Origin of the sequence: Acetivibrio cellulolyticus CD2, from assembly GCF_000179595.2 — a bacterium.
Classification (GTDB): Bacteria; Bacillota; Clostridia; order Acetivibrionales; family Acetivibrionaceae; genus Acetivibrio; species Acetivibrio cellulolyticus.
This window is the reverse complement of record NZ_JH556653.1, coordinates 1365024-1480366: the sequence shown is the minus strand read 5'-3', so window position 1 is coordinate 1480366 and position 115343 is coordinate 1365024. Positions and strand designations below refer to the sequence as shown.

Annotated in this window: 98 protein-coding genes, 5 tRNA genes and 1 pseudogene (1 of these 104 only partly in view); 61 read left to right on the top strand and 43 right to left on the bottom strand. The window is 34.9% G+C overall.

The annotated features are described in order from the left end of the window. The 8 genes from rsmG to rpmH form a co-directional block, all read right to left on the bottom strand. On the bottom strand, positions 1 to 619 hold the 5' portion of the coding sequence (gene rsmG, locus ACECE_RS0208605) for a 16S rRNA (guanine(527)-N(7))-methyltransferase RsmG (RefSeq protein ID WP_010246665.1). Its footprint begins 176 nt before the window's first position; 619 of the gene's 795 nt are visible here — the first part of the coding sequence; its start codon is at positions 617 to 619; its stop codon lies beyond the left edge, outside the window. A gap of 14 nt (positions 620 to 633) precedes the next feature. Further along, positions 634 to 2523: a tRNA uridine-5-carboxymethylaminomethyl(34) synthesis enzyme MnmG gene (gene mnmG / locus ACECE_RS0208600; protein ID WP_010246663.1), complete on the bottom strand. Its 1890-nt coding sequence runs from the start codon at positions 2521 to 2523 to the stop codon at positions 634 to 636. 11 nt (positions 2524 to 2534) lie between these two features. Continuing rightward, the gene (gene mnmE / locus ACECE_RS0208595) at positions 2535 to 3917 is read right to left on the bottom strand and encodes a tRNA uridine-5-carboxymethylaminomethyl(34) synthesis GTPase MnmE (protein WP_010246661.1); all 1383 of its coding nucleotides are present in this window, start codon (positions 3915 to 3917) and stop codon (positions 2535 to 2537) included. Between the two features lie 125 nt (positions 3918 to 4042). Next, positions 4043 to 4660, bottom strand: a complete 618-nt coding sequence (gene jag, locus ACECE_RS0208590) for an RNA-binding cell elongation regulator Jag/EloR (RefSeq protein WP_010246658.1) — start codon at positions 4658 to 4660, stop codon at positions 4043 to 4045. Continuing rightward, the gene (locus tag ACECE_RS0208585) at positions 4661 to 5518 is read right to left on the bottom strand and encodes a YidC/Oxa1 family membrane protein insertase (protein WP_010246656.1); all 858 of its coding nucleotides are present in this window, start codon (positions 5516 to 5518) and stop codon (positions 4661 to 4663) included. It abuts the gene before it with no gap. A gap of 18 nt (positions 5519 to 5536) precedes the next feature. Further along, positions 5537 to 5752 carry a membrane protein insertion efficiency factor YidD gene (gene yidD, locus ACECE_RS0208580; protein WP_010246654.1) on the bottom strand — a complete coding sequence of 72 codons (216 nt, stop codon included), beginning with the start codon at positions 5750 to 5752 and terminating at the stop codon, positions 5537 to 5539. A gap of 1 nt (position 5753) precedes the next feature. Continuing rightward, complete coding sequence (rnpA, locus tag ACECE_RS0208575) at positions 5754 to 6098, bottom strand: ribonuclease P protein component (protein ID WP_010246652.1); 345 nt, start codon at positions 6096 to 6098, stop codon at positions 5754 to 5756. A gap of 86 nt (positions 6099 to 6184) precedes the next feature. Continuing rightward, positions 6185 to 6319 carry a 50S ribosomal protein L34 gene (gene rpmH / locus ACECE_RS0208570; protein ID WP_010246650.1) on the bottom strand — a complete coding sequence of 45 codons (135 nt, stop codon included), beginning with the start codon at positions 6317 to 6319 and terminating at the stop codon, positions 6185 to 6187. 610 nt (positions 6320 to 6929) lie between these two features. On the opposite strand from rpmH, the gene dnaA reads away from it, so the two are divergent. From dnaA to ACECE_RS0208505, 13 genes are all read left to right on the top strand, one after another. Next, positions 6930 to 8261 (top strand): chromosomal replication initiator protein DnaA, encoded by a 1332-nt coding sequence (dnaA, locus tag ACECE_RS0208565; protein ID WP_010246648.1) that lies wholly within the window; start codon positions 6930 to 6932, stop codon positions 8259 to 8261. Between the two features lie 252 nt (positions 8262 to 8513). After that, positions 8514 to 9617 carry a DNA polymerase III subunit beta gene (gene dnaN / locus ACECE_RS0208560; protein WP_010246646.1) on the top strand — a complete coding sequence of 368 codons (1104 nt, stop codon included), beginning with the start codon at positions 8514 to 8516 and terminating at the stop codon, positions 9615 to 9617. A gap of 18 nt (positions 9618 to 9635) precedes the next feature. Then, positions 9636 to 9842 carry a S4 domain-containing protein YaaA gene (gene yaaA, locus ACECE_RS0208555; RefSeq protein WP_010246644.1) on the top strand — a complete coding sequence of 69 codons (207 nt, stop codon included), beginning with the start codon at positions 9636 to 9638 and terminating at the stop codon, positions 9840 to 9842. Positions 9843 to 9859: 17 nt separating this feature from the next. Further along, positions 9860 to 10978 (top strand): DNA replication/repair protein RecF, encoded by a 1119-nt coding sequence (recF, locus tag ACECE_RS0208550; RefSeq protein WP_010246643.1) that lies wholly within the window; start codon positions 9860 to 9862, stop codon positions 10976 to 10978. 279 nt (positions 10979 to 11257) lie between these two features. Then, a complete protein-coding gene (gene remB / locus ACECE_RS0208545) occupies positions 11258 to 11530 on the top strand; it encodes an extracellular matrix regulator RemB (protein WP_010246641.1) in 273 nt (90 codons plus the stop codon). Between the two features lie 89 nt (positions 11531 to 11619). Further along, entirely contained in the window at positions 11620 to 13545 is a 1926-nt protein-coding gene (gyrB, locus tag ACECE_RS0208540; protein WP_010246638.1) for a DNA topoisomerase (ATP-hydrolyzing) subunit B, read from the top strand. A gap of 541 nt (positions 13546 to 14086) precedes the next feature. Continuing rightward, the gene (locus ACECE_RS0208535) at positions 14087 to 14869 is read left to right on the top strand and encodes a ParA family protein (RefSeq protein ID WP_010246635.1); all 783 of its coding nucleotides are present in this window, start codon (positions 14087 to 14089) and stop codon (positions 14867 to 14869) included. After that, positions 14862 to 15728, top strand: a complete 867-nt coding sequence (locus tag ACECE_RS0208530) for a ParB/RepB/Spo0J family partition protein (protein WP_010246633.1) — start codon at positions 14862 to 14864, stop codon at positions 15726 to 15728. Before ACECE_RS0208535 ends, ACECE_RS0208530 begins: the two co-directional genes overlap by 8 nt. Before the next feature lie 193 nt (positions 15729 to 15921). After that, positions 15922 to 16446, top strand: coding sequence for a DUF4446 family protein (locus ACECE_RS0208525; protein WP_010246631.1), 525 nt, complete (start codon positions 15922 to 15924; stop codon positions 16444 to 16446). Between the two features lie 146 nt (positions 16447 to 16592). Further along, positions 16593 to 17330, top strand: coding sequence for a tetratricopeptide repeat protein (locus ACECE_RS0208520; protein WP_010246629.1), 738 nt, complete (start codon positions 16593 to 16595; stop codon positions 17328 to 17330). Positions 17331 to 17496: 166 nt separating this feature from the next. Continuing rightward, entirely contained in the window at positions 17497 to 18768 is a 1272-nt protein-coding gene (serS, locus tag ACECE_RS0208515; RefSeq protein WP_010246627.1) for a serine--tRNA ligase, read from the top strand. A 254-nt stretch (positions 18769 to 19022) separates the two neighbouring features. Continuing rightward, positions 19023 to 19113: transfer RNA gene (locus tag ACECE_RS0208510), tRNA-Ser, on the top strand. Positions 19114 to 19153: 40 nt separating this feature from the next. Beyond that, positions 19154 to 19245 (top strand) — tRNA-Ser (locus ACECE_RS0208505). A gap of 278 nt (positions 19246 to 19523) precedes the next feature. On the opposite strand, the gene ACECE_RS0208500 is transcribed toward ACECE_RS0208505, so the two are convergent. The 5 genes from ACECE_RS0208500 to ACECE_RS0208480 all read right to left on the bottom strand — a co-directional run bounded on the left by ACECE_RS0208500 (position 19524) and on the right by ACECE_RS0208480 (position 28890). Then, positions 19524 to 20936 (bottom strand): MFS transporter, encoded by a 1413-nt coding sequence (locus tag ACECE_RS0208500; protein WP_010246625.1) that lies wholly within the window; start codon positions 20934 to 20936, stop codon positions 19524 to 19526. 209 nt (positions 20937 to 21145) lie between these two features. Continuing rightward, positions 21146 to 22630 (bottom strand): glutamate synthase subunit beta, encoded by a 1485-nt coding sequence (locus ACECE_RS0208495; RefSeq protein WP_010246623.1) that lies wholly within the window; start codon positions 22628 to 22630, stop codon positions 21146 to 21148. 41 nt (positions 22631 to 22671) lie between these two features. Next, positions 22672 to 27252 (bottom strand): glutamate synthase large subunit, encoded by a 4581-nt coding sequence (gltB, locus tag ACECE_RS0208490; RefSeq protein ID WP_010246621.1) that lies wholly within the window; start codon positions 27250 to 27252, stop codon positions 22672 to 22674. 392 nt (positions 27253 to 27644) lie between these two features. After that, entirely contained in the window at positions 27645 to 28145 is a 501-nt protein-coding gene (locus tag ACECE_RS0208485) for a hypothetical protein (protein WP_010246620.1), read from the bottom strand. Between the two features lie 175 nt (positions 28146 to 28320). After that, positions 28321 to 28890: an S-layer homology domain-containing protein gene (locus tag ACECE_RS0208480; RefSeq protein ID WP_010246618.1), complete on the bottom strand. Its 570-nt coding sequence runs from the start codon at positions 28888 to 28890 to the stop codon at positions 28321 to 28323. Between the two features lie 269 nt (positions 28891 to 29159). On the opposite strand from ACECE_RS0208480, the gene ACECE_RS0208475 reads away from it, so the two are divergent. After that, positions 29160 to 29669: a hypothetical protein gene (locus ACECE_RS0208475; RefSeq protein ID WP_010246616.1), complete on the top strand. Its 510-nt coding sequence runs from the start codon at positions 29160 to 29162 to the stop codon at positions 29667 to 29669. A gap of 177 nt (positions 29670 to 29846) precedes the next feature. Here ACECE_RS0208475 and ACECE_RS0208470 read toward each other — a convergent pair whose 3' ends face one another. Then, the gene (locus ACECE_RS0208470) at positions 29847 to 31592 is read right to left on the bottom strand and encodes a VanW family protein (protein ID WP_010246614.1); all 1746 of its coding nucleotides are present in this window, start codon (positions 31590 to 31592) and stop codon (positions 29847 to 29849) included. A gap of 446 nt (positions 31593 to 32038) precedes the next feature. Here ACECE_RS0208470 and ACECE_RS0208465 point away from each other — a divergent pair, with 446 nt between their 5' ends. The 7 genes from ACECE_RS0208465 (at position 32039) to nifJ (ending at position 40189) form a co-directional block, all read left to right on the top strand. Then, positions 32039 to 32347, top strand: coding sequence for a DUF2508 family protein (locus ACECE_RS0208465; RefSeq protein ID WP_010246612.1), 309 nt, complete (start codon positions 32039 to 32041; stop codon positions 32345 to 32347). Positions 32348 to 32558: 211 nt separating this feature from the next. Continuing rightward, positions 32559 to 32828 (top strand): pro-sigmaK processing inhibitor BofA family protein, encoded by a 270-nt coding sequence (locus ACECE_RS0208460; protein ID WP_010246610.1) that lies wholly within the window; start codon positions 32559 to 32561, stop codon positions 32826 to 32828. Between the two features lie 442 nt (positions 32829 to 33270). Next, positions 33271 to 33849, top strand: coding sequence for a 2-oxoacid:acceptor oxidoreductase family protein (locus ACECE_RS0208455; protein ID WP_010246609.1), 579 nt, complete (start codon positions 33271 to 33273; stop codon positions 33847 to 33849). After that, positions 33846 to 34157, top strand: coding sequence for a 4Fe-4S binding protein (locus ACECE_RS0208450; protein ID WP_010246607.1), 312 nt, complete (start codon positions 33846 to 33848; stop codon positions 34155 to 34157). Before ACECE_RS0208455 ends, ACECE_RS0208450 begins: the two co-directional genes overlap by 4 nt. A 12-nt stretch (positions 34158 to 34169) precedes the next feature. Further along, positions 34170 to 35354, top strand: a complete 1185-nt coding sequence (porA, locus tag ACECE_RS0208445) for a 2-ketoisovalerate ferredoxin oxidoreductase subunit alpha (protein ID WP_010246605.1) — start codon at positions 34170 to 34172, stop codon at positions 35352 to 35354. Between the two features lie 12 nt (positions 35355 to 35366). After that, positions 35367 to 36305, top strand: a complete 939-nt coding sequence (locus tag ACECE_RS0208440; RefSeq protein ID WP_010246602.1) for a thiamine pyrophosphate-dependent enzyme — start codon at positions 35367 to 35369, stop codon at positions 36303 to 36305. Between the two features lie 338 nt (positions 36306 to 36643). Beyond that, complete coding sequence (gene nifJ / locus ACECE_RS0208435) at positions 36644 to 40189, top strand: pyruvate:ferredoxin (flavodoxin) oxidoreductase (protein WP_010246600.1); 3546 nt, start codon at positions 36644 to 36646, stop codon at positions 40187 to 40189. 168 nt (positions 40190 to 40357) lie between these two features. Here nifJ and ACECE_RS30070 read toward each other — a convergent pair whose 3' ends face one another. The 3 genes from ACECE_RS30070 to ACECE_RS0208420 form a co-directional block, all read right to left on the bottom strand. Then, entirely contained in the window at positions 40358 to 40486 is a 129-nt protein-coding gene (locus ACECE_RS30070) for a cyclic lactone autoinducer peptide (RefSeq protein WP_083878456.1), read from the bottom strand. Between the two features lie 76 nt (positions 40487 to 40562). Then, the gene (locus ACECE_RS0208425) at positions 40563 to 41411 is read right to left on the bottom strand and encodes a hypothetical protein (protein WP_010246597.1); all 849 of its coding nucleotides are present in this window, start codon (positions 41409 to 41411) and stop codon (positions 40563 to 40565) included. A 419-nt stretch (positions 41412 to 41830) separates the two neighbouring features. Beyond that, the gene (locus ACECE_RS0208420) at positions 41831 to 42529 is read right to left on the bottom strand and encodes a helix-turn-helix domain-containing protein (RefSeq protein ID WP_010246595.1); all 699 of its coding nucleotides are present in this window, start codon (positions 42527 to 42529) and stop codon (positions 41831 to 41833) included. 430 nt (positions 42530 to 42959) lie between these two features. On the opposite strand from ACECE_RS0208420, the gene ACECE_RS0208415 reads away from it, so the two are divergent. The 4 genes from ACECE_RS0208415 (at position 42960) to ACECE_RS0208400 (ending at position 47985) form a co-directional block, all read left to right on the top strand. After that, positions 42960 to 43199 (top strand): hypothetical protein, encoded by a 240-nt coding sequence (locus ACECE_RS0208415; RefSeq protein WP_010246593.1) that lies wholly within the window; start codon positions 42960 to 42962, stop codon positions 43197 to 43199. A gap of 274 nt (positions 43200 to 43473) precedes the next feature. Beyond that, entirely contained in the window at positions 43474 to 44961 is a 1488-nt protein-coding gene (locus ACECE_RS26990; RefSeq protein WP_010246591.1) for a glycoside hydrolase family 88 protein, read from the top strand. A gap of 204 nt (positions 44962 to 45165) precedes the next feature. Further along, the gene (locus ACECE_RS0208405; protein ID WP_010246589.1) at positions 45166 to 46722 is read left to right on the top strand and encodes an ABC-F family ATP-binding cassette domain-containing protein; all 1557 of its coding nucleotides are present in this window, start codon (positions 45166 to 45168) and stop codon (positions 46720 to 46722) included. Between the two features lie 276 nt (positions 46723 to 46998). After that, entirely contained in the window at positions 46999 to 47985 is a 987-nt protein-coding gene (locus ACECE_RS0208400; protein WP_010246587.1) for a CotS family spore coat protein, read from the top strand. A gap of 73 nt (positions 47986 to 48058) precedes the next feature. On the opposite strand, the gene ACECE_RS0208395 is transcribed toward ACECE_RS0208400, so the two are convergent. After that, entirely contained in the window at positions 48059 to 49729 is a 1671-nt protein-coding gene (locus ACECE_RS0208395; protein WP_010246586.1) for a formate--tetrahydrofolate ligase, read from the bottom strand. Between the two features lie 162 nt (positions 49730 to 49891). On the opposite strand from ACECE_RS0208395, the pseudogene yabG reads away from it, so the two are divergent. From yabG to ACECE_RS0208370, 5 genes and pseudogenes are all read left to right on the top strand, one after another. After that, a pseudogene (yabG, locus tag ACECE_RS26980) lies at positions 49892 to 50763 on the top strand (sporulation peptidase YabG). Positions 50764 to 50882: 119 nt separating this feature from the next. Next, the gene (locus ACECE_RS0208385; protein ID WP_010246584.1) at positions 50883 to 51146 is read left to right on the top strand and encodes a Veg family protein; all 264 of its coding nucleotides are present in this window, start codon (positions 50883 to 50885) and stop codon (positions 51144 to 51146) included. 223 nt (positions 51147 to 51369) lie between these two features. Continuing rightward, positions 51370 to 52941 carry a DUF3794 and LysM peptidoglycan-binding domain-containing protein gene (locus ACECE_RS0208380; RefSeq protein WP_010246582.1) on the top strand — a complete coding sequence of 524 codons (1572 nt, stop codon included), beginning with the start codon at positions 51370 to 51372 and terminating at the stop codon, positions 52939 to 52941. A gap of 388 nt (positions 52942 to 53329) precedes the next feature. Beyond that, positions 53330 to 54199, top strand: coding sequence for a 4-(cytidine 5'-diphospho)-2-C-methyl-D-erythritol kinase (gene ispE / locus ACECE_RS0208375; protein WP_010246580.1), 870 nt, complete (start codon positions 53330 to 53332; stop codon positions 54197 to 54199). A gap of 7 nt (positions 54200 to 54206) precedes the next feature. Further along, positions 54207 to 54884 (top strand): GntR family transcriptional regulator, encoded by a 678-nt coding sequence (locus tag ACECE_RS0208370; RefSeq protein ID WP_010246578.1) that lies wholly within the window; start codon positions 54207 to 54209, stop codon positions 54882 to 54884. 118 nt (positions 54885 to 55002) lie between these two features. Here ACECE_RS0208370 and ACECE_RS0208365 read toward each other — a convergent pair whose 3' ends face one another. Beyond that, positions 55003 to 55209 carry a heavy-metal-associated domain-containing protein gene (locus ACECE_RS0208365; RefSeq protein WP_010246576.1) on the bottom strand — a complete coding sequence of 69 codons (207 nt, stop codon included), beginning with the start codon at positions 55207 to 55209 and terminating at the stop codon, positions 55003 to 55005. A gap of 278 nt (positions 55210 to 55487) precedes the next feature. On the opposite strand from ACECE_RS0208365, the gene cheB reads away from it, so the two are divergent. The 8 genes from cheB (at position 55488) to ACECE_RS0208325 (ending at position 66796) form a co-directional block, all read left to right on the top strand. Further along, positions 55488 to 56609, top strand: a complete 1122-nt coding sequence (gene cheB / locus ACECE_RS0208360) for a chemotaxis-specific protein-glutamate methyltransferase CheB (RefSeq protein ID WP_010246574.1) — start codon at positions 55488 to 55490, stop codon at positions 56607 to 56609. Between the two features lie 129 nt (positions 56610 to 56738). Beyond that, positions 56739 to 58361 (top strand): AAA family ATPase, encoded by a 1623-nt coding sequence (locus ACECE_RS0208355; protein WP_010246573.1) that lies wholly within the window; start codon positions 56739 to 56741, stop codon positions 58359 to 58361. 83 nt (positions 58362 to 58444) lie between these two features. After that, positions 58445 to 59224, top strand: a complete 780-nt coding sequence (locus ACECE_RS0208350; protein WP_010246571.1) for a PspA/IM30 family protein — start codon at positions 58445 to 58447, stop codon at positions 59222 to 59224. 155 nt (positions 59225 to 59379) lie between these two features. Beyond that, the gene (locus ACECE_RS0208345) at positions 59380 to 60198 is read left to right on the top strand and encodes a hypothetical protein (RefSeq protein ID WP_010246569.1); all 819 of its coding nucleotides are present in this window, start codon (positions 59380 to 59382) and stop codon (positions 60196 to 60198) included. Between the two features lie 155 nt (positions 60199 to 60353). Next, positions 60354 to 61946 carry a DUF342 domain-containing protein gene (locus ACECE_RS0208340; RefSeq protein WP_010246566.1) on the top strand — a complete coding sequence of 531 codons (1593 nt, stop codon included), beginning with the start codon at positions 60354 to 60356 and terminating at the stop codon, positions 61944 to 61946. Positions 61947 to 62015: 69 nt separating this feature from the next. Next, entirely contained in the window at positions 62016 to 63149 is a 1134-nt protein-coding gene (locus ACECE_RS0208335; protein ID WP_010246565.1) for a metallophosphoesterase family protein, read from the top strand. 12 nt (positions 63150 to 63161) lie between these two features. Beyond that, entirely contained in the window at positions 63162 to 65792 is a 2631-nt protein-coding gene (locus ACECE_RS0208330) for an ATP-binding protein (RefSeq protein WP_010246563.1), read from the top strand. A gap of 53 nt (positions 65793 to 65845) precedes the next feature. Beyond that, a complete protein-coding gene (locus ACECE_RS0208325) occupies positions 65846 to 66796 on the top strand; it encodes a C40 family peptidase (RefSeq protein WP_010246561.1) in 951 nt (316 codons plus the stop codon). Positions 66797 to 66923: 127 nt separating this feature from the next. Here ACECE_RS0208325 and ACECE_RS0208320 read toward each other — a convergent pair whose 3' ends face one another. From ACECE_RS0208320 to ACECE_RS0208285, 8 genes are all read right to left on the bottom strand, one after another. Next, entirely contained in the window at positions 66924 to 68612 is a 1689-nt protein-coding gene (locus tag ACECE_RS0208320; RefSeq protein WP_010246559.1) for a BatD family protein, read from the bottom strand. Next, entirely contained in the window at positions 68602 to 69522 is a 921-nt protein-coding gene (locus ACECE_RS0208315) for a tetratricopeptide repeat protein (RefSeq protein WP_010246557.1), read from the bottom strand. Before ACECE_RS0208315 ends, ACECE_RS0208320 begins: the two co-directional genes overlap by 11 nt. Next, a complete protein-coding gene (locus ACECE_RS0208310; protein ID WP_010246555.1) occupies positions 69519 to 70508 on the bottom strand; it encodes a VWA domain-containing protein in 990 nt (329 codons plus the stop codon). Before ACECE_RS0208310 ends, ACECE_RS0208315 begins: the two co-directional genes overlap by 4 nt. Positions 70509 to 70551: 43 nt before the next feature. Next, positions 70552 to 71523 (bottom strand): vWA domain-containing protein, encoded by a 972-nt coding sequence (locus ACECE_RS0208305; RefSeq protein WP_010246552.1) that lies wholly within the window; start codon positions 71521 to 71523, stop codon positions 70552 to 70554. Next, positions 71520 to 72314, bottom strand: coding sequence for a hypothetical protein (locus ACECE_RS0208300; RefSeq protein ID WP_010246550.1), 795 nt, complete (start codon positions 72312 to 72314; stop codon positions 71520 to 71522). The genes ACECE_RS0208305 and ACECE_RS0208300 overlap by 4 nt, the downstream gene beginning before the upstream one ends. Continuing rightward, positions 72311 to 73132, bottom strand: a complete 822-nt coding sequence (locus ACECE_RS0208295; RefSeq protein ID WP_010246548.1) for a DUF58 domain-containing protein — start codon at positions 73130 to 73132, stop codon at positions 72311 to 72313. Before ACECE_RS0208295 ends, ACECE_RS0208300 begins: the two co-directional genes overlap by 4 nt. Positions 73133 to 73258: 126 nt before the next feature. Then, complete coding sequence (locus ACECE_RS0208290; protein WP_010246546.1) at positions 73259 to 74212, bottom strand: AAA family ATPase; 954 nt, start codon at positions 74210 to 74212, stop codon at positions 73259 to 73261. A 146-nt stretch (positions 74213 to 74358) separates the two neighbouring features. Then, positions 74359 to 75483: an MGDG synthase family glycosyltransferase gene (locus ACECE_RS0208285; RefSeq protein ID WP_010246544.1), complete on the bottom strand. Its 1125-nt coding sequence runs from the start codon at positions 75481 to 75483 to the stop codon at positions 74359 to 74361. Between the two features lie 229 nt (positions 75484 to 75712). On the opposite strand from ACECE_RS0208285, the gene sleB reads away from it, so the two are divergent. The 3 genes from sleB (at position 75713) to ACECE_RS0208270 (ending at position 79001) form a co-directional block, all read left to right on the top strand. Then, positions 75713 to 76408 carry a spore cortex-lytic enzyme gene (gene sleB / locus ACECE_RS0208280; RefSeq protein ID WP_010246542.1) on the top strand — a complete coding sequence of 232 codons (696 nt, stop codon included), beginning with the start codon at positions 75713 to 75715 and terminating at the stop codon, positions 76406 to 76408. A gap of 14 nt (positions 76409 to 76422) precedes the next feature. Beyond that, positions 76423 to 77814: a germination protein YpeB gene (gene ypeB, locus ACECE_RS0208275; protein ID WP_010246540.1), complete on the top strand. Its 1392-nt coding sequence runs from the start codon at positions 76423 to 76425 to the stop codon at positions 77812 to 77814. Positions 77815 to 77930: 116 nt separating this feature from the next. Next, positions 77931 to 79001, top strand: a complete 1071-nt coding sequence (locus ACECE_RS0208270; RefSeq protein ID WP_010246538.1) for a type II CAAX endopeptidase family protein — start codon at positions 77931 to 77933, stop codon at positions 78999 to 79001. A 9-nt stretch (positions 79002 to 79010) separates the two neighbouring features. Here ACECE_RS0208270 and ACECE_RS0208265 read toward each other — a convergent pair whose 3' ends face one another. Together ACECE_RS0208265 and ACECE_RS0208260 are read right to left on the bottom strand one after the other, a co-directional pair. Continuing rightward, positions 79011 to 80042, bottom strand: a complete 1032-nt coding sequence (locus tag ACECE_RS0208265) for an ATP-binding protein (protein ID WP_010246536.1) — start codon at positions 80040 to 80042, stop codon at positions 79011 to 79013. 23 nt (positions 80043 to 80065) lie between these two features. Further along, entirely contained in the window at positions 80066 to 81046 is a 981-nt protein-coding gene (locus ACECE_RS0208260; protein WP_010246534.1) for a DnaD domain protein, read from the bottom strand. A gap of 289 nt (positions 81047 to 81335) precedes the next feature. On the opposite strand from ACECE_RS0208260, the gene ACECE_RS0208255 reads away from it, so the two are divergent. From ACECE_RS0208255 to ACECE_RS0208245, 3 genes are all read left to right on the top strand, one after another. Further along, positions 81336 to 81412 (top strand) — tRNA-Arg (locus ACECE_RS0208255). 284 nt (positions 81413 to 81696) lie between these two features. After that, a complete protein-coding gene (locus tag ACECE_RS26975; protein ID WP_010246532.1) occupies positions 81697 to 83451 on the top strand; it encodes a hypothetical protein in 1755 nt (584 codons plus the stop codon). 56 nt (positions 83452 to 83507) lie between these two features. Next, complete coding sequence (locus tag ACECE_RS0208245; protein WP_010246530.1) at positions 83508 to 83738, top strand: hypothetical protein; 231 nt, start codon at positions 83508 to 83510, stop codon at positions 83736 to 83738. Between the two features lie 98 nt (positions 83739 to 83836). Here ACECE_RS0208245 and ACECE_RS0208240 read toward each other — a convergent pair whose 3' ends face one another. Further along, positions 83837 to 84787: a WD40/YVTN/BNR-like repeat-containing protein gene (locus tag ACECE_RS0208240; RefSeq protein WP_010246529.1), complete on the bottom strand. Its 951-nt coding sequence runs from the start codon at positions 84785 to 84787 to the stop codon at positions 83837 to 83839. 107 nt (positions 84788 to 84894) lie between these two features. After that, positions 84895 to 85809 (bottom strand): helix-turn-helix domain-containing protein, encoded by a 915-nt coding sequence (locus ACECE_RS0208235; protein ID WP_010246527.1) that lies wholly within the window; start codon positions 85807 to 85809, stop codon positions 84895 to 84897. Positions 85810 to 86081: 272 nt separating this feature from the next. On the opposite strand from ACECE_RS0208235, the gene ACECE_RS0208230 reads away from it, so the two are divergent. From ACECE_RS0208230 to prmC, 3 genes are all read left to right on the top strand, one after another. Next, entirely contained in the window at positions 86082 to 87368 is a 1287-nt protein-coding gene (locus tag ACECE_RS0208230; protein WP_010246525.1) for a DUF5667 domain-containing protein, read from the top strand. Between the two features lie 276 nt (positions 87369 to 87644). After that, positions 87645 to 88628, top strand: coding sequence for a DUF1385 domain-containing protein (locus ACECE_RS0208225; protein ID WP_010246523.1), 984 nt, complete (start codon positions 87645 to 87647; stop codon positions 88626 to 88628). Further along, positions 88606 to 89496: a peptide chain release factor N(5)-glutamine methyltransferase gene (gene prmC / locus ACECE_RS0208220; RefSeq protein ID WP_010246521.1), complete on the top strand. Its 891-nt coding sequence runs from the start codon at positions 88606 to 88608 to the stop codon at positions 89494 to 89496. The genes ACECE_RS0208225 and prmC overlap by 23 nt, the downstream gene beginning before the upstream one ends. Here the strand turns inward: prmC and ytvI are convergent. After that, on the bottom strand, positions 89474 to 90547 hold the full coding sequence (gene ytvI / locus ACECE_RS0208215; protein ID WP_010246519.1) for a sporulation integral membrane protein YtvI: 1074 nt from the start codon (positions 90545 to 90547) through the stop codon (positions 89474 to 89476). The genes prmC and ytvI overlap by 23 nt on opposite strands. A gap of 395 nt (positions 90548 to 90942) precedes the next feature. Here ytvI and rsxC point away from each other — a divergent pair, with 395 nt between their 5' ends. From rsxC to ACECE_RS0208185, 6 genes are read left to right on the top strand one after another with little or no spacing between them, the layout of a single operon-like run. Continuing rightward, the gene (gene rsxC / locus ACECE_RS0208210; protein ID WP_010246517.1) at positions 90943 to 92262 is read left to right on the top strand and encodes an electron transport complex subunit RsxC; all 1320 of its coding nucleotides are present in this window, start codon (positions 90943 to 90945) and stop codon (positions 92260 to 92262) included. A gap of 1 nt (position 92263) precedes the next feature. Continuing rightward, positions 92264 to 93223 (top strand): RnfABCDGE type electron transport complex subunit D, encoded by a 960-nt coding sequence (locus tag ACECE_RS0208205; protein ID WP_010246515.1) that lies wholly within the window; start codon positions 92264 to 92266, stop codon positions 93221 to 93223. After that, positions 93216 to 93809 carry an RnfABCDGE type electron transport complex subunit G gene (locus ACECE_RS0208200; RefSeq protein WP_010246513.1) on the top strand — a complete coding sequence of 198 codons (594 nt, stop codon included), beginning with the start codon at positions 93216 to 93218 and terminating at the stop codon, positions 93807 to 93809. Before ACECE_RS0208205 ends, ACECE_RS0208200 begins: the two co-directional genes overlap by 8 nt. Continuing rightward, positions 93809 to 94468, top strand: a complete 660-nt coding sequence (rsxE, locus tag ACECE_RS0208195) for an electron transport complex subunit RsxE (protein ID WP_010246511.1) — start codon at positions 93809 to 93811, stop codon at positions 94466 to 94468. The genes ACECE_RS0208200 and rsxE overlap by 1 nt, the downstream gene beginning before the upstream one ends. A gap of 6 nt (positions 94469 to 94474) precedes the next feature. Then, positions 94475 to 95056 carry an electron transport complex subunit RsxA gene (rsxA, locus tag ACECE_RS0208190; RefSeq protein WP_010246509.1) on the top strand — a complete coding sequence of 194 codons (582 nt, stop codon included), beginning with the start codon at positions 94475 to 94477 and terminating at the stop codon, positions 95054 to 95056. Positions 95057 to 95080: 24 nt separating this feature from the next. After that, positions 95081 to 95884, top strand: coding sequence for an RnfABCDGE type electron transport complex subunit B (locus ACECE_RS0208185; RefSeq protein ID WP_010246507.1), 804 nt, complete (start codon positions 95081 to 95083; stop codon positions 95882 to 95884). 161 nt (positions 95885 to 96045) lie between these two features. Here ACECE_RS0208185 and ACECE_RS0208180 read toward each other — a convergent pair whose 3' ends face one another. After that, positions 96046 to 96273 (bottom strand): hypothetical protein, encoded by a 228-nt coding sequence (locus ACECE_RS0208180; protein ID WP_010246505.1) that lies wholly within the window; start codon positions 96271 to 96273, stop codon positions 96046 to 96048. Positions 96274 to 96413: 140 nt separating this feature from the next. Between ACECE_RS0208180 and ACECE_RS0208175 the strand changes: the two genes are divergently transcribed. Continuing rightward, positions 96414 to 96938, top strand: coding sequence for a shikimate kinase (locus ACECE_RS0208175; RefSeq protein ID WP_010246503.1), 525 nt, complete (start codon positions 96414 to 96416; stop codon positions 96936 to 96938). Between the two features lie 242 nt (positions 96939 to 97180). Here ACECE_RS0208175 and ACECE_RS0208170 read toward each other — a convergent pair whose 3' ends face one another. From ACECE_RS0208170 to ACECE_RS0208145, 6 genes are all read right to left on the bottom strand, one after another. After that, positions 97181 to 98296: an aminopeptidase gene (locus ACECE_RS0208170; protein WP_010246501.1), complete on the bottom strand. Its 1116-nt coding sequence runs from the start codon at positions 98294 to 98296 to the stop codon at positions 97181 to 97183. Further along, on the bottom strand, positions 98293 to 100101 hold the full coding sequence (gene pepF, locus ACECE_RS0208165; protein WP_010246499.1) for an oligoendopeptidase F: 1809 nt from the start codon (positions 100099 to 100101) through the stop codon (positions 98293 to 98295). The genes ACECE_RS0208170 and pepF overlap by 4 nt, the downstream gene beginning before the upstream one ends. A gap of 29 nt (positions 100102 to 100130) precedes the next feature. Further along, positions 100131 to 100490: a nucleotide pyrophosphohydrolase gene (locus ACECE_RS0208160; RefSeq protein WP_010246497.1), complete on the bottom strand. Its 360-nt coding sequence runs from the start codon at positions 100488 to 100490 to the stop codon at positions 100131 to 100133. Between the two features lie 216 nt (positions 100491 to 100706). Then, positions 100707 to 103832 carry a fibronectin type III domain-containing protein gene (locus ACECE_RS0208155; protein ID WP_010246495.1) on the bottom strand — a complete coding sequence of 1042 codons (3126 nt, stop codon included), beginning with the start codon at positions 103830 to 103832 and terminating at the stop codon, positions 100707 to 100709. A 236-nt stretch (positions 103833 to 104068) separates the two neighbouring features. Beyond that, on the bottom strand, positions 104069 to 105460 hold the full coding sequence (gltA, locus tag ACECE_RS0208150; protein WP_010246493.1) for an NADPH-dependent glutamate synthase: 1392 nt from the start codon (positions 105458 to 105460) through the stop codon (positions 104069 to 104071). Further along, positions 105453 to 106298, bottom strand: coding sequence for a sulfide/dihydroorotate dehydrogenase-like FAD/NAD-binding protein (locus ACECE_RS0208145; protein ID WP_010246491.1), 846 nt, complete (start codon positions 106296 to 106298; stop codon positions 105453 to 105455). Before ACECE_RS0208145 ends, gltA begins: the two co-directional genes overlap by 8 nt. Before the next feature lie 735 nt (positions 106299 to 107033). Between ACECE_RS0208145 and gdhA the strand changes: the two genes are divergently transcribed. The 5 genes from gdhA to ACECE_RS0208120 all read left to right on the top strand — a co-directional run bounded on the left by gdhA (position 107034) and on the right by ACECE_RS0208120 (position 111598). Then, positions 107034 to 108374, top strand: a complete 1341-nt coding sequence (gdhA, locus tag ACECE_RS0208140; RefSeq protein ID WP_010246490.1) for an NADP-specific glutamate dehydrogenase — start codon at positions 107034 to 107036, stop codon at positions 108372 to 108374. Between the two features lie 269 nt (positions 108375 to 108643). Continuing rightward, positions 108644 to 108802 (top strand): hypothetical protein, encoded by a 159-nt coding sequence (locus ACECE_RS32565; RefSeq protein ID WP_205410167.1) that lies wholly within the window; start codon positions 108644 to 108646, stop codon positions 108800 to 108802. Positions 108803 to 109142: 340 nt separating this feature from the next. Next, a tRNA-Arg gene (locus ACECE_RS0208130) sits at positions 109143 to 109219 on the top strand. 164 nt (positions 109220 to 109383) lie between these two features. Then, positions 109384 to 110808 (top strand): aminodeoxychorismate synthase component I, encoded by a 1425-nt coding sequence (gene pabB, locus ACECE_RS0208125; RefSeq protein ID WP_010246488.1) that lies wholly within the window; start codon positions 109384 to 109386, stop codon positions 110806 to 110808. Next, entirely contained in the window at positions 110795 to 111598 is an 804-nt protein-coding gene (locus ACECE_RS0208120; protein WP_010246485.1) for an aminotransferase class IV, read from the top strand. The genes pabB and ACECE_RS0208120 overlap by 14 nt, the downstream gene beginning before the upstream one ends. Here the strand turns inward: ACECE_RS0208120 and ACECE_RS0208115 are convergent. Continuing rightward, complete coding sequence (locus ACECE_RS0208115; protein ID WP_010246483.1) at positions 111576 to 112253, bottom strand: hypothetical protein; 678 nt, start codon at positions 112251 to 112253, stop codon at positions 111576 to 111578. The two genes, ACECE_RS0208120 and ACECE_RS0208115, sit on opposite strands and share 23 nt — an antisense overlap. A 456-nt stretch (positions 112254 to 112709) precedes the next feature. Here ACECE_RS0208115 and tadA point away from each other — a divergent pair, with 456 nt between their 5' ends. Beyond that, positions 112710 to 113153, top strand: coding sequence for a tRNA adenosine(34) deaminase TadA (tadA, locus tag ACECE_RS0208110; protein ID WP_040428249.1), 444 nt, complete (start codon positions 112710 to 112712; stop codon positions 113151 to 113153). A 10-nt stretch (positions 113154 to 113163) separates the two neighbouring features. Then, a tRNA-Ser gene (locus ACECE_RS0208105) sits at positions 113164 to 113254 on the top strand. A gap of 76 nt (positions 113255 to 113330) precedes the next feature. Here the strand turns inward: ACECE_RS0208105 and ACECE_RS26970 are convergent. The 3 genes from ACECE_RS26970 to ACECE_RS26965 form a co-directional block, all read right to left on the bottom strand. Continuing rightward, complete coding sequence (locus tag ACECE_RS26970) at positions 113331 to 113645, bottom strand: tyrosine-type recombinase/integrase (RefSeq protein WP_083878450.1); 315 nt, start codon at positions 113643 to 113645, stop codon at positions 113331 to 113333. Positions 113646 to 113766: 121 nt separating this feature from the next. Beyond that, positions 113767 to 114135, bottom strand: coding sequence for a hypothetical protein (locus tag ACECE_RS0208090; protein WP_010246477.1), 369 nt, complete (start codon positions 114133 to 114135; stop codon positions 113767 to 113769). A 635-nt stretch (positions 114136 to 114770) separates the two neighbouring features. Then, complete coding sequence (locus tag ACECE_RS26965; RefSeq protein WP_010246476.1) at positions 114771 to 115184, bottom strand: hypothetical protein; 414 nt, start codon at positions 115182 to 115184, stop codon at positions 114771 to 114773. Between the last annotated feature and the right edge of the window lie 159 nt (positions 115185 to 115343).

Sequence of the window (115343 nt, the reverse complement as noted above, 5' to 3'; positions counted from 1 at the left end):
TCTCTTCTGTACTGCTTCCCTTCATGGCAATAAAGCAGCCTCCTACTTTAACAAATGGCAGACAGTATTCTATCAACACTGGTAAGCTTGCGACTGCTCTAGCAGTACATATATCATACTTTTCTCTAAATTCAGGCAAAACTGCTTTTTCTTCCGCTCTTCCATGGAGCGCTTTTATACCAGTTAAACCATCCTCTTTTATAACTTCATTTAAAAACTTTACTCTTTTATCCAGTGAATCCAATAAAGTTACTTCTATACTTTCCCGGGCAATTTTTACCGGAATTCCAGGGAATCCAGCACCAGTACCAACATCAATAAGCTTTATATTATCACCTTTTATAAGAGGCAGGATACTTAATGAATCAATAAAATGCTTAATTATTATGTCTCTATCATCCTCTATTGCTGTTAGGTTTATCTTTTCATTCCATTCTTTTAATACATTTTTATACTTAAAAAACTTTTCAGCCTGTTCCTCATTTAGAGGTATATTAAATTCATTAGCTCCAGCTATAAGAAGGTTTTTCAATTCATTATCAACATTATCCACAACACAATCTCCATTCTTCAATATTAGGAATAATGAAAATATAACATTAACTACAAATTCACTCATTCCTTAGTACAAGCTTACGACTTCCTCCTGTTTTGTTCCAAATAAATAAGCAAAACCGATATATCTGCCGGTGAAACCCCTGATATCCTTGATGCTTGTCCAACTGATTCGGGTTTTACCTGATTAAGCTTTTGCCTTGCCTCAAGTCTTAGCCCCTGTATAGCTATATAGTCAAGGTCCTTACTCAATTTCCTATTCTCAAGCTTTTTAAATTGTTCAACCTGCAGCATTTGCCTTTTTATATAACCTTCATACTTTATTGTAATGGAAACCTGTTCCCTAACTTGAAAACTAAGTTCCGGCCTGTTTTCATCAATAGCCCCAAGTGAATCATAGTCAAGTTCAGGTCTCTTAAGCAAATCACTCAACTTCATTCCACTCTTTATCGGCGTACTATTTTTACTTTCCAAAAATGCGTTTACTTTCTCACTTGGAGGAACATGCGTCCTTTCAAGCCTTTTTATTTCTTCTTCAATTTCCATTTTCTTTATTTCAAACTTTCTGTATCTTTCCTCACTTATCAGCCCAGCGCGGTAGCCTATTGGAGTTAATCTAATATCTGCATTGTCCTGTCTTAATAAAAGTCTGTATTCAGACCTAGAAGTCATCATCCTATAAGGTTCTTTTGTACCTTTTGTAACAAGATCATCTATAAGTACTCCTATATACGCCTCAGACCTATCCAATATAACCGGTTCTTCACCTTTAACTTTTCGGGCAGCATTTATACCGGCCATAATCCCCTGAGAACCGGCTTCTTCATATCCTGAGCTACCATTAATCTGACCTGCTGAAAACAACCCATCTATATGCTTAAATTCCAAAGAAAGATTTAGTTGGGTTGAATTTATCCCATCATACTCTATTGCATAAGCATTTCTCATTACTGAAACATTCTCAAGCCCGGGCAAGGTTTTCATCATCTTTATCTGTACATCCTCAGGAAGGCTTGTTGACATACCCTGCAGATACATCTCCTGTGTATTAAGTCCCATTGGCTCAACAAAAACCTGATGAGATTCCTTTTCAGCAAACCTTACCACTTTGTCTTCTATTGAAGGACAATACCGTGGTCCAATACCTTCAATCATTCCACCATAAAGTGGAGACCTGTGAAGATTCTCTCTTATAATTGAATGCGTTTCACTATTGGTATATGTAAGATAGCATGATACCTGTTCCTTTTTTATTTCCTCATTTTCAAATGAAAAAGGTACAATTGTATCATCTCCAGGCTGTTCTTCCATTTTTGAAAAATCAATACTTCTTCTATTAAGTCTGGCTGGTGTACCAGTTTTTAACCTTAACAGTTCAATCCCCATTTCCTTCAAACTGTCAGATAGCTTGTTTGCAGGGAAAAGTCCATCAGGTCCTCCGCTATAACTTACATCTCCAATAATAATTTTACCTTTTAGATACGTCCCGGTTGTAAGTATAATTGCTTTACAATTATAAATACTGCCTGTATGTGTTTTAACACCAGTTATCTTAAATTTGCCGTCTTTCTCTTCCCTTAAGATCTCAATTATTTCAGCCTGTTTTACATCAAGATTTTCCTGCTTTTCAAGAGTATGTTTCATTTCTATCTGATAACTTCTCCTGTCTACCTGTGCTCTTAGAGAGTATACAGCAGGACCCTTTGCAGAATTTAATATCTTAGATTGTATAAACGTCTTATCTGTATTTTTCCCCATTTCACCACCAAGAGCATCAATCTCACGCACAAGGTGTCCCTTGGCAGTACCCCCAATATTTGGATTACATGGCATATTTCCTATACTGTCAAGATTTATGGCAAAAACAGCTGTTTTAACACCAAGCCTTGCCGAAGCAAGCGCAGCTTCACAGCCAGCATGTCCCGCCCCAACAACCACTACATCATATTCCCCTGCAATGAACTCCATAAAAATACCTCTCACTTTCCCAGACAAAACCTGCTGAATATTTCGTGCATAACGTCTTCACTCACAGACTCTCCTGTAATTTCTCCCAGATACTGTGCAGAATTTACTATATCAATAGTAATCATGTCCAACGGCATACCGCTTTCATGTGCACCAATTGCAAAATCAATACTTTCAATTGCTTTGTCAATCAGGTTCTTGTGTCTTATATTTGTAATTAAAACTTCATTATTTATGCTAACTTCGCCTTTCATAAAAAGCTCAACTACTGCATTTCCAAGATCAGCTGTTCCTACATCTTCTTTCAAAGACATTCTTATAACATTTTTATTGCCAAGCTTATTTTCTATATCCAGTATCTTATCTTCACTTACCATATCAATCTTATTTAGTATTATAATTGCCTTTTTTTCTTTAATTTTATTTAAAATATCAATGTCTTCTTGATTAACACCTTGATCCGCATCTATCATCATTATTATAAGGTCAGCGGAATCAACTTCCTTGTGTGTTTTCTCAACACCAATCTTTTCAACCACATCTTCAGTTTCCCTAATACCTGCAGTATCAATAATTCTTACAGGAACGCCATTCAAATTAATATAATCTTCAATAATATCCCTTGTTGTCCCAGGTATATCTGTTACAATCGCTCTGCTCTTTCCTGTTAACTCGTTCAATAGAGATGACTTTCCTACATTTGGTCTTCCAACAATTACAGCATTTATTCCTTCTCTTATTATCCTACCCTTTTCAAATCCTTCGATAATACTACTTAACTTTTCTTTTATATCCTTTATTTCAGTATATATTTTTTGACCTGTAATCTCTTCAATGTCGTGCTCGGGGTAATCAACCGTAACTTCAATATGTGCAATTAGTTCAATAAGCTTACTTCTTGCTTCTTTAAGTTTAACAGATAGTTTTCCTTCGAGTTGATCAACAGCCGCTTTTGAACTCTCATTAGTTTTTGCATTTATAAGATCAATTACGGCTTCTGCCTGGGATAAATCTATTCTTCCATTTAAAAAAGCACGCTTTGTGAACTCACCAGGTTCCGCAAGTCTGGCGCCTTTCTTTAATATTAGCTCAAGAATATTTTTTAATACTACCGTACCACCATGACAGTTTATTTCCACAACATCTTCTCTAGTGAAAGTATTAGGCTTGCACATTTTTGAAATAAGAACTTCATCTAGTACTTCACCTGTGCTAGAATCTATTATTTTCCCATAGTTTATTGTATGCGTTTTTACTTTATCAAAATCTTTTTTTCCTTGAAATATCCCTTCAGATATTTCAAAAGCTCTTTCTCCGCTTAATCTTATTATACCTATTCCACCATTTCCATGTGGAGTCGAAATAGCTGTAATTGTATCTTCATTATATAACATAGCAGTCCTCCAAATTTATGGAAGTAAATTTTAAAAACATTATAAAAATGGCTCAAGAAATAAATCTCCTGAACCACACAATAGCTAACAATACCTTTTATAAAAATAAACTTTCAAAAATAGCACTATTTAAGCGTAATTATTACCTTTCTGTTCGGTTCTTCCCCAACGCTATAAGTCTCAACATACTTGTGATTCTGAAGAGAAGAATGAATAACTCTTCTTTCATATGGATTCATAGGCTCTAGAGTAATATTCTTCTTATATTTAACTACTCTATCAGCCAGCCTGTTTGCCAGCTTAACTAATGTTTCCTCTCTCTTCTGTCTGTAGTTTTCAATATCTATTACAACTCTCTTATAATCTTCCTTACTCTTATTAACAACAAGGCTTGTTAAATATTGGAGCGAATCTAATGTTTCTCCCCTTCTCCCAATGATTATTCCAATATCATCCCCTTTAATTTTAAGGAGAATAGAATCTTCATCTTCTTCGGCAATTATCTCCGCTTCAACATTCATTTTTTCGAAAACGCTTAATAAAAACTCTCGTGCCTTCTCTGAGTTAGACTCTTTGAGAGTAACTCTTACTTTTGCTACTTTACTTCCAAATCCAAAAATACCTTTAGTACCCTCTTCAAGAACTTCTATATCAACACTATCTCTGTCGCACTGTAACTCTTCAAGAGCAATATCTATAGCTTCTTGTGCAGTCTTTCCTGTCTTTTCAACGAAGTTTGCCATTTATTTATCCTTAACCTCCTTTTTATTGATAACATATTTATTTAAATACAACTGTTGAAATATCTGAAATATATTACCCACAAGCCAGTACAATCCTAAACCGGCCGGAAATTGGAACGATACCCACAATGTCATTATAGGAGCAATCAGCGTCATGTTTTTAGTCATTGCTGCAGCCGCATCCTGTGCACTGTCATTACCGCTACTGTTGTTGTTTTTCTTCATAGTTGCCGCTGTCATCAATTTATTTGATAAAAATGTTGTAATTACAGAAAGTATAGGAATTAAAATTAAAGGTAAATACCGCCCCATTTCAGGACCAAATAAAACATTCGGTCTCCATGTTGGAACTAAACCTAAATCTAGACCTAAAAACTTCATGTTTAAAATATTATGAAAGTTTACAGCACCTATTTGTGCATAAAATCCTTTTATTTTCATTGCTTCCGGTACAGCATTCAATAAATTATTTATATCTGCAGTACTATAATTAAGCATATATGTAAGTGGCTGACCTATTACATAAATCAGTGAAAAAAGTATGGGCAGCTGCACAAGAAGAGGCAAACATCCGCTAGCAGGGTTATACTTATGTTCTGCATATACTTTCATCATTTCTTCGTTTAACTTATTATTATCATTTTTATATTTCCTCTGCAGCTCCTGAATCAGAGGCTGTATTTCCTGTAATTGAGCATTTGATTTAAACTGTTTTACAGTAAGAGGAAGCAATACTAATTTGATAAAAACAGTAAATATAATAATAGCCAAACCATATCTTCCAAATGACATATGCTCATATATAAAATTCAAAATTAATCCTAAAAACTTTGGTATGTAACTAAAAATATTACCCATCTACGTAATCCCCTTCGCTTATTTAACCGGATCATATCCTCCTGGATGAAACGGATGGCATTTCAATAACCTCTTTAGTGACTTAACGCTTCCCCTTATTATACCATACTTTGAAATTGCATCAATCGCATATTGTGAACAAGTAGGATAAAATCTGCAGCTTGATACAGATTTAAAAGGAGATATAAACTTTTGATAAAATCTAATTAATAGTATTACCAATTTACCAATCAATTTATTTCTCCTCTTTAAATATATTTAGCTTTCTTAGCAAAAATTTCATTTCCCTTTTAATATCTGAGAAACTAGGCATATCTTCACTGCTCCTTGCAACAAATACCAGATCAAATCCTTCATTCAATTGACCTTCATAATGCCTATAGCATTCCTTAATAAGCCTTCTTATCCTATTTCTTTTTACACTACCGCCAAACTTCTTACTAGCAGTTATGCCTAACCTATTCACTTTACTCTTATTATCCAATGTATATAATACAAGGTATTTCGCAACATAGAATTTTCCCTTTTTATATAACTTGAGAAACTCTTTGTTCTTTTTTATTGGAAAAGTAAATATCATTTTAAGGAGCTATGCCTCCCGGTTATATCATTTTTGTATATATAAATAAACTTCATTTTAAACAAAAAGACCACAATTATGCGGTCTTACGCTGAAAGAACTTTTCTTCCTTTCAATCTACGCCTTTTTAATACTTTTTGTCCATTGGCTGTCTTCATCCTTTTTCTGAAGCCATGTTCCTTTTTCCTCTGTCTATTTTTAGGCTGATATGTTCTTAACAAACTAAACACCCCCATTCTCTTTTCCTAATGATACTATGTTTAGGCACTTTATTTTAACATCATGTACTGTTTAATCTGTACACTATATGACAAAATACCTATTCTAACATTCTAAATGTGAACAACGAATCAATTATATATTAAATCCATATTTGATGTCAAGAAACTATTTATGTGGATAATTAATATTTTAATCAATTTTTTTGTGGATATCTTTCATATTTTATGTTGAATATTGTGTAAAAGTCTGATAATATTATTAATACCTGTTGATAACCCTGTTGATAACCTATGGATTATCAACAGATTTATGTTGATAGCCTGTGTGTAACTTAAATATTTAATTTTTTATACTACTATTATAATTTACCACTTTATTATATTGCTTTTTTAAAAATTTATACAAAAATCTATTAGTTTATGCTTAATTATTATAAGTTTTGTCAATGATTAGCTTAGGGTTTAAATATTTTATAATTTATTCCTTATTCTAAGACTTAAACCAAAGATAATTTAATTTATAAAACTTAGGAAAAATTGCCTTTATCTATTGAGGTTAATGGCAAACTACTTTTATTTATTATTTTATATATGCATTTGGAGGAATTTTATGAGTGTCCAATTATCAGATTTATGGCAGAAAACCTTAGGCCTGCTACAGAATGAGTTAACTGAAATTAGTTTTAATACTTGGATTAAAACTATCGAACCTCTTTCTCTATACAATAATACACTTAACCTGGCTGTGCCCGCGGAATTTAATAAAGGCATTTTAGAGTCAAGATATTCAGCTCTTATAAAAAATGCCATAAAACAAACTACATATAAAGAATATACGATTAACTTTGTAGTTCCGTCACAAGAAAACATTGACAAGTATACCAACCAAGCCGAAGCTAACAATGAAGATACATTAGTTTCTGTGCTAAACCCAAAATATACTTTCGATACTTTTGTTATAGGTAATAGTAACCGTTTTGCGCATGCTGCTTCTTTAGCTGTTGCCGAATCACCTGCAAAAGCTTATAATCCTCTATTCATTTATGGAGGGGTTGGACTTGGAAAAACACATCTTATGCATGCGATTGGACACTTTGTATTAAAACAGAATCCTTCTCTTAAAGTTTTATATGTATCATCAGAAAAGTTTACAAATGAATTAATTAATGCAATAAAAGATGATAAAAACGAAGAATTCCGATCTAAGTACAGAAATATAGACATTCTTCTTATAGATGATATTCAGTTTATAGCTGGTAAAGAGAGAACTCAGGAAGAGTTCTTCCATACATTTAATGCCCTATACGAAGCAAACAAACAAATAATTCTATCAAGTGATAAATCACCTAAAGAAATTGTTACTCTTGAAGACCGCTTAAGATCCAGATTTGAATGGGGATTAATAGCAGATATGCAGGCCCCTGATATCGAAACAAGGATTGCCATCTTAAGAAAAAAAGCACAACTTGAAAATCTGGATGTACCTAATGAAATTATGGTTTTCATTGCTGAAAAGATAGCATCTAATATAAGAGAACTCGAGGGAGCTCTAAATAGAGTAATAGCTTACTCATCTCTTACTGAAAACGATATAACTGTTGATCTTGCTACAGAAGCTCTAAAAGATATTCTTTCAACTAGCAAAGTTAGAGCAATAAATTGTAATACAATACAAGATGCTGTTGCAAGATACTTTGATCTTAGACCAGACGACTTTAAGTCTAAGAGAAGATCAAGAGATGTAGCGTACCCAAGGCAAATTGCAATGTTCTTATGCAGAGAATTAACAGATATGTCCTTACCTAAAATAGGAAATGCCTTCGGTGGAAGAGACCATACTACAGTAATCCACGCCTGTGAAAAAATAGTTGAAGAGGTTCAATCAAACTCAGAAACCAGAAGAGCTATAAATGAGTTAAAAAAGAATCTTGCCAGTGGTTAATATTTTAATTTTATCAACAGAAAATGTTGATATGGGGAAAACTTCATGTTGGTATTATGTGCATAAGTTGATTTAATCTAAATTACTGTTAGTTAGTTGATTATTTGATACAAGTTATCTACAGATTAATAACAACCTGCAAATCTTAATCCACACTACGTGAAGTAAGTTATACACAAAATCAACAATACTTATTACTATTATTACTAAAAATTATTATATTAATTATAAAGTAAACCGGGAGGACTCAATATGAAAGTGATATGTTCTAAAGAACATTTGATAGAAGGTATAAATATAGTGCAAAAAGCAGTATCAACGAAATCTACATTGCCCATACTTGAAGGAATACTGCTTGAAGCATCCTCAGACTTTAAGTTAACTGGAAATGATCTTGAAATAGGTATAGAATGCTATGTTCAAGCAGATATACAAACTCAAGGTTCTATTGTACTTAATTCAAAGATGTTTGGTGACATTGTAAGGAGACTTCCTGATTCTGAAGTTCTAATAGAGGTTCTTCCTAATTCATCAGTTATTATAGAATGCGAAAACTCACATTTTGAATTAAAGGGTATGCCATCTGATAACTATCCTGCACTTCCTTCAATAAAAAAGGAAAATGCATTTATAATTAAACAAAAAACAGTAAGAGACATGATTAGACAAACACTTTTTGCAGTAAGTATTGATGAAAATAGACCAATTCTTACAGGATCTCTATTAGAATGCAAAGAAAATAATGTTACTTTTGTTTCTATAGACGGGTTTAGACTAGCACTTAGAAAATGTATTATTGAAAATGAAAATAAAAGCTTTAATGTAGTCATTCCTGGTAAAACACTTAATGAAATTGTAAAAATACTTCAGCCAATAGATGAAGAAATTTCGATATATAGCACCCAAAACCAGATACTGTTTGATATTGGTAAGTGCAAAGTTGTATCAAGATTGCTAGAAGGAGAATACTTAAACTATAACAGTATAATTCCAAAGGATTTTGAAACAAAAGTTAGGGTTAAAACCAAGGACATTTTATCAAGCCTTGAGAGAGCGTCTCTTATAACAGCTGAAGAAAAAAAATATCCAGTTAAATTTAATGTAATGGATGAGAAAATTGTAATATCCTCTAATACTGAAATTGGAGCTGTTAGGGAAGAAGTTAGAGTAGATATTTCAGGAAATAGACTTGATATAGGATTTAACCCTAAGTATTTCATTGAAGCTTTAAAAGTTATTGAAGATGAAGAGGTAGATATTTACTTTACATCTAGCATAGGACCGTGTACAATAAGACCAATTGGAAAACAAGAATATGCTTATATGATACTACCTGTTAGGATAAAAAATGAATAGGGGATGTAATTTAATTATATGAAATCTATTTCGATAAATACTGAGTATATAAAACTTGATCAATTTATTAAATGGGCTGATTTAGTACCTACTGGTACTGAAGCTAAAATATTGATTTTTAATGGTAATGTCAAAGTTAATGGTGAAGTAGAATTAAGAAGAGGTAAAAAACTTAGAAAAGGTGACACTGTAGAAGTGGATGATCTTAAGTTTATTATTGAATGATATCTGGAGGTATCATTTTGTATATAGATAGTTTACAATTAAGAAATTTTAGAAACTATAAAGAAAATGTTATTGATTTTTCAAAAAATTATAATATAATTTACGGAGAAAATGCCCAAGGTAAAACAAATATTGTTGAGGCAATTTTTTTGTGTGCTTCAGGAAGGTCACATCGTACTTCAAAAGATATTGAGCTTGTAAATATAAACAGTAATAGTTATGATATTAAACTTGATGCTACCAAAAACCAAGAAAAAACGAACATTGAAATATCATATGAGCGTGAAAAAAAGAAAGTTATTAAAATAAATGAAATCCCTTTAAAAAAAATGGGTAACCTCATGGGTAATTTGCTTGCTGTTATTTTTTCACCTGAAGATTTATCTGTTATAAATGAAGGACCATCACAAAGAAGAAGATTTATTGATATTACACTAAGTCAAATAAAGCCATCTTACTTTTATGATCTGCAGCTTTATAATAAAATTTTATTACAAAGAAATTCTTTATTAAAAGAATTGCAAAATAACAGGGGGCTAATAGATACTCTGGATATATGGGATGAGAAAATAGCTGATATAGGTTCTAGAATTATTAAAGCAAGACATGAGTTTATTAATAGATTAAATAAAGCTGCTAAGTATAATCATAGTATATTATCTGATAATAACGAAAATATAGAAATAAATTATTCATCATCTGTAGAAACCGATAACTATGAAGATATTGATAAGATAAAAGCCAATATATTGATGGATTTTAAAAGATACAGATATATTGAACTAAAAAGAAATACAACATTAAAAGGTCCACATAGGGATGATTATGAAATATTTATAAATAATTTAGATGTAAAGTCATTTGGATCTCAAGGACAAAAGAGAACAGTTATTTTATCAATCAAACTTTCGGAACTTCAAATAATAAAAGAGGAAACTGGCGAGTATCCTGTACTTTTGCTGGATGATGTTATGTCAGAATTAGATTATAAGAGACGGGAAATTTTATTTGATAATATAAATCATATACAAACATTTATAACATGTACTGAAAAAGATATTTTTGATAAAAAAGATTTTAAAGATTTGCTTTTTGTTAATGTAAAAAACGGGAATACTATTATTAAAAATATATGAGTCCTAATTTATTTTTTATTGTTTCAACAATATAGATGCAAAATTTTATTATAAAAAATTTGCAGTTTGAATTTAATTGGGATAAAATATAACATGGCATAAAATAATTATTATATTTTGTTAATATGGATATAAATATTGACCTAATTACTAAAAAATTTATATTCATAAGTTATTTATAAAAAGCAATTTGATAAATAGAAGCAATATAAATATATTCTTTGACAATGATTTATAATTTAAATATATATTTTATAATTGTTAAATAGGAGGAAGTATATGTTCCTGCATATAGGAGGAGACTTTGTAGTACCAATTAAAAATGTTATTGCTATAATGGATTTAGAATCAACTACTTTATCAAAGGATACTCGTGATTTTTTGTCTATAGCAGAAGAAGAAGGCTTTATAGAGAGTATTTCTGATGATATTCCAAAATCCTTTATTATAACTGAGATAGATAAAAAAAGCAAAATATATCTCTCTCCAATTTCCTCAATTACCCTGCAAAAGAGGGCTGGATTTGTCGATGGTATGTCTAATATTAAGTAGAAAATCTTAGACATTAGCATATTAATTTCAAGAAAATTTGAAAACCAATTTTTTTGAAAAATTTTATTTGTTTTAAACAGGAGGATAAAATGTCCGAAAATGCAAATTTAAATTTATCATATAATGAAAGTAATATACAGGTTCTTGAAGGCCTTGAGGCTGTAAGGAAAAGGCCAGGTATGTATATTGGAAGTACTTCATCTAGAGGTCTACACCATCTTGTATATGAAATAATGGATAACAGCATAGATGAAGCATTAGCAGGATATTGTACAGAAATTGAAATAACTATAAATCCTGATAATTCTATAACCAATATTGATAATGGAAGAGGCATACCTGTAGGTATTCACCCCAAAATGGGAATACCTACGGTCGAAGTTGTTCATACAATTTTGCATGCTGGAGGAAAGTTCGGTGGGGAAGGATATACAGTTTCAGGTGGACTCCATGGCGTTGGAGCTTCAGTAGTTAATGCATTATCTGAGTACCTCGAAGTTGAAGTATATAGAGACGGAAATATATATAAGCAGAGATACGAAAGAGGAAATGTAGCAACTAAGCTGGAGGTTATAGGTACAACTGAGAAGACAGGTACAAAGACAACATTTAAACCAGATTCATTAATATTTGAAGAGATGGAATTTAGTTTTGATATACTATTAAATAGATTTCGTGAACTTGCTTTTTTGAATAAAGGTCTTATGATAACGTTGATAGATAAAAGGCCTGAAGAACCCATTGTTAAGAAGCTCCATTATGAAGGTGGAATAATTTCATTTGTTGAGTACATGAATAGAAATAAGGGGGTTATACAAGAACATCCTATTTATATTGATTGCTCAAAAGATGGATCAAATGTAGAAATTTCTATGCAATATAATGACACTTATGTTGAAAATATTTTTAGTTTTGCAAACAACATTGCCACTACAGAGGGTGGTACTCATTTAACTGGATTTAAAACTGCAATAACAAAAGTATTTAATGATTATGCTAGAAAGTATAATTATTTAAAAGATAATGATAAAAATTTAGCTGGAGAAGATATAAGAGAAGGTTTAACAGCTGTTATAAGTGTTAAATTACAGGAACCACAATTTGAGGGACAGACTAAGACTAAACTTGGTAATAGTGAGATTAGAAGTTTAGTAGAGTTTACTGTAGGTGAAAAGTTAGCTAGCTTTTTAGAGGAGAATCCTTCAGTAACAAAAACAATTCTTGATAAATGTCTAACTGCTGCCAGAGCAAGAGAAGCTGCAAGAAAAGCTCGTGATTTGACAAGAAGAAAGAGTGCACTTGAAACAACAACATTACCTGGAAAATTGGCAGACTGTTCTGAAAAGGATCCATCACTATGTGAGATTTATATAGTTGAGGGAGACTCTGCGGGTGGATCTGCAAAACAGGGAAGGGATAGAAAGTTTCAAGCTATTTTACCTTTATGGGGTAAAATGCTTAATGTTGAGAAGTCAAGAATAGATAAAGTATATGATAACGAAAAATTACTACCCGTTATCACTGCATTAGGTGCTAGTATAGGTGATGATTTTGATGTTGAAAAATTAAGATACCATAAAATAATAATTATGGCTGATGCCGATGTTGACGGTCAGCATATAAGAACTTTATTGCTTACATTTATGTTTAGGTATATGAAACCTTTAGTTGAAGGTGGTTATGTATATATTGCACAGCCTCCACTATTCAAAATTGCAAAAGGTAAAGAAGAAGGATATGCATATAATGAAAAGCAAGTAGATAATTTTATAAACGAAAAAGGATGGAAAAAGGATGAATGTAGCATACAAAGGTATAAAGGTCTCGGAGAGATGAATCCTGAGCAATTATGGGAAACTACAATGAACCCTGAAACCAGAACTATGCTTAGAGTGGAATTAAGTGATGCTATTGCTGCTGATGAAATATTTACAATATTAATGGGAGATAAAGTAGAACCAAGAAAAGAATTTATTCAAACTCATGCTAAAACCGTAACAAACCTTGATATATAAATAGAATTAATCAATATTCGAATTGCTAAAATAAATATTTAAGTTTTTAATAGGCATAATTGATTTAAATTAAATTTGAAGTGAAATAATATAATAAGTTAGATTTTTTTATTCATATATTGTATATAGAAAATAAAATACCCCAATTAGTAAGGGGTTTTTTATTGTAAAAATAATAAGTAGCAGAAATATTAATTAGATATCCAAAGTGTCTATTAGTATCTTGCTACAACGATTGTGAATACTCAACATAGCGATAATAAGGCCCAATATTGTTTGAATTTATACTTAAAGAAAACAAAAATGTTTCACGTGAAACATTTTTGTTTCCAACACATTCAAACGTAATATTCATTCAAAGAGGCAAAAACTCAGGGACTCGGTATCCTGGATTTTTTATTATATCAAAATATGTTTTGCTACAATACTAATTGTGTTATAATATTATAATGATTTTGAATTTGTATTTTAACTTTATATTTTAAATTATATACTAGCTAAAAATTTAACTAGACTAAAGGATAACTAAGGAGTGGGTTTTATGGCAAAGGTAATTGCAGTAGCTAATCAAAAAGGTGGAGTAGGTAAGACAACTACTGCAGTAAATTTAAGTTCGTGCCTGGGTTACAAAGGAAAGAAAGTGCTCCTTATTGATGTTGATCCGCAAGGGAACTCAACTAGCGGTCTTGGAATTAATAAAAAAGCAATAAAAAAGTCTGCATACGATGTATTAATTAATGATGTTGAAATTAAGGACACTCTTGTAAAAACACCTATTGATAATCTCATGCTTTGTCCTTCAAATATTCAATTAGCCGGCGCCGAGGTTGAACTTGTTTCAACTATATCACGTGAAACAAGATTAAAAAACTCACTCAATAGTATTAAGAATGAATATGATTTTATTTTAATAGATTGTCCTCCATCTTTAGGGCTATTAACTTTAAATTCATTAACTGCTTCAAATACAATTCTTGTACCTATTCAATGTGAATATTATGCACTTGAGGGACTAAGTCAACTTATGGAGACAGTTAAATTAGTACAAAAGCATTTAAATATGAGCTTGGACGTTGAAGGTGTTGTGTTGACAATGTTTGATGCGCGCACTAACTTATCAATTCAAGTTGTTGAAGAAGTGAAAAAGTATTTTAGAAATAAAGTTTATCGTACTGTTATTCCTAGAAATGTTAGATTGAGCGAAGCACCTAGTTATGGGCTGCCTATAATCTTATATGATCCAAAATCAAAGGGAGCTGAGTGTTATCTTGATTTAGCAGATGAGGTTATAGAATATTCTGAGGAGGAAAATGCTAATGAATAAAAAAGGCCTTGGTAAGGGTTTAGGTGCATTAATTTCCACGGCTAATGAAGAGACTGAAAATGGCATAATGGAATTAAGAGTGAATGAAATTGAGCCAAATGTCGGACAACCTAGAAAAAAATTTGATGATGAAAAACTAATACAATTATCTGATTCAATAAAGCAACATGGCATAGTGCAGCCTATAATAGTAAGAAAAGAAGAAAATATATACAAAATTGTTGCCGGAGAAAGAAGATGGAGAGCAGCAAGAATGGCTGGTTTGACTAATGTCCCTGTTATTTTGAAGGATATCTCTAATAAACAGGTTATGGAGATGGCATTAATTGAAAACATACAAAGAGAAGATTTAAACCCTATTGAAGAAGCGGAAGCATATGAGAGACTGATAAATGAATATAAAATGACTCAAGAAGAACTTTCTAAATCAATAGGAAAGAACAGATCAACAATAGCAAATATAATCAGGCTTTTAGCACTTGGTGAAAAAGTAAAGGAATATCTTATTAATGGTGAAATAAGTAGCGGACATGCTAGAGCATTATTATCAATTGAAGATAAAGAAATGCAAGAAAAGGTTTGTAGTGAAATAATCGAAAAGAATTTGAATGTTAGAGATACTGAAAGTTTAGTTAAAAAGTTACTTGCACAAAAGAAAGAAGTAAAAAAAGTTATAAATGAAGATGAAAATATTGTTCAAATTGAAGATGAATTAAAGAAGATTCTCGGAACAAAAGTGAAGTTATTTAATAATAATAAAAAGGGGAAAATAATGATTGAGTATTATTCAAATGATGAACTAGAAAGAATATTGGATATATTCAAAAAAATGGGAAATAAAGGTAGCTTGTATAATTAATTTTAAGCTCGTTTTTGAGGTAAGTTAATATAAATACATTAAAACATATATAAACGTCTTAAAAATAAATTTAGCGCAATATAGGCTATATACTTAAAAATTATATAAAACATACTAAATTTAATAAATTGTTTCACGTGAAACAATTTATTAAATTTAAATTTTGAATACCTATAAACAGAAGGAGTAGTATATGTTAAAAATATTTGAGGATATTTATAATAGTATAAACATTTTCAGTCCATATTTAATAATAGGAAATATAATAGTAACAATTATTTTGTTGATTTCATTAATTACAACTAGATCAAGCATAAATAAATTTAAAAATAGATATAAGAAGTTTTTTAAGAATTCAGATGACTCTAACATTGAAAGATTAGTTGAGGAAAATATAGATTTATGTCATGAGATCACAAATAAAAATAAAGATATTGAAAATAGAATAAATTTTATAGAAAGAAACATGTTACAATGTGTTCAAAAGATAGGTGTTGTTAGATATAATGCTTTTGATAATGTAGGTAGTAATTTGAGCTTTGCTATTGCTCTACTTGACGGGAATGATAATGGAATTGTTTTGAATGGGATATATTCGAGAGAATCAACATCGACATATGCAAAAGCTATAATAAGCGGACAGTCTAAGTACACCTTGTCAGCTGAAGAAATTCAAGCAATTGATATTGCGAAGAAAAATAAATCATTTATAAGTTAATTATTCTTAGTTTATATACTATAAGCATTATTAATTAGGAAATGATAAATTGATAATAATTTGTTTGATTCTATTAAAGATATTTTTGATAACCACTATAGCTTTGGTCGAAATCAATTTTGCGGTCCTTTAGGAGTGTTGTTAAAATGGATAATAAAAAAGATAAAAAAACAGTTTGGATTTATGCGGTTGTTTTGTTTACAAGTGCATTTATAGTATTAATGATAACAGCATACAGCCAGATAAAAGTAAATAAAAATATTGATTACGTTAGAGATAAATTAGGTAATTCAGAAAAGGAAAAAAGCAATTTTAAGATGAATCTAAGTTCTGCGCTTGCTGAAAATGAAAAACTTAATGGAGAAATTGAAAAGTTAAATGGAGAAATCGAAGCAGCGAGAAAAAAGGAGTCAAATTTAAAGCAAGAATTAAATAAAGTAAAAAACATAAATAGTTCTAAATACGATAATTATGAAAAACTTATGCTTGCAGATATAAAATACGATTGCGGTGATGTAAAAAGTTGCTCTCTTATCTTAATTAATGAAATTGACAAGGCTTCTCTCAGTAAAAATGCATTAGACATGTATAATAATCTTTCAGCGTTGTCAAACAAAAAGGCTTCATTAGAGTTTTATATTGATGGATATGATAATTATAAAAGTGGACAATATGATAAAGCAATAGATAATTTACAGAATTCCTTAAAGTTAACTGATAAAGAGTATTATTCAGATGATTGTTATTATTTTATAGCTTATTCGCATTTAAATAAAGATAATAAGTATCTTGCAAAAGAAACGATGAATAATTTATTAACTAAATATCCTGATAGCACTTATAAAAATGATGCTACTGAATTTTTAAAAGTAAATTTCGAGTAGAAACTATTTTATATATAATATTTTATTCCCAAATGGTTGAAATGATACTTTTTTATAGTATAATTATTTTAACTGTAAGTATTGATAGGTTATAAGCAGTATTATTGATTTTAGTTTAACAATAAATTATAAAGATAAATTATAATAAATATAAGGAGAAGTAATTATGTTAGATATTAAGCTAATAAGAAGTAATCCTGATATTTTAAAAAAGGCATTATTAAAAAGAAAAGATAGTTTTGATGTTAATCAAATTCTAAGTTTGGATGAGAAGAGAAGGCAGATTTTAGTTGAAGTTGAGCAACTTAAGAATAAACAGAATTCTGATTCAAAGATGGTGCCAATATATAAGAAAGAGGGAAAAGATGTTGCGCCACTTATGGAAGAAATGAAAAATTTATCAGATAAAATAAAAACACTTGATTATCAAGTTAAGGATATTGATGATGAATTAGTTAAAATACTTCTGACAATTCCTAATATACCAAATAGTACAGTTCCAGACGGAGATACTGATGATGATAATGTGGAAATAAGGAAATGGGGAGAACCTAAAAAATTTAACTTTGAGCCAAAAGCACATTGGGATATTGGAGAAAAATTAGGTATACTTGACTTTTCAGCTGCGGCAAAAGTAACAGGAGCAAGATTTACCTTTTATAAAGGTTTAGGTGCAAGGCTTGAAAGATCTTTGATGAATTTTATGCTTGATTTGCATACTGGTAAGCATGGCTATACTGAAGTATTTCCTCCATTTATGGTTCATAGAAATAGTATGATTGGAACAGGACAACTTCCAAAATTTGAAGAAGACGCTTTTAAAGTAGCAAATAATGATTACTTCTTAATACCTACAGCTGAAGTTCCTGTAACTAATATGTACAGAGAACAGATTTTAGATGCAAAAGAATTACCAATAAAACATGCAGCGTATTCAGCTTGCTTTAGAGCTGAGGCAGGAGCTGCAGGAAGAGATACAAGGGGACTTATAAGGCAACATCAATTTAATAAAGTTGAATTAGTTAAGTTTACAACTCCTGAAACATCTTATGAAGAACTTGAAGCTTTAACAAGAGATGCTGAAGAAGTATTACAGATATTAGGTATACCTTATAGAGTAGTTAAGATATGTGTTGGAGATTTAGGGTTTACAGCAGCAATGAAATACGATATAGAAGTTTGGATGCCAAGTTATAATAGATACGTTGAAATTTCTTCATGTAGCAATTTTGAAGACTTTCAGGCTAGAAGAGCAGGCATCAAATTTAGAAGAAGCGCGAATGATAAGCCAGAATTTGTTCATACATTGAATGGATCAGGTGTTGCAATTGGTAGGACAACTGCATGTATTCTTGAAAATTATCAACAAGAAGATGGGTCAGTTGTTATTCCAGAAGCTTTATTGAAATATATGAATGGCGTAGACGTAATTAAATAGTTTATATTCATCTTTAAATAAAGTTTGAAGCGTATATTGTGGATAAATGTAATTTATTTTATACGCTTCGCTTTTATTTATGATTATATTTGTCCATTTAATTGATTTAAAAATATATAACAAAAGGTTTTATACCATATTTTGTAAATTGTATATTTAGTAATAAAAAAATAGAAAATTACCTAAAATAGGTTGAATAGAAGTATTGACAAATGGGTGTTGTACATGTTATATTAGTTCTTGTCAAAAGAAATGGAGAGATGGTCGAGTTGGTTTAAGGCACCGGTCTTGAAAACCGGCGTAGGTGTGAGCCTACCGTGAGTTCGAATCTCACTTTCTCCGCCATATAGTAGAGGCCTTTATTAAAAGTAAAGGCTTCAAATTTGGAGAAGTACCCAAGCAGGTCGAAGGGGACGGTTTGCTAAACCGTTAGGTCGGGTAACTGGCGCGAGGGTTCGAATCCCTCCTTCTCCGCCAAACGGTTGCATACTAGCATACAGTGTGTAACCGTTTTATTATGATTATATTTAGGAATATTACATTATAGATTAAATTAAACAAATGATGAATGCAATTGTAGGCATACTAACATTATCATATCACTGGTGGCTTTAATTTAAAGTAAAGATCACTGGTAAAAAGTAATGAACAAAACAATAATGTTATAAAAGAGAATTTTCTGCTTAAAAATAATAGTAAGAAATAAGAAAAACAGAGAATTGTCAGTTCTCTGCTTTTTCTTTCTATTATATTAATTAATTAGTTTTATGAATTTTTGCTCTACGTTTTAAAACTGATTTTACTTTTCGTATATCCTTTCCGCTATTTCTTGAAACCTTATAATAACAGTAAACAGCTGGAATAAAAAATATCTGGAATAGAACCATAGTAAATATATAGTTATAAGGTTCATGAAATTTCGTTGAAATAAACCCTAAAACTATCCCTATAAGGACATTACCAAGAGCTCTACCGCCACCGTTTATTAAATTTGATATACTAAAAGCAGTTGCTCTATGCTCAGGTAGATTTATATCTGTTAATAGAGCTAGCCAATTTGGAGTATTAGCAGATTGTGCAGCTGTAGCACACACTGCCAATATAAACATTAATAAAATCCATGGATTAGTAACAAACTGTGTAACTAAAGAAATAAGTATTGAATATGGTTCATTAGTAGTAGGAAGTTTAAGATTATCCATTGGCAATAAAAACATAAGAATATAAAGAGGTACAGCGGCAAGTATAAGACCTCCAGTTAAAAGTGCCCTTCCCCTATAAGTTTTCTTTTGTAATTTATCTCCCAGGTAACCGAAATAGGTTGACGATAGACCACCTGTTTGGAGAAGAGCGTAGAAATATCCTGCAGCAATCATTGCTGTACCTTTGTCAATGCCTTCTGCCCTTATTTTTGAAGCATATAGAGTAGGAAGCCATATAAGAGTTCCAATTGTAATCTGAATAAAAAAGCCTTGGAACATAAGCCATTTGTTACTCTTCTTAGCTATTATTTTAGGTAATTGACTTAATTCTATAGAATAGTTATAACTCAACCCCTCTTTATGCAGATCTTTTAACTCGGGCTCAGCAGAACCTTTTTCTGGTTCCTTCATAATAAAATATAAAAACATAAATATGAAATCTATTATAGAAATTATAATAAAAGGTCTTCTCCATGTTGAATGTGTTGATATTATAGGTGCCATTACAGAACCTGCAATACCTCCGAATCCCTGCGATAATCCCCATAAACTCAATAGTGTACCAAGATGCTTTTTTGGTATAAAATCAGTTAAAACACTATATCCGATAGAGCCAATACAACCAAGACCTATACCAGTAAAAATTTGAAATAAAATTAGTTGGAAAAAGCTTTTACTGAACGCAGTAAGGAATATTGAAACAGAAAAAATAAATGTACCAATTATTAATAAATGCTTTCTTTTACCTTTATCAGCTGCGTAACCCCAAAAAACTGATGAAGTAGCAGAAAACAATATAGTTACAGCTGAAACAATACCCATTGAAGAAACATGAATGTTTAAATCTTCGGATATTAAAGAAAATAGAGGAGGAAATAACCCTAAAACTACGTTATCTAATGATGCAGATAAAATAAGGATTGTTAAAGTTATTATAGTAGTTAGGTTTGAATTTTTTGTGCTCATTATTAACTTTATGTACCTTAACCTTTCTTTGTTATATTATATATTAACAATTATTAATTATAACCATTTACCATTATAGCATAAAAAAGAGTTATATTTAGTTTATAGATAAAATTCTAATGTATTAATTAGTTGGTTATATATAGTAGATAAATTAAAAGAAAAAAGAAGCTGCAATAAGCAGCTTCTAGAAATAATGTTAGGTGTGTTTATGGTAAATTAGTATAACCCATTAAGAATTTATCAACTTCACGCGCAGCACCACGGCCTTCATTAATTGCCCATACAACAAGGCTTTGTCCGCGCCTCATATCGCCAGCTGTAAATACACCTTTTACACTTGTTTGAAATTTTCCATATTGCGCTTTAGCATTTGATCTTTCATCCTTATCAACACTAAGTTGGTCGAGAATTGTCTCTTCAGGGCCTAAAAAGCCCATACAGAGAAGCACAAGATCAGCCTTCCATACTTTTTCGCTACCTTCAATTTCAATAGGTACAAAACGTCCTAAATCATCTTTCTTCCATTCTATATTAACAGTATGAACTTCTTGTAAGTTGCCATTGGTATCTCCAACAAACTTCTTTGTAGTAATACAATAAATTCTTGGATCGTCGCCTTGTATTGCAGCTGCTTCTTCTTGGCCATAGTCAACTTTAAGAACCTTTGGCCATTGTGGCCATGGATTATTTGGTTGTCTAACTGAAGGCGGTTGTGGAAGTATTTCAAACTGGAATACACTATTGCAGCCATGGCGTAGTGATGTGCCAACGCAGTCAGTACCAGTATCTCCTCCACCTATAACTATAACATTTTTTCCTTTTGCACAGATGTAGTTTGAATCAGCATGCTTTGAATCTAGTAAACTTTTAGTATTTGCTCGTAAGAAATCCATAGCAAAATGAACACCTTTTAGCTCTCTGCCATCAATTTTCAAATCCCTTGGTTTTGTTGCCCCACCACAAAGTACAACAGCGTCAAAGTCTTTCAGAAGTTCTTCAGATGGGATGTCTTTACCTATTTCAGTATTAGTTATAAATTTAATTCCTTCTTGCTCAAGAAGGTTAACTCTTCTTTGCACAACTTTCTTATCAAGCTTCATGTTTGGTATTCCATACATGAGAAGTCCGCCAATTCTATCAGCTCTTTCATATACAGTAACACTATGACCAGCAGAGTTTAATTGATCTGCACATGCAAGTCCTGAAGGACCAGAGCCAATTACTGCAACTTTTTTGCCAGTTCTTACTTTTGGAGGTTCTGGAACGATCCATCCCTCTTCAAAAGCTCTGTCGATTATTGTACATTCATTTAATTTTATTGTAACCTGTGGGTCATTTATTCCTACAGTGCAAGAACCTTCGCAGGGTGCAGGACATACTCTTCCTGTAAATTCCGGAAAGTTATTTGTTTTGAGAAGCCTCTTTATTGCTTCTTTCCATAACCCCTTATATAGAAGGTCATTCCATTCCGGTATAAGATTGTGTAAAGGACACCCTGAAGCCATACCGTTTATCAAAATTCCAGAATGGCAAAACGGAATACCACAGTCCATACATCTTGCAGCTTGAGTCCTTTGCTTATCTTCAGGTAAAGTGTCATGAAATTCATTCCAATCCTTGACTCTCTCAAGTGGAGAACGATCTTTTGGCATTTCCCTTTTATATTCCATAAATCCAGTTGGTTTACCCATTGTAATTCCTCCAATTCCCTATAATAGACTACAAAAGATTTTTAGTTTCCGCTAACACGGGCAAGGTCTTTGTTATTAGCATTAAAGGCTGCCATTAATGCATCTTCACCAGTAATACCCTGATCGGAAATCTGTTTTATTGCTTGAAGCATTCTTTTGTAATCTATAGGCATTACCTTAACAAATTTACCAACCATGCTATTCCAATTATCTAGAATTCCTTTTGCTACATCACTGTTTGTATAGTCAAAATGCTTTTGAATCATCATTTTTAAATTATTTGCCTCATCATCATCTACTACTTTCTCTAAGCCGACCATTTCTTTATTACATCTACTATCGAAGTCACCACTTTCGTCAAGTACATAACATATTCCGCCTGACATACCAGCTGCAAAGTTTCTTCCGGTTTTTCCTAGGACAACAACTGTTCCTCCTGTCATATATTCGCAACCATGATCTCCTACACCTTCGACAACAGCATTTACTCCACTATTTCTTACGCAGAATCTTTCTCCACCTATACCTCTGATGTATGCTTCTCCACTTGTTGCACCATAGAAGGCAACATTACCTATAATAATGTTTTCATTAGGCTTAAATGTAGAAACCTTAGGAGGATATACAATTATTTTGCCCCCTGACAGACCTTTACCTATATAGTCATTGGTATCGCCTTCAAGTGATAAAGTCATTCCTTTTGGTACAAAAGCTCCAAAACTTTGACCTGCTGAACCTTGAAAATGAAGGCTGATTGTATCTTCTGGCAGTCCTTCTGCACCGTATTTTTTGGTAATTTCGCTACCAAGTATTGTACCTACAACACGGTTAGTGTTCTTAATAGGAAGTATAGCTCTTACTTTTTCCTTAGCAGATATAGCAGGTTCACATATAGTTAAGAGTTCAGCCATATCAAGAGATTTTTCAAGCTCATGATCCTGACTTTGTGTGCAGTACATGCTTGCATCTTTTGATGTTTCCGGACTATATAAAATTTTTGATATATCTATGCCTTTAGTTTTCCAGTGGTTAATAGCTGTAGAGGCTTCAAGTACATCTGTTCTACCTATCATCTCGTTTATAGTTCTAAAGCCGAGTTCTGCCATAATTTCACGGAGTTCCTGTGCAATAAACTTAAAGAAGTTTACAACATGGTCAGGGTTTCCAGCAAATTTCTTTCTAAGTTCAGGGTTTTGTGTTGCCACTCCTACAGGACAAGTATCGAGGTTGCACACTCTCATCATAACGCAACCAAGTACAATTAATGGAGCTGTAGCAAAACCAAATTCTTCCGCACCTAGCAATGCTGCAATTGCTACGTCTCTTCCTGTTAGAAGTTTACCGTCAGTTTCAACAACTATACGGCTTCTCAAGTTGTTTAACAATAAAGTCTGATGTGTCTCAGCTAGACCTAATTCCCATGGCAGACCGGCATGCTTTATACTTGTACGTGGAGATGCGCCTGTACCTCCGTCATATCCACTTATCAATACAACATCTGCCTTTCCTTTTGCCACACCTGCAGCAATTGTTCCTACACCTACTTCAGAAACAAGCTTTACATTTATTCTAGCATCTCTATTTGCATTTTTAAGGTCATGTATAAGTTCTGCAAGGTCTTCAATGGAATATATATCATGGTGAGGTGGTGGAGATATCAAACCAACACCAGGAGTTGAACCCCTAACCTTAGCAATCCATGGATAAACCTTACGTCCAGGCAACTGTCCACCTTCTCCAGGTTTTGCTCCCTGTGCCATTTTTATTTGAATTTCTTTAGCATTTACAAGATAGTTGCTTGTAACTCCAAATCTTCCGGATGCAACCTGCTTTATGGCACTGCATCTGGAATCACCGTTTGCATCAGGTATAAACCTGGCAGGATCTTCGCCGCCTTCACCTGTATTACTCTTACCGCCAATGCGGTTCATAGCGATAGCAAGGCTCTCATGTGCCTCTTGGCTTATTGAACCATATGACATAGCTCCGCTTTTAAATCTCTTGCATATTGACTCTACAGATTCGACTTCATCTAAAGGTATTGGATTACGAACCTTAAAATCCATAAGCCCTCTAATGGTACAAAGTTTCTGAGTTTGGTCTGTTATTAATTTTGAAAATTCCTTGAATTGCTCATAGCTTCCAGATCTGCAAGCGATCTGTAGTTTATGAACAGTTTCAGGGTTGTACATATGGTACTCACCATCTGCACGCCATTTATTTGTTCCTCCGGCATCTAAGGAAATCTCAGACAAGCGTTCATCAAATGCAGCAATGTGCCTCAGTTTGATTTCCTCAGCCACTTCATTTATTCCCAATCCGCCTATTCTTGTAGCAGTTGAAGTAAAATATTTATTAATAAAGTCTTCTGATAAACCAATAGCTTCAAAAATTTGGGCAGCCTGATAACTTTGTATAGTTGAAATACCCATTTTTGAAAGTACTTTAACTACGCCTTTTTTACAAGCTTTTAAATACTTATGAGCGGCGGTATGATAGTCAGTACCAACAAGTAAACCCTGGTTTATCATATGATCAATCGATTCTAAAGCTAGGTATGGATTAATTGCTGATGCCCCATAACCAATCAGGAGACAAAAATGGTGTATTTCTCTTGGCTCTCCGGATTCAAGTACAATACTGACAGATGTTCTTGTGCCTGTTTTAATAAGGTGATGATGTAATCCGGAAACAGCCAATAAAGCTGGAATTGCCGCGTTGTTATTGTTTATGCCTCTGTCGGATAAAATTAATATATTCGCTCCGCTGGCGATGGCAGAATCTGCAGAATTAAATAAATCTTCCATTGCATTTTCGAGAGCTTGACCGCCTTCGCTCACACTATATAGTATAGATAAATCAACCGATTTAAATCCGGATTTATCAATATGGCGCAACTTTTCAAGCTGATGGTTATCTATTATAGGGTTTTTAATTTTTATCTGCCTGCAGCTTTCAGGTATAGGGTTAATTAGATTACCTTCAGAGCCCATCATTGTATCGGTGCTTGTAATTATATCTTCCCTAATAGCGTCAATAGGTGGGTTGGTAACCTGTGCAAAAAGTTGCTTAAAATAGTTATATAATAACTGTGGCTTATCGGATAAAACAGCTAAAGGTATGTCAGTACCCATTGCTCCAATTGGATCCACTCCATCTTTAGCCATTGGCAGTAGAGTTGAATTAAGATCCTCATAGGTATATCCGAAAGCTTTTTGTCTTAAAAGCACAGTTTCATGATTTGTCTCTATTACACTTGGTGCTTCAGGTAAACTGTCCAAATTTAATAAATGTTCATTAAGCCAGCTACGGTAAGGCTGTTTAGATACAATAGTATTCTTTATTTCATCATCAGTTATGATTCGTCCCTCAGTAGTGTCTATAAGAAGCATTCTTCCAGGTTGTAAGCGTTCCTTGCTGATTATATTTTCTGGTGGTATGTCAAGGACACCAACTTCAGATGCCAATATAACAAGATCATCTGTTGTAACATAGTAACGTGCGGGACGAAGACCATTCCTGTCTAAAACAGCTCCAACTTTTGAGCCATCGGTAAATGCTATTGCAGCTGGACCATCCCATGGCTCCATGAGACAGCTGTGGTATTCATAGAAAGCCTTCTTTTCGTCACTCATACTTTCATGATTAGACCATGGCTCCGGTATCATCATCATAACAGCATGTGGGAGAGAACGCCCTGATAGTGCCATAAATTCGAGACAGTTATCAAACATCGCAGAGTCACTTCCGTCTGGATTTATTATTGGAAGTATCTTTTCGATACTATCTCCAAAATGCTGAGATTCCAAAAGTGATTGTCTTGCGTTCATCCAATTTACATTTCCTCTAAGAGTGTTAATTTCTCCATTATGAATTATATAACGGTTTGGATGCGCTCTTTCCCAGCTTGGGAAGGTATTCGTGCTGTATCTTGAGTGAACAAGTGCAAGAGCAGATTCAACATCATTATCTGCTAGCTCGCTATAAAACTGTTCAACCTGATCTGATGTAAGCATACCTTTGTACACTATAGTTCTGGATGAAAGACTAGCGAAATATACGTATTCACTGTTGTCAAGAGCATACCTTTCAATGCGTTTTCTTATAACATAAAGTCTTCTTTCAAAAGAAATTTCTGTTTCAAGTTCGGAGCTTTTACCAATAAACAATTGACGAATAAAAGGTTTTGCTGATAAAGCAACGCTCCCTAATGATGTATCATCAAGGTTTAAGTCTCTCCAGCCTAAAAGGCTTTGACCTTCCTCAATAATAATATTTTCAATGTATTTTTCCATAGCTTTTCTTTTATTTTCATCAGTAGGCAGAAATACCATTCCAACTCCGTATTTGCCAGGCTCCGGAAGGTTAATTCCCTGCTTTGAACATTCTTTAGTAAAGAACTTATGAGGTATCTGGATTAATAAACCAGCACCATCACCTGTGTTGGATTCTGAACCACTTCCACCACGATGAGTGAGATTTATAAGGATAGTTAATGCCTGTTCAACTATCTCATGAGATTTTTTCCCCTTTATATTAACAACAAAACCGATTCCACAGGCATCATGCTCAAACTGAGGATCATATAAACCTTGTTTTGAGGGTAATCCATAATTCTTCATTGTTATACACCCTTTCCATAAACACATAATTTTATATAATATAAATAAAAATGAAATATATAAAACATAAACTTGCAAAATTGATTTTGGTATAAAAAAAGCGCACTCAACGAAGTAGTCATCCTCGCCATTGAGTACGCTTGCTTACTTAAAATCAAAGCATCATTGCCACGTTTATAGGTCGAAACCTTATAAAACTCTTATGTTTTTTTCATTATAGCACAAACATATTTATAAATTCAATATTAATATTGAAAAAAGTTTAAAATTTTGCAATTTAGAATAGTTGTACTTGCAAAAACAACAATTTTAACTAATATAGAGGTGAATTCCAAAAGTCATCACAAAGTGCGAAGATAAATTATATAATAATTTGTGCTTAATATATCTATTTAAAAAAATTTATTAAGGGCTGTTACTACGATTGTAACCAAACTTAATATATTAATCAAAAGACTTAGTGCCTGTTCGAAAAAAGGACTTTGACTATCAGAAGAGACTTTTTCATCTTCCGTTTTGGATTTAATAGTGTCAACAATATAACGCAACCAGTAAACAATTATAAAAGATGTGACTATTTTAAATATAAATAAATCCATAAAAAAGGTACTATATATAAAAAATAAAATAATTACTAGTGCTTTTGATATCTTTAATCCTTTTTCTATTTTTTGAAAGTCCAAATCAATGGTCTCTTCAATTTCTTCGAGTAATTCTTTTGTTTCATCATCATCTCCACTAACTATGTGAAAAAAAGTCGAAAGAATGTTTTTCGCAGATAAAAAAGATAAAACCAATGAAAGAATTATAAAAAAGGCAGTATCGTTTGAAAATATTGATATAATAGGTATTATTAATATTATTAGTAAAAATAGAATTCCTTCTAATTGCATTTCATACTCCTAAGCGTATAAGATATTACAGCATCAATTTAAAAATACATAATAAGAAGATATTATATAAACAACCTTTTGGGAAATAATATAAATAAAGTTGCTAGTATTATATTAGCAACTTTATTTAATGAATACAATATACTAAAAAAACTTATTCTAGTTGTAATTCAAATCAGTTAGTTGCAAAGTTTACTGTCAATGCATTATAAACAATTACGGACATTTCCCCACGTGTTAATTGGTGGTTGGCGTCTAATGAAAGATTTTTATTAAGTCCAAGCTCAATGCCTTTGTTAACTACATTGTTAGGCCACTTTCCAGTTAAAGTTTTCTCATACCCTAAGGCCCTTATAACCACCGCCAATGCTTCTGCATAAGTAACATCTTTATCTGGTGCAATAGTGTTATCCGGATATCCTGTAACAAGCTTATATTTTAGTGCAAGGCTAATATTAGTATAGGCCCAATGCTTTTTCTTTAGATCTGTAAAGTTGATGTTTATGCTGTCTAGATTGGTATCTTTGTCGTATGCCATCATTTTTACGATCAAAGTAATAAATTCACTTCTTTTAATTTTATTATCAAGTTTAAGAGATCCGTCTTCGTATCCTTTCATAATCCCAAGCTTGACAATAGAATTTGCATTTTGTTCCATTACAGAAACATTAGAGGAAGCGCTTGTATTTGTGATTAAAATAATCAACATAGTGAACACAATTATAATATTTACAGCTTTTTTCATTTGTTTATGTAACACCCCTTAGTATATTTAAAATTAGCATAATTTAATTATACACTATGTGGTAGCAAATAATATTAAAAAAAAGTTACATTTTGAGGATTTTGAAACCAACGAATAAAATAGTCTCTTATAACTAATGCTATTTATAAGGATAAATGAACTAATGCTTTTAAATTTCATGTGGACTTTTTGAAAAAGTAAGCTTCGGATGAAAATAATTGAGGGAGGTAGTAGTTCATTATCAAAACTTACTTATAGGAGGTATAGAAATGTCAAGAACAGTTGCAGCAATTTTTGATAATTATTCAAATGCTGAGAATGCAGCTAAGCAAATTAAAGACCAAGGGCTTAGGACAGATGATATTTCAATAATTGCTAAGAATAAAGATGAAGGTTATGAAGGTAACAACACAACAACGGGATTTAATATGGGAACAAGCCCAAAAGGTGTTAATGACAATATATCTGATGGTGTAATTACAGGTGGAATATTAGGTGGGCTTGCAGGATTGCTAATAGGTGCAGGAAGTATGGTAATTCCAGGGTTAGGTATAATCGCAGCTGCAGGTCCAATTACAGGGTTATTATCAGGCGCGGTAACAGGTGGAGTAGTTGGGGGGCTTGTTGATTTAGGAATTCCGGAAAATAAAAGCCGTCAGTACGAGACTGATATAAAGGCTGGTAAAATACTATTTAGCATGAAGACTGATGATGACAAGGTGTCACAGATTGGCACCATATTAAGAAGTAATGGAGCAGTTAGCGTAGATAGTTACTAAAAATATAGATAGCTAGCATTAAGTTAAATCTATTGTAAAAATTGAAAATGATTCCTTTATAATATCAGACTTTTTATCTATTACTATAAAGGAATCATTTTATAAGCAAATGCCATTTTCTATTGATGTTTAAGAGTGCTGAAAATATAACTTTCACTATTCCTTAGTAAATGATGATTAAACCGTTCCATCAGCACTAGTAGCTGGAGTATTGGCTGGGGCTTCAACAGGGGTATCAGCAACTGGAGCGTCAACAGTACCTTCAGAAGCTGGAATAACTACTTCAGGAGCTTTGGTTGCAGAAGGTGCAGGAGCTGTTGTAGTTTGAGAAACTTTTTTTGTACCTCTTTTTACCTTTTTGGCCAAAGTAGTATAGGTACTCCTGTGGATTTTTGTCTTGCTCGCAACCTCACCACCAATTTTAACTATTTTATAAGTATCAATTACATACCCTGTCATTCCTTTACTAATAACAACTGTTTTTCCCTGAGGCATTGTAGGGTCATCTACATACGTAACTGGAGCTGGTGTAGTACTTATTTGAACATTACTTATTTCTATTGTTTTATTAGGATTTTCATTTGTACCCAAAAGAGAAAATGCAATACGATTGTCGCTGGTAATGTTTACTTGAACTTTTATAGGCATTGAGGTATTGTTTTTAAACTTGAAATCAGTTGCTCCATAAGATACAGCAGCGTCCTGACCAAAAGGAACATATCCTACAGTAAACATGTGATTCTTTCTTGATACTGTTTGAAGGTCTGCCTTAAGTGTTGCGTTGTATAGGGTTGTAGATACCTGACAAATACCTCCTCCTATATCATCAACAATTTTACCGCCCTTATAAACATGAGCAATTTGATAGCCTCTATCTGCTGTTCTAGGTCCTACAACTTCATTAAAAGAAAATGTTTGACCGGGTAATAGTATTTTACCGTTTATTTTTGAAGCTGCTAGCTTTATATTAACACCTCTATTAGCGTCAATTGCAGTAGCTGTAGAAAACCTTGTACTTGACGATGCAAGAGTATCTTTAAAAAGTTTAGCTTTAAATACTGATGTTGTTATTTTAGCTTCAACAAACTTAACTGGAAGAATTCTATCAGTATCAGGTGTTTTCTCAATTTCATTTATAATACTCATTAACTCGGCTTTATCAATAGATCTTCCTTTTGAATGAGGAACTATTGAAATACTATTTCCGTCCAATTTTGCCTTTGCATCTATTGGCTCAGTGCATATTTTATTATATATATCATCAATGTTGATGCTGCTTGGAGAAGTTGTTATAATTGGAACTTCATGATCCACATTTGAGCATGATTTAATTGATTCATCAACGGTTTTATATATATCGTTAGTATCAATTCGTTCGCCAGCATGGCCTGTATGAATAGTAACCTTTGAGTCTTCAATAAGCAGGTCAACTTCCTTAACATTTTTAATTGTTTCGTTGTTGAAATTATCAATGATACTCTTAAGCTTGTCGTTATTATAAGAATAACTTAATTCAATAGCTTTTCCACTTTTTTTGATATTGGATATTTCGCTCAGCCTGCTAAAAATATTCCCTTTTCTACCTACACTCATAACATCATTTACAGCTTTTTCAAAATCATATTTTACTTCTATTTGAGTAAAACTGATTTCTTTCTTTGTATCTTTATACTTTAGAGTTATTTTATTATTATTGGCTTTATCCGAATAGTTGGACTTTAACATTGAATATATTTCGTCTTTAGTCATTTTGCCAACATTTTGATTGTTAATAGATATACCACTGTAAGATTTGCTGTAAGCCAAAGTGGAAATAGAATAAATTGAAGTTACAGCAAATAATAGACATATTACTAACAGTAATATAAGAACTAACTTGTTTTTTTGTTTAAGGGTTTTCTTTGGTACTTCTAGGTTTGTCATAATTACTCTCCATTTTATATAGAATTTACCTTCCTGTTATAAATATTAGACTGTTAATATTTATCTTAGGTTCGCTAAAAGTAATATGTAAATTTTTCTAAATAGCGTTCCTTATCTTGGCATAATATAATTATCGCAAGTTTATTCAAAAAAGACAATACATTTTTCCATGTAAAAATGTAAACGTAAACCTATTAAATGGTTATTTGCTTAGTTTAAATGCAACATATGGGTTGTATTAACATATATGGGGTTGTGTGGTTGTTGAATTATTTAGCATTTAGCATCTTTAGTAATAGAACAAGTAAAAGTAATAATAAAATTCTAATATATGTATAGATTAGGAAAATTCTGCTTATACTTATAAAAAATGAACATTTAGACAACCATTTTGAATAATATATTAAAGAATGTTCAACAAAAAATAAAGGTATAAGGTGAGTTTTATGAATTTGAATATTCAAAAGTATCAAAGATCGAAAGTACAAAGAAACGGCATATTTCAAAAAATATTGAATTCGCTCAATATAAAAGAAAACAGTGAATTAGAAAAGTACGAAGTCAATGATATTCAAAACCTTATAGATAACATAACGAAAGCAAAGAAGGATTGGATAAAAGCAAACGCTGATTTTGATTATGCTGTTGAGGATGATATGATTGATTATCATACATATAAAATAAAGGCTTATCAGGCAAGATATGAATATCTATTAAAAATAGCAAAGGAAAAAGGAATAAGATTAGAGATATAATCAAACTTAATTAAAGAAAAGGATCTTTTTTGAAAAACCAATTTTCTTTATCTAAATAGGATAATCTATTATCATTTTGTAATAAATTTATGACTTGACTTATATATTTAATAGTAGGTTTTTAAACATAAATATTGTATGGTTTCAGTGCTGTTTATATAAGGGTCTATAGTTATTGGTCATAATAAATATGAGGGCGAAGTGATAATAAATGATAGGATATAGCACAATTTTTTCCTATATAATAGGAATTATACTGTTGTATTTTTTCGGAAGAATGTTTGTTGGTCCTATGAAGGTTATTGTTAAATTGATATGTAGCACTATACTTGGTGGGGTAGCAATCTTAGTTATAAATTTTATTGGCGGAATCTTTAATTTTAATATAGCGTTAAATCCTGTTTCAGCATTTATGATAGGAACACTTGGTATACCAGGGGTTGGTTTAATTGTTGCACTAAATAGTATTTTAAATATATAAGTTCATTTTTAAATAGGTATACATTTTCTGTGATATTATTACAATTTGTTTCGATATCGTATATTAATAAATTCCGTCTATAAGGTGGACAACCTTTAATATAGATAACAAATACTAAAGTTAAATCTATAAGAGCACTTAAAGGTTATGCAATATAGATGAAAAACATCCATTGAATTTGGTTTATTTACATTACGTCAAACTTAATGGTTTTTTTAATTATTTCTATTCAAATACGTGTAAGAAATTATAAAAAAGTTTACGCAATAAGTATAATCAAGCTTAATTCAAGTGGTTATTATTCATTTTTTACTAACTTTCCTTGACAAAAATATCCAATCAATTATACTTGAATTTAGTTAATATTTTATGGAAAAAATATGTTACTGTATAAAATAAAGCACAGATATTTTTATAAATACAAAATGAGGAGGTTTACCACATGGGCAAGGTTGTTGAAATAAGATGGCATGGGCGTGGTGGACAAGGTGCTAAAACTGCATCATTGTTGCTTGCTGATGCTGCATTTAATACCGGGAAATTTATACAAGGATTTCCTGAGTATGGTCCAGAAAGAATGGGAGCACCAATTACAGCTTACAACAGAATTAGCGATGAAAAGCTTACAATTCATAGCAATATTTATGAACCTGATTATGTTGTTGTTGTGGATGACACATTAATTACGTCAGTTGATGTAACTGCAGGATTAAAAGAGGACGGAGCAATTATTGTCAACACTACAAAGTCTCCTGAAGAATTAAAACCATTGTTAAAGGGGTATAAAGGGAAGGTATGTACTATAGATGCCAGAACAATTTCTATTGATACTCTTGGGAAATATTTCCCTAATACCCCAATGCTAGGTGCAGTAGTTAAAGTTAGCAGAGTTATGAATGAACAGGAATTTTTAAAGGATATGGTTGATTCATTTAAACATAAATTTGCAAAGAAGCCTGAAGTTGTTGAAGGCAATATTAAGGCTCTTGAAAGGTCCATGCAGGAGGTGAAGGGTCTATGAGTAAAAAGGAATTAAAAGATGTTGCAATTGATGTAAATTGGAAAGACATCACACCAGGAGGTGCTATATCTTACGCAGGAAATGCACATCTTTATAAAACCGGGGATTGGCGTTCAATGAAACCTGTTTGGCTTCAGGAGAAATGCAAGCAGTGTTTGCTTTGCTACCCTGTTTGTCCGGATACATCGATATTGGTTAATGAAGAAGGAAAAAGAATAGATTTTGATTATGATCACTGCAAAGGATGCGGCGTATGTGTGAAGGTTTGCCCTTTCAATGCCATTGACTTTGTAGAGGAAGGGAAATAGGAGGTGGAGAATATGTCAATAAGAGAAAGAATGAGTGGTAACGAAGCTATGGCTGTTGCCATGAAGCAAATAAATCCAGATGTTGTTGCTGCATTCCCAATTACTCCTTCAACAGAAGTTCCTCAATATTTTTCAACTTATGTTGCAGATGGTGTTGTTGATACCGAATTTGTAGCAGTAGAATCAGAACATAGTGCAATGTCTGCTTGTGTGGGTGCACAGGCGGCAGGTGGAAGGGCAATGACAGCTACATCAGCAAATGGACTTGCTCTAATGTGGGAAGTGCTTTACATTGCAGCAGCTTCAAGGCTTCCAATAGTAATGGCATGCGTAAATAGAACTTTATCCGGTCCTTTAAATATTCATAATGACCATAGTGATTCCATGGGTGCGAGAGATTCAGGTTGGATTCAGATATATTCGGAAAACAATCAGGAAGCTTATGACAATATGCTAATGGCTCATAGAATAGGAGAACATCAGGATGTAGTACTTCCAGTAATGGTTTGTCAGGATGGATTTATTACTTCTCATGCGATAGAAAACATTGAACTGCTTGAAGACGATAAGGTTAAGGCTTTTGTTGGCGAGTACAAGCCGGAAATGTATTTGTTGAATAAAGAAAATCCTATAGCTGTAGGTCCTTTGGATCACTTTACTCATTGCTTTGAACACAAGAGACAGCAAGCTCAGGCAATGATGAATGCTAAAAAGGTTATTCTTGAAGTGTCAGAAGAATTTTATAAGTTGACAGGCAGAAAGTATGAATTATTTGAAGAGTATAATGCAGATGGAGCAGATGTGGCAATTGTTGTATTAAACTCTACAGCGGGTACTGCTAAATATGTAGCCGATAAGTATAAAGCACAGGGAAAAAAAGTTGCTGTAATTAAGCCAAGAGTATACAGACCTTTCCCTGTTGATGAAATAGCTGCTGCATTAGCAAAGTACAAAGCCATAGCTATAATGGACAAGGCTGATAGCTTTAATGCTGCTGGAGGTCCGTTGTTTACTGATGTAACAAGTGCGATGTATGCTAAAGGGGTTCTATCACCAAAAGTAATTAATTTCATCTACGGATTAGGTGGAAGAGATGTTAAGTCAAATGATATAGAAACCATTGTTAACAAATTATTTGAAATTTCTAGCACAGGTAAAGTAGACTCGGTTTACAACTACCTTGGCGTAAGAGAATAGGAGGTGTGATAAATGGCTTACAATTTAAAGGAAGCTGCAAAGAAACCAGAAAGATTTACTGGTGGTCATAGAATGTGCGCAGGTTGTGGAGCCCCTGTAGTCACAAGACAAATATTAAGGGCTCTGAAACCTGAAGATCACGCTGTTATAGGAAGTGCAACCGGATGTTTGGAAGTTAGTACATTTATTTATCCTTATACTGCATGGAAAGATTCATTTGTACACAATGCGTTTGAAAATTCGGCTGTTACAGTAGCTGGTGCAGAAGCTGCTTATGTGGCAATGAAGAGAAAAGGTAAGATAACTGGGGATACAAAGTTTATTGCATTTGGTGGTGATGGTGGAACATATGATATCGGTATACAATCACTTTCCGGTGCAATGGAAAGAGGTCATGATATGGTTTATGTCTGCTACGATAATGGAGCATACATGAATACTGGAATCCAAAGATCCTCAGCTACACCAAAATATGCAGATACTACCACTTCTCCAGCAGGCAAGAAAATTCCTGGAAAACAACAGTGGAGAAAGGATCTTACGGAGATAATGGTTAACCATCATATACCTTATGTTGCTCAAACAGCAGCTATAGGAAATATGAAGGATCTTTATGAAAAGGCTGAAAAGGCAATATATACAAAAGGTGCTGCATTTATGAATGTTTTAGCTCCATGCCCAAGAGGATGGCAGTATAATACTCCCGATCTTATGGAAATTAACAAGTTGGCAGTTGAAACATGTTTCTGGCCATTATATGAAGTTATCGATGGAAAATATATTATAAGTTACAAGCCTAAGACTAAACTACCTGTAAAAGATTTCTTAAAAGCTCAGGGAAGATTTAAACACTTGTTTAGAGCTGGAAATGAGCATATGCTTGAAGAAATACAGGCAGAAGTAGATAAGAGGTGGGCAGATCTTCTTAAATTGGCAGGAGAAGAGGCTTAAAAAAATTTATAAATGCTATAAAAATAATAGTATAGCATGAATTAAGGTGGCTTTAGCGCAAATGCTAAGGCTGCTTTTTATGTAAATGAAATAGTAAAAATACCATACTTACAAGAAGTGAGTTGATTTTGCAAAATACTTACGACAGCTGCTGTTTTAGCGCGTCTGCAGTTGTAGCTAGTATTGCCCTGGAAGAAGGATATAATAAGGGCTAAAAAGAAATAGTTTATAAATAAAGAGTGTATTTTGTATACATTAATAGTTATACAAACTTTACAAGATTGTAGTAAAATGATAAAATAAGACGTTAAATAGAATAAAGAGGGGGCAATAAAAATATGTCAAGACCTAAACAATCGATGGACGGCAATACAGCTGCTGCACATGTATCATATGCGTTTACTGATGTTGCTGCCATTTACCCAATAACACCTTCAAGCCCAATGGCTGACTTCGTTGATCAGTGGTCTGCTGCAGGCAGGGAAAACATTTTCGGTAATCAAGTTAAAGTTGTTGAGCTTCAATCTGAGGCAGGTGCTGCCGGAACAGTTCATGGTTCTCTTGCTGCCGGTGCTTTAACTACAACATTTACAGCTTCACAGGGACTTCTTTTGATGATTCCTAACATGTACAAAATTGCTGGTGAACTTCTTCCTAGTGTATTTCATGTATCTGCACGTACAGTTGCTTCACATGCATTGAACATCTTTGGTGACCATAGTGACGTATATGCATGCCGTCAGACTGGTTTTGCAATGTTAGCAGAGTCAAATCCACAGGAAGTAATGGACTTAAGCGCAGTTGCACATCTTGCAACAATTGAAGGTAAAGTACCTTTTATTAACTTCTTTGATGGTTTCCGTACATCCCATGAAGTTCAGAAAATTGAAACATGGGAATACAATGATTTAAAAGAAATGTGCAACATGGATGCTGTAAAGGCTTTCCGGGATAATGCATTAAACCCCGCAACTCCAAAAATGCGTGGTTCACATGAAAATGGAGATATATTCTTTCAGCATCGTGAAGCATGTAATAAGACTTATAATGAATTGCCAGCTATTGTTGAAAAATACATGGCTAAAGTAAATGAAAAACTTGGTACAAATTATGATTTATTCAACTACTACGGAGCTCCAGATGCTGATCGTGTAATCGTAGCTATGGGTTCTTTCTGTGATGTGGCTGAAGAAGTTATAGATTACTTAACAGCTGCAGGCGAGAAAGTTGGACTTATTAAGGTTCGTTTATACCGTCCTTGGGTTCCTAGCAGCCTTCTTAAGGTTCTTCCAAAGACAGCTAAGAAAATCGCTGTTCTTGACCGTACAAAGGAACCTGGTGCATTAGGTGATCCATTATACCTTGATGTTGCTACAACTCTTCGTGAGGCAGGACTTAATGATATAGTAGTAACAAACGGACGTTATGGACTTGGTTCAAAGGATACTCCACCTTCTTCAGTATTTGCTGTTTATACTGAACTTAAGAAGGATGAGCCTAAGAAACGTTTCACAATCGGTATAGTTGACGATGTCACATACTTGAGCTTGCCAGAAGTTAAGCCTGCACCTATTACAGCTGCTGCAGGTACAGTAGAGTGTAAGTTCTGGGGTCTTGGCGGAGATGGTACTGTAGGTGCCAACAAGAACTCAACCAAGATTATCGGTGACCATACTGATAAATATATTCAGGCATATTTCCAATATGATTCCAAGAAAACTGGTGGAGTAACAATCTCACATCTTAGATTCGGTGACAAGCCAATCAAGAGCCCATATTATATTAATCAGGCTGACTTTGTTGCATGTCATAATCCATCTTATGTTCTTAAAGGCTTCAAGATGGTTCAGGATGTTAAACCTGGCGGAATTTTCATGATTAACTGCCAGTGGTCAGATGATGAGTTGGCTACAAAGTTGAATGCTGCTGCTAAAAAGTATATTGCAGATAACAAAATTCAGTTATATACAATCAATGCAATTGATAAAGCAATTGAACTTGGTATGGGTAAACGTACCAACACAATTCTTCAATCTGCATTCTTCAAATTAGCAAATGTAATGCCAATTGACGAAGCTATTAAGTATATGAAAGAAGCTGCTAAAAAATCCTACGGCAAGAAGGGCGATGCGATTGTTGAAATGAATTACAAAGCAATTGATGCAGGTGTAAGTGCTCTTCATAAAGTAGAAGTTCCTGCTTCGTGGTCAAACCCTGAAGCAGATACAGCTGTTCCTGAGATTACAGGTCGTCCAAAGACAGTTAAGATGGTTAAAGATCTTCTTAACCCAATAGCATTAATGGATGGTGATAGCCTTCCTGTATCTGCGTTTGCTGAAATTGCAAACGGAGAATTTGAAATGGGTGCTTCTGCATATGAGAAACGTGGTACTGCAGTAAATGTACCTCAATGGGATCCACAAAAATGTGTACAATGTACTATGTGTTCATTTGTATGTTCACATGCAACAATACGCCCATTTATGTTAAGTGAAGATGAAGTTAAAGCAGCTCCATCTAATATAAAACTCGCTGATAGCAAGCCAAAGGCTAGTGAATACAAGTTTACAATGAGTGTTACTCCATTAGATTGTATGGGATGTGGCGAATGTATCACTGTATGCCCTGCTAAAGCTATTGAGATGGTACCACAAGAATCACAATTAGACCAACAACCAGTGTTTGATTATCTCGTTGCTAATGTTGGTAAAAAACCTGGAATGCCTGCAGAAACAACTGTAAAGGGATCACAGTTCAATCAACCGCTTCTTGAGTTCTCAGGAAGCTGTGCAGGATGTGCTGAAACATCATATGCTCGCATACTTACACAGTTGTTTGGTGAGCAAATGTATATATCAAATGCTACAGGATGTTCTTCTATCTGGGGAGGTCCTGCTGCAACCAGTCCGTATACAGTAAATAAGGATACTAACAAGGGTCCTGCTTGGGCAAACTCATTGTTTGAAGATAATGCTGAGCACGGCTTCGGTATGTATCTTGGACAAAAGGTTCTTCGTGAACAGGCAATTGCTAAGCTTGAAAAGCTTGCTGCTTCAGATAAGGCATCCTCTGAATTAAAGAGCGCTATTGCTAAATTCATTGAAACTAAAGAGAGCACAAAAGATAATACACCTGCTGCTGATGCATTAATTGCTGAACTTGAAAAATCAGCTGCTGCAGGTTGTGATCTTTCAAAAGAAGTTGTTGAGAAAAAACAATACCTTGCTAAGAAGTCCGTATGGATTCTTGGTGGTGATGGTTGGGCATACGATATCGGATTCGGAGGTCTTGACCATGTTCTTGCTGCAGGTGAAAATGTTAATGTTATGGTATTCGATACAGAAATGTATTCCAATACAGGTGGACAAATGTCTAAGGCTTCCAACATCGGTGAAGTTTGTCAGTTTGCTGCATCAGGTAAAGATATAGGCAAGAAGAGCCTTGCAGAAATTGCTATGAGTTATGGTTACGTATATGTAGCTCAGATTGCTCTTGGTGCTAACCCTGCACAGACTATTAAGGTTATTGCTGAAGCTGAAGCATATAAAGGACCATCATTGATAATATGCTATGCTCCTTGTGAACTCCATGGAGTTAAGGGCGGTATGAATCATTGCCAGGATGAAATGAAGAAGGCTGTAGCTTCCGGATATTGGAATCTATTCTCTTTCAATCCTGCTCTTAAGGCAGAAGGCAAGAATCCGTTCACATTAACTTCCAAGCCTGGTGATGGAACATATCAGGATTTCTTGAAAAACGAAACACGTTATACTCGTTTGGCTATCTCTTCACCAGAACGTGCTGAAAAGCTCTTCCAGGAATCAGAGAAGTCTGCTAAAGAACGTTACGAGCATTTGTTAAAGTTAGTAGAGCTTTATAAGTAATAAGTAATATAAAAGATGTAATAATAGGAAAAGGGGTGTTGCAAAACTACATTTATGTAGAATGCGACACTCCTTTTCCTATTATAATAAAATAGACAATAAAGTTTTTTGATGCAAAACAGTGAAATAAAAACTGCGTGGAATTGGATGATGAAAATTGTTAAGTAGTTATTTTTTTAATATGGTAACGGATTTTGGAACCTTTGGTTGATAGAATAAGAACCAGCATGCTGTACTGACAGAAAAAACAGCAAATACAGTTAAGACAACTGCAATTGCTTCCCAAAATTTCTTCATTAAAATATTACCCCCTATTTTGGACTCGCCATATATTTATAAAATTATGAATGCCATATTTTATATATGATTAGAGTTAGAGCTCTTTTACCTTATTAACTTTTAAATACTCTTTTAAACTATTTATAGCGTCTTTAGCTTCTGTAATGTTTTCCTCCTCCATTAGATTTGAAATATATTCTATGTTTTGCAAAAACTCATTATTGTTTAGTTTATTATTATTTTTGTAAAACTCATGTGTATTTTTTATTGCAAGAGTAAGAATGGTAGTTACAAATAAGGTTAGATAAATATTAATTCTTACTAGCCAGTTATCCATTAAAGAAGCATTATTTCCATCTCCGAATACAAGAATTTTAGTTAATAAAAAAGCAATGAAAATGAAAGTTCCTATGAAAACAACATACACTGTAATTTTAATATAGTATTTCTTTTTTTGTATATTCTTGTTTTCTAAATCTATGATTTTGATTTTAAATTTATGTGACATATATATTAATGCTATTTGTAGTAACCTTGCAGGGAGTGCGAGCAAAAATAAGGTTCCGACATTTGAATAAATATCATCGATTTTTGCTCCGATAAACGGCTGAATAATTATAATCCAAAATATTTCAATTATTAATTGTATTACAACTCCAAATATTGATGCTAAAATAGATTCATATAGTTTTAAACGTAATAAATAAATAAATAGTAAAGTAGTTAAAAACAAATAAACTAGTAAGGCCTCTTCGGAAGTAACAGCTTGTTTTACATAAAAAGATGTTATTGCCGAAATAGCAGCAAAAATCAACATTCTTATTAGATTTTTTTTATCTTTAAAAAACGAAAACTTTCCTATTGCCAGGATGCTTATTATCCCGATTAAAAGGGATTCAGGAAAACTAATTAGTAAAATACTTAAATATGAAGGCTTATCCATAAAAGAACACATCCTTATGTAATTTATTATATCACGCAAACTATATCAATACAAAAATTTCCAACGGATTTCCCACAATGATTTACTTATAAGTTTCCATTTCGCTTGCAATTGTTTGAATAAGGAGTGATTATTTCATGTTTTCAGCAACACCTGTTAGACCTATTCAGCAACATTAATTCACCTGAATAACATCAGTAATTCATTCAATGATATCACCATGCTACTCACTGGTGAGTAGACAATATTTCATTACCTCTTAATTGCCCGCTACAGTAGTCATTCGTGGCACTCAAGGACAAAGCCACGAAGTGGTGCGTAGCATCCTTGAATGGTACGAATGACTGCTGTACTCTAGTATAAGAGGTAGTGATGCTCCTGTTGCGTATAGGTGATGCTCAAAGGTGAACTGATGTTGCTTATGCACAGAAATAATCAAGGAGATTAAGAGTATTTGGGTTAATACCTTTTTTCTTAGCCTCCATTGCGTATTTTAAGTAAAGATTGTTATCTTTGTTTAATATAAATTCTTTTAATTCCTCAGAAAGACTTGAAAAGCTCAAATAGTCCTTACTTAAGGATTCTTGTGATAACTTTGATACAGTTTCATTATAATTTTTTTTCTCATACAAAAAAGTTTCATCAGTATTTTTATTCACCCAGAAATCTTTACTTACTTGTGCATACTTGCTCAAAATATTTAAGGTACCTGGGAAGGGTTGAATATCACCGCTCAAATAACTTCTAATTTGTTCAGACTTTATTTGATAACCGGTTTTATCATGAATATCACTAGAGAATTCTTCAATACTCATTTTGCCCATTATAAGTCTAAGATTGTTTAAAAAAGCAATAGGATCAAACTTTTTTGAATAATTATTGTCATCATTTAAATATCCTGCAGCCTTCATAAGCTCCTCATAAGGATAGTTATAAGCTTTGGATATTATCTTTAACATTTCAGGCTTAGGATTTGAGTCTTTTCCTGTCCTTGGATCTATCCCCTTTTCTAGGATGCTTAGGTATGAGTAGCTTATGCCCATATTTTTTGCAGCTTGCCTAATGGACCAATTTTTACTCAATCTTATTTCCCGGAAAAGTTCTCCTAAAATACTCACTAAATCACCTTGTTCAACTAATTTAATATTATGTACCAGTGTGCTTTTTGAAATTACAAATTTCTAGTCTTTAATAATATAAAAATGCTTTACTTTGTCTGAGCCTTGCACGTCTCCAAAAATAAATTCTGTTACTAGGTACTAGAATTTATTCTACACATATATTTTAAACTATATATGATGTGTTTTCAAAGAAAAGTTTGAATATTGTGGAAATAATTAATTAACTATAAGATTATAAGTTATAGTTGAAGAAATATAAATTAAGGTCATAATATTTTATAGGTATTTATTTACACAAAAACTCAAATTTATTGGACTCCAAATATTGACAAAATAATAACATATACGTTACACTATTGTACGGTAAGTTTAAACTGATAATATTTTAGATAAATATATGAAAATATATGGAGGGAGATACTTGAAGATGATTCGTGTAAAAAATAGACTTCTCAGTGAATCAGTAAAGTTTGTTGAATTGTGCCAAGGTAACGTGCTTAGCGGAAGGATTAATTTAGAGACGTATAATTTATTGTCTAATTGCAAAATTAATTTTTTAAGGAATTTTATAAGTTTAGAGAAGCAGGAGATATATATTGATAGAGATTTCTCAAATAGGATAAACAATCTTTTTGCTGTAAATAACATGATATTGAAATTGAGATGAAGAATGAAACAAGTTCAAAGGATAAATCATAGGAACCCGTGCCGTTTTTTTATGTCACGGGTTTTATATGTATTTTCATATACCTCAAAAAAAATATATATTTCGCATATTATACTAGCCAAAAATAGTACTGTAAAATGAATTTTATATGTTCATTTTTGTAAAATGGGTTGTTGCAAATTACCTTATAACCACTCTATATTGCACTTAAACTTTTTAAAACTGCACAATATTGATGTATTGCACCAGCCTAAAAACTAGGGGGGATATAATAGTGAAAAGGAAATCAGTACAAACCTTTCTTTCAGTGTGTCTTGTTGTTTGTTTTATGTTCTCAATTTTTATGCAGCAACCCATTATGGCGCAGGATACTGACAAAGTGACATCTTCAAAAGTAGGTGATGTAAGTGGGGATGGGAACATAAACAGTATTGACTTTGCTTTGATGAAACAATTGCTTTTGGGTATAATTGCAGAATTACCCGCAGAAGATGGTTTAAAGGCATCTGATTTAAATGGAGATGATTCTTTCAACAGCGTTGATTTTGCCATTATGAGGATATATCTCTTAGGTATGATACCCGATTTTCCAGTAAATACTGGAAACATTACACCAACACCAGTAGTAACAAGTACGCCAACAAAAACAGCAATACCAGGACCAACAATAACACCAATAAAAGTAACAACAGATTGGTCTGTAAAAGTAGTTGACTCTACAATGAAGAGAAGTTCCAAGGTAAGTGGTTGGGGGTATTGGAATGGATTTTACCTCTCTATGGTATATAGGGTTTATAAGAGGACAAATGATGCAAAGTATCTGAACTACCTTAAAACTTGGGCTGATTCATGTATTGACAGTTCGGGTAATATAAAAACAACAATTACGTCATTAGATCTCATACAACCTGGACTTGTACTTATATTACTTTACAAGGAAACAGGAGAACAAAAATATAAAACTGCTGCAACCAAAATAAGAAAAATTTTCGATACCTATCCTTGTACAGCTGATGGAGGTTTTTGGCATATGACCAAAGGAACTTCAGCAAATCCCAAACTAGGTATTGGCCAATTGTGGTTGGATGGTACGTATATGTCTACCCCTTTCCTAGTAGCATACGGATCAATGTTTAATGACAGTGAATATTGTAATAATGAAGCCGTAAATCAATTATTAATATATGCAAGTCACTTAAGAGATCCGAATACTGGATTGCTGTATCATGCATATGATGAAGACGGATCCGAGAGTTGGGCAGATCGGACAACACATCATTCACCTGATTTTTGGGGTAGATCAATCGGGTGGTATGGTATGGCTTTGATAGAGGTTTTGGAAGTACTTCCGGCTGATTACCCAAAAAGGCAGGAACTTATCAAAATTCTTAAGGAATTAATTGATGCTTTTGCACGTTATCAAAGTGACAGCGGCTTGTGGTACCAAGTAGTCAACAAAGGTACACAGTCTGGCAATTGGCTTGAAACCTCATGTTCATGTATGTATACATATACTATATCACGAGCGGTTGAAAGAGGATATGTAGATTCCAGTTACCAATCTTATGCAAATAAAGGTTTTAAGGGTGTATTAACTAAAATTTCAATGGGAAGTGACGGGTTAACTAATTTAACTGATATTTGCGTTGGAACAGACGTAGGTGACTATAATTATTATATAAACAGGAAAAAGTCATCTAATGATTCTCATGGTTTAGGAGCTTTTATAGTTTGTTTTGAGCAGATGTATAAGAATCAATAAAGCTTATAATTAATGGTTAATGAATTCAATTTATGCACCATATAGCAGAAAGAAACAATTCTAATTCTCTTTGCTATGTGGTGCATGTTTATTTGAGGAAGATGTGAAGTAATGGTCTTAAAATTTGGTAACGTTAAATTTACTTTGACTTATATATGCACAATAAGATAAAATAATCTAAAAAACTTTGGTTTGGGGAGAAATATGAGTATTTTAAATGTTGAAAATGTAAGCCATGGATTTGGCGCAAGAAAAATATTGGAGAACGCTTCATTTCGACTATTAAAGGGTGAACATGTTGGATTGGTTGGGGCGAATGGAGAGGGAAAATCTACTTTCTTAAATATAATAACAGGAAAGTTAATGCCAGATGAGGGAAAAGTGGAGTGGTGTAGCAGGATAACTACGGGTTACCTTGATCAGCATACTGTTTTGACAAAAGGGAAGAGTATCAGGGAAGTTTTAAGGGAAGCGTTTCAGCATATGTTTGATTTGGAACAGGAAATGCTTCAGATATATGAGAAAATGTCTGATGCCGCGGAAAGTGAAATAGACTCAATGATGGAGGATGTTGGGGAAATACAGAACACCCTTGAGCATAATGGTTTTTATATAATCGATGCTAAAATAGAGGAAGTGGCTAATGGATTAGGTTTGGGTGAAATTGGACTTGATAGGGATGTAAGTGAACTGAGTGGTGGACAGAGGGCTAAGGTGCTTTTAACAAAACTTCTTCTTCAAAACCCTATGATTTTAATACTGGATGAGCCTACCAACTTTCTTGATGTTGAACATATCATGTGGCTTAAAAATTACCTCAAGAACTATGAAAATAGCTTTATACTTGTATCCCATGATATTCCTTTCTTAAATGAGGTTGTAAATGTAATATACCATGTAGAAAATGCGGTTTTGACCAGATATACCGGAAACTATGACCAATTCCAGCAGATGTACCAGTTAAAGAAAAATCAGATCCAGCAGGCTTACGAGAAACAACAGAAGGAAATTGAAAGGCTTGAGGATTTTATTGCACGTAATAAAGCAAGAGTTGCTACTACCAATATGGCAAAGAGCAGGCAAAAGAAACTGGACAAGATGGATATTATAGAGAAGGCAAGAGAAAAAATTAAGCCTTCCTTTAAGTTTAGAGAAGCTAGGACTCCAGGAAAATATGTTTTTACGGCAGAGAACCTGATTATTGGATATGAAGAGCCACTGACAAAACCTCTGACGCTTTCTTTGGAAAGAGGAAAAAAGGTTGCCATCAAAGGTGTAAATGGGCTCGGAAAATCTACTCTGCTTAAAACAATACTGGGAATTCAAAAGCCTGTTTCGGGAGAAGTAAAGTTGGATCAGTTTGTTTGTCCTGGGTATTTTGAACAGGAATCGGATAGGTATAATTCAAACACTGCTTTGGAAGAAGTATGGAATGAATATCCCGGTATGGGCAATGGTGAGGTGCGTGCAGCGCTTGCTAAATGCGGGCTTACTACCGAACATATTACAAGCCAGATGATGGTGCTAAGTGGTGGGGAAAACGCTAAGGTGAGGTTATGCAAACTGATGCTTAAAGACGTAAATTGGCTGGTCTTAGACGAGCCTACTAACCATCTGGATGTAGATGCAAAAGATGAATTAAAAAGGGCATTGAAGGAATTTAAGGGTACGATTATTCTTGTTAGCCATGAGCCTGAGTTTTATGAGGATTGGGTTACTGAAGTATGGAATGTTGAAAACTGGACTACAAAAGTAGTTTAACTTGAAAGCGATTTTATTTCCTGGCATTTTAATTATGATCATATGAAGCATAAAATTAAAAGTTAGAAATAAGTTTGATGAGAAGCAAGTTTTGATAATTGCGGTAAAACCTTGATTAGGGCAGATGAGCCTATTCAAGGTTTTTTTGTTGAGAATTTGCCTGGCACCACAAAAATGCCTTTTCCCAAACATATCAAAAAATTAATTCTAGCAGGGATTATAATTGCATATACATAGATTGATGGGCTGTACCAATAAAATGGAGGTCAATTTACAATGGGTGATTTGGATAAAGAGATATCGCAGGAGTATGATTTGACAGTAAAAAATATTATTCCTTTTAAGGATTTTTTTATTATTGAAAGTTCAACCGGTAAGAAGGTAGTAAGGAAGCTTAATTTCTCTCCGGAGCGAATTTGGTTTATTCATGGTGCTAAAGAGCATTTATACAGGAATAATTTCTGCAATCTGGATAGATTTATATGCACTAAAGAGGGCCTTCCATATATAAATATTGATGGAACTAATTATGCTATAACAGAAGGTGTTCAAGGCAGGGAGTGTGATCTTGAAAAAAGAGAAGATGTAATAAAAGCTTCTATGGCCCTTGCAGAGATGCATAGTGCGTCTAGAGGATATATACCCCCTGCACAGAGCATGGTAAAGGATGAATTGGGTAATCTTCCTGCGCATTTTATAAAAAGGCTTGATGAGATCAAGAGAGTAAAAAAAACAGCCCAGAGAGAAAAGGGTAGTCTTGATTATTTGATATTGCAGTATATAGATTACTTTTATAATTTAGGAGAGGACGCAGTTAACTTAATAGGCAAATCCAAGTATAACGAATTAGTTCAGAAAACCAGGGAGGAAAAGTTGTTCTGTCACCATGACTATACGCACAGCAACATAATTATTGATAATAACGAGACATCTATTGTAAATTTTAGCCTATGCAGCTTTGAATTGAAAGTGTATGATATAGCAAATCTATTGCGGCGTAAAATGAGAAAGTGTTACTGGGATATTAAAGAAGCAAAGGTTATTATAGATGCATATACGTCGGTTGAGCCAATATCTGACGATGAATTTTTTGTTATGAAGATAATGCTTCAATTTCCTCAAAAATTCTGGAGAGTGGTAAATAAGTATTACAACAGCAGGCGAAGCTGGAGGGACAAAACTTTCGAGAGAAAGTTTGATGAGGTTATTGAAGAAATAGAATACCATAAAAATTTTCTAGATAGATATGACTTTTTACATTGATAAAAAGATTTAAGGTGCGTAAGAAGATAGAATAAGTCTATCTCCTTATACACGGTTATAATTCATTTACATGTTAAAATAGACCTTGTATAACCCCAGAATCATCTATATCAATTTTCTCAGCAGCAGGAACTTTTGGAAGACCTGGCATAGTCATTATGTCACCAGTTAGTGCTACAATAAAACCTGCTCCTGCAGAGATTTTCAATTCCTTAACCGTTATGTCAAAGCCTTCGGGTCTACCTAACAAATTGGGGTTATCCGATAGAGAGTATTGGGTTTTTGCCATGCATATTGGCATTTTGTCTAGTCCCATATTTTCTATTTTCTTTATTGTTTTATCAGCTTCAGGAGAATAAACGACTGCCTTAGCTCCATATATTTCCTTTGCAATAGTTTCAATCTTTTGCTTAATTGGGAGATTTACATCGTATAGCGGTTTAAAGTTTGATGCAGTTGAATTTGTAAGTTTAACCAGCTTTTCAGCTAGTTCCTGACCACCTGCTCCACCTTTTGCAAATACTTCTGAGAATGCAACTTCAACATTCATATTTTTACATCTTGCTTTAACATACTCAACCTCTTCAGGGGTATCGCTGCCAAAATGATTTATGGCTACTAAAACAGATACTCCAAACTTCTTAAGGTTTTCAATGTGTTTCTCGAGGTTAACAAAGCCTAGTTTTAGAGCGTGTAGGTTTTCAGAGCCAAGGTCTTCTTTTTTAACACCGCCATTATATTTTAATGCTCTTATTGTTGCTACCAGTACAACTGCATCAGGCTTTAAACCTGCCATTCTGCATTTAATGTTAAAAAACTTTTCTGCACCAAGATCTGCACCGAATCCTGCCTCTGTTATACAGTAATCTGCAAGCTTCAATGCTATTTTAGTGGCAATGATGCTATTGCATCCATGGGCAATATTTGCAAACGGACCACCATGCATTATTGCCGGGGTATTTTCGAGAGTTTGAACAAGATTTGGTTTAACCGCATCTTTTAGAAGGAGTGTCATCGCTCCATTTACCTTAAGATCCTTTGCAGTAACAGGTTTGCCATCATAATTATATCCGATAATAATTTTGCCCAGACGTTCTTTTAAGTCCATAAGATCCATAGATAGGCATAGTATAGCCATAACCTCGGATGCCACAGTAATCAGAAAACCATCTTCTCTGGGCATTCCATTAGCTTTGCCCCCTAGACCGACTACAGTGCCCCTTAAAGCACGATCATTCATGTCCATTGCCCTTTTCCACACGATCTGCCGCAGATCGATATTAAGGCTGTTTCCTTGGTGTATATGGTTATCTATAGCAGCTGATAACAAATTATTTGCAGCAGTTATTGCGTGCATGTCGCCAGTGAAATGAAGATTAATATCCTCCATAGGAACTACCTGAGAATAGCCGCCTCCAGCTGCTCCTCCTTTTACACCCATAACGGGGCCTAATGAAGGCTCTCTTAAAGCAATAATTGCTTTCTTACCTATCTTTGACATTGCCTGACCTAAGCCAACAGTAGTAGTGGTCTTACCTTCACCTGCAGGAGTAGGATTTATGGCAGTTACCAATACAAGTTTACCATCCTTTTTATCTTTAAGCCTCTCCCAGAGTTCGTCTGACAGTTTGGCTTTATACTTTCCGTATAATTCAATTTCATCTTCAGAGATAGCAAGTTTTTTTGCAATTTCAACAATGGGTTCCATTTTGCACGATTGAGCTATTTGAATATCTGTTTGCAATTTTATTACCTCCTAAGGTATAACCATATAAATTACTTTGTAATTATTTATCCTAGTACATTATAACTATTAATATTCACAATTTTCAATAGATACATCACAATAAATATATAATTACATATTATGTATATTAGGAAGATGTTTTTAGGGGTGATTGATTTTATGGGTGCATTAAGGATTGGAGATATAGTAGGCAGAAAATCTTATAACTCTGATATTTTGTTTAAGGTTGTTGATATTAAGAATGAGGGCGGTAAGGAAGTAATTGTATTAAGAGGGTTATGTTACAGGCTTGAGGCGGACGCACCTGAGTCGGATCTCGTTTTACAACCGGAATCCTATGTAAGGGAATACAACGAAAAGGTTAACGACTCAATCGATACAAAGTTGAGAAGTATGCAGCCGACAAGATTCAGAAATATGCAAAAAAAAAATTCTATCGTGAGCAGACGGTAATTGAGGACCGAAAGTTTCAAAGACCAGGGAGAGTACTTCATATAGACGGAGATAATGATTATCTCGACACATGCCTCGAGGGGTACAAAAAACTTGGTATAGAGGCTATAGGGGTACATGTTAAGGAAAAGGACCAGCCTTTAAAAGTGTATGAACTGCTAAAACAGCATAAGCCTGATATTCTTGTTTTAACCGGCCACGATGGCGTTATAAAGGACGAAAATGGATATGCAAGTATAGATAATTATAGAAATTCAAAATACTTCATTGAGGCTGTTAAGGAGGCAAGGCGTTATGACAGCAATTTGGATGGACTTGTAATATTTGCGGGTGCTTGCCAATCTATGTACCATAGAATAATTGAAGCAGGAGCAAATTATGCAAGTGCACCTTATAGGGTTCTAATTCATGCTTTGGATCCTGTCTATATATGTAAAAAGGTTGCGTTTACTGGTATAGACAGGATAATTTCACCTAAAGAGGTTATAAGTACTACTATTACTGGTATGAAGGGTATAGGGGGCATCGATACGAGGGGGAAATACAGGGATGGGTATCCATTAGAACCATACAAATAATGGGGTTTTAAAAAAAATACTTGACACCGATAAATTTCCCTTGTTATAATATATATTTTTTTGACAAATTGCTCTTAATGTGATATAATGATGCAAACAGAAGATGAGGTGATTCAAATATGGAGAAAAGCAGCCTGTTTCAGATTAAAAGAGATATAGAAACATGCATTGGGCAAAAGATTCAGTTAAAAGCCAACAAAGGTAGAAAAAAGGCTTTTATCAAAGAAGGAATACTTGAAAACACCTATCCTAGCATCTTCGTAGTAAAATTTGAAAACGATTACGAGGCAACACGAAGAGTTTCATACAGTTATACAGATATACTTACGAAGGCTGTCGAAATTGTTATATGTAAGGATAACAAAAAGATTCAAGTAAGCTAAGGTGTCTAGTGTATAGAGGATTAGTATTAAAAACCAAATAAAATAAAAATGAAAGAGCGGATAATTTTATCAAGCTCTTTTATTTTATGCTCTTTATTGGAATATTTCATATACCTTGTCAATATATATAAGTAAAGGTGAGCAAAGCAGATTTACTATAATATTAATCCTAATTAGGTAAAATTGGTGAATTAGAATATTTTTGTTTAGAGGAGGATTGAAGATGTCTCTTGAGCTTGTGAAAGAATCCATAAAAATTAACAGTATGATGGGGGAAGACACTGCACAGACAATAGTGGAACATGACATAATCGTGCCAGATACAAATCCTGATGCAGTTCGTATTCTTCTAATAGACGGAGAGGTGTTTGAGAAAAGCTCGGAGGTTTTACAGGATAAAGTTGCTGTAAATGGTACCATCCGTTATAAGATACTTTATGTTTCAGATGAAGAGAATAATGCAGTAAGAAGCATAAATGCAGGCAGTGATTTTTCATATAGCGTAGATGTATTAAATGCAAGGTTTGGAATGAAGGCAAATGTGAGATGTGATATTGAACATATTGATTACGAAATTTTGTATGGCAGAAAAATTAAGGTAAAAACTATAGTAAAGATGGATGTTAAAGTCAATGAAGAGGTTGAACAGGATTTTGTGAATGATCTTAAGGGACTTGAAGATATTGAAATATTAAAGGATAACATTGGTGTAAACAGTTATGTAGGTGAAAATAATGCACATTGTAACGTTAATGAAACAATGGATATCCCTGCAGGTAAACCAACTATTAAGGAAATATTGAGAAGTGATGTGAAAATAGTTGGAAAAGACTATAAAGTGTCAGATAACAAAGTAATTGCAAAAGGTGATTTGAATATACTTACACTTTATATTGCGGATGATGAAGAAAGAAGCATTCAGTTTATGGAACATGAAGTGCCATTTACTCAGTTTATTGATATACAAGGAGTAAATGAGGGCTGTGAGTGCGTAGCGGATTACAGGATTCTAAATTACTCTTTCAAATCAGGGGAAGATAATGACGGTGAGCTTAGAGTTTTGAACGGAGAAGTTGAATTAATGCTTAAAGCACAGGCTTATGAGAAGAAGCAGGTAGATGTGATAGCAGATGCGTATAGTCTGAGTAGGAAATTAAACCTGGAACATAAACCTTTTAATACAAAAAAGGTAATATGCAAAGAGAAGAGCCAGATTACTTTACGGGAAACAATTTATATTGATGGAGATAATCCTGAAATAGCTGAAGTGTTTAATGTGCTTTCAAAGCCAAGTATATTTGAATGTAATGCTTCTAATGGAGCTGTAACTTTGGAAGGGGCAGTAAATAACAGCATACTTTATGTAGCAAATAACAGCGAGCAGCCTGTTTCTTGCTATGATTGTGAAATTCCATTCAAGCAGAATGTTGAGGTAAAGGAAATAAAGCCTAATATGGATTGCGAAGTAGACCTTGATGTAGAGCACTGTAATTACAGTATGATATCCGCGAACGAAGTAGAAATAAGAGTAATTATAAATGTTTGTGTGAAGGCTATTGACACTGTACAGTTACCACTAGTTGCAAAAGTTACAGAGAATACTATTGAAGAGAAAAAGGGTGAATACCCCAGTATAACTATTTACTTCTCACAGCCGGAGGATAATATGTGGAAAATTGCTAAAAAGTATTATACTACTGTGGAGGATATTAAAAAAGTCAATAATCTATCTGAGGATGAAACTATTACTCCGGGACAGCAGGTTATGATTCCTAGAAAATCAAGTGCCTCTTAGAAACTAATTATTTTATAATAATTGCCGCCTCTATAATTTTCTTGTGGACTATTTTGAATAGCCTATGAGAGAAAGAGGCGTTAAATATTTAGTATATAAAACTTGGGAGATAGATTGCTCTCAAGTTTTTTGTTGTTTAATTTGGGTAAGTTTTGATTCAAAATTTTTAGAAGTTAATGTTCTAGAATCGTATTGAACTAATGCATAGGATATTTTGATTGAAAACGTATTGTATTTTGTATATAATATAAAAACATGAAAGTATTGATTTAGAAGACATGAAATGTTTGCGTATTATTTTTTGCTTGAATTAGTGCATAAATTCATGGATGCTAATGTTTTAGGTACAATAAGGCGATATTTATTTTATATATAGACAAGGTGAAAAATGGATTCAATTTGTATAAAAGCAAGGGCGAAAATTAACCTGTCACTCGATGTGCTGGGGAAACGGGAAGATGGATATCATGATGTACGAATGATTATGCAGTCGATCGGCTTGCATGATAAAGTTTTCCTTGAGGCTATAGATGAAAGATGTATTAAAGTCACGTGTGATAAGCATTGGGTACCAACGGACTGTGATAATATAGCATATAAAGCAGCTGCTGTTTTGATGGACAAGTTTGATATTCCAAAAGGTATATCAATAAGGATAGTCAAAAAGATACCTGTAGCAGCAGGTCTTGCTGGAGGCAGTGCGGATGCTGCGGCTGTTCTTAAAGGTATGAACGATATATTTTCCTTGAATTTGAAGGAAGATGATTTGATGCAATTAGGAAAATCCATAGGAGCAGATATTCCTTTCTGCATTAAGGGTGGCACAATGCTGGCAGAAGGAATAGGAGAAGTACTTACGGAGATTGAACCTCTTAGAAATGTTAATATAGTTCTTGTAAAACCTAGAATTTCTGTTTCTACAGCATGGGTATATAAAAATCTCGAAATAGGGAAAATATCTTCGAGGCCAGATACAGAATTACTTATAAATCTTATTGAAAAAAAGGATATTCAAAACCTTGGAAAAAATATGGTCAATGTTTTGGAAGCTGTTACTATAAATAGGCATAGAGTTATCAGTGAAATTAAAGAAAAACTTGTTAGTCTCGGTGCTTTGGGCAGTATGATGAGTGGAAGCGGTCCGACTGTCTTTGGTGTTTTTGGTAATAGGGTGACGGCAGAGAAAGCCTGTAAGAATATTAACAGGGATAACACGTGGGAATGTATTTTAACCGAAACATTTTGCGAGGAGAGATGATGTAAATATGGCAGGGAAGCTTTCAAAGGTCAATTTGAATGATTATAAACCATTAAGGGAAGTAATCTTTGATACATTAAGGGAAGCAATTATTACTGGAGAGTTAAAACCTGGAGAACGGCTGATGGAAGTCAAGTTGGCAGAAAAAATGGGGGTAAGCCGCACTCCTGTGAGAGAAGCAATAAGGATGCTTGAACTCGAAGGTCTTGTTGATATGCTTCCTAGAAAAGGTGCACATGTAGCGGAACTTTCCGTTAAAGATATAATGGATGTTCTGGAAGTAAGGGCATCTATGGATAGTCTTGCTACAAGACTTGCAGCGGAAAGAATCACCGATGAAGAGATTAAGGAGTTAAAACAGATACAAGTACAGTTTGTAAATTACACAGATAAGGATAATTTACAGGGAACCATTAAAAAGGATGTTGAGTTCCATGAATTAATTTATCGTGCATCAAGGAATGACAGACTTTTACAGATTTCGAACAACCTAAGAGAACAAATTCAGCGCTTTAGAGTTATATATCTTAAAGACTATAGCAGTCCTAATAATCTTATAAAGGAACATGAGGATATTTGCGCTGCTATATCCGAGAGGAACTTGGAGATGGCTCAAAAGTATGCTCAAGTCCATATAAATAATCAGCAAAAGGTAATAATTAAGGCTATAAAGAATTTAAAATAGGAATATTAGAAGCAAAAACGTTAACGTAAGTTATATTTTCAATACTACTGAAAAGGTACTTTTGCAGATTAGACTATAAGTGTAAGCCCAACTGAAAAGTACCTTGAAAGAGTTTTACCTAAATTATCTCATAACCCATTTGTGAAATATGCATTTTAATTTCCTGGGGCATTATATTCTCAGGATTATAATCTACTTTTACTTGCTGACTCTTTAAATCAATTGAAACATTCTGTACTCCTGTAAGTGTTTTAACACCTTCTTGTATTTTATTAGAACAAGCACTACAAGAAATTGAAGGAATGTTAAATGTTGCTGTTTTCATAAGCACCTCCGAAATTTTAGTGTTTTATTATATTTCTTTTGTCCATAATGTTAATAGCATCTCATATATATAATTAATTATTCCTATAATGTTTTAAATGATTAATAGTTTGTAATACTGAAAATTATAGTATGATTATTTTAATTTCTTAAGGGTATATATATTATATTAGGTATTCGTGAAATTCTATTTAGAAAGATTGATGACTAGTTTGAATAATAACAATATATTTCAAAATGTACTTATTTAAAAATTGTAACCAGAAGGAGGTCTATCTATTGGAAAAGATAAGAGTGTTAATAGCAGATGACTCGATTATGTATAGAAAGGTCCTTTCAGAAGCGGTAGAAGGTACCGGTTTAGCTGATGTAAAATTCGTTGCTTTAAATGGTAGGATGGCTGTTGATTGGATAAAGCCGGATAGCGTAGACTTGATCCTGCTGGATGTATTTATGCCTGAAATGAATGGCATTGAAGCCTTAAAAATAATAAAGAAAGACTATCCCGGAATGGACGTAATAATGATTAGCTCGGATAGTGCACACAGTGCTGAATTGACCATGGAAGCGTTAAATAATGGGGCTGTTGACTTTATATTGAAGCCTAGTAATGAAAGCCATGAAAAATGTGTTGAAATAATTAAAGCACAACTTCAAATACTTTTTACCCAGATAAAGATAAGAAAGTATCGCAATTCCAGCAGTAACGGATCGCAAACAATGGGTTTCCAGAATATACGTAAGAAGGAAATAGAGAAAAGTGCAGTTGATATAGTTGATAAGTTCAACGCAAGTAAGTTTACACGGGTTGACCTTATACTGATTGCTTCATCTACAGGAGGTCCGTCAGCACTTGAAAAGGTTTTACATGGATTTGATGCGGATTTTAATAAACCTATCCTGGTTGTCCAACACATGCCTCCAAAGTTTACAAAATCATTATCTGATAGTCTTAACAGAAAGTGTAAGCTGGAAGTGAAAGAAGCCTGTGAAAATGATTTGTTGCAAAAAGGCCAAATATTTATTGCGCCCGGAGGCTTTCATATGCTTGTTAAAGGTGAAGGACCTAACGTACTTATAAAAACAGAGACTACGCAATATGTAAATGGGGTAAGGCCGTCTGCTGATGTATTGTTTTCTTCGGCTGCAAGTTTATTTGAGGGTAAAAACATTCTTGCTGTAGTATTAACGGGGATGGGTAGCGATGGTAAAAATGGAGTTATCGAACTTAAGCAAAAATGCAACTGTTACTGTATTACCCAAAGTGAAAAAACATGTGTAGTGTATGGCATGCCAAAAAGTATATACGAAGCAGGTTTATCTGATGAAGTGGTTGATATTGAGAATATTTCCAAGAGAATACAGGAAATTGTATCTGGTAAAGGTATCCGGCCTAACTAGTTTTGGGATTTTTGAAGATATTACTGTTGATATGGATGCTACTTATGGTAAAATAGAAATAGCAATTGCGAACAGTGGCAATAGTGTTTAGGTTCGTGTATGCTTATTAAATTTACCAGGGAGCTAACTATGTGGTATCAAAACTTCTTAAGTACTTATAAAGCGGGAATTTCACATGAATTTATTTTATATTTTAATATTCGTGATGTAGTAGATAACTATAGAAACATAGACAGGTATATATATGATGAATTTATTAAACAACGTGGATTTGGAATAGTTGCATTCTACGATATTTCTAAAGGTTTAACTTTTTTCGAGCCGGCTATGGCCAGGGAGTTCCATAAGATTACCTCGAATATGGCTTCCAATCTTTTAAATTCCTTACCGTCGAAGATATTCCCTTTTATTGATCTAGCATTGAGAAACACTAAAATGGTACTTTTTGTAGATCATGTAGAAAAAATAATTCCGCCTGGAGATATAGGCAGCCTATCTATGGAAGAAAGGCTTGCGCTGATTTGGCTTTCTGAGTGGTCAAATGATGCTAGAATCTCTTCAGTTGGCAGCACTATTTTTATGATGGCAAACACTTTGGCAGAAGTGAACCCGGAGGTTTTAAGATCCTCATACAGGGTAGAGCCTATACTGGTTGAACTTCCTACTGAAGAAGAGAGGAAAGATTATATTAAATATCTGGTTGAGGAAAAGAACATAAAAATGGATCTCTCTGTTGAGGAGTTTTCAAAGTTATCCTCAGGACTCAGTAAAAAAGCAATAAAGGATATAAAACTAAAGGCAGAATCTGAAAATGTAGCTATTAGTTTTGATTTTATAAAAGAGAAAAAGCATTCAGTGCTAAAAAAAGAGTATGGAGATGTTTTGGAGTTTATATATCCTGAGATTAGTTTTGAAGATGTAGGAGGAATGGAAAAAGCAAAAAACTACCTCCTTAAAAATATAGTGAAGCCTATTAAAAATGGTGACTTGAGAAGGGTGCCTATGGGGATACTTTTATGTGGACCTTCAGGGACAGGAAAGACCCTTCTGGTAAATGCACTGGCAAAGTCGAGCGGTTTTAACTGTGTTAAGATTGATATGTCGAGAATATTGGGACAGTATGTTGGAGAAAGTGAGAAGAATTTCAAGAAGTGTCTTTTGGGTGCACAATCCCAGCAGCCAGTTATTGTATTTGTTGATGAAATAGATACGGCATTTAGAAGAGGCGGGGATGGAAATGATAATGGGGTCAGCAGAAATATATTTAGTGAATTTTTACAGTTCACGAGTAATACAAATAATAGAGGGAAAGTAATTTTTATTGCTGCAACGAATAGGCCTGACCTGTTGGATGCGGCTCTAAAGAGAGCAGGTAGGTTTGATAAAAAGATTCCTATATTGCTTCCAGAAGCAGAGGAGAGGGCACAAATCTTTAAGATTATGATTAAAAAATTTGGCTTCGAAACTGATATTGAGGATTTTCTCCCATTTGCACAGCAAACTGAGAACTACACAGGTGCTGAAATTGAGACAGTTGTGAGGAAAGCTTATGAACTTGCAAATGAAGATGATGTTGAAGGAACAGTGTTGACATCTACAGTACTCAGTGAGGCTATATCAAGGTGCAGACCAAGCACGCAGCAGGTGGAGTATATGACAATGCTTGCGGTTAAAGAGTGTGACGATAAGGATTTGCTTCCGGAAAAATATCAAAAAGTCTTGGATGAAAGAAGCAGTGTTGACAATATATAATAAAATTTTTATTTAAATAGTTTACAATGCTGTTTATTTATTATAAATTAATACTATGCCATAATTTTTAGGAGGTAAAGAACATGGGCTTTTTTAGTAGATTAGGTAGCTTGTTTAGAGGATTTTTCGGACAATTCGTAGGTGGGTTGGAAGAAAACAATCCGGAACTACTTTTTGAAGATATAAAGAATCAGATTGGAAAGGCACGTAAGGAAGCAGAGCAACAGATTGTAGAAATTCAGACAAATGCTGAGTTGATAAAGATTGAAATGAAGAATTCTGAAAAGAATTTGAATGCTATTAAGGCAAGAATAGAATCTGCACAAAAGCAGGGAGATAAGGAAGTTTTAGTTGAACTTCTCATGCAGGAAGAAGAATACCAGACTGTATATGACACACACAAAGCTACCTATGAAAATGCAATGAAAGATGTAGATACAATCAGGGAAAATTACAAGATATTTGAGTCTGAAATGAATGCAAAGTTAAATGAGTTAAAAACTTTGAAGAGCCAGCAAAAGATGGCATCACTAAAGGAGAATATAAATTCTGTTAATGCAAAATATACTTCCAAGAACAACAAGGTTGGAAATATAAATGAAGATATGGACAGGGCAAGAGAAATCGTTAATAAGAAGGTTGCGAAGGCAAATGCTATAGAGTCTTTAAACAACGATAACGTAGATATGAAGCTTAAGAAGCTTGATATGAACTCAGCTCGTGACAGAGCACGTGCAAGGGCAGAAGCAATGCTTGGCGGTGAACAGGGGTTTGAAGTTAAGGAAAAGGTTGAGGCCCCCCCTGCAGTAAACGAATCACCTCTGGATGTTAAAGAAAAACCTGAAAATAAGGTAAGCGAATAAGAAATGCAGTTTTATTGAACAATATAGTCAAGGAAAATTTTTGGAGCATATGGTCCCATTAGATTATAGGATATTTGCCAAATAAATTTCTCAAATAATGGACACATTCCTTAAAACAGGGATGTGTCCGTGTATAATATGAGGTAACTAGTAATATGAATTATGAAGATAACATGAAGTTTAGGCTGTTGATAAGTTCATTAACCAACTACAGGAATATTGGGGTACTTATAATACTAATCGTGATTTCCTATTCCTTGGCGGCTAGTGATTTGATTAATGCTAATTTAGCTAACGTTAACTTTTTTGCGTCGTTTGGGGCTTATATAGGTTTGTCGTTACAGAGCTTTACAAGCAAAAAGTTTCAGGATAAGCTTATTCGCAAGTCTAAGGAAGAGCGTTTAAAGAAATTGAATGAAACCTGTATAAGACTTGCTGATGAAACTAAAAAACATACCAACTCGGCTTACTACAAAAAACTGTGTGCTATTATGGAAGACAAGATGGAAATAATGAATGCTTATTACAAGGATGATCCTAATTTTCTTAAGGAAAAAATAACCGAACATACTCTAAATTTGGTTATAACATATATAAAGCTATTAAAGGATTTTTGTATCAGAAGCAGGGAGCTTAATTTAACTGATGTGAGCCCTGTAATGGAAAGAATAGGGCAGAATAGAAGGAAGCTCAACTTTATCAGTGATCATAAGGTATACGAGGACCTTAAAAAGACTATAGAAATGGATGAAAAAATAATATCAAGGCTAAAAGATGAAAAGCAGGATTTGGAACGGATGGATACCAAGCTTGATTATATCAAGAGTACTGTGAGCATGTTTAAGCATCAGATTGGACTTAGCTTGGAATCAGAGGAAATGCTTGAAAAAATTGAAAGTGTTGTTAATGAGGCTGTAGCTCTTGAAAACGTTCTGGATGAAAGACATAAAAATCGATCTAAGAATATAATGTAGAGGTCTGAATTTAATTTCAGGCCTTTATTTTTATTTCAGTTTAGCCGATAAATTCTAATAAGTATAAGTATGAGGAGTTCCACTTTAATCAAGTTTGTTGGATTACAGTAATAAAATTTATATTAATGAAAGTTCTAATGAAATGGGGATTAAAGATGGCAAATGATGTTATTATACACTCATCGGAATTTATAAAAATAATCCGTAAGGTAGATGGCTTCTACATTGAATCATATAGAACCGGTATGTCTATTGAACAGTTTAATAGTATTATAAGCCAGCATCCGGAAATAAAAATATCCAGTTTTATGGCTATAAAGAATGCTATACTGTTTCCGCCAAAGCCACTTGAGAAGTTTGGGGAGGCAAAGGAAAGGATAACAATAGATGTATCAAGCGATGAATTAAAGGCATATGTAAAACTATGTGTGCCACATACGGAGCTTATAGGTGATGCAAAGTTAAATCTTATAATGGAAATTATGAACAGGCTTAAGGCGGAAGGTATTGTATTTGGGGTAAAATCAGATGTACTGGTAAATGAACTCAGTAATAATAAGCAAATATTGGTTGCAGAGGGAATCTCTCCAGAGAATGGTGAAGATTCGATTGTAAAGATGTATGAAATGAAAGAAGTTAAACCGGAAGCGAAAGATGACGGAAAAGTAGATCATTATGAATTGAGTCTGATAAACAGAGTTAATACAGGAGATTGGCTTGGGGAGAGAAAAGATCCAACTCCCGGTGTTCCAGGTAGATCAGTTAGGGGAATGATTATTCCATCCAGACAGGGGAAAAAGTATCCTATTATATATGATAAAAATTCAGTAAGAGAAGAGTATAAAGATGGTGTTACTACCCTTTATGCACTGAGGAATGGCGCTGTTCACTATGATGGGGAAAAAATTAGTGTGTCCAATCATTTGGAGATAATTGGAGATGTAGATTTTAAGGTGGGGAATATTGATTTTGATGGGTATCTTACTGTAAAAGGAACTGTTGATGATAATTTCTCCATAGAGGCATCAAAGGATATAGAGATATTGGGCGAATATGGAATAGGAAGTGTAAGAGAGGTAGTAAGCAAGCAGGGCAGCATTAGTATCAAAGGTGGAATTGCAGGTAAAAATAAAGCAGTGATTAAGTCAAAAAGGGATCTTTATACCAAGTTTGTTTCTGATGCTACTATTATTTGTGAAGGAAGCGTCCATATAGGCTTTTACTGTTTAAATAGCAATATAACTGCTAAGGAGGTTATTCTTGATTCCCCAAAAGGTCAGATAATTGGAGGATATATTCAAGCTGAAATAAAGGTTATGTCTTCTATAATAGGCTCTCCAAGTGAGAAGAAAACTATAATATCAGTAAGGGGATTTGATAGAAATTCTATTAAGGCAAGGCTTGAAGCTTTAATTAGCGAAATTGAGAGTTTAAAAAATGATTTAGCTAAAGCAAAACTGGAGATTTCATCTTATTCAAATACTATGCAGTTTACAGATGAGCTGAGGAGAGAGTATACAAACGTGTTTAATAATTTGTTTAAGATTAAAGATATGATTAGGGATTGTGAGAACGAGAAAAAGCTTATGGTAAATGCCTTACGTACAAAGGGGGAAGGCGAAATTACTATTATGAAAAAGGCATATCCTGGGGTAGTTCTGGAAATTAAAGACGTAAAAAAAGAAATTAGTGAACATGTTATTAGTTCCAGTTTTTTTATACAGGATGGAGAAATAAAGCAAATTTAAGGTGCAGAAATTGAAAATAACATATATAATAAAACTGCAGATTATTTACAGTTGCAGGAAGTGATTTAAATGAGACCGATAAAGTTTGTACATTTTTCTGATTTGCATTTAGACAGTCCCTTTACTTCTATAGGCCCGGATGTTGAGAGGATTAGCCAGAGAAGGCAAGACCTTATAGATGTTTTTGATGTCATTATAGATATGGTAAAAAGAGAAAATACAGACCTGCTTTTGATAAGTGGAGATCTATACGAACACTTCTATGTAAAAAAATCTACCATAAACCATGTTAATTGTAGATTTAGAGAAATCGAAGATACAAAGGTTTTTATCGTACCTGGGAATCATGATCCGTATGTAAAAAATTCTTATTATAAAAACTTCGAGTGGAACAGCAATGTCTATATTCTATCTGAAGAGAGGCCTAAAGTAGAACTTTTTGACATGAATGTGTGCATATATGGACTTGGGTTTGGAGACTTTTATAAGGACGGTTTTTTGAGTGATGAATTTAAAGCAGATAATGATAAATTGGTAAACATCCTTTTAGTGCATGGAACTGTTGACATGAATTTTACAAAGAAAGCCTATAATCTCCTTTCAAGCGAGGAGCTTTCGAAGCTCAATATGGACTATATAGCACTTGGACATTTTCACAACAGAATAGATGATTTGGGACAAAAAGGGGTAATTTATAATCCCGGAAGCCCTGAACCTTTAGGCTTTGATGAGGAAGGAGAACATGGGATTTTTAAAGGTACAGTTAGTAAGAGCTTGCTTGATGTTGAATATGTATGTGTAAACCGAAAACAATACAGGTCTTTAAGTTTGAATCTTGAAGGTATAAACAGCGATGAGCATGTAGTTGAAAAAATTCGCCATTCCTTAGGAAATATGTCTTTGGAAAACTCTCTTGTTTCAATAAAATTAAAAGGCTATACAAGTGACGAATATAGGCCGAATAAGGCAAAAATAAAGCGACTGTTGGAAGGCAGTATGTTTTATTTTGATGTAGAAGATAAAACTATTCCAGGGTATAATTATGATGAATTGAGAAATGAGCCTGGCTTAAAAGGGCTGTATGTGCGGAAGCTTCTGGAAATGGTGTATAGAGCCAACAGTGAAAAGGAAAGGTATCTATTGATGAAATCACTTTACTATGGTGTTGAGGCTCTTGAAAAGGGAAGGATAGAAGAATTGTAAAAGGGAGCAAATATGAAAATAGAGAAACTGGACCTTAAGGGATTTGGAAAATTCAACAACTTTGAAATTAAATTTGATGAGGGATTTAATGTTGTCTATGGCGAAAACGAATCAGGCAAATCGACAATAGAGGCGTTTATCAAGGCTATGCTTTATTCTTTGAAGGGCGGCAGGAATTTCAAGCAAGGGGCGCTTACACCACAAAAAAGATATAAGCCCTGGACGGGAGCTAGTTATAAGGGAAGTATGAAATACACTCTCGATAACGGCCAGACATTTACTGTTGAAAGGAATTTTGACAGTGGCGAAACTAGAGTTTACGATTCATTATACAAGGATATAACAAAGACCTTTGATCAAAGTAAAGACAAAGGTCCTCTCTTTGCAATAAGACATATTGGGCTTACAGAATCGTGTTTTGAAAAAACGTCATTTATAGGACAGATGGGAACCAAACTTGATGCCAGTGATAGCAGAGAGATTTTGGACAGGCTTTCAAATATATGGGAGACAGGTTTTGAAGATATATCATTTAAGGACGCTCGTGATGCTATAAAAGACGCTCTAAAGAATTATGTGGGTACAGATAAAACTTCTACTCGTCCCCTTGATATGATAAATTCAAAATTAAATGAGTTGAATATTAGAAAACAGAGTCTTATAAAGGGAAGGGAATCCCTTTTTTCAATAGAAGATGAAATTGCAGGTTTAAATAGGAAATTGGTGGATCTTGAAGAAGAAAAAGCTGTTATATTGCTGGCAAAGGATATTATTAAGCTTAGAGAAGAGTTGGATGTTTACAAAAGAAAAAAGAAGGATTTAAATGATATAGTGGGTGAAATTTCAGAATTGAAGAGTGAGGGTGTTAGAATCGCTGGAAGTATCCGTGAGTACCAAAAGACAAAGGAGAAGCTTGGTACTTTTCAAGGAGTTGGATTTGAAGATGCTGATGAACTTAGCATTCAGTACACAAAGTTTGAAAGCTTAAACGGCGAGAAGGAAAGGCTTTTATCTGAGATTCAAAAGTTAAAACTAAAGGCAGAGGAAATTGAAGCATATTTAGAGAGCTTTAAGGCATTTAATTCACTTGGAAACATTGACATTGCTGATCCTTCCCCTAGTACCGAGTTTAATCTTGAAAGCTTTGAAAATGAGGAAATCCAGAGAAAGATCAAATCATTAAGTCTTAAGGGTATAGGTATTGCAGCAGGGATGGGAGCTTGCTGTGTGTCTATAGCAGTAATGCTGTTTTATGGATTTTCAGGAGGTAGAATTGTTCAAAGCTTTATAGGTTCGGGTGCTCTTCTAAGTTTATTTTTTGTGCTTGCTGTTTTAAAAAACAATAATGCAAAGTTGGCAAACACTCTCAAGGACGGTAAAGAAGAATCGGATAAAAAGGTAAAAGCATTGCTTGATAAGATAGAAACTCAAAATAAAAAACAGTCAGATATATTTAAAATGCTTGAAGTAACGAGTATTGATGAATTTCTAAAGAAAAAAGCGCTTTATGACAGCAAAGTATATGAGCTTAATAGCCAAAACGAGCGAATAGATGAACTTGAAGTAGAGCTTGACAAGAAATCGAATATGATTTTAGACCTATTAAGATCTATGAAAGAAAAACTATTGGAAGCCTCAATAATTAACTGGCAGGAGGATGAAGTCAGGAAAGAACATATTGAGGAATTTCGAAATGCTGTCAATAGGTATAAGGAGATAACTCCATATTTAACCCATGGAGAAGAGAAGCTTGAGGAACTGGGAAAGAGGCTAAATAATCTCTATAATAGGGCATATTCCATAAGCGGGCAGAAGGTGAATTGCGAGGAGAGGCTTGCTGGGGTTATAAATGAAATTGATAATAAAATTAAAAATTTATATAAAAGCCTTGATGTATATGCCTATAAAATAAAGTCAATTTATGCGGGTAGCAGCTTTGATGGTCTGACTTATGATGAATTGATGGAGATAATACTGGATTTAGGGCTAGAAGATACTAAAGCGCAGATTGAAGAAATGATGCAAAAGGTCTTAGATAAGATAAATGGAGTGCAGCTTTCCGTAAAGGAAAGAGAAATTGCACTGCCGGGATTAACTGATGACAGCAATGAACTAGAACAGATTGAAGAGGATGTAAGACAACTCGAAATTAAAAAGGCGGAGCTTGAGGATACTGGATTTTCATTGAGAACAGCCCTTGAAGTTTTAGAAGAAGCAAGTATTGAGATTAAACGGGATTTTGCTCCTGTACTAAACAGTAATACATCTAAAATAGTAAGTATCATAACATCTCAAAGGTATGGGGATATTAAAGTGGATGAAAACTTAATACCAAGAACAACAGAACCTTTTGCTAACGAAATAGTCCCAATATCGGTGCTTAGCGGAGGGACCATTGACCAGATGTATCTTGCGTTAAGAATTGCTTTGGTGAAAACTATGGAAAGTAAATCGGAGAAACTACCTCTTATTATGGATGAGATTTTGGCTCAATATGATGATACAAGATCCTTAGATACTTTAAAGATGTTAAAGGAGCTCTCGAGCGAAAGGCAGATCATATTATTTACATGCAAATCAAGAGAAGTTGATTTGGTTAAATTTGTTTGCAATAGTAAAATAAATGTAATAGAATTATTATAAGTTTTTTTGTCGATTTATTGACTTATATTATTACATTTACAAAGGAGTCTGCCTTGAAAAGAGTTGAATTTCTATTTATATATTTGTTAATAGCTATGCAAATATTGACTGGATGCAGTTCTGGTGACAAACAGGTGAGTACAGAAGTGCTAAAGAATGGTGGAAAGAGTGCGCAAGCTATTAATGAAAGGTATAAGGATAAAGCAGTTGTAATTGATACTGTTGTTGATATTTTTAAAGAAGCGAAGATCGACTCGGAAAGAATAACTCAGGGTTTGTTTAATCAGCCGGTTACTTTGATTGAAGAGAGCGATGGCTGGGCGAAGGTTAAAACAGTTGATGGGTGCACAGGTTGGTTGCGTTCAAAATTTATCGATAGAGATTGTACAAGTGTTAAGGAGGAGATTTATTCCAGCAGGATTGTAATAACAGGAAAGACAAAGCCTGTTTTTGCAAGTTATGGGGGCAGTGCTACGCTCAAAGAAGCAGTGATGGGAACAGAATTCTTTATAAAGGGCAAAAGGAAGAATTATTATGAAGTGGTTGTGCCCGGTAACCTGACAGGTTGGGTTGAGATGAAGAATACTATTGAGCTAGAGGTAAATAAGCCAATTCCCAAAACAACGGCGCAGGACTTTTCAGCCACAGCTAAGAAGTTTAAAGGCACTCAGTATCTGATGGGCGGGGTTAGTGCAAGACAAGGTATTGATTGTTCAGGCATTGTTTATATATGCGGAAAGATAAATGGAGTTAATTTACCAAGAGGGACAATGGAGCAGTTTGACTTTATTAAAGATGGTCCTGCAAGTGTGGAGGACATAAAGTTGGGGGATCTGGTTTTTTTGAGTGCAAATGAAGATTTGGCGGATATATCGGATATAGGGATTTATTTGGGCGATGGCCAGATACTAATCGCAAGTGAGGCGAAGGGGTCTATTGACTGTACTTTGCTGAATTCTGATCATTATATGAAGAGGATCAGGGGAATAAAGCGGATTTTTTAGTTAAAACAGCTCAGAATAAAAGTTCAGCTATAAAAATCTTAATAGGGTGAGCATGTTAAAAGGCTGCTAGCAAGGTATTTGCTAACAGCCTTATTTATATGTGCGCAGTCATGGAGTTAGGAGTCCACTAAGATTCATGTTTGGTTTTAGAATTACTAAGAAGCTTATTGAGCACTTTGTAGACTTCCTTTATCTTATCTTTCAAATACGTGTCAGCTTTGTGCGAATTGTTTTTGTCATTTTCTATATAATCTATGATTTCAAGTACTTGATCGGATAGCTCATATTGTGCAAGTCTGGTTTTGATTGTGTCCCTAGAGCTGGCTTTCAAACTCAGGTTAAAGCAATACTTAATCATATCGTTTAACACATTGTAGATTTCGTTTTTGTCATTTGTACCTTTTAGATGTTTATACATTTCCAGCAGCTTTCTGTCTTGTTTCTTAAAATACCTTAGAATGAAAAATGCCAAAACAGCTAGAAGGGCTAGAATTATTAGCACTGACAGGGCAACAAAAACGTAATCCTTTTTCAATTGTATAGTGAGGTATCCATCGTTTTTGGGGGCGTAGTTTATCTGATCTATAGTTACTTTTTCTGTTATAGCGGTTCCACTGTTTTGTGCTTGTGTTTGAATCTGAGGTGCTTCACCTGTCACAGTGATAGTTGTTCCAGGGATTTCAGCCTGTTTATAGGTTCCTGACTCAGTATCAAAGTAAGAAATATAAATAGGATCAATTTTTACTTCTCCGCTTTTCTCGGGAACTAATATGATTTCATATTCCTTTTGGGCTGAATATTGATTGTCTACAATACTTTCCTGTATATCCTTTCCGGTTTCATATACAGTAAAGCCGGGAACACCATTTTTAGTTATTTTGTCCAATAAGGAAAGATCGCAGTTGCCAGAAGCAGCTACCTTCAGTGTTAGCGAGTCTCCATACGGAACTTCCTGTCGGCTGAATTCAGATTTTAAATTTAGTTTTCCTACAATGCCGGAAAAATCGGAAGGCTGATTTCCAGGAAGTGCTTTTACAGTTAATTGTTTAGCTTCAGTTTTAAGGTATTCAACTTGCGTTTGGGAAAAACCGAAAATACCTCCATCTGTAATGACACCGACCTGAAAATTGTATTCAGGTATTGTAAATGTACCAGCTTTTATTGGCGCTAGATAAGTTTGTTTTAATTCGTATTTAGCATATCTTTTACCTTCAAGATAAGGATACTCAACCTTTAACTTGTCATTAGGCACATCGTTCATCATAAACCCATTTATTTCTATTTTATCTTTAAACATGGAATTCTCAGTATCAATACTGTAGCGTGAATAGAGTTCATAAGACAGCACAACCTTTTGACCTAAATATATATCAGTACTTGAAATATTTGTTTTTATAAATAGGTTTTGAAGTGCTTCTTGAGTCTCACTTACATTGACTGTAAGTGAATTTGTCTGGTATGTGTTTCCGTTACATTCCACAATACCCTGAAGAGTAAACTGACCTACGTTTTTTGGCATTATAGTAAAATGTATATCAATCTTGTAGGATTTATCTCCATTGATATCTTGGCTTGAACTAGTCTGATTTTTGGACAGTACTTCAAAATTATCAAGACCTTTTATTTCCTTTATTTCTGCATTCTTGACATTTATCAATGAAAGCACCATTGTAGTGCTTGATCCCTTTTGAAGATTTAAACTATCGATATTAAGGCGAAATTCAGGGTCTTTAGCCAGAACGCTGCTATATGCTCCCAAAATAAATGAGGTTATTATTATTAAGAAGAAGGCAGCTTTTAGTTTTTTACCAATCATATTCATCCCCCTTAGTATTGCTTTTTATTTCCTGATTATTTTTAAGGCTGTCTTCTTCCTGCTTCTCCAGCATTTTGAGCACTTGTGTAACATTGCTGTCGGTTTGTTTTGAATTGGAAGAATCCGATTTCTCCGTTTGTGAAGCATCTTTTTGCCCATTCTTTTCTTTGTTTTGTTCTCCAGTTTGTGCGTTATCTTGCCCGTTGCTTTTCTCCGCTTGTGAAGACTGCTGATTTTGCGATTTTTCCTGGTTTTGTTCATTATTATCTTTTTGCTGTGAATTTCCATTTTGGTTATCTTGTTGAGAATCCTTATTTTGTTCGTTTTGTTGAGAATTTTCATTCTGGTTATTCTGCTGCGAATTCTCATCTTGTTTACTCTGGTTATTCTTGTCTTGATTTTCCTGATTTTGCTGTTGGTTATCCTTATTCTCGTTATTATCCTTTTGATCATCAAGCTTGCTTTTTACATATTCATAGTTATACTTTAAAGGTATATTTTCCGGAAAAGCAATTATTCCCTTTTTATAAGTTTCTAAAGCTTGTTGATAGTACTGCTGCTTTTGACCAGCATCTGCGGCTCTGTCAGCAAGTTTTAAACTGGAGTTACCCGAATTTAAGTATTTGTCCGGTGTATCAGAGGTTTTAATATAATAATTAACAGCATCTTCATACTTATTTAAATGGTAGGAAGCTTGGCCAGAATTATAGTTTAACCTGGGTTCTTCAGAATTTTGACCTAACCCCTTTTTATAAGTCTCAAGTGCTTGTTCGTAATTATTGGCTGCATAAGAGCGATTTCCGGTAATTATAGATTCGTTTATACTGTTCTCAAAATCTATTGCCCCTGTGAAAAACATTATTATCAGGGCAACGATCAGTAGTCCTGAAATAAGGGAAGCTATTTTCATAAAGTATTCCTCCTTTCGGGCAGGAGATAAGCTATTAGAAACAACAATATTCCAGGACCCAGAAAGAATTGGTACAGCTGTTTGAATCTCCTTACCTCGTCTGCCTTGTAAGTATCTTTCTTTAAAGAAGATATTTTCTTCGTAAGTGAAGCAATCTCATCACCTGTAAGTGAGGACTGATAATATGAACCTTTTCCGGTAGAAGCGAGTTTTTTTAGTGTTTCTGAATTTAATTTCGACATAACAAACTCTCCGTTGGAATCTTTTTTATAACCTGATTTCTGTCCGCCATCAGATCCATAATCAGGAACCAATCCACCTTTTGCAGTTCCTATACCGATAGTAAATACCTTCAAGTGCTCATCATTAAACGATTTTAATATATCTACGCTGTTTGAGTTGTGTTCTTCTCCATCACTTAAAATAATTACTACTCTGTCAGCACTTGAAGTTTCCTCAAAGGAATTTTCGGCAAGATTGAGTGCAGTACCGACATTAGTACCTCCTCCTGCAATCATATCGGTATCAATTACATCAAGATACATACGGGCCAAGTCGTAATCATCAGTCAGAGGCATCTGTATGTAGGCGGCTGAAGAAAAGGGAATAAAGCCGATTCTGTCGCCTTCAAGGTTATCTATAATGCTCTCTATAATATTTTTGGCCCTGCTGAGTCTATCTGGTTTGATATCTTCTGCCAGCATACTTTTAGATGTATCTATAAGAACATAGATGTCCAGACCTTCCTTATTAATTTTTGCAAGGCCTATAAAGCTTTGTGGTCCTAACAGGGAAAAGAGTATTAAAGCAAGTCCCAGAACAGCTAGCACAGTGCGAAGGATTCTAAATCTCTTAACTGTTTTAATTCTGAGTAAATTCAGTATCCTTTCTTTTTTCTTATAACCTAGGATGAGAAGGATACAGCTTGCTAAGGGAAGTATGATATATATTATATTAAAAGGATATTTAAACTCTATGAAATTCAATTAAACGATCCTCCTTAAAATTTTTTTGTCCTTAATGGTTCTTCTATGGAATCCTTACGAAATAATAGGAGTCAAGGAAAATACCAACAATTAACAAAGCAAGGGCAATTATAATTAAAATGAAAGCCAATTCGGTGTACTGCTTAAAATCATCCTTTTCAAAATCGGTTTTTTCCAGCTTATTTATATTTGCAAAGACCTGAGACAAGGCATTTGAATCCTTTGCCCGGTAATACTGGCCATTTGTAGTTTCTGCTATTTTCTTCAGTAGGTCTTCGTTCAAAAGGCCGCTCTCATACTCCTGGTACACTGTTTGGCCAAATTCATTTGTTCCGGGTATAATTGTTTTATCTGAACCTACACCAATTGTATAAATTTTGATACCGGAATCTTTTGCTAATGTACTCGCTGTATTCGGATCAATTGATCCGGCATTGTTGTCTCCATCAGTAAGAAGAATCATAATCTTAGATGGAGAAGTGCTCTTTTTTAGTCTGTTCAGTCCTACGGAGATTGCCATACCTATAGCGGTACCTTCCTCATTGACAGATTTAAAAGAGATATCCTGAAGAGACTCTCTTACTACATTGTGATCAAGTGTTAATGGAACTCTTGTATATGCAGTACCGGCAAAGGCAATTAGCGCAATCCTGTCAGAAGGTCTTTGGTCTACAAAATCCTGTATGGTTTTGCGGGCTACTTCCAGACGGTTTGGTTCAAAATCTACCGATTGCATAGTACCAGATACGTCTAGAGCTACTGCTATGTCAATTCCCTGCTTTGAAATTGGAGAATTTTTTTCGGGCAGCTGTGGTCTTGCCATTGCAATAACCATCAATATAAGGCTTAAAACAACCAAATACCTTCCGATTTTGTGCCTGATCTTGTTTTTATAACCATAGCTCTTTAGAAGTTTAACGCTTGAGAACTTCAGAGCTGACTTTTTTCTGCTTACAAAAAACAAATATATAATTAAAGGTATAAAGATAAGAAAATACCAATTTGCCAATCTCATCGTATTTCTCCTTCTTTTGTCTCTTCGATCCTTCCAACCAATTCCTGCAGGTTACCCATAAGCTCAAGTTTTTTTGCCATTGGTACAGCAGTGCCGGAAAACTTGTAGTAATCACTTTCCTGAAGCCATGATTTAATTTCCGGTATTTTTTCATTCAAACCAGGCATACGGCTTATTTCATTAATAATTTCAGTTGATGTTTTGCCCTTTATGTGAAATGAATAGGTGGCTTCGATGTATTCTTTAAAGCAAACAGTCAACTTAACTAAATAATCATCCTGATCTATTGATAAATCACTTATCGAATTAATAAAACGTTGATGGGGTTTTAATGAGGAATCCTTCCTCTTCTTCAAAAATAACCAAATATTAAGCCCGCCCGTCAACAAAAAGATACCAATCAGGGCAAAGAGTATATATTTCCATTGCAAATAGAATCCTGTTCCTTGTGGGTTTAAGTTTCCTTCGTATACTTCCTTTCTTTCTATCTCAGAGAGAGTAGATTTAATTACTATTTTGATTTCCTTATCACCTATTTGTACAGTTTTCTCACCAGTTTCAAAACTTCGAAGGGTGAGCAGATAGCCATTGGTGATATCAGAAACATTTACTATCTCAAAATCCTTGAACTTATCTGTTATTTCATCTAAAGTTAAATTCTGTGATTCAATTTTTAATTGAATTAAATCACCTACATAAATACTTCGTTCTTCGGCCGAAATACAAACAGATGAAAAAACAAAAAACAGAGATAGAATTAATAGAAGAAGTGAAATTTTACTTTTTTTCATCGCTGACCCCTTCTTCTGAAAAATTGTTTTAATGGCTTTACATAATCTTCATCGGTGTAAATATTGATTAGGTTGCGTTTAAATAGATTTGTACCGGTATCAAGCTTTTGTTCATTTTTAATATTATCAAGTATAATTGTTTCACCGGTTTCAAGATCTTCAAAAGTAAAAATAGCCCCACCTGGGATAAATTCCTCAGCTCGGTCCACAACACGCACCAAAACGAGATCATGCCTTCCGGCAGTAATCTTTAAATCCTTTTTATATCCATCATCCAGAAAGTCTGATATAACAAAAACAACACTGCGTTTCTTCTCAATACGGTTAAAATATTGCAATGCTTTGGCAAGGTCAGTCCCCGAAAGCTCGGGCTGGAAATTCAAGATGTTTTCTATTATAGATAAAATATGCTTTCTGCCGTTTACAGAAGGAATAAATTTCTCAACCTTATCAGTAAAGAATATAACGCCGACCTTGTCATTGTTTTTGCTTGCTGAAAAGGCCAAAGTTGCGCTAACTTCAGCAATTAAATCCTTCTTGGTGCCAAAGCTGTTTGAACGGGACATGTCTATTAAAAGGAACATGTTTAATTCCCTTTCTTCACAGAATCGTTTGACAAATGCTTTATTATGGCGGGCTGTAACATTCCAGTCAATACTTCTGACATCGTCACCGGGGTAATATTGGCGGATATCCTCAAATTCCACTCCCTTACCCCTAAACCCTGAACGATATTCACCCGAAAAAATCTCGTTAACCAATTTATTCGATTTTATTTCAATCTGTCTTATCTTTTTGATAAGTTCCTTCGAAAGCATATCTGGACTCCTTCCATCCGGCTATAGAATAACTGAAATATTACTTGGTAAAGTTATATTTTCAGCATCCTAAAAAGGAAAACAGCTCCTGTAAAAAGTAAGCATGGGTTATTCCTAAATGTCTAATTAAGGTAAATTAACTTGTTCGAGTATGTCTGCAATTATTTTTTCTGAAGTTATATCCTCGGCTTCAGCTTCGTAGGATAGTATAATTCTGTGCCTTAATACATCGTAAGCCATAGCTTTAATATCATCGGGTACTACATAGTCACGGCCTTTTAGGAAGGCCCTGCCTTTTGCTGCTTTAATAAGGTTTATTGAAGCACGAGGAGAAGCACCGCAGGAGATGTATGCAGACTCTTCCCTGGTTTTTAAAACAATATCGAGAACATAATTTTTTATATTCTCATCAATATATATGGTGTCGATTATTTTCCTAAGTCTAAAAATATCCTCGCGGGATAAGACCTTTTTGACATCAGTTTCAGATGCTTGCTCCGTAGTGCAGGAGTCAATGATATTTCTTTCTTCGTCCCTGCCAGGATAGTTTATTTTCAATTTCAACATAAAGCGGTCTTGCTGTGCTTCAGGAAGAGGATAAGTTCCCTGCTGCTCAAGTGGATTTTGGGTTGCAATGACTAAAAAAGGCTTGTCCAATTGATAAGTTTTTTCACCAATAGTTACCTGTTTTTCCTGCATTGCTTCGAGTAAGGCAGATTGCACCTTCGCAGGAGCACGATTTATTTCATCTGCAAGAATTAAATTGCTGAATATAGGGCCTTGCTTAATTATAAACTCGCCGTTTTTTTGATTATATATCTCAGTACCGAGAATATCTGCCGGCAGCAAGTCTGGAGTAAATTGTATTCTTTTGAAATCAACGCCTACAACTTGAGCTATAGTATTGGCAGTTAGTGATTTGGCGAGGCCTGGAACACCTTCCAACAAAATATGCCCTCCAGTTAAAAGGCCGATCAGGATTCTGTCAATCATATACTCCTGGCCAATAATTACCTTGTGTATTTCCTTTTTTAGAGAAACAATTATTTTCGCTTCTTCAAGGAAGTTTGCTTTTTCCATATGTTAATCCTCCATGGTAATGTGCTGTTTGATAATAGCTTTTTCTTGATAATTAGTTAAGATTTTAATTGATAAGTTTTAAGTATTTGTGAATAATTTGTGAACAATAGATAGGGTTTTACTATAGTTTTAATTTGATTGAGTCGTTAATTATATAGTCTATTATTAACAAGCCTTTCCATAAGACAAACTGTTTTAAAACCGGAGTTGGGCATGGATAGATTTTGAGACATTTTTCTCATGTTTGCCAGCCGATAAGGATTATCAATTATATTATTTATAAGGGTAGGAATATCGTCTTCCTTCACTAATCTTTCAGCTACACCATTGCTTGTTAGAAAATGGGAGTTGCGTTCTTCCTGCCCAGGTATAGGAGATATTATGAAGATAGGAAGCTCTTTTACAAGGGCTTCGGTTATGGTCATACCTCCGGGCTTGGTTATCAATAAATCTGAAACATCCATCAAATTACAGATTTCGTTGGTATAACCTATCAGCATAACTTTCTTATTATCTTTTTTTAGATGTATTTTTAATTGCTGATTAAGCTTTTTGTTTTTACCAGTTACAATTATCACCTGTATATCCTTTTTGATATTAAGGAAAGAAAGATATACTTTTTTAATGTCACCAAACCCAAGGCTTCCTCCCATAATCAAAATAGTTAATTTGTCTTCCAGACCATAGTTTCTTAAAAGTTTCTCTTTTGATTTTTTTTGTAGAAATACTTTTGAAACGGGAATTCCAAAAGAGTATATTCGGTGTTCAGGTATTCCGCTGGTTATCATATCGTGTTTTATATTATCGTGTGCAACTACATATGCTTCAATATTGTCATGGAACCAGAAAGGATGATTTACATAATCGGTTAAAATTCCTATACAGGGGATAGTGATTTTTCCTTCCTTTTTCAAGCAGGAAACAATTTGTAGGGAAAACGGATGTGTGCAGACAATGATTGAAGGTTTAAACTCCTCAATTAGTTTCATAAGTTTGTATGAAAACAGCTTACTGAGGGCATGGCTCAGTTTATTCATATTATCCATTTGCTCGGACATTCTATAGAGAGCACCATAAGCATAAGGTATACTTCTGACAATGTTCAGATACCCGTCAACGAATACTTTATGAACTAGCGGATTTATGTATTTAAATGTATCAATTACCAGAGATCTTGAATCCGGATACATTTCATCGACGTATTCCTTCAAAGCCTCTGCAGCTCTTAAATGACCAGCGCCCATTGAAATTGACAAATATAAAACGTCCATTACCAAACCTCAGTTATTATTAGTTACCAGTTAGTATTTGGAAGTCGGATAAAACTTATACATTAAAACTATCTAATTTTACATTTTGTTAGCTATACACAACGAATATTTTTTTATAAAAACACAGAAAATAAAAAGTAATTAAAAGTAAAATTTGGCGGTATATACGCAGTAAGACAGTGTATGGTTCAAATTTATTGCATTTAATTCTTGAAAGGAGGAAGTTATTTTGAAAACTATAAAAGTGCTAGTAATACTTGTAATAGTTTTTTCCCTAGCCATATCTCTAGTATTTGACGGACAGGTATTTATTACTCCTATAGCGGAGAAGCTGGCACCGGGTATGGAAAACGACGATGTAATGAAGGTTCAGCAGAGGCTTAAAAACTGGGGATACTATGATGGAAGTATTAGTGGAAATTATGACTTAAATACATTCCTTGCAGTAAGGGATTTCCAGATGACTTATAAGTTACCTGCAAATGGAATAGCAGAAGAGAAAACGTTGGAGTCAATGGGGCTTACAACATTTGCGCAATCCGGAGCTGCAATGGCCCAAGCCAGCAGGGTGAGTGATGAACAGCTTTTAGCAAGAGCAATAAACGGAGAGGCAAGAGGCGAGATATATGAAGGGCAGGTTGCTGTGGGAGCAGTTATTTTAAACAGGACACGGGATTCAAGATTCCCTAAAACTATAGCTGGTGTCATTTATCAGCCGGGAGCTTTTACTGCTGTTTCAGATGGACAGATAAGTGTTGCATTAGATCCCAATTCCACGGTTGTGAAAGCTGCCAGAGATGCATTGAGCGGATGGGACCCAAGCAACGGATGTCTGTATTACTGGAATCCTGCAACCGCAACCAGCAAATGGATATGGTCAAGAAAAATACTTAAGAAAATAGGAAAACATAATTTCGGAATATAGGAGGTGCAGTACTGTTGAGTATAAGAGAAAAGTTGTTGGATTTTAAGAGACGTTTATCAGACAGAAAGATGTATAGTATAGTAGTTGTAGTTATTGCGGCAGTGGCAATATGGGGAATTTATCAGTATAAACATGCTGCTAATTTGAGGCAGGAGTTGGATAATCAGTATAACCGTGCTTTTTATGATATGACAGGATATGTAAATAATGTTGAGGTATTGCTTATAAAATCACTAATAACCTCTACACCGAATAAGACTGCATCAACAATGCAAGAAGCTTGGAGGCAGGCAAATTTGGCGCAGACAAACCTTGGCCAGTTGCCTGTATCACAGCAGGTTCTTGCCAATACATCCAAATTTCTGACTCAGGTTGGCGACCTTGCGTATTCGATTAACAATCAGAATATGGATGGCAAGAAGCTTACCGATGAACAGTACAAGCTTATTGAAAACCTACATGGATATTCAGTTTCACTGGAACAGAGTTTGAATGACCTTCAAAACCAGCTGACTTCAGGTAGAATTAAGTGGGGTGAACTTGCCAATAAGGGGACTAAATTATTTCAAAAAACCTCTTCCCAAATGCCATCTCAGCAATTTGAAAATGTTGATAAGACTTTTCAGGACTACCCTACTCTTATATATGACGGTCCCTTTTCAGATCATATGACATCAGCTGAACCAAAAGGGCTTACAGGCAACGATATAAATTCTGAGCAGGCAAAGCAAAGTGTAATAAACTTTTTTGGGAAGGATAAGGTTGCAGCTGTAAATGATATAGGAAGAGATGATAAAAGCAAGATCAAGACTTACAGTTATAACGTTACTTTTAAGAATCTTCCAAAGGAACAGAATGCTAATATTGATGTAGCTCAGAAGGGCGGACATGTTTTATGGATGCTTTATAACAGGTCTGTTCCAGCAGAAAAAATAAATATGGATCAGGCAAAGCAATTTGGAAAGAAATTTCTTGAAGAACACGGATATAAGAATATGGTTGATACCTATTACTTAAAGGAAGATAATACAGCAGTGATAAATTATGCCTATAGCCAGAATAATGTGACCATATATCCTGATTTGATTAAAGTAAAGGTAGCGCTGGATAATGGAGAAGTGATAGGCTTTGAAAGTAAGGGATATATTTCTTCCCACAGTGAAAGAAATATTCCGGCTCCTAAAATAACTATGGAACAAGCACGTGCATTAATAACTTCCAAGATGCAAATTTCAAGTACTGGGCTTGCAATGATACCTACCGATTATAAAACAGAGATATTTACTTATGAGTTTAAGGGGAAATTAAATGATAGGGATTTTCTTGTATATATTAATGCTGAAAACGGTAAAGAAGAAAAGATTTTGATGATTATAAATACCCCTAACGGAGTACTCACAATGTAGTTTTTTTCTAAAAATACTTCAACTATCTTAAAAAATCTATTATAATTTATTACGAGGGGCTTTATGCCCCCGTTTCATTTTACAGCAATATATTTTGAACCATAGGGGGATAAAAAATGGAAGAATACAACGCGCTTGACATGAATAACAACGAGTTTGTAGAGAGGAAGGAAGATAGCTTTAAAAAGCCATCAGTGTTGCAAGTCGGTGTTCTTTTTTCATTAGTTGTAGTTATATTTTTATATCTTGGAACAAGAGTTCAAAAATGGAATGTAAACTACGGTGTTTTAATAACTGAATTTGGTTTGATACTTGTTCCTCCTATAGCATATTTGTTGATTTTTAAATATGATGTAAAAAAAGTATTGAGGTTAAACAAGCCAGGAATTTTAAATTTGTTTTTAATTTTTTGGATAATAGTTTTTTCTTTGCCTGTCATTGGAGCTTTAAACTTTTTGAACTACTGGGTTATCAAATTAATATTCGGGAAATATGAAGTGTTCCAGGCACCTATTTCAACTGAATCTTGGGGGCTTTTAATAGGAATCTTTGTTATAGGGGTTTCTGCCGGAATATGCGAAGAAGTTCTTTTCAGGGGCGTTATTCAAAGAGGCCTCGAAAAATTTGGTGCAGTGAAATCGATATTTATTACGGCGTTTCTGTTTGGATTGATGCATATGGACTTTCAGAGATTTTTAGGTACTTTTATTTTGGGTGCTTTGATGGGATTTTTGGTCTATAAGAGCAATTCAATATTTTGCAGCATGTTTGCGCACTTTACAAATAACTCTATTGCAGTATGCTTAACATATGTCTCACTTAAAGCTAATGAGTTTATGAAGAAAAGTGGCATAAAAGGGGTAGAAAATGTGCAAAACGGGGATATTTTTGCGTCTTTTAGTGAGATGAGTCAAATAGAGCTTATAGCTGTAATAATTGTTTACGTTATGATATTTGCATTTTCTATTGCATGGCTTTATTTCTTGATACGGCTCTTTATAAGGAATAATAACAAAAGAGAAATTGTGCCGGAAAGAGAAGAAAAGCGTACTACGTTTTTGCATTTTGCTGCATTTATCCCTGGATTGCTTGTAATTGGATTTATATATGTTATGGATATACTAAGAATGGGTGGTTTAATTGAACAACCGGTTATCGATAGGATTTTACGGGCTGTTGGGTTATAATAAGCTCTATTATGGAGTTGGCCCGTTTTTCTTGAGCATGCGGATATCCTCTCCTGCAAATTTAAACAGGTCAAAACTTCCTATTATCCTTGAAGCTACTCTTTCATCATAGTATTCATTAAGCTTGCCGACGCCCATATTTGTAGCAATTATAGTTTTGCATGGGCGTTCAAGGTTTTTGTCCTGCCTTGAATTGAGTATGTTTAAAAGTTCTGCATACCTTGCTGCAGAGGGAGATTCAGTTCCAAGGTCGTCAATAATCAGAACCTCGACTTCAAATATGTTATCATAGCTTGAATCTTCATAATCGGTTTCCTTAAAGTTTTTCAGCTTGTACTCATTGATAATGGTAAATAGTGAAGGTGCAGTTTGATATAGCACTGTTCTGCCTCTGTTTAAAAGTTCGGCAGCTAAACAATTTATCATAAAGGTTTTACCAACACCTGTAGGACCGCTGAAGAACAAGTTTTTATTGTCTGGCGAGTCAATGTTATCTACAAAGTTTGCAACCCGTTCCTTTATCTTAGAAATATTATTTCTTGGGGATATTCTGATGCCATACCTCACTTCATCAACAACATCCGGATAGTAGCTTACGTCAAACTTTGTAAAGTTTTCATACAGAGCAAGTTTCAAGTTTGACTGGTTGTACAAATTATCTATATATTTCTGCTTATAGCAGGCGCATTTTTCTGTTTTGCCCAGGCTACTAATATAGCCGGTATCTTTACATGAAATGCAGTGATATTTTGGATCAAGATAGTCAGAAGGATATGAAAATTCATTAAGCAGCAATGCTTTTTCATTCTTAAGGTTGTCCAGTTTATCACGTAGTTCATTAACCAAAGAATCTGCTACACCAGCATCCTGAAGGATCATCTTGGTATATTTAATACCGGTAAACTGAATCGCATTATCAATTTCTTCGATCCTCGGTATCTTTGAATATATCTCTTCTTTTCTTAATATTAGTTCATCGTATATGTCCTTTTGCCTTTTATCATATTCATTCTGAATTAAAACGTTTATATTCTTATACATAAAACCTCCAAAAACCCTTTACATTATGCATTTTCGTACAGGCTATCAAGATAACCTTCTTCGTACTTTCTTTGCTCAAAGTTACCCTGTTGAGGTGCACCTGGCACTGGATGGGTTGTTACACTGGTTTTTGCAGCATTTTTCTTTCTATTTGCATCATATAGCATTATTTCTTCCTTGGATTTTAAGCCATTGGTAAACCAATCAGTTATAATACTGTTTATGTAATTGAAATTTGGGCTTGATTTGGCTGTTGTTTTCTTAAGTGCAAGCTCAATTATTTCGAAATTGTACTTATAGTCCATAACCCACTTTTCTACATACGCATCTTCGTATTCTGTGAGGTTTCTTCCAAGCTTCAATTTTTTAATTATTGCTCCGCGGACATCTTTGAATTTCTTTTGCTCAATAGAATAGTTATCCAGATCAAAGGAATTACGAATATTCCTGATCTTCCAGTTCTCGGCAACCTTTTCTATGTATGCCTTAACAAGCCCTTTATGGTCAAAACAATACTGGAATAAGGAAAACATTACATCTTCATCGAATTTATACCTGTCAAACCAGGCATCGATATCTGTGTACCACGAAGGCGACATTACACCCTGGAAAAATGTATTATTTATAGTATATATAATTTCATTGCGCTTCTTATTTTTATCAAAGTTGTTGACAGCTTCCTCAGGGGAAGAAGTAGATTTAAGCCTGTACATCTTTTTTATTTCTTTTTCCTTTAAATCGTGGAGAACAATGCCATCTAGCTTCCATGTGAGTACTCCTAAGTTTTCAAGGTTTGATATACATTCCTTTACTTTATCTATATCCATCCCCAAACTTTTGGCAAACTCCTCTACTGAGGCATTTTTACCGTGTTTACTTAGAAAAAGGCAATATACATAAACCTTTAAACTTTCTGCACTCATCATAGGCATATACTCGGTGATGAAAATATCAGGAATTAAAGTATCGGAATAAAGGATCGATTTATAGGATTCAAATAACATAGTTACGCTCCCTCTAATGTGTTTTGGGAAAATATTCTTGCATAAAACCGTTATCATTATATCATATAACTTTGACAAATTGCAGGAAGAATAAACCTCGTTTATCGCATTCTTGGGATATATTCTAATTATTAAACAAATTATTTCACTGTTTCTATATGGTTAAGAAATAATTTGCAAATTACAGATATATCTCAATATTTATGGATAGTTGTGCTAATAAAAGAAAATAATGTGGTTGATTTTTTTCTAAAGATGTATTATTATATTATATGTTCGCTTTATGGATGCGCTCATAGCTCAATTGGATAGAGTGTCTGACTACGGATCAGAAGGTTATGGGTTCGACTCCTATTGGGCGCGCCAGATGAAAATAGAGAGTATATGCTTTGTAGCATATACTCTCTATTTTTATGCCATGGTTTATATAGTCAGGGTGTTAAATTATTTATAACAACAGGCTAATCTACATTATTCTCAAATACTGTTTACGTAATCAAATAGGTTTAAGCTCAATTCTCCAAATTTTTATACAGTAAACGAAGATATAATTTGAGTCAATGCCAAATTATGTGGGCACACTCTATTGAGGTATACATAATATATATTAGAAATATATTGTGTATTATATTAAGGAGATGGATTATTTTATGTCAGATCAAGATGGAATTAGAACTGCCCCAACGGATCAATCTGGAACTACACTTACTGCATCAGTTACTGCCTCAGCCGAATACACCCGAACCTTTAAGTGGACAATTGATAAAACTGTAAATCCGGAAAAATGGGATCTATTCCGCGGGGACCAAGGTGTTTCATTATATTCAATCACTGTATCTAAGGATGAAGGTACGGACTTAGCGGTAATAACAGGTCAGGTATGTGTAACTAATGGTGGAGCTGTAGCAACTGAAAATCTATCAATTTTGCTGAACCTTGCATATAACCCAGACGGAGGATTTGAAAACGTGCCGCTGTCAGACACTGCTCGTGTTGTTGATTTATCTGGAATGCCTATCATCCAATCTGGTGCAAGTTATTGCTATGATTATTCAATAACAATACCTACCGAACCCGTTGATTATGTTGTTCCTGGTGCAACCTATAAGGTAACAGCGGATATAACAATTACCAACCATTCAGGACATCTTGGAACTCCTTTCGGACCAAGCCCATCAGCTGATACAATTCTTCCTGGCACGCCTACGTCTATTCATGGCAGTATAGAGGTAACAGATACTAATGGGGTGCTTTTTACAGGGATTACCCATACAGAAACCCTTACTTATGAAAAAACTTTCAGTTGTGATTCGGACAAAGGGACCCTTACAAATACTGCTACAATAATTTATGAAGATGACAAAACAATCGGTCCTTCAGATTCTGCTACAGTAACTGTAAACTGTAATATTCTTAACGTAAGTAAAACTGCCACTACTTCATATACAAGGACTTATAACTGGTCTATTGATAAGAAAGTGTCTGAAGATGATATCAACTTTGCAGATACAACCATTATTACCCTTCCGATTGGAGGTATACACAATGCTTATTACAGGGTAAGCGTTATTCCGATGCCTGTAGATGGCAACTTTATGGCATCAGGAACAATCACTGTAACGAACAATGCACCTATATCTGCAACTATTCTAGGTATTACAGATGAGATTTCAGGGGTTGGACCCGTTACGGTAACCTGTCAAACAATTGGAAGTTTCCCATTCGTTTTAGCTGGTGGAGAGACACATATCTGTGGATATATGACAACTCCAGGACAGATTCTTGACAAAACTACCAGAATAAATACCGTAACAGTAACAATCCTGAACTACAGATTTTCATATACCGGAAACACGCCTGAGGCTATAGGAGAAACATCCTTTAGTGCCCAAGCTAATGTTATATTCAGTGATCCTACTGAGATAATTGATGAGAGCGTTTCTATAAGCGATGATTTGTATGGAACTGTAGGTGAAGCTAATGTACTTGATCCAACAACCCAGACTTTAAATTATAAAAGGGAAATTGGGCCTTATTCAAACTGTGGAAACAGGACAGTTGTAAATACTGCTACTTTCACTACAGCAGATACAGGAGCTACCGGAAGCGATACGGCTACTGTATATGTAAAAGTGCCATGTGCCGGTTGTACCTTTACAATCGGCTACTGGAAGACTCATGCAGGATTTACCGGCAATAACCCCGATTTAGTAAGTAAGCATCTTCCTATATGGCTTGGAACACCAAATGGAGCAAAATCTATTCAAGTTACAACTCCAGAACAGGCTGTCGCAATATTAAGCTTCTCAGGGGATGCCTCTAATGGTATTAACAAACTATATGCTCAACTCTTAGGCGCTAAATTGAATATAGATAATGGAGCAGATCCTACAGCTGTTGTGTAATTATTTCTGCAGCCGATTCCTTCCTTGCAACACATAATGCGGCAGATTGGAGTAGTTTGAGCAGAGCACAGAGGAATCAGGTTAACAGTTGGGCGGCTACACTTGATAACTATAACAATGGACTTATAGGCCCGGGACATTGCTCAGAAAGCGGAACATCAGTAGAACCAGAACTGCCGGAGGTTGATGAGCAAGTGACTTGTGACAATGGTGGAATAAATATTAACATTTCGGACTCCAGTTATGTTAAGATTTTTATTAACGAAAATAAGGAATATGACAGCTAGAAAAGCAAATGATTTAGGGGGGCGGGTTTGATATCGCCCCCTAAGACTTTGCAACACCATTTTAAATGGAGTTATTAGGAAATATGCAGTACATAGAGCTATTTTACAGTATGTTTTAGTACAGTAATTTCTCCATCTAGGGAGTTTGCTATGGTCAATGTTTGTAGATTTCTATTCAGATAAATATATCCCGACTTCATTTCAGGCATTGCTTCGTTTTTCCAACTGTTGCCTCCGTCCGCAGTTCTTAAAGCTTTTAGTTGTCCGTCTTTATTGTAAAATATCGCCAGGCCATTATTTTCGTCGGCAAATCGTATAACAGCAACCTGGGCAGCTGCAAGTCCGTTTATTTTTTCAGTATCTTTGAGGTTTAGTGATTTTTGAGTCCAGTTAATGCCACTGTCATTTGTTATATATAGGTTTCCTGAAGTGTCCAGTATGTATCCTATAGACTCTGTACTTAAGTTTATTGAGGCGATTTTCTTGCATGACTCCGGCAGTTTGAGAGTGGTCCAGGTATTGCCGCCGTCTGAAGTAGAACCTAGTTTACTGGTAGATGCTACCCAACCGGATTTATGATTTACAAAAGAAGTAAAAATATAGGGATCCTGATCTAGCGGATCATATTCCGGAAGCTTAGTCCAACTTGCACCGGCATCATTGGAATATCTTATAGTCCCCTGATCTCCGCAGCAGTATACGCTTTTATCGTCCACGAAGTCGAGACCTATAACATGATGCGCTTCATTTGCAGCTTTTGACCAAGTTTTGCCGCCATCTTTTGTGTAATGAATTGCACCATGATGTCCCATCAATATTCCTGTAGAATCATCTTCAAAACCTGCCAGTGTAAAAGTTGATTCATCAAAAGTTGATTTGAATGCAATTTCCCAGGGCGATTCCGTTTCTGAACTTATGGTTGAGGAATCGCTCGGGACAGGATTGGCAATTTTGTCGGTTGGTTTAGTTGGAGCTTCATTAACACTACAACCGGTTAAAAGTAAAGTGTAAATTATAATTACGGAAAAAAGTGCTTTAATTAAAGGCATATTAATTCCCCCTGTTAAAAAGTATTATTTGAATATAGTTTAGCAGGAAGATGTTTTTATTTTAATAGCTTAATAGCATAATTACTCTGCATTTTTGCATAATTCAGTTATCCCTTCAACAACCAGCAATATTCCTGTCTGTACTCTGTAGGCGAACACCCATACGCTTTACGGAATGCACGTCCGAAATTTGTATTGTCATTAAAACCGACACGATCCACAATTTCAGATACTGGTACTGTAGTATCTTTTAATATTAAAGCGGCTATACGAAGACGTAAGTTTATCAGATAAGTCAGTACTGACATACCGGTAGCTGCCTCAAAGCGCTCTCTGAGGGTATTTCTATTGATGTGAAAGCTTTTGGTGAGCTCTTCTATTGTAATCTTTTTCTGGTAGTTTGTGTGCAAATAAAGAATTACAGAGTCAATATCATTTGGGTGATCAGGCAGTACGGGCTCTTTAGTTATTTCAGGATTGAAATAAATTCTTTCTACAATAAATAAAAGCTCTAAAAAGTATGATCTGCCCCTACATGGCCAGAATTCATCCTTTTGTCTTGTTAATTCATTATTTATCAAATCAAAAAGCTGAAGCATTCTCTTTAAGGTAAGCGGGCCTATATTTAAATATCCAGCATACTCGGAAGTCCTTGTATAATATGGTTGGAGGCAAGTGCAGTCGTTTACTTCAGTTGGGGATAAAGCGTTGTTATTATTACGTATTGTACTGAAGTTAAAATTGCTGTTCACGGCACATGGATGAAAATATAGAGATTTAGCTTTAATGTTTGAGCCTTGCTCAAGGCAGAGGGATTCTGTTTCACTAACACAAAGAAGTGAAGGCGCATTAAGAAGAAACCTTTTATTATTGAGTTTTGCGATACCTGAGCCTTCTTCGATTATAATCAAACGGAATAGATTGCAAGCATTACAGTCCTGATCAAATTTATATTCTGAGTCACAAAATAATGATATAACCATACCGGGATATATTTCTCTTCCAATAGTTACATATTCCATCTAAATATCTCCTGAAAGTAGACTTAAATTTAATAAACAAAATGCTGATAATATAATAACACATTGTTTTCCATAACGTAAATATTTATAATCTGTAACCGAACTTACTAATGTTTAGTGAGGTAAATATGGAAATCTAAGAATAAATTGTATTATTGCATATGGTGATAACAGCAAATATTTTTTTGAAAATACAAATCAACCCCTAATTTCAATTACTATATTTCGTATTACTATTATAATTATATTGTGGATAAACGGAGGAAATGTAAATGAAAAAGATAGGTTTAATTTTTTTATCAACTTTTATGTTTGTTTCTTTAAGCTCTATGAGTGTACATGCAGAAAATAGTCCCACACCAACTGCTACACCCACTATAGCAGTGACAGCAACACCAAAAGTAACAATAGTGCCAACGGTAACTCCGTCGGTGGTGGTAACATCAACACCAACGGCAACTATAAAAGTAACACCAACAACAACTATAACATCAACACCGACAACAACTGTAAAGGCAACAGCAACTTCTAAAGTTGATTCGAAGGATGATAAAGCAGGTATAACACCTGACAGTCCAATATATGGGTTGGAGCGGATGATTGAGAGTGTACAGGTGAACCTGACATTTTCAGATGAAGGAAAAGCAGAACTGCTCTTGAGCTTCGCAAACGAAAGACTTGCTGAGGCTCAGATAATGACAGAAAAGAAAAACTACAAACTGATGGAAAAAGTAATGAAAGCATACATAAAAACAGTAGATCAGGCAAACAAAAAAGCTGAAGCTGCAACAGAAAAGGATAAGGATCTAGAGTATGTTTTTAATGGTATTGAGATTACCAAACAAACAGCAGATAAAATAATTATTAAGGTTTCAGGAGTTATTCCTAAAGAATCTGAAGCAAGTCTGAAGGAAGCAGTTGAGAAAATTGCAAAAAGATCAATAGTTGAAAGTACTTTTGCTACTGCAAAATCAAATTTAAAAGAGGCTGACAAGGAACAAAAGGTTGCAGAACGAGAACTGAAGGCAGCGCAGAAATCAGGGGATAAAACTGCTGTTGCAGCAGCGGAAGAAAAGTTGAAGGCTGCTGTTGAAAATAAGAAGGAAATGGAAGAAATAAAAGACGAGTTAAAAGAGTATAAGAAAGAAATAATGGATGAGCTTAATATGGGAAAATGTAAAGATAAGGACAAAAAAGACAAATTGCCAAAAATAGATGAAAAAATTGTAATGATGCAGCAGTGTAATAAAAAGCATGGAAATAAGCATGAAAAAATTATGGGAAATATAGAAGCTGCAGAAAAAATAGAAGCAGAAAATAAACAGGCAACAGAGGCTAATGCGGAACAAGCTGCTGTAAAGCCAGTTGAAAAGAAGATAGAAAAGTGTGAGAAGATTGAAGGACAGTGCGAAAATCCAGATAAAAAATGTGAAAGGAAAATTGAAAAAGAACAGGAAAAAACAGAAGTAAACGCTGACAAGGCTATAGAAGATAACGGAAGAAAAGATGAAAACGGCTTCAGGGGAAAAGGCATGCAAAGGAACGGCAAAAATCATTAGTAGATTGTAATACTTAACCGATATTGGGCTTTATGAGTTGAGATGAACTCATAAAGCCTATTTTTAATGCCTAAGAAAGTGCATTTCTTTCTGGCATCAAAAAAGTCTACTGAAAGGCTGTTTGCTGCAGAGGAATACCCTAGCTATAAATCGGCGAAGCTGACTTTTTTATTTGGCTGAGTTCATACAAAATTTACAATTGGTGCATGTTTACTTTGCTTGAGTTTAAAAGATGTATGGAGTATAATAAAAAGAAAATGCGAAATGAGGTCAAAAATGAATAATTCAGATATATATAATAAACCAACGCATATGACTAGTATAGGCGGACAAGCGCTTATTGAAGGCTTGATGATGATGGGACCCAACAATATAGCTATTGCAGTAAGAAAGCCTGATGGGGAAATAATTGTAGAAAAGAGGCCTTTGCCAAAGAGAAGTAAATTTTCCAAACTGCCTTTGGTAAGAGGTGTTGTTGGCCTTGTTAAACAAATGGTTGTTGGTATAAAGGCTTTAATGTTTTCAGCGGAGTTTGTTGATCTTGAGGTTGAAGAGGAAGAAGGTAAAGAACCTTCAAAGGTTGACCAATTTTTTGATAAGTTTTTAGGTAAAGTGTTTGGTGATAAACTACAGGATGCTTTAATATACATTTCGGTTGTCATATCCTTGGTATTCAGCGTAGGGCTTTTTATCCTTCTGCCAAACTTTATTGCAGGTTTTTTCCACTTTAATAAAGATACCAATACCGGAGTCATATTTTACAATCTTGTTGAGGGCGTAGTTAAAATAGTTTTGTTTTTTGCGTATATTGTATTGATATCAAAGCTTAATGATATAAAAAGGGTTTGGCAGTATCATGGTGCGGAGCACAAAACCATTCACTGCTATGAGCATGGAGAAAAGCTTACTGTTGAGAATGTTCAAAAGTACTCAACCAAGCATCCGCGTTGTGGTACCTCATTCCTGTTCACTGTTATGGTTGTTAGTATTCTGGTGTTTTCATTTGCAGGATGGTATAATGAAGCATGGAAAAACATGATAATAAGGTTGTTACTGTTGCCGGTGGTTGCAGGTATTTCCTATGAAATTATAAAATTTGCAGGAAAAAGCGAATCCAAAGTTGTACAGTTGCTAAATGTTCCTGGTATGATGTTTCAAAAGTATACAACCAAAGAGCCTGATGACAGTATGGTAGAAGTAGCTATTGAAGCTATGAATAATGTTTTGGATACTACCAATGAAGGTGAAGATAAATGGTAATGTTTTGGAAAGGAAGAAGAAAGTGATTTTAAAGCAAGCTTTTACAGAAGGCAGTAAGATGCTAAAGTTATCAAATATAGAGGCCCCGGTAGTTACAGCCGGGGCAATATTATGCCATGTTTTAGGCTGCGATAAGGCCTATCTTTATTCCCACGATGACTATATATTGAATAACTCCCAGTTTAATAGTTTTTTAGAGGCAATAAAAAGGAGAATTAATGGTGAGCCGCTTCAATATATAACAGGCTCTCAAGAGTTTATGTCTTTGGATTTTATAGTATCGCCGGATGTATTGATACCCAGACAGGATACTGAAATCTTGGTCGAATCGGTAATTCAATTTGCCAGTGGAAAAGGGAATATTGATATATTAGATGTTGGAACCGGTTCAGGCTGCATTGCAATAAGTTTGGCTTACTTTATTAAAAACAGCAGAGTTACAGCTGTAGATATTTCTAAAGGGGCACTTGAGATGGCGCGAAAAAATGCTCAGAAATGTGGCGTGGAGGATAGAATAACGTTTATAGAGAGCAATTTGTTTGATAATGTTACATCAGGTGATTTTGATATAATTGTTTCAAATCCTCCCTATATACCGGTACAAGATATTGAGACTCTTGAAAAGCAGGTTAAGGATTTTGAGCCTAGATCTGCTTTAGATGGAGGTTGCGATGGCCTTGATTTTTATAGGAGAATCACAAAAGATTCAATCCGTTATTTAAAGCCAAATGGACTTCTTGCATTTGAGGTAGGATATGACCAGTCTCAAGAAGTCTTGAAAATAATGAAAGACAGCTTTGACAATCTTAAAATAGAAAGAGATCTTGCCGGGATTGAGCGTGTAGTTATGGGGATTCGTTCCAAATAGTTACAACACCGGATGAATGCAGGCTCTTTAGGAAAATCATTATTATAGGGCCTATGAACAGGCCGGTTACCCCGAATATCATAAGGCCCAGATACATTGAAATTAGAGTTACAAGCGGGTGAAGGCCTGTTTGGTTGGAAACAATCTTGGGCTCGATAATTTGCCTTACTATAACAGCAAAGAGATAAACGCTTGATAGACCCAGACCCATCCTGATATTACCGGTTATGAAGTTCCAGATTATCCAAGGTATCATGACGATGCCTGAGCCGAGTAGTGGAATACCGTCGGCTAATGCAGTGATTAACCCCATTAGAACTGCATATTCGGTATTTATTATTATAAAGCCAAGGGTGGACACAACAAATGTGACAGTCATAATTATCATTTGCGCTCTAAAGTAACCGAATATTGAGGATACAGTGCCGTTCTTCACAGTATAGAAGTTTTTCTGAGATCTGTTTGGTATTTGCCTGTATATAAAGTTTCTTATATTTTTCCTGTCACTGCTTATAAAATACGATGAAAGCAGGGTGACTGTGGTAAAAACTCCAAGCTTGGGCAGTGATGTTATACTATTAATTATTGATGTGGCAATAGAGGTTATTAGCCCTTCAATTTTTGGTAGAAAAACAAGGAGGTTTTCCCGAAAGCTGCTTTGTACTTGATATGGAAGGTTGTTGTAAAAGGAGTTTATCCTTGAATAGTAACCCGATAAAATATATGAGCTGCTGTCTATATAGGCAGGAAGATTTCGCTGGAGTTTGATGAGCTCACCGTACGTTTTAAACAATACCAACACTGCAATAGCAGCAATAACACATACACTTAAGATCAAAGAGCTTATGGAAGCGGCTTTTCTGTCCATTTTTGCTTTTGATTCAAGAAAACGGACAACCGGCTCATTAATACTGGATATTATAACGGCAAGGATAAAGGGGGCGAGAAATGCTATTACATACTTTATACCAACATATGCTCCAAAAAGTAAACCTGCAACAATTAAAATACTTGCCAATTGATTCCCATATCGTTTAAAAATAGTTAGCATATTTGACCTATACCTCCCCTCTTTGTATTAAATATATGATGAATCTTTAGTATAAAAGACAAAATCAACAAATAAAAATGAATTGTATGCTGTAACATGTAACGTAATTTTTCAAAGCATGAGGCTTAGGATATTAAACGCGTTTTTATATAAAAAAATTAGAAGTTTACAGTGTTGGAAATGTACTTTAGACTAAGTGCTTAGATGAATTATTCAATTGACTTGCAATGAAATAATAAATATAATTATAAGCTAGAGGAAGGATATTCCAATACAGAATAATCAGGAATTGCCTTGCTTAAAAAATGTTAATTAAACGGCAAAATTATCATGTAGAAATCAAGTACGAGTTTTTATATTATTAAAGTTAATATAGATAAAATGGGGTTGGGTGTATGTTGTTAAAAAGGATGTTTAAAGGTGGGACGACAGTTCCTCATTTCAAAAGAACTGAAAATTGTGAAACAGTTAAAATGACAGTACCTCAAAAGGTTATTATACCGATGCTTCAGCATATAGGCACGCCCTGCGATCCGCATGTTAAAAAAGGTGACGAAGTTAAGGTGGGGCAGGTGATTGGAAACTCGGACAAATTTGTTTCTGCGCCTGTGCATTCAAGTGTTTCAGGTATTGTAACCGACGTTTCACCAATGCTTTATGCGGGAGGTGTTTATGTTACATCAGTTGAAATTAAAACTGATGGCATGCAGAAGGTTGATGCGAGTATTAAGCCTCCGAAATACACAAACTGTGAGGAATTTATTGGTGCTATAAGAAAATCCGGTCTGGTTGGTTTGGGTGGAGCCGGGTTCCCAGCACATATCAAGCTTTCACCCCCTCAAGGTAAAAAAATTGATACACTAATTGTTAATGCCGCGGAATGTGAGCCATTCATTACTTCAGACTACAGGGAGATAATTGAAAACTCCTGGAATGTCATGGACGGAATAGATATTGTAATAGAGGCGTTGAAAATAAAGAATGTCCTTATTGGAATTGAGGACAATAAGCCGGAAGCAATAAAAGAAATGACACACCTGGCATCTAAGAGCGACAAAATCAATGTAGTAGAGCTAAAATCTCGCTACCCGCAAGGCGCGGAGAAAATGCTTATATATGCTACTACAGGAAGGAAAGTTCCTTCTGGGAAGCTTCCAGCCGATGTTGGTGTTATAGTTATGAACGTTAACAGCATTTCATTTGTATCAGAGTATATAAAGACGGGAATGCCACTTATAAAAAAGAGAGTTACTGTTGACGGATCTGCCGTAAAAAATCCATCTAATGTTGAGGTTCTTATAGGTACTTCACTGTCGGATGTATTTGAATTCACCGGAGGTTTTAAAGTACCTCCTGCAAAGGTACTCATGGGTGGACCTATGATGGGGATAGCCCAATTTTCACTGGAAACCTCTGTTCTTAAGCATACGAATGCACTTCTTGCATTTGATGAAAAGGAGGCTGTTCTTCCGAAATCCACTGCTTGTATAAGGTGTGGCAGATGTGCTGGGGCGTGTCCAATGAACTTGCTGCCACTTTATTTGAACAACAATTCATTAAAGGAAAATATTGAAGAACTTAAGAAATATCATGTTAGTGATTGCATAGAATGTGGCAGTTGCTCTTATTCCTGCCCGGCAAAGATTCAGTTAGTACAGTCAATAAGGCTTGGAAAAGCACAATTAAGACAGGCAGCTGCGAAAGGGGAAAGTTAACTTGGATAATAGACTTGTTGTGTCATCATCTCCTCATATTAGAGGTAATTCGAGTACACAGAGAATAATGATAGATGTTGTAATAGCGCTTCTTCCTGCAACATTTGCGGGTATATATTTTTTTGGAATACGTGCTGCTCTTGTAATTGTGGTTTCGATTCTATCATGTGTAATATCAGAGTATGTGACAAGGAAGGTTTTGAAAAGGGAGTCGACCATATCTGATTTCAGCGCTGTGGTAACAGGGCTGTTGCTTGCTTTAAATCTTCCTTCTACATTACCTCTATGGATGGTAGCAGTTGGAGGAGTTGTTGCAATAGTAATAGTAAAACAGCTATTTGGTGGTCTCGGTCAAAACTTTATGAATCCTGCACTGGTTGCTAGGGTATTTTTACTAAATGCCTATGTAAAACAGATGACTGGGTTTGTAAAATCTGGTCCTGATGCAATCTCAAGCGCTACACCGCTTTTTGAGATTAAAGAATTTGTTAAGGGAAATGAAGTAAATCTGGTAGGATATTGGGATCTGTTTATTGGAAATAAAGCGGGATGTATAGGCGAAATCTCTGTAGCAGCTCTGCTTATAGGAGCCGTATATCTATTATTTAGAAGAGTTATAGGCTTGGAAATACCCGTAACTTATATTGGAAGCGTTGCAATTTTAACCTGGATTTTTAGAGGTCAGACGTTATTTACTGGTGATTGGCTTTACCACATATTATCAGGGGGGTTGATGATTGGAGCATTTTTTATGGCAACTGACTATACTACATCTCCGGTTACCTTCAAAGGTCGAATAATTATGGGAATAGGCTGTGGAATCCTGACAGCAGTCATACGTCTTTACACGGGTTACCCCGAAGGAGTGTCCTTTGCAATATTGCTTATGAATATATGCGTTCCGCTTATTGACAGATATACGGTGCCAAAAAGTTTTGGAGGTGAAAAAGCTGTTGCGTGATATAATTAAGCCTACAATTGTTTTGTTTTTGATTTGTACTATAGTAACAATGGCACTTGCAATTACAAACTATGCTACAAAGGATGCAATCAAAGAGCAGGTGAGATTGCAGGAGGAAAGTGCCAGGAAAGAGGTATTTTCCGCAGCAGAAAGTTTTGAAGAAGTAAAGGACTTGGAGTCTGTTACGGGAACAAATGAGGACGAAAGACTTGTTAAAAAGGCATATAACAGCCTAAAAAACGGTGAAGTAATCGGTAGAGTTTATTCAGTTGAAAGTATCGGTTATGGAGGTGTTGTTTCTGTAGCTGTTGGTATAGATAATAGCGGTAAGACTACAGGTGTTGAGATTGTAAGCCATAGTGAAACGCCGGGGCTTGGATCTAAAGCTGGGGACGAGGCGTTTATTTCGCAGCTTGCAGGTATAACACCTAAAGAGCCTTTGACAGTTGTTAAAGCAGGTAGTTCAAAAGATGAGGAGATTGATGCAGTAAGTGGGGCTACAATAACCTCGAAAGCAGTTATAAAAGCAGTACAGGCTGCAATAGAGGTTGATGGTGAGCTCAAAAAAAGAGAGGGGGACTCTTGATGAAAGCAGTAAAGACTCTTACTAACGGTATTTTAAAAGAGAATCCGGTATTTAGACTTGTACTTGGCACGTGTCCTACTCTTGCTGTTACTACTTCTGCTAAAAACGGGATTGGCATGGGACTTGCTGCAACAGCGGTTTTGGTAGGCTCTAATCTGGTAATTTCACTGCTTAGAAAGGTGATTCCGGATAAGGTGAGAATCCCTGCCTATATAACGATCATTTCAGGATTTGTTACAATTATACAGATGCTGCTAAAGGCATATCTTCCTGAGTTGGATAAAGAGCTTGGAATATATATACCGCTTATAGTAGTTAACTGTATTATACTTGCAAGAGCCGAGATGTTTGCAAATAAAAATAATGCGCTGCTCTCAATACTTGATGGTATAGGAATGGGAATAGGTTTTACAGTTGCACTGCTTACCATTGGCTCTGTTAGGGAATTGCTTGGAGCAGGAACATGGTTCGGAATAACCGTTACTGCAAATTTGTTTGAGCCTGCGCTTATTATGATACTTCCTCCAGGCGGTTTCCTGGTTTTCGGAATAATAATGGGACTTATAAACAAGTTTTCAGCTATGAATGTAACAGAAAACAAGAGCTGTGCATCCTGTCCACTACCTTGCGGTGCATCGGGAAAGGTTAAGGAGGGGTAGGGTCTGATGAATGAGATAATGATAATAGCTATTAGTGCTGTATTAGTGAATAATTTCGTTTTATCACAGTTTTTAGGTATCTGCCCTTTCCTGGGAGTATCTAAAAAGCTGGAAACTGCTCTTGGTATGGGTGGTGCGGTTATTTTTGTTATGACGATTTCTTCCTGTATAACAAGGGCAATATATGGTTTATTTCTAAATCCGTATGGTCTTGATTACTTAAATACAATTGTTTTCATTTTGATTATAGCTTCATTGGTTCAGTTTGTTGAGGTTGTGCTTAAGAAGTTTCTGCCCTCACTTTACAAGGCACTGGGTATATATCTTCCACTCATAACGACAAACTGTGCTGTATTGGGAGCTGCTCTTATTAATATTGATAAAGGTTACAATGTACTAAACTCAACTTTATATGGATTTTTTGCGGGAGTTGGTTTTACACTTGCATTGGTGTTGTTTGCAGGTGTGAGGGAAAGGCTTGAGTACAGTGATATTCCTGAGTCGCTTAAAGGGCTGCCTATATCACTTATTGCAGCAGCACTAGTTTCTATGGCATTTTTGGGATTCAAGGGGCTATTTGGAATATAGTCTGACGGAAAGGTTGTTGAAATTATGTTACAGGAGTTGTTGTTTCCAACTTGTTTAGTAGGAGGTCTAGGCCTGATATTTGGCTTGGGTTTGGCTTTGGCTTCTAAAAAGTTTGAAGTAAAAGTTGATGAACGGGTTGCTAAAATAAGAGAAATATTACCTGGGGCAAACTGTGGTGCATGTGGTCAAACAGGCTGCGACGGATTTGCTGAAGGTGTTGTAGCTGGAAAGTGCAGTGTAACCGGATGCCCTGTGGGTGGTGACAAGGTTGCAACGAAAATTGGCGAAATACTGGGAGTTAAAGCAGCATCGACAGTAGCTAAAACTGCCAGGGTAATGTGTGCAGGCACATACACTTCTTGTAAGACAAAATTTGACTATTCCGGTATAGAAGATTGTATTGCAGCAGCAAACCTTTTTGGAGGTCCATCAGCTTGTACTTACGGGTGTGTTGGGATGGGAAACTGTGCAAGAATTTGTCCATTTGGTGCAATAGAGATTATTGATGGTCTTGCCAGAATTATTGAGTCTAGGTGTAAAGCTTGTGAAAAATGTGTGGCTGCATGCCCTAAAAAGATAATTGAAATGGTTCCTAAATTTGATGAATACATTGTTTCTTGCAGAAGTATGGATAAAGGTGCTGTGGTAAGAAAAAACTGTAATGTGGGGTGTATAGGCTGCGGTAAATGCTCGAAGGTTTGTCCAAGTAGTGCTATAGCAGTTAACGGAACACTTGCAAAAATCAATCCTGAGCTTTGCAGTAATTGTGGGGAATGTATGAAAGCGTGTCCTACAGGTGCAATCAACCGATATAAGTGTAATCTTTAAGGGCCAGGATAAAGTAATAACCTGAAATATTATAAATACAGAGATTGATTTTGGTGGTATTATTTAATAAAGAAAGTGCCAATTATATGATTGACACTTCCAAGAAAATTCTTATTGGTTTAGTTAACATTGGAATTTCAAGTATGCGGGTTCTAAATGACTTATTGCTTTTTGCTTACAAGTATTTGATTTCTTCCATTTTTAAAGGATTTCCTTACATCATAACCTTTCATTACGAGTGTATCGTAAATAGCATCGGTTTGGTTAAAGTAGTTGTTACCTATATCAAGTATGAGAGTCTCATTTGCATCAAGTTCTTGTGAAAGCTTTTCTAAAGTTGAGTCAATATTTAAGCTTTCGGCGTTTAGAATTTCATTATTGTCGTCCATTTTGTATCCTCCTTGGATCTATAGAAAATTGTTTAAAACGTAAAAAACAGAGTAATATATATTATTGTCAAATGCTATTGTTCTCAAACAGCTAAAAAAATCAAACTTTATTTCCAAAAAACGTTAGTAAGGAGATGCCTATGAATAAGTCAAATGTTGTATTAATAGGAATGCCGGGAGCTGGGAAAAGCACAATAGGCGTGCTGCTTGCAAAAGCTTTAAAAAAGCCTTTTATTGATACTGATTTGTTGATTCAACAAAAATATGGGATGTTTCTTCAGGATATTATCGATAGAGAGGGTATAAAAAAGTTTCTTGAAATGGAAGAAAGCGTTGTAGCAGGCATTGATGTTAAAGATCATGTGATAGCTACTGGTGGAAGCGTTATATATAGCAATTTGTCTCTTAACCAGTTAAAAAAGGAGGGCACTCTGTTTTATCTTAAGTTGAGATTTGATGAGATTGATAATAGGTTAAAGGATATAACAAGCCGGGGAATAGCAAAGGAAAACAACAAGACTTTAGTAGAGCTTTATAATGAAAGGGTACATTTATATGAGAAACATGCTGATATTATGATTAATTGTTCCAATAAGCACATTGAAGATATTGTTAGCGAGATTAAGAACAAATTTATGCAGGGGATGTTACATAATAGTCAGTAAGTTGTAAGATTTAATGCTACATACACAAATAATTTTTTAAATTAAATAATTTTTTTGAAAACATGTATATAAATTCCGAATCTGTGGCAATAATAATATTGACCTCACAAAATACATTTTGACCCCCTTTACATGGGTTAGTCGCAACGACTAACCCACTTTTTTTGTCTTTTAGGGCATATAAAAGATCCTACTTAAGCGACTTAAGCAGGATCTTTGTATGACTTATAAATTTTTTATCACTAAATCAGGTTTTCAGGATTCAAGCATTTAAGCTCATCAATTACAAAAATGCCATCTTTTCTGATAAGGACATCATCAAACCAAATTTCTCCGCCGCCATACTCAGGCCTCTGTATGAGAACAAGATCCCAGTGAATGGCTGAATTATTACCGTTGTCACATTCGTCATAGCAGCTCCCTGGAGTAAAATGTATGCTTCCCTTAATCTTTTCATCGAAGAGTGTATCCTTCATAGGCGTTTCAATAAACGGATTTACACCAATGGCGAACTCTCCAACAAATCTGGCACCTTCATCAGTGTCGAATATCTGATTTATTCTTTTTGTGTCATTTGCAGTAGCGTTTATTATCCGGCCATCTTTAAATTCCAGACGTATATTTTCATAGGTAACGCCCTGATATACTGCAGGGGTGTTATAAGTAATAATACCGTTTACGGAAGCTTTTACAGGAGCTGTAAATACTTCACCATCGGGAATATTAAGTTTTCCGTCACATTTTATTGCAGGAAGCCCCTTGATGGAAAAGGTCAGATCGGTATCTTTTGCGATAAGCCGTACTTTATCTGTCCGTTCCATGACTTTAACAAGACTGTCCATAGCTTTGGACATCTTTGAATAGTCAAGGTTGCATACTTTAAAGTAAAAGTCTTCAAAATACTCGGTAGGCATATTTGCAAGTTGTGACATTGAGCTGTTGGGGTATCTTAAAATACACCATTTGGTATGCTTTACTCTAAGGTCTGAATGGAGAGGTTTGGAGTAATGTTCCATATATATTTTCATTTTATTTTGAGGTACCGCACCGAGTTCACTGACATTCTCGCCAGCCCTTATTCCTATATAGGCGTTCATATCCTTCATGCGTGAGATCTCATATGAGGCAGTTCTTTTTATTTGCTCTTCTGTACAGTCACTTAAAAGTACTCTTAGGAGTTCGTTGTTTTTTATTGTGAGGAACGGAACGCCTCCAGCCTCATAGGTCTGTTTGACAAGTTCTTTGGCAAGGGCATAACCATCACCTATACACTCAATAAGAATATTTTCACCTGGTTTTAACTCTACAGAATAGTTTATTAAATTATACGCCAATTGTGCTATACGAGGGTCTTTCATATAAGTGCCTCCAATTCGGTCAATATTTTTTCAAATACGTCTAATGCATCCTGTACTGGTTTTGGAGTATACAGGTCAACTCCAGCCCTTTTCAAAAGATCTAAAGGATAGTCTGAACTTCCACCTTTTAAAAACTCCTTATATCGGTCAATGGCAGGTTTACCCTCATTTAAAATCATATTGGAAATAGCAACAGCAGATGAAAAACCGGTTGCATACTTATAAACATAGAAACTTGTATAAAAGTGGGGAATGCGAGCCCATTCCATTTTAATAGCATCGTCCACACTGACTTCTGCTTCAAAGTATTTTTTGTTAAGATCAAGATATATATTGCTTAGTACGTCTGCCGTGAGAGCCTCACCGTCTTGAAGATTGGAGTGTGTTATCTTTTCAAATTCTGCAAACATAACTTGCCTGAAAATAGTACCTCTAAACTGCTCAAGGTAATGGTTCAGAAGGTAGGCTTTTTCTTCCTTACTGCTTGTGTTTTTTAGGAGATGCTCCATTAGCAGAGACTCGTTTACCGTTGAGGCTACTTCTGCAACAAATATTTTATATTCAGAATAGACATAGGGTTGAGTCTTGTTTGTATAGTAAGAATGGAGAGCGTGCCCCATTTCATGGGCAATAGTGAAGACATCATTTATTGTTCCCTGATAGTTTAAAAGAACATAAGGGTGGGATTTATATGCTCCCCAAGAATAGGCTCCGCTGGTCTTGCCCTGATTTTCAAAAACGTCTACCCAACCTGAATTAAAACCTTCTTTCAAATAGCCTATGTATTCATCACCCATGGGAGAGAGTCCTTGTTCTACTAATTTTAGTGCTTCTTCATAAGGAATATTCTTCTTTGATTCTTTAACAATAGGTACATACAGGTCATACATATGCAATTCCTCTAGTTTTAAAGCTTTTCTGCGAAGTTTGAGGTATCTGTGCAGCAGAGGAAGGTTGTTATTTACAGTATCTATCAAGTTATCATATACTTCCTGGCTTATATTGTCTGCATCGAGCGATGCTTCTAAAGATGACTTGTACTTGCTTACGGTAGAATAAAATTTATTTGCTTTCATATTGCCTGTCAATGAAGTTGCAAGTGTATTACTAAATTTGCCGTAAGTGTCATAAAGGGCTGTAAAAGCATCTTTTCTGACTCTTCTGTCTTCACTTTCAAGAAACTTGGTATATCTACCCTTGGTCAGCTCTATATCCTCGCCGTTTTCATCCTTTATAAACGGAAATTTTAAATCTGCATTGTTAAACATGGTAAATATATCTCGGGATGAGCTTGCCATTTCTGACGAAAGAGCCAGGATTTCTTCTTCCTTTTCGGATAGAATATGCTCCTTTTGTCTTACTATTTCATTGAAAAACTGCCTGTAAACTTTAAGTCCTTCACTGCTGCTTATAAAACTTTCCAAAACATCCTGTGGTATGGAAGTAATTTTGGGAACGATGAATGAGATGGAAGCATACACTTCTGTAGAAAGCGTTGAGGCCCTATCTGAAAGTGCCTGATAGGTTGGGTTCCCATTATCTTCGTCTCTTTTCATGCGAGCATACACATATATCATATCATTCAGTGCCATCATTTCATTGCTTGCCTTTAAGCATTCAAGAAGTATTTCCGGGCCATTAACCAATGTGCCCTTATATTTAACAATTTGTTCTATAAGTTGCTTTACAGTTTTTAAGTCATTTTCCCATTTGTCAATGGATTGGTACATATCACCGAGATTCCATTTGTATTTTTCATCAATTTCATCTCTTTTAGGAAGAGCTTTCGAATTCATAGCTGACATAATTACGCCTCCTTATATGGATATATAAATTATAGTTCGTTATATTTATTGTTTCTCCCTTTGCACTTGGCAACGGGATATTTTTCTTCATTCTTTTTAATTTTATCAAGTACGGTCTGGTTAAGATCAATCCCAAGGTCAGTAGATAGAAGCAGAAGGTAGGATATTGTATCTGCAATTTCTTCCTTGACTTTTTCAAGGTTATTTTGAGATGACAAATATTGTTTAGTTTCTTCTTCATTTTTCCACTGAAAATGCTCCATAAGCTCTGCAGATTCAATTGCAACAGACATAGCCAAATTTTTGGGTGTATGGAACTGGGACCATTCACGTTCGGACCTGAATTTTATTAACATTTCCATTGATTCGGTCAAGTCTACTTTATTCATACAAGCTATCCTCCGCTATTCTCTTCTTACAATTATATCCTACCATACTATATTATCCAAGGATAAAAGATAATTATAACAAAAAAAACAAAAAAAGAGCAACCCATTGATTTTTATATATACAGGTTGCAAAATTAAGATTTTATTAGGGGAGTTAAGTAGTACATAAGCTTAATAAATTTATTTTCTAAATATAAAGGTTAAAACAGGATAATTCTAATATAAAATATTATACAGGATAACAGCAGCCTCAGCTCTAGTTGCGTAATCCTTTGGAGCAAGAGTTGCACTGCTCTTTCCATTAATTATTTTTTCGCCGTTTAACATGGACATACTTAAAAGTGCGTAATCTGATATATTATTTTTATCTGAATACTTGTCGAGTATACTTACATCATGGTTTGGGAGCGGATTGCCGGATATTTTCAAGGCTCTGGTCAATATAACAGCCATATCTTCCCTCTTAATAGGTTCATTGGGATAAAATAAACCATCGCCAATTCCGGATACAATACCCATATTTTTAGCAATAATAACATTTTTATAAAACCAATGCTCAGGTTTTACATCTTTAAAAGTACCGACTGGAGTTTTACTGAATTGCAGACTAATAACCACTATGTTTATAAACTCTGCTCTGGTTATTTTGTCATTTGGGGCAAAAATATTTTTTTCTGTTGACTTACCTCTTATTATATCTCTTCCTGCGAGATTTTCAATAGCTTTTTTTGCCCATGGAACAGAATTTATATCATTAAAGGTTTTAGGAGCGTTGGTATATGCAGTTCCAATGTTAGTATAGTATGTATATAAAGTGCCATTAAAAGCCTTTACTTTATAATAATATTCTTTGCCTGCCTGAAGGTTAGTGTCCATATACTTTACAATGTTTGAACCGGTCCTTGCAACTTCAACAAAATCACTTCCGGCGGATTTGCGTTCCACAATAAAACCTTCTTCTCCAGTTGAGTTGTCAGTCCATTCAAGAGTAATTCCTGATGAGGAGATTGCTTTAGCAGTTAGATTGGATGGGGGTGCCAAAGTTTTTATAGATACCTCACATTCCTCACTGGTTGAGCTTATATAATAAGTTGAATTATTGGCTGTTACTCTGAAAGTGTACAATGTATCTGATTTAAGGTTATCAATAGAATAGCTGGTTGTGTTAGCTTTTAAATTGCCGATTTCATTCCAGATATCATTAGCATCAGATTTTTTTTCAATTTTAAAATTTGTTTCATTGCTGGAATTATCATCCCATGTGAGATTTATTTCAGTTTCTGATGTAATTGTAGCTTTTAGGCCTGAAGGAGGTGTAATTTTAACTCCTTCAACCGTTATTTCCTCAGTATAATCTGAACTGTACTTCCCATTTACTGATTTTAGTCTGTAGGTGTAAGTTGTTCCGGATTTTAGACCCAAGTTATACCATGTAGTTCCATCATCAGATAAGGATTTGTCTGCAACTACAAAAGATCCGTCAGCAGTTTTTCTTTCAATAAGAAAATATTCTGCTCCATACGGTGTGTTAAGCCATGTTAATTTGACTGTGTTTGCAGAGCTCCATACTGCAATAGGATTTTGAGGTGCCAATAGTTTTGTATGTGATGATACTCCAGTTTCTGTATTGGGATATGGTTTTGAATATATATTGTCATCTATGACAGTTTTAACTCTATAGCTATATTGGTTGTTGGCAGAAAGGCCAGTATCATTGTAACTTGTAAAGCCTGCAGGCAGGGTGGTTATTATTTCCCAACTTCCGCTTGAGCCCATTTTTCGCTCTATAGCAGTGCTGTAGTTTGTTGCGTCTGCATATACCCAGGCTAGTTTTATTTGGCTTGTCGAGATCGGAGAAGCTGTCAATGAAGCTGGTGAGTCTTTTAGCAAAGAAGTTGAAACTGATAACTCATTTGAGTATATTTCGGCATTGCCGTAAGGATTATAAGGTATGACTCTATAGGTATAAGTATTTTCAACTGACAATGTGCCATCTGTATATTGGGTTACGTTAGCTGCTACGGTTGCAATTTTGGTGAAGCTTGACGAATCTGTCCTTCTTTCAACTATGAAACCAAGTTCATTATCTGAATCGTCTTCCCAATTTAATGTTACTTTGGTGGCGGACAACATATCTGCTTTCAGTGAATAAGCCGGAACAGGTACACCGGTAAAAATGTAGTACTCTGAGGTTGATGCGGAGCTGCCTTTTGCGTTATATGCAGTAATTATATAAGAATAAACTGTATTGAGCTCGACATTTTTAGTATCGGAGTAAGTTGTAATATTGCTATCCAGTATGGCCAGAATAGAGTAGTTGCCGGACTCTTTTTTTCGTTCTACTTTTAGATTATAATCATTTCCTGAGGGATTAGTCCAGTTTAAGTCTATTCTGCCTACACTGACAGGTACGCACTGTAGATCTGTAGGAGAAAAAAGACTTGTAACAGGATTTGAAATATTACTATAACCTGTGAATGTTTTGGTGTCTAAACTCAGACGATACCTGAACGTGCCATCTCCGGCGAGTGTATCGGTAATGCTGGTACTATTTGATTTGATTTCTTCTGCAATAGTCTCCCATGAACCCCAGGAATTCTCCTGGTATTTCGAACGCTGCAACTCAAAATAAGATATGTTTGAATTGGAATCCCATGAAATTGTGCTGATTCTATTATCTAATGCAGCTTTAATGTATGGTATTTCTACAGGTTTTATGGTTACTGAAGTTGAACGGGGAGAGAAATGGCCCTTTCCATCACTGGACATAATTTCATACTGGACCGTGGTATTTGCATTTAAAGATGAATCTATAAAAGTAATTGAAGTTCCATCATTGCTCAAGGTAGATATCATGCCTTCGCCAAGTTTTATAACCGAGGTAGAAGAGACAGCCTGAGAGTTGTTCACCCAGGTCAGGGTTACAGATTTTTTGTTTAAATCTACGAATGAAGACGCAATTGAAGGTGCTTCCATCTGAGTTGTTATAGCGCTGCCATTAACCGTTTTAATAACATTTCCATCAGAGTCTACAGCAGCAATTGCATAATTATAGGAAGTTTGGGGTGACAGATCTGTGTCAATATAACTTAAGAAATTCCTTTCGGTGTCAATATCTATACTAGCGACCAGTACATTATTTCTCGATACTTTATAATAAACGGAGTCTGCAACAGAAGTCCAGCTTAAGTTTATCTGCGTATCAGAATGTGCAATTGCATTACTGGTTGAAAGAGTAAATTCAGCTTTAGCAGTAATACTGGCAGCAACCAATACGGTCATTGCTGCTATTAGTATCAAAAATATTTTTATCAGCTTATATATAGTAGAGTTATTAGCCATGACCATCCCTCGCTGGTATAGATTATAGAAATCAAAAGCATCTAATTGGAAAAATAGAAATTGATTCTATAACAGTTTTATCGAAGAAATTTGAATAAAAGTTAATGGCATCATTTTGAATAGATTTTTTGCAAATTTAAAAATAGCTATGACTGAAGGTGCCAGCAAATAAAATTTGCCTGCGAAGTCTTTAAACGCCCCTTTAGTCATAGCTATCTAAATTAAATTTTATAAAACTATTTGTTCTTAATATACTCATCTATTGCTTTAGCAGCCTTTTTGCCGGCTCCCATGGCGAGAATAACAGTTGCAGCACCGGTTACTGCATCTCCACCTGCGAAGACACCAATTTTGCTGGTTGCACCCGTTTCTTCATGCGCAATTATGCCGCCCCACTTTTGTGTATCCAGACCTGGAGTCGTAGAGGTAATAAGCGGATTTGGGCTTTGACCTATAGCAATTATAACCGTTTCAACATCAACAATATGCTCGGAGCCTTTTTTTGGTGCCGGCTTTCTCCTGCCGGAGGCATCGGGTTCACCAAGTTCCATTTCAATACATTCCATACCTTTTACCCAGCCATCTTCAGTTCCGATAATTTTTGTTGGGTTTGTAAGGAGTTTGAAAACTATGCCCTCTTCCTTTGCATGGTGAACTTCTTCTAGTCTTGCGGGCATTTCAGACTCGGAACGTCTGTAAATGATATATACATTTTCAGCTCCCAGCCTTTTCGCACTTCTTGCAGCATCCATGGCAACATTACCGCCACCGACAACGGCAACTGATTTGCCGACCTTCACAGGTGTATCACAATCAGGGAATTTGTAAGCTTTCATAAGGTTTATTCTTGTAAGAAATTCATTAGCTGAGTATACGCCATTGAGATTTTCACCTTCTATACCCATAAAGCTGGGAAGGCCGGCTCCAGAGCCTATAAATATAGCTTTATAGCCTTCTTCCATAAGTTCATCAAGTGTAAATACCTTTCCGATAACCATATTTGTTTTTATATCAACACCAAGATTTTTAACAGTTTGAATTTCTTTTTGTACCAGGGATTTCGGAAGCCTGAATTCGGGAATTCCATACATTAATACACCACCAGGTGTGTGAAAGGCTTCAAAGATTGTAATGTCATATCCCATTTTCGCAAGGTCACCTGCACAGCTAATTCCTGCCGGACCTGAGCCGACTATGGCAACCTTCTTATTAAGTTTTTGAACCGTTACTTCTTTTGGATCTTTATTTGCCATGTACCAATCGGCTGTGAATCTTTCAAGTCTTCCAATACCAACAGAATCGCCTTTCTTAGCTCGTACACATAGTTGCTCACACTGAGTTTCCTGAGGGCACACTCTGCCGCAAATAGCAGGAAGGCTGTTGGTTTCTCTGATCTTTTCATAGGCTTCTTCAAATTTACCGTCAGCAACCAGCTTTATAAAATCAGGTATCTGTACATTAACCGGGCATCCTTCAACACAAGGCCTGTGCTTACACTGAAGACACCTTTGGGCCTCTTCTTTTGCCATATCCTCATTATACCCCAACGCCACTTCGAGGAAATTTCTGTTTCTTACATCAGGTTCCTGCTCAGGCATTTGAACTTTTTTTGGTGACATATTAGGCATTATTAGCACCTCGCAATCTACATTCGTGTTCCTCAAGCGAACTCTTTTCCTCTTTTTTATACATAAGCTGCCTTCTCATAGCTTCATCAAAGTCAACTTCATGGCCGTCAAAGTCAGGGCCATCTACACAGGCAAATTTTGTTTTGCCACCGACTGTTACACGACATCCTCCGCACATACCGGTTCCGTCAACCATCACCGGATTCATACTTACTATTGTCTTTATGCCATATTGTTTTGTTAGGTTACTTACAACCTTCATCATAATGAGAGGCCCAATGGCAATTACCATATCATATTTATTTCCCTCTTCAATGAGTTTTTTTAATACGTCTGTTACAAAGCCTTTATTTCCATTTGAGCCGTCATCGGTTGTTATAAAAACTCTATTGCTTACAGCCTTCAACTCTTCTTCTAGAATTATGAGATCCTTGTTTCTAAATCCAGCTATTGAATCAACTTCAGCGCCTAAACTGTGAAGCTTCTTTGCCTGTGGGAAGGCGATTGCTGATCCAAGACCCCCGCCAATAACTGCAGCCTTTTTCACCCCTTCTAAGTGTGAGGCAACTCCTAAAGGTCCAACAAAGTCAAGAATGGTATCGCCTTCTTCTAAGGCTCCGAGAATCCTGGTTGTTTTACCGACTTCTTGAAATATTATAGTTACGGTACCCTTTTCACGATTGTAATCTGCTATGGTTAAAGGAATTCGTTCTCCTTCGTCGCATACTCTTAAAATAATAAATTGACCTGGTTCTGCTTTCCTTGCCACGAGAGGGGCTTCAACTTCCAACAGTTTAACGGAAGAATTTAATGTTTGTTTCCTCATTATCCTGAACATTTTTAAACCTCCATAAGAAGCTATATTTTTAATCCATTTTATCATTTTTCTGTAGATTATTTAAGTGCTTTTTGTTACAAATATTTGTAAATTGTATTTAAAAATTTTAGATTGGGAGTTTTGGATAACTTTTGCTAAGGCATGAATGAAAAATTACTTACGCTTTTCTATGGAACACCCATGCGAATCATGCGTATTGTAGCAAAATTATAAAGTAAGTTATTTTCTCATTATAACTAAAAATAGATGTGTAAAAATGAAAGTTATTTTCGCAATACCTTGCATAATTTTAAAAGGGGTGTTTGTGAAAAATACAACAAAAAGGGGTTGAGACCTTGAATTCATTAAGATACAGGTTTTGCAAGTGGAAGTAACTGGTCTTGCATTAAAGTATTTTGAATTTTTGCAGATAATCTCTTGCAATTTTTGCGTGTATTTGGTATAATTCGATTGATTTAATATCTTATAAATATTCTTTAAAAATCCCCAAATTTTAATTTTGGGGTATACGACGTAGTATGCCGTACACGATATGCAATGATGTATGTTGTTTTGACTGCTTAAGGTAGGCTTAATTTATATGGAATCGTAGAATTTTTATAGCAAAATCGAACCATGTGTTTTTGATGTTTTTGCCAGGTTTTTTTTGTTATATATGTTAATAATATTAAAAGTAATTTGCCTAAAAAGCAATTGCCCATATATATGAATATTATTTTTTAGGAGGGTTTTTAAATGAAAATACTTGGTAGTGTTATGGAGAGAGTAGTAAAAAGAAATCCTAACGAGTTAGAATTTCATCAAGCAGTTAGGGAAGTATTAGAATCATTGGAGCCAGTTGCTGAAAAGCATCCTGAATGGGTTAAAGCTGGAGTATTTGACAGAATAGTTGAGCCTGAAAGACAAATCATGTTCAGAGTGCCATGGGTAGATGACAATGGTAATGTTCAGGTAAATAGAGGTTTCAGAGTACAGTTCAATAGTGCTATCGGACCTTACAAAGGTGGTTTGAGATTCCACCCATCAGTTTATCTTGGTATAATCAAGTTCTTAGGATTCGAACAAATTTTGAAGAACTCATTAACAGGATTGCCTATGGGCGGAGGTAAAGGTGGAAGTGACTTCGATCCTAAAGGAAAATCAGACGGAGAAATAATGAGATTCTGCCAAAGCTTTATGTTCGAATTGGCTAAACATATAGGTGAAAACACTGACGTACCTGCAGGTGATATCGGTGTTGGCGGCCGTGAAATCGGATACATGTTCGGAATGTACAAGAAAATGAAAAACGACTTCACAGGAGTATTGACAGGTAAGGGATTAAACTGGGGTGGAAGTCTTGCAAGAACAGAAGCTACAGGTTATGGTCTCTGCTACTTCATGGATGAAGCTATGACACAAATAAAAGGCAAATCCTTTAAAGGTGCAACAGTTGTTGTTTCCGGTTCAGGTAACGTTGCTATATATGCAACTCAAAAGGTTCACCAATTAGGTGGTAAAGTTGTTGCATTAAGCGATTCAAACGGATATATCTATGATCCAGACGGAATCAAACTTGATACTGTTCAACAGATCAAAGAAGTAGAAAGAAAGAGAATAAGCGAATACGTTAAATATCATCCAAATGCAAAATACACTGAAGGATGTGCAGGAATCTGGTCCATCAAGTGTGATATAGCTCTTCCAAGTGCAACACAAAACGAAATTGATGAAGCTAGTGCAAAGACTCTTGTTGCTAACGGATGCTGGGCAGTAGGAGAAGGTGCTAATATGCCATCAACTCCAGAAGCTATTGAAGTATTCTTGAAGAACAAAGTAGTATTTGGACCAGCTAAAGCAGCAAATGCTGGTGGAGTTGCTACTTCAGGTCTTGAAATGTGCCAGAACAGCATGAGATATTCATGGACATTTGAAGAAGTTGATGCAAAACTTAAAGATATCATGGTTAATATCTATAAGAGTGCAAGCAAGGCTGCTAAAGATTACGGCCAAGAAGACAACCTCGTTGTAGGTGCAAACATAGCTGGATTCTTAAAAGTTGCTGATGCAATGTACGCTCAAGGTATTGCATACTAATTTTAAGTTCTAATATAAAGGGCGCGGCTTAAAAAATTAAGCTGCGTCTTTTTGTATTTTATGAATTTTCTAAGCAAATGCCCTAAAATCGAGTAGTGCGAAAGATTTTTAAAATTTTATTTATTGATAAATATTTAACTTTCGGAAAGTATATTGATTAGTAAATATAAATATATTATTCTGTTATTAGGAACATTTCTTTTTATTAAGTTTATTTTTTAACTCAACAAAGATGTTGAAAATAATTTACCCAACGGAGGGCGAAAAAAATGCATATTTCTGATAACTGTTATTTGTGTGAAAACCTTGTTTTTTTTGAAGTTTCCAAGCCTTGTGGATACTACTGTAAAATCTCAGGACAGAAATATTGTTGCGATGGCAGTCAGGAGCAAAATTGCTCGAATTACTGCCCGGAAAACGAAGAATAAACTTTTTAATCTAATCAATACCGACTTGTTTTGAAGTACATATTGCGGGTAAGCTTTTGGGAATATTGCCGTCTATTATATGAACGTCTAATAGATATGAATAGATGTCAGCTTGTTCATCAATGAGCTTATAGCATTGTTCGGTAAGTGTGTGGTCAAGAGATTATGAAATCAAGAAATTTCTTGACCTGATTTTTTAATGTGTAAATCAGTATCTGAATATTTGCCAGTATTGAGAACACCGGGATGAGAAGAATAAAGTGCTGGGAAAAAATAACGGATATTGGGGATTGACAAATTGAATTATATGATCTATAATTTAATTCCGTTGATATTATATGTGCCCATAGCTCAGCAGGATAGAGCGTCGGTTTCCTAAACCGCAGGCCGGAGGTTCGAATCCTCTTGGGCACACCAGTTAGAAGTCGTTAGCCGTATAGGTTAGCGGCTTTTGTTATATTGATAACATATTAAAACCTTTAAGCATAGTTATGTATTGACAATTTGGAACTATTATGTAAGACTTTTTAAAGTGATTCTTAATAAAATCAATCAAATTTAATAGATAAAGGTGCATAAATTTGGAAAAGGAAATAAGCTTAGTAGAAAAGCTTAACATTAAATATGAAAAGGAAGAATTAATTCTTAGTTTTTTCGCAGCAAGACCTAATGCTGTGATACTGGATAGTTCTTTAAAGTCAGCTGACATAGGAAAATTTACTGTTATTGCATTTGATCCGTTTATGGTATTTGAATCAAAGGGAAGTACTATAAAGATCAATAAAGATATTATTATACACGGAAATCCACTTGAGATATTAAGAAAATACATTAGTGAATACAGAATAGAAAATGGTCATAAAGAAGTGCCTTTTTGCGGAGGTTGTATAGGATTTTTTTCTTATGATATTGTAAATTTTATAGAGGAGCTTCCCAAAGTAGCTATTGATGATTTGAATATTAATGATATTACTTTGGGTTTTTATAATAAGGCAATAATTATTGACCATATAAATGGGTGGATATATGCAATAGGTGCATCCTTTGGGGTTAATAGTCCGAAAGAGGAAGCTGCAAGGGCAAATTTGGATAGTGTTAAAGACGTTTTGCATGAGATAATTCAAATTAAGGACGCAGTAGATTATGAAAAAATGAATGTAAAGATATGCACAAATATGCGTTCGAACTTCAGCAGAGAAGATTATATAAGGACTGTTGAGAAAGCTAAAGAGTATATAAGAAACGGCGATATATTTCAAGTTAACCTTTCACAGCGTTTTGAAATGGATATACATAATGAGCCGCAGGAACTGTATTTCAAGCTTCGTAGGAATTCTCCTGCACAATTCTCAGCTTATTTGAATTTTGAGGATATTCAGGTAATCAGCACATCCCCTGAGAGACTTATCAAATTAGAAGGAAATAGGATTGAGACCAGACCTATAAAGGGGACGAGACCAAGGGGAAGGAATGGGGAAGAGGATTTTAATTTAAAAAAGGAGCTTATGGAAAGCGCAAAGGATAAAGCTGAGCTTACAATGATTGTTGATCTTGAAAGAAATGATTTGGGCAGGATTTGTGAAATTGGCAGTGTTGTTGTTGAAAGAAATGCAGAGGTTGAGGAATATGCCAATGTATTTCATACTGTTTCAACCGTATCAGGGAAGATAGAGGAAGACCTGGACATTATAGACTGTATATATGCAGCATTCCCCGGAGGGTCTATAACTGGAGCTCCAAAAATAAGAGCTATGGAAATAATTGAAGAACTTGAGCCTTTTAAGAGGAACATTTATACGGGGTCAATAGGCTTTATAGGTTTTGACGGAACTGTTGACTTAAATATAGCCATAAGAACCATTTTGATTAAGAATAATAGAGCTTATTTTAGCGTAGGCGGCGGAATTGTCTGGGATTCGGATCCTATAAAGGAGTATGAAGAAACTCTTCATAAGGGCGAAAAAGTGCTAGAGGTTTTAGGTGGTGGAAAATATGATTATAGATAATACAAATGATCTTATAAGTGCATATGACTATGGGTTTTTATACGGTTTCAGTATATTTGAGACATTTTGCGTTATGGAAAACGGAAAAGTCTTTCTGCTGGAAAAGCACATTGAGCGTATGCTGAAGTCAGCTGAATTCTTTGGTATAGAGCATAAAATGTCAAAAGATGAGTTGATTAATACGGTGATTTTGTATATAAAAGAAAACTTGATTTCAGATACTATTTTAAGGATGACGCTTAGTGCCGGAAATAGCCAAAAAAGCCTAACACCACGAATAACATTTTCTTGCCGTAAAAATACGTATACAGAAGAAAAAATAACTGCCGGGTGCAAGCTGATGCTGTCAGATATAAGGAAAAGTGAGAACTCAGTAATTTTAAGGCACAAGACATCAAATTACCTAGAAAATTTTGTTTTGATGAACAAGGCTATTGTAGATGGGTTCGACGATATTCTTTTTATGAACTCGTCAGCAAATGTTACAGAAACCGCCAAGAGTAATATATTTTTTGTAAAAGGCAATACCATTCATACGCCTGATTTAAAGTGCGGCCTGCTTCCCGGTGTAATTAGAGAATGGGTTATTGCGGAAGCAGGCCGGCAAAATATTGAGTGCAGAGAAGGATTTTACAGTTTTAATGATTTCATAGACGCAGATGAAGTTTTTGTTACAAATTCAGCTATGGGAATAATGCGTGTTAAATCCATTGGCGCAAAGTGTATCAATAGTGAAATATGTGATTATGTTACAAAAAAACTTGCTCTTATTCTGCGCTTGCACCTATGAATATTTCCGAAACAGAATCGTTCTCAAAGGTAAAGACTATACCACCGTATATGCTGCCTGCAACAATCAATGCTGAGCCCTCCTTATTTTCAGCAGGGTTTATTTCATTTTTATAGGCATTAAGAACATCAGCTCGTTTACTTCCTATACCGATTTGGCGAGTTGTTTTAAAGGTGCATGGATTACTGATGTCTATGGAGTATATAGCAGCAGTATTTTCAGTTTTTACAACGTCTAAAAGAATTCCCTTTGCACCGTAAATCCAGGTTTGGTGTTCCTTGCCATCAGATCCCCAGACTTGGAATTTGGTTTTTTCTTCAGGTTCTCCTAAAGCTTTTACAACATCATCCGAGCTTAAGTTATACTTAAGGGAGCCTACAGAGTCGTTATTCATAAGGTCAAAACCAACTGATGAATAATCATTATCTTTGCTTTCTGTAGAATTATTCGGAGCTTGTGTTGCGCTCGCAGTTGTATTTTCCTGTTTGTTTGCAGGGGAATTTTCGGGTTTACCTGCTGTTGCTTCAGAATTGCTTGGTGCAGTACTTTCAACTCTATTTGAAGCTTTAGGAGTTTGGCCGTTTTTGGTGTTGGAACAGCTACACAAAGCTATCGAGAGTATTAGTGACACCATAATAATATTGAATAATTTCATTTGTTTTTTGCCCCTTCCTGGCTAAATTTTGCTTATATTTTAACATCGAATTCCTCAAGAATCCGGTTGTTATCAACTATCGTGAAGATCATTACATGGGAAGTAACTTGATCCTCAAGTATGTCATGAATTTTTAACCTTATTGCTATTGAGCTATTTGTGTCTATACTGTATGCTTGATTAGCTGCTTATTTATTTTATAACATTTATGGATATTAATAAAGTCTTTTAAATTCTTAAGTATCTATGCTAAGCTCAAATTCTTCATTCCCTAAATACAACACTTTACTAATATGTATCAAATAAGGTAATGGTTTTGCCAAATTGATTTTTATGTGGTAATTATTACTTGGAATTTTACGTACAATGGATTTGACAATAATACTAATTTTAGTTATAATTTATTAGCAATAATGCTTTTTAGGAGCGTTTTAATTGGAACAAGGTTACCTTTTTATGAAAGAGGCTTTAAAGGAAGCTAAAAAGGCTTATAAGAAGGATGAGACTCCGGTTGGTGCAGTTATAGTTAAAGATGGCGTGATAATATCGAGGGGACACAACGAGAAGGAAATGAAAAATGATCCAACCCTTCATGCTGAGATATCTGCTATAAAAAAAGCTTGTAAGAAGCTGAATACCTGGAGACTTAACGATTGTGACCTGTATGTTACTCTAGAGCCTTGTGCAATGTGTGCAGGAGCAATTATTCAGGCAAGAGTCGGAAGACTTTTTATAGGTACGCCCGATCCAAAAGCAGGCGCAGTTGGTTCTGTTGTTGATATATTGGGTGTAGAGAAGTTTAATCACAAGGTTGAAGTTTTCTACGGATTGCTTATGGAAGAGTGTTCAATGATTTTAAAGGACTTTTTCAAAGAATTGCGGCAAAGAAAAAATAAATAAAATTATATATGGAGAGATGGCTGAGCTGGCCGAAGGCGCTCGACTCGAAATCGAGTGAACGGGGAACCGTTCCGTGGGTTCAAATCCCACTCTCTCCGCCAATGAGAAGGCTTTTACGGTTTGACGTGAAAGTCTTTTTTAGCTTCAAATACTAATTTGCAAACACTCGATACTTTTCTAATCTTTATCGTCTTCAAGTTTGTTGTCATCACTATTAAAGTTGAAAATAGCTTTATCAATTTTCTGGGCTGCATCTTCCTGCATTTCTCTTAAAACATGGGAATAGAGATCCAATGTTATACCAATAGTTGAGTGCCCTAGTCGCTCAGAAGCAACTTTAGGAGAAATATTATGTTTTAGCATTAAAGTTGCGTTTGTGTGGCGAAGGTCGTGAAATCTGATATGTGGCAAGTTATTCCTTTTAAGTGTTTTGGCAAATGTATGGCTAAAAGAACCAGGATTTACTGGTGAACCATCATTAGAACAAGTAATAAGGCCATAATCATTGCAGGCACTACTAAACCAAGTTGAAACAACTGGCTGAAATAGCCATAATTTAAATTGCTCGGAGGTTCAAAATATGGATTGGGACTCATTCAACCACCCCTTGTTATTAATTTTTTTGCGAATTGTTCTGGCTATTTCCATTTCCTTGCTGATTTCCTTGTTGGCCTTCTTCTATAATTGTATTGTTTACAGGTTCAACTATAACTTTGTTACCTAAATCTATAACACCTATCCAACTTCCACCGGATACCAGAATTCCTAGTAGTATTACTAAAAAGGCCCTTCCAAGTTCCCTTTTTCCAAGTTCACCTTTACCAAATATCATCTTAATACCTTTTATAAGAAGCAGGAAACCTACAGCTACTATAATTGCAATAGTTCCAAGTACAAAGAATAGCTTGCGAAGCCTTACCCTAGTAAATCCGCGCCAAGGACGGCCCGCGCCTTTGCATGGTCTGTCACCTAACGTCTGCATTCACGACGTCCTCCAGCCCTAAGCAAGTTGCGGAAGCTTAGGGCGACTGCCCTTTGCTTCTGCGACTTGCGGGTGCGATAGCACTTGGGCTGGAGGATGTGGGCAGGATGACCCCATGCCCCCACTCCAGAGACACCGCTTTCTAAACTTTTTAAATATAAAGAATCCGAAACAGTTAAGGTTGAAGCGGATTATGTTGAAAACTGTGCTTTAGTAAAGGGTCATCATAAAAACCAATTAGTTCTCGGATATGGAGCATTGAGCATGTCACAGATCGAGGAAGGAGTAGCAAGGCTAAAAAAGCATTGAAGGAATAGTGAGCTAGAGATGATTAGCTCTTTCAGATGGTTATGACAAAATGTTGTAAAGTTATGACAAAATGTTGTAAAGTCATGACAAAATGTTCACCAAATTAAGTATACAATATTGATAAGAACTATAATAAACATTCTAGGCATTTGCAAAATGACTTAAAAAATCAGATGTAAAAAGTTAGAAGAGATGTAAAATGGACTTTGATAACTTAAGAGGGATATATGTTAGTGATTTGACTGAAAAACCAGAACCTTGTTGATGAAATTGCAGCACAAATAAGCTTATGTATAAGACATAAGTTTCAAGAGTAAGTTAGTAAATCAAGCGATTAAAGGTTTTAAACTACGTATATACTTGTGCTCATGAATTTTATCTGCAAGTATTACAGTAATTAGTTGTGTGATACCTGCGAGATATAAATCTGCTTTAATAGTTAGGTTGTCTCTTGTTTTAAGATTACCACAGGCCATAGGCTCCTTAAGGTATTGAATGTTTTTTTCTACTACAGTCCTAATTTTGTAGTCAGAAATCCATTCGTCAGAGCCTCTAATCACACCTGGATACATGCGTTTATCCATGGCAGGAGATGTGAAGGTTACACGACCGCAAGGCTTGCCATTACAGGGGTTATCACAAGAAGTAACCCATTTACCTTTAATTAGTTTTGCCTGTGGGCACCGCCATTTGAATCTTTCGATTCTTCCTTCTTCTCGGCTCCAGCCATTTGGTTTCATTGGTACAGAAGAATCTTTAGAGCAAAGTGGCCAACCATCATCATTGTATTTAATAGGCGGAAGATTAGGGTTTTGATTTCCTGAAATTCAAAGGTATTAGAGCCCTTTGAAACTTGAGTTCATCTAAGAGCAATGTGTAGGTATCGCACGTATCAAAAA

What these genes read in the sequence shown, in the direction of transcription:
- mnmG (WP_010246663.1), bottom strand. Translation starts at nt 2,523, where the DNA reads ATGGAGTTCATTGCAGGGGAATATGATGTAGTGGTTGTTGGGGCGGGA.
- mnmE (WP_010246661.1), bottom strand. Translation starts at nt 3,917, where the DNA reads ATGTTATATAATGAAGATACAATTACAGCTATTTCGACTCCACATGGA.
- jag (WP_010246658.1), bottom strand. Translation starts at nt 4,660, where the DNA reads ATGGCAAACTTCGTTGAAAAGACAGGAAAGACTGCACAAGAAGCTATA.
- ACECE_RS0208585 (WP_010246656.1), bottom strand. Translation starts at nt 5,518, where the DNA reads ATGGGTAATATTTTTAGTTACATACCAAAGTTTTTAGGATTAATTTTG.
- rnpA (WP_010246652.1), bottom strand. Translation starts at nt 6,098, where the DNA reads ATGATATTTACTTTTCCAATAAAAAAGAACAAAGAGTTTCTCAAGTTA.
- dnaA (WP_010246648.1), top strand. Translation starts at nt 6,930, where the DNA reads ATGAGTGTCCAATTATCAGATTTATGGCAGAAAACCTTAGGCCTGCTA.
- dnaN (WP_010246646.1), top strand. Translation starts at nt 8,514, where the DNA reads ATGAAAGTGATATGTTCTAAAGAACATTTGATAGAAGGTATAAATATA.
- yaaA (WP_010246644.1), top strand. Translation starts at nt 9,636, where the DNA reads ATGAAATCTATTTCGATAAATACTGAGTATATAAAACTTGATCAATTT.
- remB (WP_010246641.1), top strand. Translation starts at nt 11,258, where the DNA reads ATGTTCCTGCATATAGGAGGAGACTTTGTAGTACCAATTAAAAATGTT.
- gyrB (WP_010246638.1), top strand. Translation starts at nt 11,620, where the DNA reads ATGTCCGAAAATGCAAATTTAAATTTATCATATAATGAAAGTAATATA.
- ACECE_RS0208535 (WP_010246635.1), top strand. Translation starts at nt 14,087, where the DNA reads ATGGCAAAGGTAATTGCAGTAGCTAATCAAAAAGGTGGAGTAGGTAAG.
- ACECE_RS0208530 (WP_010246633.1), top strand. Translation starts at nt 14,862, where the DNA reads ATGAATAAAAAAGGCCTTGGTAAGGGTTTAGGTGCATTAATTTCCACG.
- ACECE_RS0208525 (WP_010246631.1), top strand. Translation starts at nt 15,922, where the DNA reads ATGTTAAAAATATTTGAGGATATTTATAATAGTATAAACATTTTCAGT.
- ACECE_RS0208520 (WP_010246629.1), top strand. Translation starts at nt 16,593, where the DNA reads ATGGATAATAAAAAAGATAAAAAAACAGTTTGGATTTATGCGGTTGTT.
- serS (WP_010246627.1), top strand. Translation starts at nt 17,497, where the DNA reads ATGTTAGATATTAAGCTAATAAGAAGTAATCCTGATATTTTAAAAAAG.
- ACECE_RS0208500 (WP_010246625.1), bottom strand. Translation starts at nt 20,936, where the DNA reads ATGAGCACAAAAAATTCAAACCTAACTACTATAATAACTTTAACAATC.
- ACECE_RS0208495 (WP_010246623.1), bottom strand. Translation starts at nt 22,630, where the DNA reads ATGGGTAAACCAACTGGATTTATGGAATATAAAAGGGAAATGCCAAAA.
- gltB (WP_010246621.1), bottom strand. Translation starts at nt 27,252, where the DNA reads ATGAAGAATTATGGATTACCCTCAAAACAAGGTTTATATGATCCTCAG.
- ACECE_RS0208485 (WP_010246620.1), bottom strand. Translation starts at nt 28,145, where the DNA reads ATGCAATTAGAAGGAATTCTATTTTTACTAATAATATTAATAATACCT.
- ACECE_RS0208480 (WP_010246618.1), bottom strand. Translation starts at nt 28,890, where the DNA reads ATGAAAAAAGCTGTAAATATTATAATTGTGTTCACTATGTTGATTATT.
- ACECE_RS0208475 (WP_010246616.1), top strand. Translation starts at nt 29,160, where the DNA reads ATGTCAAGAACAGTTGCAGCAATTTTTGATAATTATTCAAATGCTGAG.
- ACECE_RS0208470 (WP_010246614.1), bottom strand. Translation starts at nt 31,592, where the DNA reads ATGACAAACCTAGAAGTACCAAAGAAAACCCTTAAACAAAAAAACAAG.
- ACECE_RS0208465 (WP_010246612.1), top strand. Translation starts at nt 32,039, where the DNA reads ATGAATTTGAATATTCAAAAGTATCAAAGATCGAAAGTACAAAGAAAC.
- ACECE_RS0208460 (WP_010246610.1), top strand. Translation starts at nt 32,559, where the DNA reads ATGATAGGATATAGCACAATTTTTTCCTATATAATAGGAATTATACTG.
- ACECE_RS0208455 (WP_010246609.1), top strand. Translation starts at nt 33,271, where the DNA reads ATGGGCAAGGTTGTTGAAATAAGATGGCATGGGCGTGGTGGACAAGGT.
- ACECE_RS0208450 (WP_010246607.1), top strand. Translation starts at nt 33,846, where the DNA reads ATGAGTAAAAAGGAATTAAAAGATGTTGCAATTGATGTAAATTGGAAA.
- porA (WP_010246605.1), top strand. Translation starts at nt 34,170, where the DNA reads ATGTCAATAAGAGAAAGAATGAGTGGTAACGAAGCTATGGCTGTTGCC.
- ACECE_RS0208440 (WP_010246602.1), top strand. Translation starts at nt 35,367, where the DNA reads ATGGCTTACAATTTAAAGGAAGCTGCAAAGAAACCAGAAAGATTTACT.
- nifJ (WP_010246600.1), top strand. Translation starts at nt 36,644, where the DNA reads ATGTCAAGACCTAAACAATCGATGGACGGCAATACAGCTGCTGCACAT.
- ACECE_RS30070 (WP_083878456.1), bottom strand. Translation starts at nt 40,486, where the DNA reads ATGAAGAAATTTTGGGAAGCAATTGCAGTTGTCTTAACTGTATTTGCT.
- ACECE_RS0208425 (WP_010246597.1), bottom strand. Translation starts at nt 41,411, where the DNA reads ATGGATAAGCCTTCATATTTAAGTATTTTACTAATTAGTTTTCCTGAA.
- ACECE_RS0208415 (WP_010246593.1), top strand. Translation starts at nt 42,960, where the DNA reads ATGATTCGTGTAAAAAATAGACTTCTCAGTGAATCAGTAAAGTTTGTT.
- ACECE_RS0208405 (WP_010246589.1), top strand. Translation starts at nt 45,166, where the DNA reads ATGAGTATTTTAAATGTTGAAAATGTAAGCCATGGATTTGGCGCAAGA.
- ACECE_RS0208400 (WP_010246587.1), top strand. Translation starts at nt 46,999, where the DNA reads ATGGGTGATTTGGATAAAGAGATATCGCAGGAGTATGATTTGACAGTA.
- ACECE_RS0208385 (WP_010246584.1), top strand. Translation starts at nt 50,883, where the DNA reads ATGGAGAAAAGCAGCCTGTTTCAGATTAAAAGAGATATAGAAACATGC.
- ACECE_RS0208380 (WP_010246582.1), top strand. Translation starts at nt 51,370, where the DNA reads ATGTCTCTTGAGCTTGTGAAAGAATCCATAAAAATTAACAGTATGATG.
- ispE (WP_010246580.1), top strand. Translation starts at nt 53,330, where the DNA reads ATGGATTCAATTTGTATAAAAGCAAGGGCGAAAATTAACCTGTCACTC.
- ACECE_RS0208370 (WP_010246578.1), top strand. Translation starts at nt 54,207, where the DNA reads ATGGCAGGGAAGCTTTCAAAGGTCAATTTGAATGATTATAAACCATTA.
- ACECE_RS0208365 (WP_010246576.1), bottom strand. Translation starts at nt 55,209, where the DNA reads ATGAAAACAGCAACATTTAACATTCCTTCAATTTCTTGTAGTGCTTGT.
- ACECE_RS0208355 (WP_010246573.1), top strand. Translation starts at nt 56,739, where the DNA reads ATGTGGTATCAAAACTTCTTAAGTACTTATAAAGCGGGAATTTCACAT.
- ACECE_RS0208350 (WP_010246571.1), top strand. Translation starts at nt 58,445, where the DNA reads ATGGGCTTTTTTAGTAGATTAGGTAGCTTGTTTAGAGGATTTTTCGGA.
- ACECE_RS0208345 (WP_010246569.1), top strand. Translation starts at nt 59,380, where the DNA reads ATGAATTATGAAGATAACATGAAGTTTAGGCTGTTGATAAGTTCATTA.
- ACECE_RS0208340 (WP_010246566.1), top strand. Translation starts at nt 60,354, where the DNA reads ATGGCAAATGATGTTATTATACACTCATCGGAATTTATAAAAATAATC.
- ACECE_RS0208335 (WP_010246565.1), top strand. Translation starts at nt 62,016, where the DNA reads ATGAGACCGATAAAGTTTGTACATTTTTCTGATTTGCATTTAGACAGT.
- ACECE_RS0208330 (WP_010246563.1), top strand. Translation starts at nt 63,162, where the DNA reads ATGAAAATAGAGAAACTGGACCTTAAGGGATTTGGAAAATTCAACAAC.
- ACECE_RS0208320 (WP_010246559.1), bottom strand. Translation starts at nt 68,612, where the DNA reads ATGATTGGTAAAAAACTAAAAGCTGCCTTCTTCTTAATAATAATAACC.
- ACECE_RS0208315 (WP_010246557.1), bottom strand. Translation starts at nt 69,522, where the DNA reads ATGAAAATAGCTTCCCTTATTTCAGGACTACTGATCGTTGCCCTGATA.
- ACECE_RS0208305 (WP_010246552.1), bottom strand. Translation starts at nt 71,523, where the DNA reads ATGAGATTGGCAAATTGGTATTTTCTTATCTTTATACCTTTAATTATA.
- ACECE_RS0208300 (WP_010246550.1), bottom strand. Translation starts at nt 72,314, where the DNA reads ATGAAAAAAAGTAAAATTTCACTTCTTCTATTAATTCTATCTCTGTTT.
- ACECE_RS0208295 (WP_010246548.1), bottom strand. Translation starts at nt 73,132, where the DNA reads ATGCTTTCGAAGGAACTTATCAAAAAGATAAGACAGATTGAAATAAAA.
- ACECE_RS0208290 (WP_010246546.1), bottom strand. Translation starts at nt 74,212, where the DNA reads ATGGAAAAAGCAAACTTCCTTGAAGAAGCGAAAATAATTGTTTCTCTA.
- ACECE_RS0208285 (WP_010246544.1), bottom strand. Translation starts at nt 75,483, where the DNA reads ATGGACGTTTTATATTTGTCAATTTCAATGGGCGCTGGTCATTTAAGA.
- ACECE_RS0208270 (WP_010246538.1), top strand. Translation starts at nt 77,931, where the DNA reads ATGGAAGAATACAACGCGCTTGACATGAATAACAACGAGTTTGTAGAG.
- ACECE_RS0208265 (WP_010246536.1), bottom strand. Translation starts at nt 80,042, where the DNA reads ATGTATAAGAATATAAACGTTTTAATTCAGAATGAATATGATAAAAGG.
- ACECE_RS0208260 (WP_010246534.1), bottom strand. Translation starts at nt 81,046, where the DNA reads ATGTTATTTGAATCCTATAAATCGATCCTTTATTCCGATACTTTAATT.
- ACECE_RS26975 (WP_010246532.1), top strand. Translation starts at nt 81,697, where the DNA reads ATGTCAGATCAAGATGGAATTAGAACTGCCCCAACGGATCAATCTGGA.
- ACECE_RS0208240 (WP_010246529.1), bottom strand. Translation starts at nt 84,787, where the DNA reads ATGCCTTTAATTAAAGCACTTTTTTCCGTAATTATAATTTACACTTTA.
- ACECE_RS0208235 (WP_010246527.1), bottom strand. Translation starts at nt 85,809, where the DNA reads ATGGAATATGTAACTATTGGAAGAGAAATATATCCCGGTATGGTTATA.
- ACECE_RS0208230 (WP_010246525.1), top strand. Translation starts at nt 86,082, where the DNA reads ATGAAAAAGATAGGTTTAATTTTTTTATCAACTTTTATGTTTGTTTCT.
- ACECE_RS0208225 (WP_010246523.1), top strand. Translation starts at nt 87,645, where the DNA reads ATGAATAATTCAGATATATATAATAAACCAACGCATATGACTAGTATA.
- prmC (WP_010246521.1), top strand. Translation starts at nt 88,606, where the DNA reads ATGAAGGTGAAGATAAATGGTAATGTTTTGGAAAGGAAGAAGAAAGTG.
- ytvI (WP_010246519.1), bottom strand. Translation starts at nt 90,547, where the DNA reads ATGCTAACTATTTTTAAACGATATGGGAATCAATTGGCAAGTATTTTA.
- rsxC (WP_010246517.1), top strand. Translation starts at nt 90,943, where the DNA reads ATGTTGTTAAAAAGGATGTTTAAAGGTGGGACGACAGTTCCTCATTTC.
- rsxE (WP_010246511.1), top strand. Translation starts at nt 93,809, where the DNA reads ATGAAAGCAGTAAAGACTCTTACTAACGGTATTTTAAAAGAGAATCCG.
- rsxA (WP_010246509.1), top strand. Translation starts at nt 94,475, where the DNA reads ATGAATGAGATAATGATAATAGCTATTAGTGCTGTATTAGTGAATAAT.
- ACECE_RS0208185 (WP_010246507.1), top strand. Translation starts at nt 95,081, where the DNA reads ATGTTACAGGAGTTGTTGTTTCCAACTTGTTTAGTAGGAGGTCTAGGC.
- ACECE_RS0208180 (WP_010246505.1), bottom strand. Translation starts at nt 96,273, where the DNA reads ATGGACGACAATAATGAAATTCTAAACGCCGAAAGCTTAAATATTGAC.
- ACECE_RS0208175 (WP_010246503.1), top strand. Translation starts at nt 96,414, where the DNA reads ATGAATAAGTCAAATGTTGTATTAATAGGAATGCCGGGAGCTGGGAAA.
- ACECE_RS0208170 (WP_010246501.1), bottom strand. Translation starts at nt 98,296, where the DNA reads ATGAAAGACCCTCGTATAGCACAATTGGCGTATAATTTAATAAACTAT.
- pepF (WP_010246499.1), bottom strand. Translation starts at nt 100,101, where the DNA reads ATGTCAGCTATGAATTCGAAAGCTCTTCCTAAAAGAGATGAAATTGAT.
- ACECE_RS0208160 (WP_010246497.1), bottom strand. Translation starts at nt 100,490, where the DNA reads ATGAATAAAGTAGACTTGACCGAATCAATGGAAATGTTAATAAAATTC.
- ACECE_RS0208155 (WP_010246495.1), bottom strand. Translation starts at nt 103,832, where the DNA reads ATGGCTAATAACTCTACTATATATAAGCTGATAAAAATATTTTTGATA.
- gltA (WP_010246493.1), bottom strand. Translation starts at nt 105,460, where the DNA reads ATGCCTAATATGTCACCAAAAAAAGTTCAAATGCCTGAGCAGGAACCT.
- ACECE_RS0208145 (WP_010246491.1), bottom strand. Translation starts at nt 106,298, where the DNA reads ATGTTCAGGATAATGAGGAAACAAACATTAAATTCTTCCGTTAAACTG.
- gdhA (WP_010246490.1), top strand. Translation starts at nt 107,034, where the DNA reads ATGAAAATACTTGGTAGTGTTATGGAGAGAGTAGTAAAAAGAAATCCT.
- ACECE_RS32565 (WP_205410167.1), top strand. Translation starts at nt 108,644, where the DNA reads ATGCATATTTCTGATAACTGTTATTTGTGTGAAAACCTTGTTTTTTTT.
- ACECE_RS0208120 (WP_010246485.1), top strand. Translation starts at nt 110,795, where the DNA reads ATGATTATAGATAATACAAATGATCTTATAAGTGCATATGACTATGGG.
- ACECE_RS0208115 (WP_010246483.1), bottom strand. Translation starts at nt 112,253, where the DNA reads ATGAAATTATTCAATATTATTATGGTGTCACTAATACTCTCGATAGCT.
- tadA (WP_040428249.1), top strand. Translation starts at nt 112,710, where the DNA reads ATGAAAGAGGCTTTAAAGGAAGCTAAAAAGGCTTATAAGAAGGATGAG.
- ACECE_RS0208090 (WP_010246477.1), bottom strand. Translation starts at nt 114,135, where the DNA reads ATGCAGACGTTAGGTGACAGACCATGCAAAGGCGCGGGCCGTCCTTGG.
- ACECE_RS26965 (WP_010246476.1), bottom strand. Translation starts at nt 115,184, where the DNA reads ATGAAACCAAATGGCTGGAGCCGAGAAGAAGGAAGAATCGAAAGATTC.